Annotated in this window: 100 protein-coding genes (2 of these 100 only partly in view); 39 read left to right on the plus strand and 61 right to left on the minus strand. The window is 67.7% G+C overall.

The window, feature by feature from the left end:
* Positions 1-497 carry the 3' portion of an ATP-dependent Clp protease ATP-binding subunit ClpA gene (gene clpA, locus AVT10_RS07365; RefSeq protein ID WP_066689640.1) on the plus strand. The gene continues 1,822 nt to the left of window position 1, outside the view, so 497 of the gene's 2,319 nt are visible here — the last part of the coding sequence; the start codon falls outside the window, past its left edge; it ends in the stop codon at positions 495-497.
* Positions 498-1,282: 785 nt separating this feature from the next.
* Here clpA and AVT10_RS07370 read toward each other — a convergent pair.
* Positions 1,283-2,566 (minus strand): S41 family peptidase, encoded by a 1,284-nt coding sequence (locus tag AVT10_RS07370; protein ID WP_084401466.1) that lies wholly within the window; start codon positions 2,564-2,566, stop codon positions 1,283-1,285.
* 111 nt (positions 2,567-2,677) lie between these two features.
* On the opposite strand from AVT10_RS07370, the gene AVT10_RS07375 reads away from it, so the two are divergent.
* On the plus strand, positions 2,678-3,139 hold the full coding sequence (locus AVT10_RS07375) for an Lrp/AsnC family transcriptional regulator (RefSeq protein ID WP_066689642.1): 462 nt from the start codon (positions 2,678-2,680) through the stop codon (positions 3,137-3,139).
* 37 nt (positions 3,140-3,176) lie between these two features.
* On the opposite strand, the gene pal is transcribed toward AVT10_RS07375, so the two are convergent.
* From pal to AVT10_RS07405, 6 genes are all read right to left on the minus strand, one after another.
* A complete protein-coding gene (gene pal, locus AVT10_RS07380; RefSeq protein WP_066689643.1) occupies positions 3,177-3,704 on the minus strand; it encodes a peptidoglycan-associated lipoprotein Pal in 528 nt (175 codons plus the stop codon).
* Between the two features lie 72 nt (positions 3,705-3,776).
* On the minus strand, positions 3,777-5,084 hold the full coding sequence (gene tolB / locus AVT10_RS07385) for a Tol-Pal system beta propeller repeat protein TolB (RefSeq protein ID WP_066689644.1): 1,308 nt from the start codon (positions 5,082-5,084) through the stop codon (positions 3,777-3,779).
* Positions 5,085-5,112: 28 nt separating this feature from the next.
* Positions 5,113-6,126: a cell envelope biogenesis protein TolA gene (locus AVT10_RS07390; RefSeq protein ID WP_066689645.1), complete on the minus strand. Its 1,014-nt coding sequence runs from the start codon at positions 6,124-6,126 to the stop codon at positions 5,113-5,115.
* Between the two features lie 4 nt (positions 6,127-6,130).
* Positions 6,131-6,562 (minus strand): ExbD/TolR family protein, encoded by a 432-nt coding sequence (locus tag AVT10_RS07395; RefSeq protein ID WP_066689646.1) that lies wholly within the window; start codon positions 6,560-6,562, stop codon positions 6,131-6,133.
* A gap of 3 nt (positions 6,563-6,565) precedes the next feature.
* Positions 6,566-7,255: a protein TolQ gene (gene tolQ, locus AVT10_RS07400; RefSeq protein WP_420038498.1), complete on the minus strand. Its 690-nt coding sequence runs from the start codon at positions 7,253-7,255 to the stop codon at positions 6,566-6,568.
* Positions 7,255-7,713: a YbgC/FadM family acyl-CoA thioesterase gene (locus AVT10_RS07405; RefSeq protein ID WP_066689648.1), complete on the minus strand. Its 459-nt coding sequence runs from the start codon at positions 7,711-7,713 to the stop codon at positions 7,255-7,257. Before AVT10_RS07405 ends, tolQ begins: the two co-directional genes overlap by 1 nt.
* 121 nt (positions 7,714-7,834) lie before the next feature.
* Between AVT10_RS07405 and AVT10_RS07410 the strand changes: the two genes are divergently transcribed.
* The gene (locus AVT10_RS07410; protein WP_066689649.1) at positions 7,835-8,236 is read left to right on the plus strand and encodes a hypothetical protein; all 402 of its coding nucleotides are present in this window, start codon (positions 7,835-7,837) and stop codon (positions 8,234-8,236) included.
* Here AVT10_RS07410 and ruvB read toward each other — a convergent pair whose 3' ends face one another.
* The 8 genes from ruvB to AVT10_RS07450 form a co-directional block, all read right to left on the minus strand.
* Complete coding sequence (gene ruvB / locus AVT10_RS07415; RefSeq protein ID WP_066689650.1) at positions 8,237-9,256, minus strand: Holliday junction branch migration DNA helicase RuvB; 1,020 nt, start codon at positions 9,254-9,256, stop codon at positions 8,237-8,239. It lies immediately after the preceding gene.
* Between the two features lie 56 nt (positions 9,257-9,312).
* Positions 9,313-10,047, minus strand: coding sequence for a hypothetical protein (locus AVT10_RS07420; RefSeq protein ID WP_066689651.1), 735 nt, complete (start codon positions 10,045-10,047; stop codon positions 9,313-9,315).
* A 17-nt stretch (positions 10,048-10,064) separates the two neighbouring features.
* The gene (ruvA, locus tag AVT10_RS07425) at positions 10,065-10,664 is read right to left on the minus strand and encodes a Holliday junction branch migration protein RuvA (RefSeq protein WP_066689652.1); all 600 of its coding nucleotides are present in this window, start codon (positions 10,662-10,664) and stop codon (positions 10,065-10,067) included.
* A 118-nt stretch (positions 10,665-10,782) separates the two neighbouring features.
* Positions 10,783-11,292, minus strand: coding sequence for a crossover junction endodeoxyribonuclease RuvC (gene ruvC / locus AVT10_RS07430; RefSeq protein WP_066689653.1), 510 nt, complete (start codon positions 11,290-11,292; stop codon positions 10,783-10,785).
* Positions 11,293-11,434: 142 nt separating this feature from the next.
* Complete coding sequence (locus tag AVT10_RS07435; RefSeq protein ID WP_055763231.1) at positions 11,435-12,178, minus strand: YebC/PmpR family DNA-binding transcriptional regulator; 744 nt, start codon at positions 12,176-12,178, stop codon at positions 11,435-11,437.
* A 28-nt stretch (positions 12,179-12,206) separates the two neighbouring features.
* Positions 12,207-12,740: a DUF1003 domain-containing protein gene (locus AVT10_RS07440; protein WP_066689654.1), complete on the minus strand. Its 534-nt coding sequence runs from the start codon at positions 12,738-12,740 to the stop codon at positions 12,207-12,209.
* 22 nt (positions 12,741-12,762) lie between these two features.
* Positions 12,763-12,999, minus strand: a complete 237-nt coding sequence (locus AVT10_RS07445; protein ID WP_066689655.1) for a DUF2312 domain-containing protein — start codon at positions 12,997-12,999, stop codon at positions 12,763-12,765.
* A 73-nt stretch (positions 13,000-13,072) separates the two neighbouring features.
* Positions 13,073-13,438: a DUF1244 domain-containing protein gene (locus tag AVT10_RS07450; protein ID WP_066689656.1), complete on the minus strand. Its 366-nt coding sequence runs from the start codon at positions 13,436-13,438 to the stop codon at positions 13,073-13,075.
* Positions 13,439-13,509: 71 nt separating this feature from the next.
* On the opposite strand from AVT10_RS07450, the gene pyk reads away from it, so the two are divergent.
* Complete coding sequence (gene pyk / locus AVT10_RS07455; protein ID WP_066689657.1) at positions 13,510-14,976, plus strand: pyruvate kinase; 1,467 nt, start codon at positions 13,510-13,512, stop codon at positions 14,974-14,976.
* Between the two features lie 127 nt (positions 14,977-15,103).
* Here the strand turns inward: pyk and AVT10_RS07460 are convergent, their stop codons facing one another.
* The 4 genes from AVT10_RS07460 to AVT10_RS07475 all read right to left on the minus strand — a co-directional run bounded on the left by AVT10_RS07460 (position 15,104) and on the right by AVT10_RS07475 (position 20,423).
* Positions 15,104-15,895: a transglutaminase family protein gene (locus AVT10_RS07460; protein WP_066689658.1), complete on the minus strand. Its 792-nt coding sequence runs from the start codon at positions 15,893-15,895 to the stop codon at positions 15,104-15,106.
* Positions 15,895-16,827 (minus strand): alpha-E domain-containing protein, encoded by a 933-nt coding sequence (locus AVT10_RS07465; protein ID WP_198158528.1) that lies wholly within the window; start codon positions 16,825-16,827, stop codon positions 15,895-15,897. The genes AVT10_RS07460 and AVT10_RS07465 overlap by 1 nt, the downstream gene beginning before the upstream one ends.
* Positions 16,828-16,834: 7 nt before the next feature.
* Positions 16,835-18,328, minus strand: a complete 1,494-nt coding sequence (locus AVT10_RS07470; protein ID WP_066689660.1) for a circularly permuted type 2 ATP-grasp protein — start codon at positions 18,326-18,328, stop codon at positions 16,835-16,837.
* A gap of 79 nt (positions 18,329-18,407) precedes the next feature.
* The gene (locus AVT10_RS07475) at positions 18,408-20,423 is read right to left on the minus strand and encodes a protein-disulfide reductase DsbD family protein (protein WP_066689661.1); all 2,016 of its coding nucleotides are present in this window, start codon (positions 20,421-20,423) and stop codon (positions 18,408-18,410) included.
* A gap of 53 nt (positions 20,424-20,476) precedes the next feature.
* On the opposite strand from AVT10_RS07475, the gene AVT10_RS07480 reads away from it, so the two are divergent.
* On the plus strand, positions 20,477-22,147 hold the full coding sequence (locus tag AVT10_RS07480) for an alkaline phosphatase family protein (RefSeq protein ID WP_066689662.1): 1,671 nt from the start codon (positions 20,477-20,479) through the stop codon (positions 22,145-22,147).
* Positions 22,148-22,224: 77 nt separating this feature from the next.
* On the opposite strand, the gene AVT10_RS07485 is transcribed toward AVT10_RS07480, so the two are convergent.
* From AVT10_RS07485 to AVT10_RS07505, 5 genes are all read right to left on the minus strand, one after another.
* Entirely contained in the window at positions 22,225-23,454 is a 1,230-nt protein-coding gene (locus AVT10_RS07485) for a hypothetical protein (RefSeq protein ID WP_066689663.1), read from the minus strand.
* A gap of 69 nt (positions 23,455-23,523) precedes the next feature.
* Positions 23,524-24,498: a right-handed parallel beta-helix repeat-containing protein gene (locus AVT10_RS07490; protein ID WP_232307923.1), complete on the minus strand. Its 975-nt coding sequence runs from the start codon at positions 24,496-24,498 to the stop codon at positions 23,524-23,526.
* Positions 24,499-24,553: 55 nt separating this feature from the next.
* Positions 24,554-24,832 (minus strand): integration host factor subunit beta, encoded by a 279-nt coding sequence (locus AVT10_RS07495; RefSeq protein ID WP_066689664.1) that lies wholly within the window; start codon positions 24,830-24,832, stop codon positions 24,554-24,556.
* A 172-nt stretch (positions 24,833-25,004) separates the two neighbouring features.
* Positions 25,005-26,708 (minus strand): 30S ribosomal protein S1, encoded by a 1,704-nt coding sequence (gene rpsA, locus AVT10_RS07500; protein WP_066689665.1) that lies wholly within the window; start codon positions 26,706-26,708, stop codon positions 25,005-25,007.
* 515 nt (positions 26,709-27,223) lie between these two features.
* Positions 27,224-28,900: a DEAD/DEAH box helicase gene (locus AVT10_RS07505; protein ID WP_066689666.1), complete on the minus strand. Its 1,677-nt coding sequence runs from the start codon at positions 28,898-28,900 to the stop codon at positions 27,224-27,226.
* A gap of 166 nt (positions 28,901-29,066) precedes the next feature.
* Between AVT10_RS07505 and msrB the strand changes: the two genes are divergently transcribed.
* On the plus strand, positions 29,067-29,552 hold the full coding sequence (msrB, locus tag AVT10_RS07510; RefSeq protein ID WP_066689667.1) for a peptide-methionine (R)-S-oxide reductase MsrB: 486 nt from the start codon (positions 29,067-29,069) through the stop codon (positions 29,550-29,552).
* Between the two features lie 63 nt (positions 29,553-29,615).
* On the opposite strand, the gene AVT10_RS07515 is transcribed toward msrB, so the two are convergent.
* Positions 29,616-30,194, minus strand: a complete 579-nt coding sequence (locus AVT10_RS07515) for a CHAP domain-containing protein (protein WP_066689668.1) — start codon at positions 30,192-30,194, stop codon at positions 29,616-29,618.
* 339 nt (positions 30,195-30,533) lie between these two features.
* On the opposite strand from AVT10_RS07515, the gene AVT10_RS07520 reads away from it, so the two are divergent.
* Entirely contained in the window at positions 30,534-31,085 is a 552-nt protein-coding gene (locus AVT10_RS07520; protein WP_066689669.1) for a hypothetical protein, read from the plus strand.
* Between the two features lie 232 nt (positions 31,086-31,317).
* Here AVT10_RS07520 and AVT10_RS07525 read toward each other — a convergent pair whose 3' ends face one another.
* Genes AVT10_RS07525 through AVT10_RS07540 form a run of 4 tightly spaced genes read right to left on the minus strand, consistent with a single transcriptional unit; the run spans position 31,318 to position 35,340 of the window.
* On the minus strand, positions 31,318-32,055 hold the full coding sequence (locus tag AVT10_RS07525) for an extensin-like domain-containing protein (RefSeq protein ID WP_066689670.1): 738 nt from the start codon (positions 32,053-32,055) through the stop codon (positions 31,318-31,320).
* Positions 32,052-32,765 carry an NUDIX hydrolase gene (locus tag AVT10_RS07530; protein WP_066689671.1) on the minus strand — a complete coding sequence of 238 codons (714 nt, stop codon included), beginning with the start codon at positions 32,763-32,765 and terminating at the stop codon, positions 32,052-32,054. Before AVT10_RS07530 ends, AVT10_RS07525 begins: the two co-directional genes overlap by 4 nt.
* On the minus strand, positions 32,762-34,000 hold the full coding sequence (locus AVT10_RS07535; protein ID WP_066689672.1) for a hypothetical protein: 1,239 nt from the start codon (positions 33,998-34,000) through the stop codon (positions 32,762-32,764). The genes AVT10_RS07530 and AVT10_RS07535 overlap by 4 nt, the downstream gene beginning before the upstream one ends.
* A gap of 8 nt (positions 34,001-34,008) precedes the next feature.
* A complete protein-coding gene (locus AVT10_RS07540) occupies positions 34,009-35,340 on the minus strand; it encodes an MFS transporter (RefSeq protein WP_066689673.1) in 1,332 nt (443 codons plus the stop codon).
* A 131-nt stretch (positions 35,341-35,471) separates the two neighbouring features.
* Here AVT10_RS07540 and cyoA point away from each other — a divergent pair, with 131 nt between their 5' ends.
* From cyoA to AVT10_RS07585, 9 genes are all read left to right on the plus strand, one after another.
* Positions 35,472-36,617, plus strand: coding sequence for a ubiquinol oxidase subunit II (cyoA, locus tag AVT10_RS07545; RefSeq protein WP_198158519.1), 1,146 nt, complete (start codon positions 35,472-35,474; stop codon positions 36,615-36,617).
* Positions 36,618-36,627: 10 nt separating this feature from the next.
* Positions 36,628-38,628 carry a cytochrome o ubiquinol oxidase subunit I gene (cyoB, locus tag AVT10_RS07550; RefSeq protein WP_198158520.1) on the plus strand — a complete coding sequence of 667 codons (2,001 nt, stop codon included), beginning with the start codon at positions 36,628-36,630 and terminating at the stop codon, positions 38,626-38,628.
* Positions 38,629-38,631: 3 nt separating this feature from the next.
* A complete protein-coding gene (gene cyoC, locus AVT10_RS07555; RefSeq protein ID WP_066689674.1) occupies positions 38,632-39,261 on the plus strand; it encodes a cytochrome o ubiquinol oxidase subunit III in 630 nt (209 codons plus the stop codon).
* A complete protein-coding gene (gene cyoD / locus AVT10_RS07560) occupies positions 39,261-39,650 on the plus strand; it encodes a cytochrome o ubiquinol oxidase subunit IV (protein ID WP_066689675.1) in 390 nt (129 codons plus the stop codon). Before cyoC ends, cyoD begins: the two co-directional genes overlap by 1 nt.
* The gene (locus AVT10_RS07565) at positions 39,650-40,345 is read left to right on the plus strand and encodes an SURF1 family protein (RefSeq protein ID WP_066689676.1); all 696 of its coding nucleotides are present in this window, start codon (positions 39,650-39,652) and stop codon (positions 40,343-40,345) included. The genes cyoD and AVT10_RS07565 overlap by 1 nt, the downstream gene beginning before the upstream one ends.
* Positions 40,346-40,394: 49 nt before the next feature.
* A complete protein-coding gene (locus AVT10_RS07570; RefSeq protein WP_066689677.1) occupies positions 40,395-41,654 on the plus strand; it encodes an ATP-binding protein in 1,260 nt (419 codons plus the stop codon).
* Positions 41,651-42,181, plus strand: coding sequence for a response regulator transcription factor (locus tag AVT10_RS07575; protein WP_066689678.1), 531 nt, complete (start codon positions 41,651-41,653; stop codon positions 42,179-42,181). Before AVT10_RS07570 ends, AVT10_RS07575 begins: the two co-directional genes overlap by 4 nt.
* Before the next feature lie 118 nt (positions 42,182-42,299).
* Positions 42,300-43,799, plus strand: a complete 1,500-nt coding sequence (locus AVT10_RS07580) for a L,D-transpeptidase family protein (RefSeq protein WP_084401471.1) — start codon at positions 42,300-42,302, stop codon at positions 43,797-43,799.
* 10 nt (positions 43,800-43,809) lie between these two features.
* Entirely contained in the window at positions 43,810-44,172 is a 363-nt protein-coding gene (locus AVT10_RS07585; RefSeq protein ID WP_198158521.1) for a hypothetical protein, read from the plus strand.
* Positions 44,173-44,528: 356 nt separating this feature from the next.
* On the opposite strand, the gene AVT10_RS18515 is transcribed toward AVT10_RS07585, so the two are convergent.
* From AVT10_RS18515 to AVT10_RS07605, 5 genes are all read right to left on the minus strand, one after another.
* Entirely contained in the window at positions 44,529-44,687 is a 159-nt protein-coding gene (locus tag AVT10_RS18515) for a hypothetical protein (protein ID WP_164523933.1), read from the minus strand.
* A 191-nt stretch (positions 44,688-44,878) separates the two neighbouring features.
* Positions 44,879-45,142 (minus strand): hypothetical protein, encoded by a 264-nt coding sequence (locus AVT10_RS07590; RefSeq protein WP_066689680.1) that lies wholly within the window; start codon positions 45,140-45,142, stop codon positions 44,879-44,881.
* Between the two features lie 106 nt (positions 45,143-45,248).
* Positions 45,249-46,709: an efflux transporter outer membrane subunit gene (locus AVT10_RS07595; RefSeq protein ID WP_066689681.1), complete on the minus strand. Its 1,461-nt coding sequence runs from the start codon at positions 46,707-46,709 to the stop codon at positions 45,249-45,251.
* Positions 46,710-46,711: 2 nt separating this feature from the next.
* Positions 46,712-49,930: an efflux RND transporter permease subunit gene (locus tag AVT10_RS07600; protein WP_066689682.1), complete on the minus strand. Its 3,219-nt coding sequence runs from the start codon at positions 49,928-49,930 to the stop codon at positions 46,712-46,714.
* Positions 49,931-49,936: 6 nt separating this feature from the next.
* Complete coding sequence (locus AVT10_RS07605; protein WP_198158522.1) at positions 49,937-51,130, minus strand: efflux RND transporter periplasmic adaptor subunit; 1,194 nt, start codon at positions 51,128-51,130, stop codon at positions 49,937-49,939.
* Between the two features lie 105 nt (positions 51,131-51,235).
* Between AVT10_RS07605 and AVT10_RS07610 the strand changes: the two genes are divergently transcribed.
* Positions 51,236-51,907, plus strand: coding sequence for a TetR/AcrR family transcriptional regulator (locus AVT10_RS07610; RefSeq protein ID WP_066689683.1), 672 nt, complete (start codon positions 51,236-51,238; stop codon positions 51,905-51,907).
* An 80-nt stretch (positions 51,908-51,987) separates the two neighbouring features.
* Here the strand turns inward: AVT10_RS07610 and AVT10_RS07615 are convergent, their stop codons facing one another.
* From AVT10_RS07615 to AVT10_RS18725, 5 genes are read right to left on the minus strand one after another with little or no spacing between them, the layout of a single operon-like run.
* Positions 51,988-52,503, minus strand: coding sequence for a GNAT family N-acetyltransferase (locus AVT10_RS07615; RefSeq protein ID WP_066689684.1), 516 nt, complete (start codon positions 52,501-52,503; stop codon positions 51,988-51,990).
* Positions 52,500-53,858 (minus strand): efflux transporter outer membrane subunit, encoded by a 1,359-nt coding sequence (locus tag AVT10_RS07620; RefSeq protein ID WP_066689685.1) that lies wholly within the window; start codon positions 53,856-53,858, stop codon positions 52,500-52,502. The genes AVT10_RS07615 and AVT10_RS07620 overlap by 4 nt, the downstream gene beginning before the upstream one ends.
* Entirely contained in the window at positions 53,855-55,003 is a 1,149-nt protein-coding gene (locus AVT10_RS07625) for an HlyD family secretion protein (RefSeq protein ID WP_066689686.1), read from the minus strand. Before AVT10_RS07625 ends, AVT10_RS07620 begins: the two co-directional genes overlap by 4 nt.
* The gene (locus tag AVT10_RS07630; RefSeq protein WP_232307924.1) at positions 55,000-56,163 is read right to left on the minus strand and encodes a hypothetical protein; all 1,164 of its coding nucleotides are present in this window, start codon (positions 56,161-56,163) and stop codon (positions 55,000-55,002) included. The genes AVT10_RS07625 and AVT10_RS07630 overlap by 4 nt, the downstream gene beginning before the upstream one ends.
* A gap of 3 nt (positions 56,164-56,166) precedes the next feature.
* Complete coding sequence (locus AVT10_RS18725; RefSeq protein ID WP_232307925.1) at positions 56,167-56,664, minus strand: hypothetical protein; 498 nt, start codon at positions 56,662-56,664, stop codon at positions 56,167-56,169.
* A gap of 130 nt (positions 56,665-56,794) precedes the next feature.
* Between AVT10_RS18725 and AVT10_RS07635 the strand changes: the two genes are divergently transcribed.
* The 6 genes from AVT10_RS07635 to AVT10_RS07660 all read left to right on the plus strand — a co-directional run bounded on the left by AVT10_RS07635 (position 56,795) and on the right by AVT10_RS07660 (position 63,974).
* Complete coding sequence (locus AVT10_RS07635) at positions 56,795-58,582, plus strand: M14 family metallopeptidase (RefSeq protein WP_066689687.1); 1,788 nt, start codon at positions 56,795-56,797, stop codon at positions 58,580-58,582.
* Between the two features lie 204 nt (positions 58,583-58,786).
* Positions 58,787-59,497: a response regulator gene (locus AVT10_RS07640; protein WP_066689688.1), complete on the plus strand. Its 711-nt coding sequence runs from the start codon at positions 58,787-58,789 to the stop codon at positions 59,495-59,497.
* Positions 59,494-60,831, plus strand: a complete 1,338-nt coding sequence (locus tag AVT10_RS07645; RefSeq protein WP_066689689.1) for an ATP-binding protein — start codon at positions 59,494-59,496, stop codon at positions 60,829-60,831. The genes AVT10_RS07640 and AVT10_RS07645 overlap by 4 nt, the downstream gene beginning before the upstream one ends.
* 100 nt (positions 60,832-60,931) lie before the next feature.
* Entirely contained in the window at positions 60,932-61,627 is a 696-nt protein-coding gene (locus AVT10_RS07650) for a carbonic anhydrase (protein WP_066689690.1), read from the plus strand.
* A gap of 122 nt (positions 61,628-61,749) precedes the next feature.
* The gene (locus AVT10_RS07655; RefSeq protein WP_066689691.1) at positions 61,750-63,342 is read left to right on the plus strand and encodes a SulP family inorganic anion transporter; all 1,593 of its coding nucleotides are present in this window, start codon (positions 61,750-61,752) and stop codon (positions 63,340-63,342) included.
* Entirely contained in the window at positions 63,339-63,974 is a 636-nt protein-coding gene (locus AVT10_RS07660) for a carbonic anhydrase (RefSeq protein WP_066689692.1), read from the plus strand. The genes AVT10_RS07655 and AVT10_RS07660 overlap by 4 nt, the downstream gene beginning before the upstream one ends.
* Positions 63,975-64,141: 167 nt before the next feature.
* On the opposite strand, the gene AVT10_RS07665 is transcribed toward AVT10_RS07660, so the two are convergent.
* Together AVT10_RS07665 and AVT10_RS07670 are read right to left on the minus strand one after the other, a co-directional pair.
* Positions 64,142-64,945, minus strand: a complete 804-nt coding sequence (locus AVT10_RS07665; protein WP_066689693.1) for an SDR family NAD(P)-dependent oxidoreductase — start codon at positions 64,943-64,945, stop codon at positions 64,142-64,144.
* Between the two features lie 57 nt (positions 64,946-65,002).
* The gene (locus AVT10_RS07670; protein ID WP_066689694.1) at positions 65,003-66,829 is read right to left on the minus strand and encodes a glycoside hydrolase family 15 protein; all 1,827 of its coding nucleotides are present in this window, start codon (positions 66,827-66,829) and stop codon (positions 65,003-65,005) included.
* 103 nt (positions 66,830-66,932) lie between these two features.
* On the opposite strand from AVT10_RS07670, the gene AVT10_RS07675 reads away from it, so the two are divergent.
* Positions 66,933-68,063 carry a Gfo/Idh/MocA family protein gene (locus AVT10_RS07675; protein ID WP_066689695.1) on the plus strand — a complete coding sequence of 377 codons (1,131 nt, stop codon included), beginning with the start codon at positions 66,933-66,935 and terminating at the stop codon, positions 68,061-68,063.
* A 132-nt stretch (positions 68,064-68,195) separates the two neighbouring features.
* Here AVT10_RS07675 and AVT10_RS07680 read toward each other — a convergent pair whose 3' ends face one another.
* Together AVT10_RS07680 and gloA are read right to left on the minus strand one after the other, a co-directional pair.
* The gene (locus tag AVT10_RS07680) at positions 68,196-69,203 is read right to left on the minus strand and encodes a zinc-dependent alcohol dehydrogenase family protein (protein WP_066689696.1); all 1,008 of its coding nucleotides are present in this window, start codon (positions 69,201-69,203) and stop codon (positions 68,196-68,198) included.
* Complete coding sequence (gene gloA, locus AVT10_RS07685) at positions 69,200-69,721, minus strand: lactoylglutathione lyase (RefSeq protein ID WP_066689697.1); 522 nt, start codon at positions 69,719-69,721, stop codon at positions 69,200-69,202. The genes AVT10_RS07680 and gloA overlap by 4 nt, the downstream gene beginning before the upstream one ends.
* A gap of 134 nt (positions 69,722-69,855) precedes the next feature.
* Between gloA and AVT10_RS07690 the strand changes: the two genes are divergently transcribed.
* Together AVT10_RS07690 and AVT10_RS07695 are read left to right on the plus strand one after the other, a co-directional pair.
* On the plus strand, positions 69,856-72,246 hold the full coding sequence (locus AVT10_RS07690) for a M1 family metallopeptidase (RefSeq protein ID WP_066689698.1): 2,391 nt from the start codon (positions 69,856-69,858) through the stop codon (positions 72,244-72,246).
* Positions 72,243-72,719, plus strand: a complete 477-nt coding sequence (locus AVT10_RS07695; RefSeq protein ID WP_198158523.1) for a DUF6702 family protein — start codon at positions 72,243-72,245, stop codon at positions 72,717-72,719. Before AVT10_RS07690 ends, AVT10_RS07695 begins: the two co-directional genes overlap by 4 nt.
* Positions 72,720-72,969: 250 nt before the next feature.
* Here the strand turns inward: AVT10_RS07695 and AVT10_RS07700 are convergent, their stop codons facing one another.
* A complete protein-coding gene (locus tag AVT10_RS07700) occupies positions 72,970-73,398 on the minus strand; it encodes a TlpA family protein disulfide reductase (protein ID WP_157092709.1) in 429 nt (142 codons plus the stop codon).
* A 62-nt stretch (positions 73,399-73,460) separates the two neighbouring features.
* Between AVT10_RS07700 and AVT10_RS07705 the strand changes: the two genes are divergently transcribed.
* Positions 73,461-75,428, plus strand: coding sequence for an energy transducer TonB (locus AVT10_RS07705; RefSeq protein ID WP_066689701.1), 1,968 nt, complete (start codon positions 73,461-73,463; stop codon positions 75,426-75,428).
* Here the strand turns inward: AVT10_RS07705 and AVT10_RS07710 are convergent.
* The gene (locus AVT10_RS07710) at positions 75,412-76,722 is read right to left on the minus strand and encodes a sensor histidine kinase (RefSeq protein ID WP_232307926.1); all 1,311 of its coding nucleotides are present in this window, start codon (positions 76,720-76,722) and stop codon (positions 75,412-75,414) included. The two genes, AVT10_RS07705 and AVT10_RS07710, sit on opposite strands and share 17 nt — an antisense overlap.
* Positions 76,719-77,384 (minus strand): response regulator, encoded by a 666-nt coding sequence (locus AVT10_RS07715; protein WP_066689702.1) that lies wholly within the window; start codon positions 77,382-77,384, stop codon positions 76,719-76,721. The genes AVT10_RS07710 and AVT10_RS07715 overlap by 4 nt, the downstream gene beginning before the upstream one ends.
* Positions 77,385-77,691: 307 nt before the next feature.
* On the opposite strand from AVT10_RS07715, the gene AVT10_RS07720 reads away from it, so the two are divergent.
* Together AVT10_RS07720 and AVT10_RS07725 are read left to right on the plus strand one after the other, a co-directional pair.
* The gene (locus AVT10_RS07720; RefSeq protein WP_066689703.1) at positions 77,692-78,345 is read left to right on the plus strand and encodes a hypothetical protein; all 654 of its coding nucleotides are present in this window, start codon (positions 77,692-77,694) and stop codon (positions 78,343-78,345) included.
* Positions 78,346-79,079: 734 nt separating this feature from the next.
* Positions 79,080-80,351 carry an Hsp70 family protein gene (locus AVT10_RS07725; RefSeq protein ID WP_066689704.1) on the plus strand — a complete coding sequence of 424 codons (1,272 nt, stop codon included), beginning with the start codon at positions 79,080-79,082 and terminating at the stop codon, positions 80,349-80,351.
* A 231-nt stretch (positions 80,352-80,582) separates the two neighbouring features.
* On the opposite strand, the gene treF is transcribed toward AVT10_RS07725, so the two are convergent.
* Positions 80,583-82,157 (minus strand): alpha,alpha-trehalase TreF, encoded by a 1,575-nt coding sequence (treF, locus tag AVT10_RS07730; RefSeq protein ID WP_084401475.1) that lies wholly within the window; start codon positions 82,155-82,157, stop codon positions 80,583-80,585.
* Positions 82,158-82,246: 89 nt separating this feature from the next.
* Positions 82,247-83,248 (minus strand): fumarylacetoacetate hydrolase family protein, encoded by a 1,002-nt coding sequence (locus tag AVT10_RS07735; RefSeq protein ID WP_066689705.1) that lies wholly within the window; start codon positions 83,246-83,248, stop codon positions 82,247-82,249.
* Between the two features lie 122 nt (positions 83,249-83,370).
* Between AVT10_RS07735 and AVT10_RS07740 the strand changes: the two genes are divergently transcribed.
* The gene (locus AVT10_RS07740) at positions 83,371-83,820 is read left to right on the plus strand and encodes a hemerythrin domain-containing protein (protein ID WP_198158524.1); all 450 of its coding nucleotides are present in this window, start codon (positions 83,371-83,373) and stop codon (positions 83,818-83,820) included.
* Positions 83,821-83,858: 38 nt separating this feature from the next.
* Complete coding sequence (locus AVT10_RS07745; RefSeq protein WP_066689707.1) at positions 83,859-85,148, plus strand: adenylosuccinate synthase; 1,290 nt, start codon at positions 83,859-83,861, stop codon at positions 85,146-85,148.
* Positions 85,149-85,353: 205 nt separating this feature from the next.
* Here the strand turns inward: AVT10_RS07745 and AVT10_RS07750 are convergent, their stop codons facing one another.
* From AVT10_RS07750 to AVT10_RS07775, 6 genes are all read right to left on the minus strand, one after another.
* On the minus strand, positions 85,354-85,650 hold the full coding sequence (locus tag AVT10_RS07750) for a hypothetical protein (protein ID WP_066689708.1): 297 nt from the start codon (positions 85,648-85,650) through the stop codon (positions 85,354-85,356).
* A 274-nt stretch (positions 85,651-85,924) separates the two neighbouring features.
* Positions 85,925-86,992, minus strand: coding sequence for a chorismate synthase (aroC, locus tag AVT10_RS07755; RefSeq protein ID WP_066689709.1), 1,068 nt, complete (start codon positions 86,990-86,992; stop codon positions 85,925-85,927).
* Complete coding sequence (locus tag AVT10_RS07760; RefSeq protein ID WP_066689710.1) at positions 86,989-87,504, minus strand: GNAT family N-acetyltransferase; 516 nt, start codon at positions 87,502-87,504, stop codon at positions 86,989-86,991. The genes aroC and AVT10_RS07760 overlap by 4 nt, the downstream gene beginning before the upstream one ends.
* 3 nt (positions 87,505-87,507) lie before the next feature.
* Positions 87,508-88,311 (minus strand): enoyl-ACP reductase FabI, encoded by an 804-nt coding sequence (gene fabI / locus AVT10_RS07765; RefSeq protein ID WP_066689711.1) that lies wholly within the window; start codon positions 88,309-88,311, stop codon positions 87,508-87,510.
* A complete protein-coding gene (locus AVT10_RS07770) occupies positions 88,308-89,249 on the minus strand; it encodes a YihY/virulence factor BrkB family protein (protein WP_066689712.1) in 942 nt (313 codons plus the stop codon). The genes fabI and AVT10_RS07770 overlap by 4 nt, the downstream gene beginning before the upstream one ends.
* Before the next feature lie 31 nt (positions 89,250-89,280).
* Positions 89,281-90,225 carry a DnaJ C-terminal domain-containing protein gene (locus AVT10_RS07775; RefSeq protein WP_066689713.1) on the minus strand — a complete coding sequence of 315 codons (945 nt, stop codon included), beginning with the start codon at positions 90,223-90,225 and terminating at the stop codon, positions 89,281-89,283.
* Between the two features lie 158 nt (positions 90,226-90,383).
* Between AVT10_RS07775 and AVT10_RS07780 the strand changes: the two genes are divergently transcribed.
* On the plus strand, positions 90,384-91,079 hold the full coding sequence (locus AVT10_RS07780) for a DUF4197 domain-containing protein (protein WP_066689714.1): 696 nt from the start codon (positions 90,384-90,386) through the stop codon (positions 91,077-91,079).
* Positions 91,080-91,122: 43 nt separating this feature from the next.
* Positions 91,123-92,604, plus strand: a complete 1,482-nt coding sequence (locus AVT10_RS07785; RefSeq protein ID WP_066689715.1) for a flavin-containing monooxygenase — start codon at positions 91,123-91,125, stop codon at positions 92,602-92,604.
* Here the strand turns inward: AVT10_RS07785 and AVT10_RS07790 are convergent.
* The 4 genes from AVT10_RS07790 to AVT10_RS07805 form a co-directional block, all read right to left on the minus strand.
* Entirely contained in the window at positions 92,590-95,622 is a 3,033-nt protein-coding gene (locus AVT10_RS07790) for a ligand-binding sensor domain-containing protein (RefSeq protein ID WP_066689716.1), read from the minus strand. The genes AVT10_RS07785 and AVT10_RS07790 overlap by 15 nt on opposite strands.
* A gap of 38 nt (positions 95,623-95,660) precedes the next feature.
* Complete coding sequence (locus AVT10_RS07795; protein ID WP_066689717.1) at positions 95,661-96,536, minus strand: BadF/BadG/BcrA/BcrD ATPase family protein; 876 nt, start codon at positions 96,534-96,536, stop codon at positions 95,661-95,663.
* Complete coding sequence (dld, locus tag AVT10_RS07800) at positions 96,533-98,221, minus strand: D-lactate dehydrogenase (protein ID WP_066689718.1); 1,689 nt, start codon at positions 98,219-98,221, stop codon at positions 96,533-96,535. The genes AVT10_RS07795 and dld overlap by 4 nt, the downstream gene beginning before the upstream one ends.
* 150 nt (positions 98,222-98,371) lie before the next feature.
* Positions 98,372-101,287, minus strand: coding sequence for a TonB-dependent receptor plug domain-containing protein (locus AVT10_RS07805; RefSeq protein ID WP_232307927.1), 2,916 nt, complete (start codon positions 101,285-101,287; stop codon positions 98,372-98,374).
* Positions 101,288-101,725: 438 nt separating this feature from the next.
* Here AVT10_RS07805 and AVT10_RS07810 point away from each other — a divergent pair, with 438 nt between their 5' ends.
* From AVT10_RS07810 to AVT10_RS07835, 6 genes are all read left to right on the plus strand, one after another.
* Positions 101,726-104,065, plus strand: coding sequence for a penicillin acylase family protein (locus AVT10_RS07810; protein ID WP_066689720.1), 2,340 nt, complete (start codon positions 101,726-101,728; stop codon positions 104,063-104,065).
* Positions 104,062-105,657: an N-acyl-D-amino-acid deacylase family protein gene (locus tag AVT10_RS07815; protein WP_066689721.1), complete on the plus strand. Its 1,596-nt coding sequence runs from the start codon at positions 104,062-104,064 to the stop codon at positions 105,655-105,657. The genes AVT10_RS07810 and AVT10_RS07815 overlap by 4 nt, the downstream gene beginning before the upstream one ends.
* Positions 105,658-105,963: 306 nt before the next feature.
* Positions 105,964-107,001 (plus strand): N-acetyltransferase DgcN, encoded by a 1,038-nt coding sequence (gene dgcN, locus AVT10_RS07820; protein ID WP_066689722.1) that lies wholly within the window; start codon positions 105,964-105,966, stop codon positions 106,999-107,001.
* A complete protein-coding gene (gene dgcA / locus AVT10_RS07825) occupies positions 106,959-107,945 on the plus strand; it encodes an N-acetyl-D-Glu racemase DgcA (protein WP_066689723.1) in 987 nt (328 codons plus the stop codon). The genes dgcN and dgcA overlap by 43 nt, the downstream gene beginning before the upstream one ends.
* Positions 107,945-109,183 carry a dicarboxylate/amino acid:cation symporter gene (locus AVT10_RS07830; RefSeq protein WP_066689724.1) on the plus strand — a complete coding sequence of 413 codons (1,239 nt, stop codon included), beginning with the start codon at positions 107,945-107,947 and terminating at the stop codon, positions 109,181-109,183. The genes dgcA and AVT10_RS07830 overlap by 1 nt, the downstream gene beginning before the upstream one ends.
* A complete protein-coding gene (locus tag AVT10_RS07835; protein ID WP_066689725.1) occupies positions 109,180-110,064 on the plus strand; it encodes a LysR family transcriptional regulator in 885 nt (294 codons plus the stop codon). The genes AVT10_RS07830 and AVT10_RS07835 overlap by 4 nt, the downstream gene beginning before the upstream one ends.
* 393 nt (positions 110,065-110,457) lie before the next feature.
* Here the strand turns inward: AVT10_RS07835 and AVT10_RS07840 are convergent, their stop codons facing one another.
* The 3 genes from AVT10_RS07840 to cas3 all read right to left on the minus strand — a co-directional run.
* Positions 110,458-111,471 carry a serine hydrolase domain-containing protein gene (locus AVT10_RS07840; protein WP_066689726.1) on the minus strand — a complete coding sequence of 338 codons (1,014 nt, stop codon included), beginning with the start codon at positions 111,469-111,471 and terminating at the stop codon, positions 110,458-110,460.
* Positions 111,468-112,967: a permease gene (locus tag AVT10_RS07845; protein WP_066689727.1), complete on the minus strand. Its 1,500-nt coding sequence runs from the start codon at positions 112,965-112,967 to the stop codon at positions 111,468-111,470. Before AVT10_RS07845 ends, AVT10_RS07840 begins: the two co-directional genes overlap by 4 nt.
* Positions 112,968-113,059: 92 nt before the next feature.
* Positions 113,060-115,343, minus strand: partial view of a CRISPR-associated helicase Cas3' gene (gene cas3 / locus AVT10_RS07850; protein WP_164523931.1) — the 3' portion only. 224 nt of this gene lie beyond the right edge of the window; only the last 2,284 of its 2,508 coding nucleotides appear in the window; its start codon lies off the right edge, out of view — the gene reads right to left on this strand; the stop codon is at positions 113,060-113,062.

Consider the following 115,343-nt stretch of genomic DNA (forward strand, 5'->3'; position numbering starts at 1 on the left):
TCCTGATCATGACGACCAATGCGGGCGCATCGGACATGGCCAAGGAATCGATCGGCTTCGGCCAGATCGACCGCGAGGACGTGCAGGAGGAAGCGGTGAAGAAGCTCTTCACCCCCGAATTCCGCAACCGCCTCGATGCGATCGTGCCGTTCGGCTATCTGCCGCCGGAAGTCGTCGCGCGCGTCGTGGACAAGTTCATCCTCCAGCTCGAACTCCAGCTGGCCGATCGCGGCGTCCATATCCATCTGGACGACGAAGCGAAGACGTGGCTGACCGAGCGCGGCTATGACAAGCTCTACGGCGCACGGCCGATGGGCCGCCTGATCCAGGACAAGATCAAGCAGCCGCTGGCCGAGGAGCTGCTGTTCGGCAAGCTCGTCCATGGCGGCGAGGTGAAGGTCCGGTTGAAGGACAATGCCCTCGCCTTCGAAATGACCCCCGCCGCGCCCAAGAAACCGCGCAAGGGCGGCAAGACCAAGGCCGCCGCCGGCGCCTGACACGACTCCGCCCCGTAGAGCGATCTACGGGGCGGTTTTCGTTTAGATCCAATGACATGAACTCTACCCGTTTGTGCTGAGTAGGGGCTGAGCTTGTCGAAGACCCGTATCGAAGCATCTGTGGCAGTCCTTCGATACGCCCCTTCGCCAAGCTCCAGCGGCTACTCAGGACGAACGGCTATGCCTGAAGTCATCATGCTCTAAGGCCGGATGCCACCTGCTCGCGTCATCCCGGCGAAGGCTGGGGTCCTTCCTGCGTTAGCGCAAAACGATCGCCCACGATGACCCTTTCCTACAATTCGCGGCATCGTCATGATCGCTGGCGCTCTTTCCAACGGAACACGCCACGCCGCCGCCGAATGGCCAAGTCCACGCAACGCACGCACTGCGCACGAGTGTGAACTTAGTGAACTTTGAAACGCCTCTGTCCGGTAACTCCTTGTAATCATTACACGAAACCGTTCGGTTCGAGCAGCTTCGAGCTTGTCGAGAAGCGACCGTCGAGAACACGCCGTCCGGACCATAAGCTCGCCCGGATACTCCCGTCACTCCCACGCAGGCGGGAGTCCCGATGCGCCAGCGTCGCGAAGCCAGCCGAAACCTCGGCGTCTATGGACTTCCCGCCTGCGCGGGAATGACGAACACTCACGATTGTCGCTGAACGTCGATCGGTGCCAAGGACGGAGAGGTCACTCCGACCCCTGACGGTCGACATGGGATAACTCCCGCCCTCCTTGCCGCCGCATGCCCCGTCGCTCGCGCGGGTGACGACCAACCGACAACCCTTACCCCGCGCCACGCGCCACGCGCTCGACCGACCCGTCGATCCGTTCGACCTCCAGCGCGACGATCCGCCCGCCCTCCTCCACGAAGCGGAAGCGCGACAAAGGGTCACCTTCCGGCACCATGACATTCCCCTCGATCGGCACCAGCGGCGACGGCGCGCGTCCACCGCGGCTGCTGGTCAGCCGGTCGCCGCTGACGACCAGCCGCCGCTCGCCATAGCTTCCGGCATAGTCCGCCAGCGGATGCGCTGCCCGCACCGGCGTCGCCATGGCCCGGTAGAAGGCGGCCAGCCGCTCCGCCTCGCGCCGTTCGTCGCCGCCGGCCTTCGCCGCAATCGCGCTCATCGCCGCCGCCTGCGCCGCAGCCAGCGCCCGATCGACCGGCACGGCGATGGCGGGAGCAACCCCCACCGCTTCCCAATCCTTGCCGGTCTTCAGGCTGATCGCCCGCCCGCTCGATACGCTCAGCACATAGCTCTTGCCGATGGGCAGCAGGTCGTTGCGAAAGCCCGCCCCGGCGGTCCGCTCGCCGACCAGCGTACCGAAGCCCAGCGCCGATACATGGGTCGCGAACTCCTCCGCCGCCGATGCGGTGCCGCCGCTGGTCAGCACATAGAGCGGCTTGCCGGCCAGGCTGAACGGCGCCTTGGGCGCGGTGGTCGCCTCGCCCGGCTTGCCGCGCATCTCGAAGCGCATCAACGGCGTGCCGGCGGGCACGAAATAGCTGGCTAATGCCGCGACCGCTCCCGGCGACCCGCCGCCATTGCGGCGCAGATCGATGATGTACGCGTCGCCACCGCGCAGGAACTGCATCGCGCCGACGATCGCCGCCTCGGCCTCCGGCGTGCCCCAAGCGAACCCGTCATAGGCGACCATGCGGATATTGCCGGGCAGCACCTCCATCGCCCGGACGCCGCCATTCTGCCGCGCGATCATCCGTGCCATGGCCGGCGGCATCGCCGCGTCATCGTCGGGCAAAGGCTGACTGCCCAGCATCGCCGCCATGGTCGGGTCGTACCGGATGCCCAGATGCTTGTCGGCAGTAACCGTGCGCAGATCGGCATTGATCCGCTCGGCCAGCGCCTCACCCGACAGACCGCGATAATGCGCCGGCGAAGCCAGCGCCGCGCTCAGCCGGGCGGCGGTATCGGGCAGGACATAGCGTTCGCTGATCGCCTTCCGGGTCGCCGCGACGACGGCGGCGGGATCGTCGGCGGGCGCCTGCGCGACGGCGATGCCGGCCATGGCCAGCGACAATGATGAAGCAACGATCCAGCGACGCATAATTCCTCCCGGTGACGTTCCGTTTTATCGCTTGGCTGCCCTGCCCGATTTCGGCAAAGAACGGGGCGACATCGCCGAAAACCGGCAATGCGGCGGGGGCCTGGAACGGGAATGCGCGATCTGGATCGCTATGATCGCGAACTGCTCCACTGGCTGCAACGCGACGCGCTGCGCACCGCCGACGATCTCGCGCGCGACGTCGCCCTGTCGCCGTCCGCGATCACCCGGCGGGTGCGGCGGATGCGGGAGGACGGGACGATCGTCGCCGATGTCTCGATCGTGTCGGACCGGGTCGGTCCCTTCCTGTCGGCGCTCGTCGATATCCAGCTCGACCGCCACGCCCTGCCGCATATCGAGGCGCTGCTGCGGCGGCTGGATGCGGTGCCGGAGGTGCAGGCGATCCTCGAAGTGACCGGAACGTTCGACCTGACGCTGATGGTCGTGGTCGCGGACATGGCCGACTACAACCGCTTCGCCGATGCGATGCTGGCGGGCGATCCGGTCGTTCGCCGCTACGAAACCCGCTTCGTCAAGAAACGGCGCAAATGGTCGGCGGCACGCCCGCTCGACTGACCGGCGGCGGCGCGTCGCGCACCGCCGCCGCATCGGATTACTGGAGGACGACCGTGACGGCGCGACGGTTCTGCGCCCACGCCGCTTCGTCCGAACCCAGCGCCAGCGGGCGTTCCTTGCCATAGCTGATCGTCGTGATCCGCGACGGCGAAATGCCGCGCGTCGCCAGGTAGCTGCTCGCGGCATTGGCGCGACGATCGCCCAGCGCGAGGTTATATTCGCGGGTGCCGCGTTCGTCGGCATGCCCCTCGATCGTCACGCGGACATTGGGATAGCGCGTCAGCCACTGCGCCTGGCTGTCGAGGATCTGCCGCGCGGTCGCGTCGATATCGTACTGGTCGAGACCGAAATTGATCGTGTCGCTGGCGACCGACTGCTGGAAATCGGCGCGCGATCCCGGCACGACGCCATTGGCGCCGGTCCCGGTGCCCGTGCCGCCGGTGCCCGCATTCGGATCGACGGTCTGGCCCGGTGCGGGCGGCAGCACTTCGGGCCGCTTCTTGGCGCAGCCCGCCGTCGCCAGCAGCGCGCCTGCCACGATCAGCGTGGTGGAAAACTTGGTCATCGAAACCTCCCTTGGTCGTTTCGCTCCTCGCTACAATGCCCCTGTAGCGGATTGGTCCCCGTTGGTGAACGATCAGGGGCGCAGCGGCCCCCAGCTCGGGTCCGACCCGTCGAGCGCGGTCGGAATGCGGCGGATGTTCGCGCCGGTCAGGTCGACCGACCAGATCTGCGTCCGGCCCGACCCCTGCGCGCTGCGGAAGAAGGTGAGCACGCGGCCATTGGGCGACCAGCTCGGCCCTTCATCGCCCCAGGCGTCGGACAACAGCTTTTCGCCCCCGCCGCTGGGCGACATGATGCCGACGCGGAACGATCCGCCGCCCTGCCGGGTAAAGGCGATCAGGTCGCCGCGCGGGCTCCATACCGGCGTCGCATAGCGCCCGCCGCCAAAGCTGATCCGCTGCTGGTTCGACCCGTCGGCGTTCATCACATAGAGCTGCTGCGACCCCGACCGGTCGCTTTCGAACACGATCTTGGAGCCATCGGGCGAATAGCTGCCCCCGGTGTCGATCCCCGGCGCATTGGTCAGCCGCTGCGGACTGCCGCCCGATGCGGACACGCGGTAGATGTCGGTATTGCCCGCCTGCGCCATCGAGAACAGCACATAGCGGCCATCGGGCGAGAAGCGCGGCGCAAACGTCAGCGAGGCGTTCTGCACCAGCAACCGCTGCCGCCCGCTGTCGAGGTCGAGGACATAGATCGCCGGCCGCTCATTGGCGTAGCTCATATAGACGATCGACTGCTGGTTCGGCGCGAAACGCGGCGTCAGCACGATCGACTGGCCGTTGGTCAGGAAGCGGTGATTGGCCCCGTCCTGGTCCATGATCGCCAGCCGCTTGATGCGATTGCCCTTCGGCCCCGTCTCGCTGACATAGACGATGCGGCTGTCGAAATAGGCGCTCTCGCCCGACAGGCGGGTATAGACCGCATCGGCGCATTTGTGGGCAGCGCGGCGCCATTCGGCGGGCGCCACGTTGAACCCCTGCCGCGTCAGTTCGGTGCGCCCGAACGTGTCGTAGAGATAGCAGCCAATGGTCAGCGTGCCGTTACCCTCGGCGCGGACATAGCCCTGCACCAGCGCCTGCGCATTGCTCCACGCGGCATAGTCGGGCGCCTGCACCTGCGCCATCGCGATGGCGGGCAGCCCGGCCGGGCCGGCGGGCTTGAACAGCCCCGAATTGCGCAGGTCGTTGGCGACGATCTCCGCCAGCTGCCGCCCCAGCGCGTCGGTCGACCCGGCGGGGGTGGAGGCAATCTGCGGCGTCGGCATCACCGGCACCGCGATCGGCAGCGGTTCGGAAATGCCGCCCTCGATATCGACCTCGACCTGCGCGAAGGCGGCCGGTGCCGCCAGCAGGCTCGCGAGGACCGCGCCCAGTGCCATCGTCAGTTTACGCATACATCCCCTCCGGTCAGCCGGGCAGCTTGTAGTTGATGATGATGTCTTTCCACCCGCCTTCATACAGGTCGGCGGGCAATTCGTACGGCGCGCACTGCGTCAGCGCGGCGATCGCCAGTTCGGATACGCGCTGCGCATAGCGGCGATTCTCGTCGTCGATTCCCGTCTGCCCGCGCAGTTCGGGCCTGGCGGCAAAGGTCCCGTCCGACCGCATCTGCAACCGGATGCGCGACCGGATCTGGTTCGCGCCGGGGCCGGGGTTCGGAATCTTGTTGGCGCAGGGCTGCACCTGCCGCTGGATCGCGCTGGCGAGGCCGGCGACCGACTGCGCGCTGACCGCGGTGCCGCGCGGCGCCGGCGCCTTGCCCGGCGCGGGCGTGTCCGCGATGCCCTTCAGGAAATCATTGCCCAGACGCCCGCCGCGCGGACGCTGCGCCGTTGCCTGTGCATTATTCCCCTGTCCGCGCGTCGTCGCAGGCTTGGTCGCCGGTTTGGCGGGTGCTGGCGAAGGCTTGGCCGGGGCGGCCTTGGGCGGCGCCTTCGCAACCGCCGTCGGGCGGGCGGGCGCAGGTCGAGCCGGTTGCCGCGCCGGAGCCGGCTTGGGTTCGGGCTTCGGCGCCGGAGCGGGCTTCGGCGCCGGCTTGGGCACCGGTTTCGGTACGGGCTTGGGGGCCGGCGCCGGCTTGGGCGCAGGCCTGGGTTCCGGGCGTGGCGCCGGCTGCGACCGGGGCGCAGGCGCCGGCGGGGCGGGTTCGGGTTCCGGTGCGGCCTCCGGCTCGCTCACCGGTTCGCTCGGTGCCGCCTCCTCGGGCGCGCCGGTTTCCGGCGCCTGGCTGATCGCCGGCGCGTCGGTCTGTTCGGGCGCGCTCTGTTCGGCCGCAACCTCTTCGGCGAAGCTGACGTCCATCGGCTGGTTCTTCAACTTCACCGGGTTCGGCGTGGCGAGAAAGCCGACCGACAACAGGCCGAACAGGACGACATGTCCCGCAACCGCCGCGCCAAGCCCGATCTTCTCCGCCTTCTGCATGGGCTTACTGCGCCACGCTGATCAGCGACACGCGGTTCAACCCGGCGCGGTTGAGTTCGCCCAGCACCGCATTGACCCGGCCATAGTCGAGGCTGCGGTCGGCGCGCAGCATGACCTGCCGAGGCTCGGTCGCGCCGGCACCCGCCGCCGCGATCTTTTCCAGTTCGCCCGGCAGGTTGTCGGCGGACACTTCGACATCGTCGATATAGGTCCGCCCATCGGCATCCATCGACAGCGTCACCGGCTGCTGGGTCGGCTCGACCGCCTTGGCACGGCTGTCGGGCAGGTTTACCGGCACACCCGCGGTCATCAGCGGTGCGGTCACCATGAAGATGATCAGCAGCACCAGCATCACGTCGACCAGCGGCGTGACGTTGATCTCCGCCATCGGTGCCCGGCGCCCTTTTCCCTTTGCCGACGGCAGGTTGATGCCCATGGATCAGACGCCTTCGAGCTGGCGCGACAGCGTCGCGTGGAACGCATCGGCAAAGCGGTTCAGCCGCGCCTCGATCCGGTTCACGCGGTGGCTGAAGCGGTTATAGGCGATGACCGCCGGGATCGCTGCGAACAGGCCGATGGCGGTCGCGAACAACGCCTCGGCAATGCCCGGCGCGACCACCGCCAGCGAAGTGTTCTGTTCGGACGCGATCGCGGTGAACGACCGCATGATGCCCCACACCGTACCGAACAACCCGACGAACGGCGCGACCGATCCGACCGTCGCGAGGATGTTGAGCCGGTCGGCCAGCGTCTCGCTCTCATCCGCCACGCTCGACGCCATGGCGGTGGCAAGGCGTTCGCGGGTCCCCTCCCGATCGATCTGCTTCGACGCGGTCGAGCGGCGCCATTCACGCACACCCGACGAAAAGACGCGGGCGATGGCGGTGTCGCGCGATCCCTGCAACCGGTGGAACGCGTCGATATCCTCGGCCTGTTCGAACTCGGTTTCGAACCGGTCGATGTCGCGCCGCACCTTGCGGGCGCGGACCAGGAAGCCGACGATGATCGCCCAGGTCCAGATGCTCGCCGCCAGCAGCCCCAGCATCACCGCCTTCACCACCCAGTCGGCCTGAAGGAAGAGCGCGACCGGCGACATGGTCGCGGCGTCGGTGTTCACGAAAACGTCCATCATGCCCCTTTATCGGTTGCGACCAGCGCGGCGAAGGTGTCGATCCACGCCGCCGGCTGGCGACGCGGCCGCCCGCCGGGGGCCACGAACGCGACCTCCACCCGTGCCGACGCCAGTAGAAGATCGTCGCGGATGACTGTTTGCTGAATATCGACCGCCGCCGCGCGGACCCGTTCGACGGTGCTGACCACGACCAGCGCATCGTTCAGCCGTGCGGGCGCCCGCCAGTCGAGCTGCATTGACCGCACCGCATAGGCGCCCTCGCCCGCTTCATGCGCCGCGCGCTGGTCGATACCGGCGATCATCAGCATGTCGCTGCGCGCCCGTTCGAAATAGCGCAGATAGTTCGCATGATAGACGACGCCCGACAGGTCGGTGTCCTCGAAATAGATGCGGACGGGAAAGCGATGCGTGCCGCCGACGAAGCGGCCGCCGGCCGGCTGGTCGGGGTCGGTCATTTGTCCGCTTTAACCATCGCGGCCGGAACGGGAAAGGGGGGACGGTCCTCCACGTACCCTCGGAGTGGCGGCAGGCGAAGTTTATACGGTTCTTAACGGCTTCATCCATAGCGATACCGCCATGCCGTCGGCCCATATCATCGAAGATTCCGCTTTCACCATCCACCTCTCGGCACAGGACCGGTTCGTCGAAATCCGGATGCGGGGATTCTGGGATGCCACGACGATGCGGCGGTTCGATCGGACGCTGCGGCGGGAATTGCCCTGGCTGCCGCAACGCGGCTGTCCGATCGGCCAGCAGGTCACGTTGTTCGACCTGCTCGATTTTCCCGTCCAGAATCAGGAGACGCTGGCCGCGCTCGGCGCCATGGCGGCCGATCCGTCGATCGGGTCACGGCGTATCGCCGTGCTCGTCGGCAGTACGCTGCTGAAGCAACAGGCGCGCCGGACCGCGCCGGGCTATGGCCTGTTCGGCGATCGGGAATCGGCAATGGCGTGGCTGACCGAGGCGATCGCCGCCTGATCAGTCGAACAGCCCGTCCTGAACCCCCGCCGGCGGCTCGAAACCCAGATGTTTCCACCCGCCCGCATTCAGGCACCGCCCCCGCGCGGTGCGGGCGATCATGCCGATCTGGATCAGATAGGGCTCGATCACTTCCTCGATCGTGTCGCGCGGCTCGCTCAGGCCCGCCGCCAGCGTCTCCACGCCGACCGGACCGCCGCGATACACATCGGCGATCATGGTCAGATAGCGGCGGTCCATCGCATCGAGGCCCTTGGCATCGACCTCCAGCCGGTTGAGCGCGGCATCGGCGGTGCGCGCGTCGACGATCTCGACGCCCGCGACATTGGCGAAGTCACGTACGCGGCGCAGCAGGCGACCGGCGATACGCGGCGTGCCCCGCGCCCGGCGGGCGACCTCGGTCGCGCCGTCCTTGGCGATACCCAGGTCGAGCAGCCCGGCGGCGCGCGTGACGACACGCGTCAGTTCGTCGACCGTGTAGAATTGCAGGCGGATCGGGATGCCGAACCGGTCGCGCAGCGGCGTGGTCAGCAACCCCTGTCGCGTCGTCGCACCGACCAAAGTGAAGCGCGGCAGGTCGATCCGCACGCTGCGTGCCGACGGCCCCTCCCCGATCATCAGGTCGAGCGCGCGGTCCTCCATCGCCGGGTACAGCACTTCCTCGACCGCCGGATTGAGCCGGTGGATTTCGTCGATGAACAGGACGTCGCCATCCTCGAGGTTCGTCAGCAGCGCGGCGAGATCGCCGGACTTCGCGATCACCGGGCCGGAGGTGGCACGGAAGCCGACGCCCATCTCGCGCGCGACGATCTGCGCCAGCGTCGTCTTGCCCAATCCCGGCGGGCCGAAGAACAGGACATGGTCGAGCACATCGCCCCGCCCGCGCGCGGCATCGATGAACACGCGCAGATTCTCGCGCGCCGCCTGCTGCCCGACGAATTCGTCGAGCGCCTTGGGCCGCAGCGCGGCGTCGACGTCGTCGGGGCGGCGGATCGGGGTGGTGATACGGTCGTCGGTCACGCCTGTTCCCTAGACGTTCGCGTGCAGGCGGTCGAGATGCGTCGCACCGTCAGCCATCAAAACGTGACGTAGCGCGGTTTCAGCGTCACCTTGCCCATTGCAGAAACCGTTTGCGTCCAGCAGCGCAGCAGGTCGACCCGAAAGAATTGCGGGTCGCGACAGCGCGGTATCTCCCGAACGCGCGAAAGGTCGCTCGCGCGGTAGATTACGGTGCGGTAGACGGGCTGTCCGGCGATCTGCTCCACGGCACAGGCAATGGCGATATGATCGACTCCGCGCATCACTTCGGGAGCGTTGCAGTCGCGTTCGATCGGGCGACGGCGGCCATCGATCATATCCTCGACCGCCACGCGCAATCCCTCGCGCGGGTCGTTGGCCAAATCGACATAGTAAGGACGGACCAGCAGGTTCGCGCGGATGAAGGTGACGATGTCCTTGCCGTCGAAATTGACCGGCCGTGCACGCAACGCCGCAAAGCTGGGGTCGACCGACGGAATGCCGCGCCCCGTCGCGCTATAGGGTTGGGCGATACAGCGCCGGACATAGGCATCACGCGTTCGCGCGGACGAACCGGGCTTCACCACGAGGATGAACAGGCCGGGACGCATTCCGTCGCATTCCTCGGTCGCGATGACCCGTGCGTCCGGCACGCGCTTGGTGACATCCGCTCCGACCAGCGCCAGCGGATCGGCGGCGGTCTGCAGGACCAGCCACGCTTCCCCGCGTAGAGGCGGCGCGGTACCCGCTGGCAAGATGGCGGCTGATTGGAGTGTCAACATCAGCAGGAACATGCCACGCCCCCGCCCGATCAGCGTGCCGCCTTGCGCAACGCCAGCCGCACCAGCGCGTCAAGGCTGGCACCCGAACCCAGCTCCTCCGCCGCCTTCCCGACCGCCGTCGCCGCCTCGGCCGGTTTGAAGCCAAGGTTCAACAACGCCGATACTGCGTCACCTTCGACACCATCACCGCCAGCCGCGGGAGCGACCGCACCAGGACCGATGGCGATGCCACCGACCTTGTCCTTCAATTCCATCGCGATCCGCTGGGCCAGTTTCGGACCGACGCCATTGGCGCGGGCGATGCTGGCCTTGTCCCCCCGCACGATCGCGGTGCGCACCTCCTCGGGCGACAGGGTCGACAGGATGCCGAGCGCAACCCGCGCGCCGACGCCCTGCACCCCGGTCAGCAAACGGAACCAGTCGCGTTCGTCGGCGCTCGCGAACCCGACCAGCCGGATGAAATCCTCGGCAACCAGCATCTCGGTATGGATCGTCACGCTGCCGCCGACCGGTCCCAGCGCCTGCAAGGTGCGCGACGACGCGCCGACCAGATAGCCGACGCCGTTCACGTCGATGACCGCATGGTCGATGCCGGAGACGGACAGCGTGCCTTTGAGATGGGCGATCATGCGGGACTTCTCTCGATACGGCGTATCCCCGCGCAGGCGGGGATCCAGGGCGACCATCGACGCCGGTTCTGTTTGGCTCTGGGTCCCCGCCTGCGCGGGGATACGGTCGCGGCCACGCTCACGCGCCGATCCCCGTCGACCGCCGCGCCCGCGCCTGTGCGCTGGCAAGGTGATGCGCATGAGTGATCGCCACCGCCAAGGCATCCGCCGCGTCGGGACCGGACAGCTTTACGCCCGGCAGCAGATGGCCGACCATCGCCTGAATCTGCTTCTTGTCCGCGCCGCCGGTGCCGACCACCGCCTTCTTGACGATGCTCGGATGATATTCGCCGATCGCGAGGCCCGCCGTCGATGCGGACAACAGCACGACTCCGCGTGCCTGGCCGAGCTTCAGCGTCGATTGCGCGTTGCTGTTGCCGAGCACCTCCTCGACCGCGGCGCCATCGGGACGCTCGGTGCGGATCACCTCGCCCAAGGCGCCGAACAGCAAAGCGAGGCGGCGGGGGAGCTGCATCGACGGGTCCGTGCGGATCTGGCCGTTGGCGACATGGGACAGGCGGTTGCCATCGGCGCGGATCACGCCCCAGCCGGTGGTGCCGAGCCCGGGGTCAAGGCCGAGGATCAGCAAAACGATCCTCCCCGGCCCGGGGAGGGAGACCAGCCGCACTCCGGTGCAGGGGGGCTTTCACAGGCGATGCACTGCTTGGACATCCCCCTCCACCACCGCTTCGCGGCGGTCCCCCTCCCCGTGCCGGGGAGGATCGGATCCATCAACCCAGCTTCTCCATGACCTCGTCGGACACTTCGTAATTGCCCCACACGGTCTGGACGTCATCGTCGTCGTCGAGCGCGTCGAGCAGCTTGAACAGCGTCGCCGCATCGTCCTCGCCGACCGACACCATCGTCTGCGGCCGCCATGCGAGCTTGGCACCTTCCGCCTCGCCCAGCACCGGCTCCAGTGCCTTCGCGACTTCGTGCAGATCGCCCTGAGCGGTCCAGATCTCGTGGCCGTCCTCGCTCGACGTCACGTCTTCGGCTCCGGCTTCCAGCGCCGCCTCGAACACCTTTTCGGCGTCACCGGCCTTGGCGGGATAGTTGATGAGGCCGACCCGGTCGAACCCGTGGCTGACCGAACCGGCGGTGCCGAGGTTGCCGCCATTCTTCGACACGGCGGTGCGCACGTTGGTGGCGGTGCGGTTGCGGTTGTCGGACAGCGCCTCAATGATGAGCGAAACCCCCGCCGGGCCGAAGCCTTCGTAGCGGATTTCCTCGTAATTCTCCATGTCGCCCTTCGACGCCTTGTCGACCGCGCGCTGGATATTGTCCTTGGGCATCGACTGCGCCTTGGCGGCGTTGATCGCCGCGCGCAGGCGCGGGTTCATGTCGGGATCGGGCAGGCCCATCTTCGCCGCGACGGTAATTTCGCGGCTGAGCTTGGAAAACATGCCCGACCGCTTCTTATCCTGCGCACCCTTGCGGTGCATGATGTTCTTGAATTTGCTATGGCCTGCCATCGGTGCCTCTTTAGGTTCTGGTCCGCTCTTAGGCGGTGGGCGCGGTTCGCGCCAGCGCGTCGATCTTCGCCTCCAGCGCCGCCAGCCGATCGATCACATCGGTATCGAGCTTGGCGTGCAGCGCGAGGATGTCGATCTCTGCGCGCAAATTGGTTTCATAGTCCAGCCGCGCGGCCAGCCGATCCTTTTCCGACTGCCGGTTCTGGCTCATCATGATGACCGGCGCCTGGATCGCGGCGAGGGTCGACAGCATCAGGTTGAGAAAGATGTAAGGGTAAGGATCGAACGCCAGCCCGAAATGCGAGAGCACGTCGGAATTGAGCAGCATCCATCCGAGCAGGACGGCCGTGAAAGCGATGATGAACCCCCACGACCCGCCGACCGCCGCGACCCGGTCCGCCAGCCGATCACCGAACGTCGCGCGCGCATCCGATTCGTCGGCGGCGTCGCGGGTGACGGGGGTGCCGCGTTCGATCGCGGAGAGGACATGGGCCTCTTCCTCGCCCTGCGGGTCGCCATGCCCTTTCAGCAGGCGCGTCGCGAAGTGGAAGACGCTGGCCATGTCCCTGCCCCCCTGGTCCTGCTTAGATGCCGAGCGCCTGCTTGTAGGTTTCGAGCAGCATGTCCGCTTCGTCGCGATGGTGCTTTTCCATGCGGCGCAGGCGGATGATCGTGCGCATCGTCTTCACGTCGAACCCGGTCGACTTGGCTTCGCCATAGACGTCCTTGATGTCGTCGCTGATGCCCTTCTTTTCCTCTTCGAGGCGTTCGATGCGCTCGATGAGCAGGCGGAGCTGTTCCGCCGAGACGTTGTCGGTCATGGGGTTCCCTTAACGATGGTCAAGAATTCGTGAACGGGCGCGCCTAGCCGATCCGCGCGCCCGCCTCAACCGATCAACGGGGTTCGGTCATCGCCGGCGGGTCGCTCGCCGGAAAGCTGTCGTCCAACGCCTCGTCCAGCGCGGCATCGGTGCGGTTCTTCGCGACGCTCTCGTCCATGCGGGCGATCTGTTCGGGGGTCGCGGGCAGCTGATGCGTCGCCTTCCACTGGGCATAGGGCATGCCGTACACCGCCTCGCGCCCTTCGTCCTTCGACAGGCCGGCGGCCTCGCCCAGCCAGTCGCCCAGGCAGTTGCGACAGAAACCGGCCAGCCCCATCAGGTCGACATTCTGCGCGTCGGTGCGATGCTGGAGGTGGCGGACCAGCCGGCGGAATGCGGCGGCCTGTGCGGCGTCGCTGATGGAATCGATTGATGGCATGAGTTTCCGCTCCAAGGTTGAACCTTTACGAATAAGCCTTAGAGGCAGGCGCGCAACGCCCGGAGACTTTCATGACCAAGGCCATCAGCCCCCGTTCGCGCAAGGTTCGCGTCCTCGCCACGCTTGGCCCCGCCAGCAACACGCCGGAAATGATCGCCAAGCTGTTCGAAGCCGGCGCCGACGCCTTCCGCGTCAATATGAGCCATGGCGACCAGCAGTCGAAGGTTGCCGTGATCGAAGCGATTCGCGGGCTGGAGAAGCAGTTCGGCCGCCCGACGACCATCCTCGCCGATCTGCAGGGACCGAAGCTGCGCGTCGGCCGCTTCGCCGAAGGGCGCGTCATGCTCGAAGCCGGGCAGCGCTTCACGCTCGACCGTTCGAACGAGCCGGGCGACGCGACCCGTGTCGAACTGCCGCACCCGGAGATTTTCGCCGCGATCGCCCGTGATGCCCGCCTGCTGCTCGATGACGGCAAGCTGGTGCTGCGCGTCCTCGATCATGACGATGACAAGATCGAAACCGAAGTGGTCGTCGGCGGTGCGCTGTCGAATTCGAAGGGGTTGAACGTGCCCGACGTCGTGCTGCCGATGGCCGCGCTGACACCCAAGGACATTTCCGACCTGCACTTCGCGGTCGACCAGGGCGTGGACTGGATCGCGCTGTCGTTCGTGCAGCGTCCGGAGGATCTGGCCGAAGCGCGCAAGCTCATTCAAGGCAAGGCGGCGCTGCTCGCCAAGATCGAGAAGCCCTCGGCCGTCGCCCGGCTGGAAGAGATCGTCGAGCAGTGCGACGGCGTAATGGTCGCGCGCGGCGATCTGGGCGTCGAGCTGCCGCCGCAGTCGGTGCCGCCGCTGCAGAAGCGCATCGTCGAGACCGCCCGCCGCCTCGGCCGCCCGGTCGTCGTCGCGACGCAGATGCTCGAATCGATGATTACCTCGCCCTCGCCGACCCGCGCCGAAGTGTCGGACGTGGCGACCGCCGTCTATGACGGGGCGGACGCGATCATGCTGTCGGCGGAAAGCGCCGCGGGCAGCTGGCCGGTCGAATCGGTGGCGATGATGAACGACATCTCGCACGCCGTCGAACGCGACCCGGCGCATGGCGACCGCGTCCACTTCACCGTGCTGCGCCCCGATCCCACCACCGCCGACGCGCTGGCCGAAGCCGCCAAGAACATCGCCGCCACGGTCGATGCGAAGGCGATCCTGTGCTTCACGAAGTCGGGTTCGACCGCGCGCCGCATCGCGCGCGAACGTCCCGCCGTGCCGATCATGGTACTGACGCCGCAGATCGACACCGCGCGTCGCCTGGGGCTGCTGTGGGGCGTCCATGCCGTCCACACCCGCGACGTCGAATCGTTCGAGGAGATGGTGGCGAAGGCCAAGCGCATGGTCCTGCGCCACAACATGGCCCGCGCGGGCGACCGTGTCGTCGTCTGCGCCGGCGTGCCGTTCGGAACGCCGGGGTCGACCAACGTGCTGCACGTGGTTCAGATCGTCGGCGACGAACTGAAGAACTATCGGGGGCACGAAGCCTAAAAGCTCCTCCCCGGCACGGGGTGAGGGACCAGCCGCAGGCTGGTGGAGGGGATGCTCCGCAAGCGGAACGCTCGGGACGATCCCCTCCACCACAGCTTCACGGCCCTCCCCCGTGCCGGGGAGGATGTTACTCCGTCTCGCTGCCTACCCGGACATCCACGTCCAGTTCCTCCTCGCCCGCCCCCATCCGGACCCCGGCGATCGGCGCTGCACCCGCGGCATCCAGCGCCACCGCGACCCGGATATGATCGAGGCCCGAACGCCCGCCGGTCGCGGGATCGAACGCGTACCAGCCGCCTGACACATACGCCTCCGCCCAGGCATGCGGCGCAGCGGTCCGCCGTTCGTCGTCGCCGGAAAGGCTGTAGCCCGATACGTAGCGCGCGGGCACACCCTGCGCCCGTGCCGCGGCGATGAAGATTTGCGCCATGTCGCGCGGTCCCAGCCGCTCGTCGCCTGCCGCCTCAGCCGCCGAGCGGATCGCCGGGGTCGGTCGCCGGTCGAGCGGCCAGCGGGCATGGATCGCGCCGGCCAGCGCCGTCATCGCGCCAAGGTCGTCGCCTTGCCCCAGCCCCTCGATCAACGCATCCGCGCGCGTCAGCGGCCTTACGCGACGGAACAGGTCGGGGGGAAACGGCTCGTCGGTGACCTCGATCGGGCCGTCCTGTTCGGTCAGCAGCGCTTCGCCGGACACGGAGAGGACGAGCGTATCGACCGGGCCTTCGGCATAGAGCATCCGGGTGATGTTGCCGTAGCCGTCAAACCCTTCCCGCAGCCGTGCGTCGCAGTCGACATCGATACGCCAGTTGACCACCGTCTGATGGCTCGTATCGCCGGGAAACAGCCGGAGCAGCTGGACGATGCGCGCCTGCGGTTCGGTGAAGCGATACCGCGTCTCATGGTGGACCGACAGCCGCATCAGATGAAGCGGAACTGGCGGGCGATCGCGGCGTCGAGCATCGCATTCTCCCGGATGAAGGCATTCAGATATTCATGCAGGCCGCTGACGATGACCTCGTGTGCGCGGGTCTTCTGCATCCGGGCGAGGCGTGCGCGGGCCATGCGGTCGGCCTCGCCCTGGAAGCCGGTACGCTTGCCGAGCATGTTCAGCATCTCGACCGTTTCGTCGACGCACGCGGCGAGGCTGCGCGGCACTTCGCCACGTGACAGCAGCAGTTCGATGACGTTCGCGGGCTTCAGCCCCTCGCTGTACAGCCAGCGATAGGCGGTGACGGCCGAAACCGTCTGCAGGATCGTGGTCCACTGGTCGCGGTCGATCGCGCCACCGATCCGCTCGCCTTCGGGCAGCAGCAGGTGATATTTGACGTCGATCAGCCGCGCGGTGTTGTCGGCGCGTTCGATTGCGGCACCCAGCTGGACGAACCACGTCGCCTCGTTCTTCATCATGCGCTGGACCGCGCCTTCGAAGCCGCGCGCCTCCGCCTTGATCGCCTCGACCAGGTTGAGGATATCCTCGCCCTCCTCGCCACGCGGTGAGTTGAAGACGATCCACGCGCGGTTGATCGCCGTCCATGCGTCGCGGGTCAGCGCGGTGCGCACCGCCTTCGCATTGTTGCGCGCCGCGTCGAGGCACCACAGAATCGACCCGGCATGGCTGCGGTCGCAGGTCAGGAAGCGGGCGACCGAGGCCTGCCCGACCGCCTGCCCGGTCGCGGCAAAGCTGTCTTCGGTATAGCTGACCGCCAGCGCGCTGGCCCAGGCGGCGTCGCCCGCCGGGCGCGACGACAGCGCGTCGAGCCGCACCGTTGCCTCAACCAGCCGTGCGAGGAAATCGGCGCGTTCGACATAGCGGCCCAGCCAGTAGAGGGAGGCGGCGGTGCGCGACAGCATCGCCATTTCAGCGCCCCCCCTGCGACTGGGTCATGCCGCCCATCGATTGCGCCTGCACCTGCGACTGCACCGGACCATCGTCCATGAGCACGAAACTGTCCTTGGTCCCGCCGCCCTGGCTCGAATTGACGACCAGCGACCCTTCCTTCAGCGCAACGCGGGTCAGCCCGCCCGGCACGACCTGTACCGTCTCCGCACCGGTCAGCACGAATGGGCGGAAATCGACGTGACGCGGGGCGAGGCCAGCGTCGGTCAGGGTGGGCACGGTCGACAGCGCCAGCGTCGGCTGCGCGATATAACGCTGCGGTTCGGCGATCAGCGCGCGGCGGAAATCCTCGATCTCTTGTTTGGACGCAGTCGGCCCGACCAGCATGCCGTAGCCGCCCGACCCGTCGACCAGCTTCACCACCACCTCGTCCAGATGGTCGAGGACGTATTTGAGCGCATCCGGCTCCCGGCAGCGCCATGTCTCGACATTGGGGAGCAAAGGCTCGCTCTCCGCATAAAAGCGGACGATCTCGGGCATATAGCTGTAGATCGCCTTGTCGTCGGCGATGCCGTTGCCCGGCGCATTGACCAGCGCGACATTGCCCGCGCGATAGGCGGCGATCAGGCCGGGTACCCCCAACAGCGATTCCGGCCGGAAAACCACCGGATCGATGAAGTCGTCGTCGATCCGGCGATAGATGACATCGACCCGCACCCGCCCGGCAATGGTCTGCATCCATACCACGTCGTCATCGACCAGCAGGTCGGCCGGCTCGACCAGTTCGACACCCATCGAATCGGCCAGGAAGCTGTGTTCGTAATAGGCCGAATTGAAATGGCCCGGCGTCAGCACGACGCAGGTCGGATGCGCCCCCGCCCCGGGCGGAGCGACGGAACGCATCGTCTCCAGCAGCTTGTCGGGATAGCTGTCCACCGCCGCCACGCGGAAATTGCGGAACAGTTCGGGGCACAGCCGGATCATCGCCTCGCGATTTTCCAGCATGTACGACACGCCCGACGGGGTGCGGGCATTGTCCTCCAGCACGAAGAACTCGTCCGGCCCGGTGCGGACCAGATCGATGCCGCAGATATGCGCCCAGACACCGTGCGGCGGACGGATGCCGGCGATTTCGGGGCGGAACTGCGCGTTGCCGAAGATCAGGTCGGGCGGCAGCACCCCGGCCTTCAGAATGCGGCGTTCGCCATAAATGTCGTCGAGGAACGCATTGATCGCCTGCGTCCGCTGGATCAGCCCCTTGGACAGGCGTGCCCATTCGTCGGCCATGAACACGCGCGGCACGATGTCGAACGGGATGATCCGCTCCGCCGCCTCGCTATCGCCATACACGGCAAAGGTGATGCCCAGCTGGCGAAAGGTCGCTTCGGCGGATTGCAGGCGGCGTTTCAACTCATGGGGCGGCACCTCGCGCATCCACCGTGCCAGTGCCGCAAGGTCGGCGCGCGGATCGTCCGGCCCGCCTTGTCCCCAGATTTCGTCGAACGCTTGCCCCATTCAACCCCCAACGCCGCCTGACGGATTATGCTCCGCATGCTGCGCTGCGAAATCGGTGCTGGCAAGCGGGTTTGGCGGCTCAGGATACCAGTTCGGTCAGCGTCGCCGGCGTAAGTACTTGCGGCAGCACGCGTGCCTCTCCGCTGCCCGGCGCATAATAAAGATATAGCGGCACGCCGGCACGGTTATGCGCCTCGATAAAACGGCCCAGCGCTGGGTCGCCATCGGTCCAATCGCCGACCAGCACCTTTACGCCACCCTTGCCGAACGCCTCCGCCACCGCGCGAGTCTCGATTGCGGCGCGTTCGTTGACCTTGCAGGTCAGGCACCAGTCCGCGGTGAAATAGGCGAAGACCGGTTTGCCCTCTGCGCGCAGCGCCGCCAACCGTGCCTCGCTGAACGGTTCGGCGCCGGCGATCCCGGTAGTCGCAGCGCCGGCCGGCGGTGCGCGCTGCACCAGCGCGGCACTCGCCACCGCCAGCACCAGTGCGGCGATCCCCGGCCTCCATGCCCGATCGCGCCCGCGCAGCTGTCGCCGCCCGGTCCACCACAGTCCCAGCCCGGCGAGCAGCAGTGCCCCCAGCCCCATTGCCATCCCGTCGACCCCGGACTGCCGCCCCAATATCCATGCCAGCGCCAGCGCGGTCAGGAACATCGGCACCGACAGCGCTTTCCGGAACGCGTCCATCCACGCGCCGGGCTTAGGCAGGCGCCGCCGCAGCGCCGGAACGAAGCCCAGCAACAGAAACGGCAGTGCAAGACCGAAGCCCAGCCCGGCAAACACCGCCATCGCCGCGACCGGCGGAAGGACCAGCGCCGATCCCAGCGCGGCACCCATGAACGGGCCGGTACAGGGAGTGGCAACGAACGCCGCGAGTGCCCCGGTGGCGAACGCCCCGCCCCGCCCGCTGCGGTTGCCGACCTGTGGCGTAGGCAGTTCGAACAGCCCGGCGAGGTTCAGCGCGATGCCGCCGGTCAGCACCAGCAACAGCAATACGACGCGCGGATCGGTCAGCTGGAACGCCCATCCCGCCGCCACGCCCGCCGCACGGATCGCGAGCAATATGCCGCCCAATGCCATGCAGGTGACGACCGCTCCAGCGGTATAGGCAACACCCTCCGCCCGCGCATGGACCGCGGACTCGCCCGAACGGGCCAAGCTCAACGCCTTGAGGCTCAGGATCGGAAAGACGCACGGCATGATGTTGAGCAGCAGTCCGCCGAGCAGCGCCCCGGCAAAGGCGATCAGCACGGTGCGGATCGGTGCCGGTTCGGCCGCTGCCGCCACCGTGCCGGGGGTCGCGCGGATCGCGAAGCCCTTCCCCGGACCGGTCGCGAGCACGCCTTCGATCGCAGCCGACTTGCCCGTAGCCTTCGTTTCGATAACGAGGGCGTCGCCGTCGCGCGCGATCTTTTGCGGCGCATCGTAATCGACCGCGCTCTCGGTGAGCGGGAAGAAATAGGGATCGCCGATCGCCTGCGACGCCGGAAACGGCACGCGTAGCCTCAGGGTGTCGCCAGCCTGGAACAGTGCGGGCGATCCTAGCGGCCGGGGCAGCGCGCGCCGCCAGCCATCGAAATCGGCGCGACGCTCCGGGTTGATCGCGCCGTCACCAATCGTCAGTTCGGTGGCGAGCTCCGCCTTTTCCGGTACGCAGATTTCGCGGGTGCAGACCAGATAGTCGATCGACAGCCGCACCGGCACGATGGTGCCCTTCGCCAGCCCGGCGGGCAGTTGCAGCTCGGTCAGGATGGTCCAGGGTCGCTCATAGACATAGTTCATGATGCCCGCGACGGTCAGCCGCTCGGGCACCGGATAGCGCAAGGGACCGACGCTGGCACCCGCCGGCAATGTCCAGTCGAGCTGCGGCTGGGTGCCGACCGCGCCGGGATTCTGCCAGTAACCGTGCCATCCCGCATCGGGCATCGATACCAGCGCCAGCGCAACGCGCGATCCCGCCGCCGGGGCGTCGCTCTCCGCTACGATCCGCATCTGGACATGCCGCTGTCCCGGCACCTGTGCCGCCACCGGCAACACGCCCAGAAATGCGAAAAGGATCAGGACGAGTCGCCACAGCGTTCTTGCCGGTGTCATGTACGCCGGGTAGCGAAGTTTCGGGACGGATGCACCGTCCGCGGAGTTCCTTGATGCGTTTCCTGACCCTCGCTGCGCTACTGCTTGGCACCGCCGTCCCCGCTCTGGCGCAGACCGCCGCGCCGGCCCCTGCCCCGGCCGCCGTACCGGTGCCGCCGACCTATCCGGCGACGCCGCCCAAGCTGATCGTCGCGATCTCGGTCGATCAATTCTCCGCCGACCTGTTCGCGGAATATCGCGCGCGCTTCACCGGCGGGTTCGTGCGGATGATGCAGGGCGCGGTGTTCCCCTCCGGCTATCAGAGCCATGCCGCGACCGAGACCTGCCCCGGCCATTCGACGATCCTGACCGGATCGCGCCCGTCGCGCACCGGCATCATCGCCAATGACTGGATCGACCAGCGCGGCAACAACCGCCCCGATCACAAGGTCTATTGTGCAGAGGACGAGCGCGTCCCCGGCTCGACCTTCAAGGACTATACCGTGTCCGACGTGCACCTGATGGTGCCCACGCTGGGCGAGCGGATGAAGGCCGCCGATCCGCGCACCCGCGTCGTATCGGTCGCGGGCAAGGACCGCGCGGCGGTGATGATGGGCGGGCACAAGGTCGACGAGCTGTGGTGGTTCGGCAAGGACGGCTTCACCAGCTATGCCGGTCGCACGATGCCGCCGGTCGTCGCACGTGCCAACGCAGCGGTCGCGAAGCAGATCGCCACCTCGCAAGGCCCGATGACGCTGCCGACCTTCTGCCAGCCGCTCGCCCGCGCCGTTGCGGTCGCGGGCAAGACGATCGGCACCGGCCGGTTCGAACGCGCCGCCGGCGACGTGAACAATTTCCGCCGCTCGCCCGAATATGACGCCGCCGTCCTCGCACTTGCCGCCGGGCTGATCCAGGACATGAAGCTGGGTCGGGGGCCGCAGACCGACATCATCTCGATCGGCGCGTCGGCCACCGACTATGTCGGGCACGGCTATGGCACCGAAGGCAGCGAGATGTGCCTGCAGCTGACCTCGCTCGACCAGAGCCTCGGCGAGTTCTTCAAGGTGCTCGACGCGACGGGTGTCGACTATCAGGTTGTGCTGACCGCCGACCATGGCGGCAGCGACGCCAGCGAACGCCATGCGCACCACGCGATTCCCGACGCCGTGCGGCAGGACGGCGAGCTGACCGTCGAGGGCATCGGCAAGGCGATCGGGCAGAAGCTTGGCATCGCCGGCCCCATCCTGTTCGGCGGGGTCAATGGCGATGTGTGGTACGACATCAAGCTCACCCCGGCGCAGAAGGCGGCGGTCGAGCGCGAGGCGATCGCGATGTTCATGGCGCATCCGCAGACCCAGGCGGTCTTTACTCGCGCGCAGATCATGGCAACGACGGTGCCGAACACCCCGCCCGAAACCTGGACGCTGGTCGAGCGCGCCCGCGCGTCCTTCTATCCGCCGCGCTCGGGCGACCTGCTGGTGGCGATGAAGCCGCGCGTGCTGACGCTGCCGCATCCGGTTGTCGGCAGTGCGGTGGCGACGCATGGCAGCTTCTGGGACTATGACCGGCGCGTGCCGATCCTGTTCTGGCGCAAGGGCGCCGGCGGGTTCGAGGAGCCGTTCGGTGTCGAGACGGTCGATATCCTGCCGACGCTGGCAGCCACCATCGGGCTGAACGTGCCGAAGGGAGAAATCGACGGCCGCTGCCTGGACCTGAACCCCGGCGAAGGGTCGACCTGCCGCTGATCCGACCGTTCGGTTCGAGCAGCTTCGAGCCTGTCGAGAAGCGTCCGTCGAGAACTCCGCTCGACGGACGCGCCCACTCACGGCAACCGCAGCATCGCGGTCGCCGCCGCTCCCGGATCGGCCCGCTCCTCCAGCGAGCGGACGATCGCGGCGGCCGTACGCGGCAGCTTGCCTTGGAACGCCACGCGACCGTTGACGCTCACCCGCACCGGCCGGTCGAGATCGACCAGCCGGTCCGACAGACGCAGCACCAGCCCCGCCGGGACCGCGCCGTCGATGGTGATCGCCTGCCCCTCGACCCGCGCATCGATCCGGTCGCCCGCTTTGGGCGCGGCGCCGTCAGGCAGGTGCAGCCAGTAGAACCGCTTATGGGTCACATCGTCCTGCACCCAGACGACTCGCTTCGGCCACGGATTGCGGACGAATTGCGCCATCCACGGCAGGGCTTCCGCGTCCTTGCGGTTCATCCAGTGCGGCAGGCCGGGATAGATGCGGGTCATCGACACATAGCCGCCCGGATCGGCAGCGTGCAGCTTCGCCAACTCCACACTCTTTTCCGCCGCGATCCGGTTGCGGTCATAGGCGGCGTCCGCCCCGCCCATGAAGATGCCGAACGGCAGGTTGCGTAACCCCGCCACCCCCGCCTCGTTCGGATGGCCCGCCATCATCGATGCCGCCGCAAAGCGATCCGCCATCCGCGGCGCCAGTTGCCACACGCCATCGCCACCGGCCGAATAGCCGAGCAGATAGACCCGATCCGGATCGACGCCGTTGATCGCGACCTGCGCGTCGATAAGCCGCTGAAAGAGCGGATCGATATGCGCCTCGTGCCACAAATTCCACGTATCGGTCGGTGCGCGCGGCGCGAGGTAGATGCCCTCGGCCGGTTCGTAGAGCCGAATCTGGTTGCGCCATTGCTGGTCGTTGACCGCCGGCGCGGCATTGCCGCCGCCATGCATCGAAATCCACAGGCTGCGCTTGCCATGGGGAGCGCTGCCGAACTGACGGCTTTCCCAGCGCAGCGTCTCGTCGCCCAGCGTGATCGCCTTCGCCGCCATCGCCGCCCGATAGTCGCCTGTCACCCGCCGCATCCGTGCCACCGCCAACAATTCGAGCGCCACATCCGCCTCTGCCTTCGACAATGGCCGACGAAGCACCGCGGCATCGCTCCGCCGCACCGCATCCGGCTGCATCGTCCAATTTGCCAGGTCGTTCAAAGTGCGCACGGGCGGCGACCGTCGGGGCGCGGCAAGCGTCGGCATGGCCGACAGCGTCAGAAGTGCAGCGAGCGTAAAACGGCTTTTCATGGATACACGACTATCGCGTATTTCCGTTCGACCGAAGGGGAAAGCGTGGCCGGCTAACAATCGCCTGCGTTACCGCGTCTCGAACTTGCGAACCCCCGGTCCCAGCCGGTTCGCGCCGACCGCAACGCCGTCGCCGGTATAGTCGGCGACGAACGCCGGACTCTTGTCCATGCCGGGCGCCAGCCGTGCGTCGTTATCCTCGATGCGCAGCCCGCGCGCCGGGAAAGTGTGCTTCTCCGCACCGACGACGATGAAGCCGGTCCAGTTCTCCTTCGCCTTGCCCTGAACGAAGGTGTTGCGTGCGATCACTCCGGTCGCGCCTTCGGGCAGGTCGATCATATAGTTGGTCTTGTTGCCACGACTGTCGTCGAAGCTGGAGTCAGTGATGTCGATGCGGGGCGCGCGGATCTTCACATAATGGCCGCCGGTGCCGCGTTCGAAGCGCGACCGGGTGATGGTGATCGAGCCGTTGTTGCCGAGATATACCGAATGCGAACAGTCGGTCGTCTCGTCGCACTGGCCGAGCCCGGCAAAGGTCGAGCGGTCGATGACGATGCGCTGCCGCCCGTCCGGATTGCCGCCCAATATCCCTTCCTGGCTGTCGAGGAAGGTCGAATTGGTCACGGTCAGGTCGCCGATCTCGGTACGGATGCCCGCGCCATTGCCATCGGGCACGCGGATGCGACGGAACACGATTCCGTCGACGGTCGAGCGCCGTCCGCGCAGGACGAAGGTCGCCTTTTCCTCGCACGCCCCGCCGTCGAAGATGACCGTGCCGGGCGTACGCGCGCGAAAGGTGATGTCGCCGCCGGTCTGCACCGTGCAGTCGCGATAGGTCCCAGGCGCAATCAGGATGGTCGCGGTGCCGTCGCGCACCGCCGTCACCGCCGCATCGATCGTCGCGAACCCCTCGCCGGTCTGTTCGATCACGAACGGGGCGGTGCGCTGCTGCGCCGGCAGCGGAGCCGCCAGCAGCACCAGCGCGAAGGGCAGGAAGTGGCGAACGTGCATCGGCCGGTCCTCTATCGGTTCGGCCCATGCCATGCGCCAGCAAAGCCCTGCGCGAAAGAGGGCAAAACCGTCCCGGCGCGGTACGCGCTCAGACGTTCAGCCGCGCGCGCATTTCCTTGCCGGGCTTGAAATAGGGCACGCGCTTGGCATCGACCTCGACCGCTTCGCCGGTGCGCGGGTTGCGGCCGGTACGGGCATCGCGCGCGCGGGTCGAAAAGGCGCCGAAGCCGCGCAGTTCGACACGACCGCCTTCACGCAGCTGTTCGGTGATCGCATCGAAAAAGGTCGCGACGATCCGTTCGACATCCCGCACCGGCAATTCGGAATTTTCCTGGGCCAGTTGCTGAACCAGTTCCGATCGGATCATCTTTTCCCCCACCAAATCAAAACCATGTCGCGGAACGGTTCGATCCGGACATTGGGTTGCACTAACCTATGTTGATCGTTCCTCACAATCCGCCTTTCGAATGAACGCAAAAACGGGGCGCTCCAAACTGGAGCACCCCGTCCCTGTTTCCACCGATCGGCGGACGAAAGGCTTACTTCTGTTCGCCGCGCGCCTTCAGCGCCTCGCCCAGAATGTCGCCCAGCGATGCGCCCGAGTCGGACGAACCATACTGCGCAACGGCCTGCTTCTCTTCGGCGATCTGCATCGCCTTGATCGAGAAGGTCGGCTTCTTCGAACGATCGAAGCCGGTGACCATCGCGTCGAACTTCTGGCCGACCTGGAACCGCTCCGGACGCTGTTCGTCGCGGTCGCGGCCGAGATCGGTGCGCTTGATGAAGCCGGTCGCGCCATCGTCGCCCTGCTGCACTTCGAGGCCCGCATCGCGCACTTCGAGCACGGTCACGGTCACGATCGCGTTCTTGTTCAGGCGATCACCCGCCTGCGCGGCGACCGGGCCACCACGCTCCAGCTGCTTCATGCCGAGCGAGATGCGCTCCTTGTCCGGCTCGACCGCCAGCACGACGGCCTGAACCGTCTCGCCCTTGCGGTGCAGGTTGAGCGCGTCTTCGCCCGAAATGCCCCACGCGATGTCCGACATGTGGACCATGCCGTCGACGTCGCCGTCCAGGCCGATGAACAGGCCGAATTCGGTCGCGTTCTTGACTTCGCCCTCGACGGTCGAACCGACGGGGTGATCTTCCGCGAACTTCTCCCACGGATTCGCCTGTGCCTGCTTGAGGCCCAGCGAGATGCGGCGCTTGTCCTGATCGACTTCGAGGACGATCACATCGACTTCCTGCGAGGTCGAGACGATCTTGCCCGGATGGACGTTCTTCTTGGTCCAGCTCATTTCCGAAACGTGGACCAGACCTTCGATGCCCGGCTCCAGTTCGACGAACGCACCATATTCGGTGATGTTCGTGACGCGGCCCGACAGCTTCGCCCCGACCGGATACTTGGCACCGGCGCCATCCCACGGATCGCTCTCGAGCTGCTTCATGCCGAGCGAGATGCGCTGCGTGTCGCGGTTGATGCGGATGATCTGAACGCGGACGGTGTCGCCGATGTTCAGCACTTCCGACGGATGACCGACGCGCTTGTACGACAGGTCGGTAACGTGCAGCAGGCCGTCGATGCCGCCCAGGTCGACGAACGCACCGTAATCGGTGATGTTCTTGACGACGCCGTCGATCACCTGACCTTCGGCGAGGCTCTGGATCAGGCCCGAACGCTGCTCGGCGCGGGTTTCTTCCAGCACCGCGCGACGCGACACGACGATGTTGCCGCGCTTGCGGTCCATCTTCAGGATCTGGAACGGCTGCGGGATGTCCATCAGCGGGGTGACGTCGCGAACCGGACGGATATCGACCTGCGAACCCGGCAGGAACGCCACGGCGCCCGACAGGTCGACGGTGAAGCCGCCCTTGACGCGACCGAAGATGACGCCTTCGACGCGCGCGGTCTTGGCGAATTCGGTTTCCAGCTTGTCCCACGCCGCTTCGCGACGGGCGCGGTCGCGGCTCAGCATCGCTTCGCCGTTCGCATTCTCGACGCGGTCGACATAGACTTCGACTTCGTCACCGACCTTAAGATCGGCCTTCTGGCCCGGCGCTGCGAATTCGCGCAGCGGCACGCGGCCTTCCGACTTCAGACCGACGTCGATGACCGCCAGGTCGTTCTCGATGCCGGTGACGGTGCCGATGACGACGCGGCCTTCGAAGCTTTCCGAAGCACCGAACATGTCGTCGAGCATCGACGCGAAATCGTCACGGGTGGGATTTGCCATGCTGGCCATAAAGAACGTGGTTCCTAAACTTCAATGTTTCCGGCCGGCCGGTTGGTTCCGGCGGTCTTTGACCGGGATTGCCCCGTGCGCCGAATGCGACACGCAGCATCCGGCGATCATGTCGTCACGAAAGGCATGACCCGGCTGTGCGGAAAGGGCGCGTACGCCCGGCCTTCGCGAGTCTGTGCTCGTCGAACCGGCGCGCCATACGCCTTTTGAGGGTAGCGCGCAACGGTTGGCGAGGCGGAAGAAGGATTGGTTCACGCGAAGGCGTGAAGGCGCGGAGAAGAAAGAGAAGGTAGATTTCGCGCAGAGGCGCGGAGGACGCAGAGGAGTTTCGTGCTGGACGGCTGATGCTTGTCCGGCGCAGCCTTTTTGTACCGCTGCAGCGATAGATGACAGCCGCTGGCGCGGCGGGGCGTTGCCACGATCGCAGCCTCTCTGCGTCCTCTGCCCCTCTGCGCGAAAATCTAACTCTTTCTCATTTCTACTCCGCGTCTTCGCGCCTTCGCGTTAAAACCAACTCACCCCCGACGTCCGCCCCGATACGGCTTGGCAGCATGGCGCGGCGGTGCGCTGTTGGTGCGACGCTGCGGTGCGGCCGGCGGGCCGGACATCTGTTCGAACATCAGGTCGTCGTCCGGCGTTGCCGTCCGCTTTACCGATGCGATGAACTTGCCGGCGATCGCGCGCGGAATTTCGAACGCAGATTCGTCATTGGCGATGCGGATCGCGCCAATCTCGCCCTTGGTGATGTGCCCGCGACGACACAGCAGCGGCAGCAGCCAGCGCGGATCGGCATTGTGGCGGCGACCGACATTCATGCGGAACCACACCGTATCCTCGAACCCGGGACGCGGCCCTTCGGGGCGTTCGCGCCGTTCCGGCACGCCGCCCGCCGACAATTCTTCGGGCGCCGGCAGCTTGGCGCGATAAGCGCGGACCAGCAGCGCGGCGATATCCTCCGGTCTCTTCTCGGCGAGCAGGCGCGCGCCCAGTTCGACATCGGCTTCGTCGAACTCGACCGGTTCGGCGAGCTTGGCGAGCAGCCGTTCGCGATCCGCCGCGTGAATCTGTTCGGGCGTCGGCACGCCGATCCATTCCGCGTTGATCTTCGCATCGCGCAGCAGCCCTTCGACGCGGCGACGGCGCTGATAGGGCACGATCAGCGCGGCGATGCCCTTCTTGCCCGCACGACCGGTACGGCCCGAGCGGTGCTGGAGCGCTTCGGCATCGCGCGGCAGTTCCACATGGACGACCAGGCTGAGCGACGGCAGATCGATGCCGCGGGCGGCAACGTCGGTCGCGACGCAGACGCGCGCACGGCGGTCACGCAGCGCCTGCAACGCATGGTTGCGCTCCGACTGCGAATGCTCGCCCGACAGCGCGACCGCATCGAAACCGCGCTCGACCAGATTGGCGTGCAGGTGGCGCACCGCTTCGCGCGTCGCGCAGAACAGGAACGCGGTGTCCGGTTCGTGCAGGCGCAGCAGGTTGACGACCGCATTCTCGATATCGTTCGGCGCGACGGTCATCGCCTGATAGCTGATGTCGCCATGGCCCCGCTCCGCCTCGCGCGTGTCAATGCGGAACGCGTCCTTCTGGTAGCGCTTGGCCAGCGCCACGATCGGCTTGGCGAGCGTCGCCGAGAACAACAGCGTGCGGCGCTCGGCCGGCGTGCCGTCGAGAATCCCTTCGAGATCCTCGCGAAAGCCCATGTCGAGCATCTCGTCGGCTTCGTCGAGGATCGCGACCTTCAGCCCCGACAGGTCGAGCGCGCCGCGTTCGAGGTGATCGCGCAGACGCCCCGGCGTCCCCACGACGATATGCGCGCCATGGCTCAGATTCCGGCGTTCGCGCGCCGCATCCATGCCGCCGACGCACGACACGATGCGCGCGCCGGTCGGGCCGTACAGCCACAGCAATTCGCGCGCGACCTGCAACGCCAGCTCGCGGGTCGGGGCGATGACCAGCGCCAGCGGCGCGCCGGCGCGCGGCATCTTGTCCTCGGCGTCGAGCAGGTCGCGCGCGATGGCGAGACCGAAGGCGACGGTCTTGCCCGATCCGGTCTGGGCGGACACCAGCAGGTCGCGTCCTTCGGCATCAGGCGTCAGGACGGCCGCCTGAACGGCGGTCGGGGCTTCGTAACCACGCGCGGAAAGCGCCGCGGCGAGCGGTTCGGGTAACGTCGAAAAAGGCATAACGCGCCAAATGGCCCCAAATTGCGGCTACGGCAAGGCCACGCGTATCGTTTACCATGCAACCGGACCGCGAAATTGGCAAAAGATTTTCGTTTGTCGGCTTCCGTACCCGGACATTGCCGGTGCGACGCCCCTTCCCCACATCGCCGGCGAAGGGAATCGCACGATGCCGATCGATCGCCGCCGCCTGCTCGAACTGACCGGAATGTCGGCGCTTGCCGCGCTGATCGGCTGCGCGCCGGAGGCGAGCGAGGCGGCCCAGACCTTCCCGTTCAAGCTGACCGACGCCCAGTGGAAGGCGCGCCTGACCCCGGCGCAATATAATGTGCTGCGGCAGGAGGGGACCGAACGCCCCTATAGCAGCCCGCTGAACGACGAAAAGCGCAAGGGCGTGTTCGCCTGCGCCGGTTGCAATCAGCCGCTGTTCCTGTCGACGACCAAGTTCGAAAGCGGCACCGGCTGGCCGAGCTTCTACGCCCCGCGCCCGGGCGCCGTCGCGACCCGCGCCGACCGCTCGCTGATGATGACCCGGACCGAGGTGCTGTGCAGCCGCTGCGGCGGGCATCTCGGCCACGTGTTCGACGACGGGCCGCCGCCGACCGGCAAACGCTATTGCATGAACGGCGTGGCGATGACCTTCCGCCCCGCCTGAACACCAAAAGGCCCGCCGCATTCCGCATGCGGCGGGCCTTTTGGCAATGGCGCGGGGATCGGATCAGTCGTTGAGCGCGACGACCATGCGGGCATGGGCCGACTGGGTGCTGGCACCGCCCTGCACCGGAGCGGGCGGATCGGTCTTCACGATCACCAGCGGCGCTTCCAGCTCGCTGCCGCGCGGCGCATGCTTGGCATAGATGAAGCCGTTCGCCGGATAGGCCGAGGTGCCGAGACCGCCGAGCGGACCGTACCACACCTTCACTTCGCTCCAGTCGCCGGCGGCCGACACGTCGATCGCGCGGACATCGCGCTCGATCCCGCCGCGGCGCGACCAGTTGGCATGGGTCAGCAGGACTTCGCGGTCGCTGACGACCTTCGACACCATCGCGACATGACCGAGACGCATCTTGGAGGTGGCGGCAAAGGACAGAACCGCCCCTTCCTTGGGCGCATGGCCACGTTCATATTTGCCGGCGGCCTGGCCCCACCAGGTATGGGCGTTGCCGAAGATTTCGACGCCCGAGATTTCGCGGGCATAGGGGGCGCATTGCCAGAACCGGGCCTGCGCCGGAGCCACCATCGCCAGAGCGCACGAAACCACCAGCGCGAAACGCGCTGCCACAGCACCAAACTTCATCTGACCCCCACGGCCCCACGAATGTCGTGAGCGGCATGAAGCAGGGTTTACCGCCCACGAAAACCCCACCCCCGGCCAAATGGGAACCAATTCCGACGAACCGTGTTTGCGCGGCGATGACTGGCGGATGAACCGTGGAACGCCGGTCGTTTTGCCCTGCCCGCTCCCGACGTGTCGCCGAACGCCGATGCGACGAACTGCATCAGGTCGTTGTTGCAATGCAGCACCGAACCTGTTCGGATATGTCGTCGATCGGGGGTGCCGTGTTTCGTTCAGCAAGCCGTTAACTATTCTTCGGCACTATTCGGTCGGTTGTAATCTTGGGCGGGGAGTTCACAGATGGCGATTGCACGCAGGCCGGCGGAAGGCGCGATGACGCTGGCGGAGATGAAAGAGTTCGCGACCTTTTCGGCAGCGACGCAGCGGTACATCCGCCGCTCGCTCGATATCGGGCTGGATCGCGACGACGCGATGCGCCGCTGGTCGCGAGACGTGGTGGAGGCCGCCAGCATCCGTGCACAGGCACGCATCTATGATCGCCTGCCCGACATCCGCGCCTGCATCCCCGAGGACAGCGGGCTGGATGCGATCGAACCGTTCATGACGCCGCTGCTGACGGTGACCGCGTTCGATCTGGGCCAGGGGCGGCTGACGACGTTCGGCGCCTATCGCTTCCTGTACGAACGTCTGGTCGGGCCGGAGGCACGCCCATGGCTGCCCGCCGCCTTCTGCGCCTCGGCCGCCTTGCCGCATCTCCACCCGGAACTACGTCGCAAGCTGCTGCAATCGCTTAGCGAAGCGGCGGCGACCGCGTCGGGCTGGTCGATGCGCCAGCCGGCCTTTTATCCGGCGTGGGTCGAAAAGGTCGAAGCCGGCGCACCGATGCACTGATCGCGAGGGCAGATCAGGCTCCAACCGTTCCGTGATATGACGTCCCACTCTGTCCTAAAACGTCACCCCGGCCTTGAGCCGGGGTCCCGCTTCTTCTTCGTCCGGGGGGAGTAGGTAGAAGCGGGACCCGGATCAGGTCCGGGAGTGACGGACAGGATTTGGACTGGTGCCACCGCATCAGCCGCGGCCAGTCAATCCGCGCCAGCCATACCACGCCCAGCAGCCGGCCCCCTCACCTGCATGCTCCGCCGAATCCGCGCGTAGCCTGATCGAAGTGGAAATGGTCGCGGTGCGCGGCATTGTAATCGGGCGACAGCACCGTCGAGAAGACGCCACACGCGCCATCGCGGACCTCGCGCAGGAACGCCGCCTTCGCCGCATCGTCGCGGCCCTGCCCCGCCGTCCAGTCGCCGACGACGCTCACCCGCCGTCCATCGGCCAGCACGAATGCAGCGATGTCGAGCGCGTTGGCTGTCGCATGCTCGCTGAACGCCCCGGTGTCGCGGCCATATATCCGCCGGCAATTATAGCTGCCGAAATTCTCGATTCTGACGACCGGCTCGCCGAAATGCTTCTGCGCAGCGGGCTGGACGACCTGCCACTCCCATAGCGCCATCCCGGTCGCGACGCGGCACGACACGCCGACATCGGGCGTGATGGCAATGGTCCGCGACCCGCCCCCGCGCATCCGCACCGCATCGTCGTACCCGCATTGCCCCGCATCGTCGCGCGGCGGCAGCGCGGTGTAGCGCACGCCTGCCGCATCCAGCAGCGTACGGCACCCGGCGAAGTCGCCCGCCAGGTCGCCGATCTTCGCACGCGTGAACATGCCGACCGGCTGCGACAGGTCGAGCGGGGTCCAGGGCACGTCCTGCGGGCGACTGCGGGAAAAAGCGTAGAGGGCGAAAGCGATGGCAGCGAGGACGGCGAGCCATACGAGGGTACGAACGCCGACCGACAGCGCCTTCATGCGCGCACCGCGCGGTCGGCGGGTTCGGCCGTGACCGGATAGCCCAGATCGTCGGGTATGCAGATGAAGCGGCCATCGTCCCGCTCCTCGACCCACGGCGTTATCGTCCGGACCGGCCAGCGCGCGGCATCGGCCAGCACCTCGTCGGCCGACTTATGCTGCGCGAGCCGCTCCAGGACCCGGCGGGTCGGGAACAGCAAGGTCGCCTCCCCCCGGTCGGCGGAGGCGAGCGCGTCAGCGGCCGCCAGCCACAGGGTCCGGACATTCTCCGTCGCATCGACCCGTGCAGGCGGCGCATCCTCCGGCAGGCGGGCGACATAGAACCACGTGTCGAACACCCGTACCGGCACATGGTCCGGCCGCCACCGCGCATAGGGGATCAGTGGTGACGGATCGACCGGCCCCAACGCCCCGATCGGTGCGCCATCAGCCAGTGCCGCGCGCATCGCTTCCACGTCGCCGGACAGGCCGATCGCGATCCCGGCCTCCTCGATCGTCTCGCGGATCGCGGCCAGTCGCGGCGCAAGATCACCGTTACCCATCGCCAGCGCCAACGCCCGGTCGCCCGGGTCGATCCGCCCGCCGGGAAATACCAGCGCGCCGCCGGCAAAGGCCATTGCCGCCGACCGCTCGACCATCAACAGTTCGGGTGGTCCGGCGGCCCGGTCGCGCAACAGGATCAAGGTGGCGGCGGGAATGGCGGTCGTCATCGCGGGGAGTTGGGAAGCGCCCCCGGCAATGTGAAGTCGCCGCCTGCGCGAACCAGTCGCCAGCCATCGGGCAGGAAATCGAGCGACATGTAATAATAGAAGACGCAGGTCCCGTCGGGACGGTAGCTCGCCCCCTTCAACAGCCCGATCGCGGTCGTGCCGACGAACACCGGCCCGCCGCTGTCGCCGCCCTTGCATCCCGGCCCCGCCACCGCGACCCAGGTCGGCAGGCACGGCCCGCCGCACAGGTCACCGGAGGGGGCGAAGTCGACCATTTCGACTTCGGCGCAGCTATAGCCGCTATGTTCGCCCCGGTGGCACACGATATCCCCGACCCGCGTGCCGGCCCGGCTGCGCCGCCCCTCGACCGGGCGCAGCACCGTGCGCGCCGCGTCGGAATAGAATCGCGGCTGCACCGCATCGGGGCTGGCATTGACCTGTACGTCGTGAAATCCCCAGCCCCATTGACCGATAAAGGTCAGCGGGGTGCGGGCACCGTCCTTGGCGACATGCTCCAGCGTGTCGGGGCAGTGGGCGGCCGTGACGATGCCGTTCTGCACGCCATCGGTCACGACGAAGCCGGTCGTGCAGTAGAAGCGCCGCCCACTGACCGGATCGGGGCCGATCAGCCGCGATCCGCCGACGACCTCACCCGACAGGTCCAGTTCGGGGCGACCGCTGGTCGCGATCCGGACGGGCACGCCGGTCAGCGACTCGATCCGTCGCTTGAGCGCCGCGACATCGCCCGCCGCATCCGTCGCGCCGATCAGGACCAGCAACGTGCCGTTCCGGGCGTCGATTCCCATGGCCGGCGGACGTTGCACCATCGCCCGGATCGCCGCCTGGTGATCGGCAATCGCCGCCAGCATCTGCGTACGCGTGGCGGTCGCGCCGATGCGGAACCGGATCGGAATCGACAGGCCGTCGATGGTCACCTGCCCGTCCGGTACGGCACGCTTGCCGGTCAGCAGGACGGTGACCGCGCCGTCCCGCTCGATCGAGGTGCCTGCCAGCCGGTCGCGATATTCGCCCTCGATCCATTCGGTCACGGCGACGCTGGCCGCCTGCTTGCGCAACAGGACCAGCGCATCGGCCGGATCGATGCTGCGGATGCGAGCGACTTCGGCCGCATCCTGCGCCAGTGCGGTGTCGGCGGAAACGACGACGGCGGCGTCCTGCGCCGCGGCGGGGGTTCCCGCCGCCGGCGCAAGCGCCGCCGCCCAGTATCGCAGCATCGACCGGATCAATCGAGTCGGCGTGCCAGTTCCTTGTTGAGCGCCAGCGCCGCCAGCGTGCCGACGGCACCCGACAGCAGGTACAGGCCCGATGCCAGCAGCCCCAGCTTGTCGGCCAGCGCCAGTGCCACGAACGGCGCGAAGCCCGCTCCGAACAGCCACGCGAGGTCCGACGTTAGCGCCGCGCCGGTATAGCGCGAATCCTTGGCGAAGTTCGACGCCACCGTCCCCGACGACTGACCGAACGACAGGCCCAGCAGGATGAAGCCGGTGATCATGAACGCGATCTCACCCGCGTCGCCGCCGTTCAGCAGCAGCGGCGCAAGGCCGGAGAACAGCGCGATGGCGATGGCACCGATGCCCAGCAGGGTGCGGCGACCGACATGATCGGCCAGCACGCCCGAAATGATGATCGCGAAGATGAAGAACAGGGCGCACGCAGTCTCGATCCACAGGAAGCGTTCGATCGGCTGCTCGGTCTTCAGCAGGATCCACGACAGCGGGAACACGGTGACCATATGGAACAGCGCGAAGCTGGCCAGCGGCACCAGCGCGCCGATTACGATCGTCTTCCACTCGCGGCCGACCGTCGGCAGCACCGGCGATGCCTTCAGCTCACGATTCTCGAACAGCTTGGTATATTCCGGCGTCACGACGATGCGCAGCCGCGCGAACAGCGCCACGACGTTCAGCGCGAACGCCACGAAGAACGGATAGCGCCAGCCCCAGCTGATGAAATCCTCCGCGCTCATATAGGCGGTGAAGAAGGCGAACAGCGCGCTGGCGACCATCAGGCCGAGCGGAGCGCCCAGCTGCGGGATCATCGCGTACCAGCCGCGGCGATCCTGCGGCACGTTGAGCGCCAGCAGCGAGGCGAGCCCGTCCCATGCGCCGCCCAGCGCGATACCCTGCAGGATACGCAGCACCGCTAGCAGGATCACCGACCATGCGCCGACCTGGGCATAGCCCGGCAGGAACCCCATCGCCACCGTCGCCGTGCCGAGCAGGAACAGCGCGATGGTCAGCTTCGTGCCGCGCCCATGGCGACGGTCGATCCACATGAACAGCAGCGTGCCCAGCGGCCGCGCGAAGAACGCCAGCGGGAACAGCGCGAACGAATACAGCGTGCCCGTCAGCCGATCGACATAGGGGAACATCAGCTGCGGGAACACGATCACCGACGCGATCGCATAGACGAAGAAGTCGAAAAATTCCGACGTACGCCCGATGATCACGCCGATCGCGATCTCTTCGGACTGGACGTTCACCTCGCCGCCGCCATGGTTGACGGCCCGGGCATCGGCCTCGAGTTCGCGGGAGTGGACGAAGGCCTCGGCCATAGGGACTCCAAGAGCAGCGCGGATGCCGCGCGGATAAACATAATGTGCGCCCGTTATCGCAATGCACCAAACGCGGGGATAGGACAAAATGTCCTATCGCAGTGCAGCATCGCACGGCATAGGTCGCGCCCATGATCCTGCCCCGCTCGCTCCCGTGGCACCGGCCACTGCGTTCGCTCCTCCCGCTCTCGGCCCTGCCGCTGCTCGGCGGATGCGACCTGGTCGTGCTCAATCCCGCCGGCGACATCGCGCGCCAACAGGCCGACGTCCTGATGATATCGGTCGGCCTGATGCTGCTCATCATCATTCCGGTGATGGCGCTGATCGTCTGGTTCGCGTGGAAATACCGCGCCAGCAACGAAACGGCGACCTACAAGCCCGACTGGGACCATTCGACCGCGCTCGAACTGGTCATCTGGTCCGGTCCGCTGCTGATCGTCATCGCGCTCGGCGCGCTGACCTGGATCAGCACCCACCTGCTCGACCCCTATCGCCCGATCGGGCAGATTTCGTCCGGCAAGCCGGTGCCCGAGGACCAACAGCCGCTGGAGATCCAGGTCGTCTCGCTCGACTGGAAATGGCTGTTCATCTATCCCGAACAGGGCATCGCGACGGTCAATCGCCTGGTCGTGCCGGTCGATCGCCAGGTACGGTTCCGTCTGTCGTCGTCGTCGGTGATGAACACCTTCTACGTGCCTGCCATGGCCGGCATGATCTACACGATGCCGGGCATGGAGACGAAGCTCCACGCCGTGCTGAACCGTCCGGGCACCTTCGACGGCATGTCGGCGCATTATAGCGGTGCCGGCTTCTCCTATATGAACTTCAAGACGACGAGCACCGACGCCGCCGGCTTCGACAAGTTCGTGGCAGGCGTGAAGGCGATGCCGAACCGGCTGGACACCGCGCGCTATCTCGAGCTGGAGAAGCCGAGCGAAAAGGTGCCGCCGATGGGCTTTGGCGGGGTCGAACAGGGACTGTTCACCCGCATCGTGCAGATGTGCGTCAAGCCCGGCACGCCGTGCATGACCGAGAGCATGGGCCATGGCGGCCATGATTCGGCGGTCAACAGCCGACTGCCCGAAGGGGAGCGTACCAAGGGCGCGCTGGAAAAGGCACCTTCCGAATATGGTGTCAGCCCGCATAGCAGCGGCGATGCGCCGCAGGGGTCGTCGGCCGCTCCCGGTGCCGCCGATCCGGGCAACGACGCCAACCGCAACATGACCCGCATCGCGCCGCCCGCGATCCCGGGCCGCACCGCTCCGGCACTTGGCTGAGAACGAGATCATGTCCGATACCCTTACCAAGCTGATCTTCGGGCGCCTGACGCTCGAAAGCTTCCCGATCCACGAACCGATCATCGTCATGACCTTCATCGCGGTCGCCATCGGCGGCGCGGCGGTGCTGGCGGCGCTGACCTATTTCAAACTGTGGGGCTATCTCTGGAAAGAGTGGTTCACGACGGTCGATCACAAGAAGATCGGGATCATGTACATGATCCTCGGCATCGTCATGCTGCTGCGCGGCTTCGCCGACGCCATCATGATGCGCAGCCAGCAGGCGATCGCGTTCGGCGACAACGAAGGCTTTCTGAACGCGCACCATTATGATCAGGTGTTCACCGCTCACGGTGTCATCATGATCTTCTTCGTCGCGATGCCGTTCGTCACCGGGCTGATGAACTATATCGTGCCGTTGCAGATCGGGGCGCGCGACGTGTCCTTCCCGTTCCTGAACAATTTCAGCTTCTGGATGACCGCGTCGGGCGTCGTGATCGTGATGGCCAGCCTGTTCGTCGGCGAATTCGCCCGCACCGGCTGGCTGGCGTTCGCGCCGCTGTCGGGGCTGGATTATTCGCCGGACGTGGGCGTCGACTATTATATCTGGGCGCTCCAGCTGGCGGGCGTCGGGACATTGTTGTCGGGCGTCAACCTGATCGCGACCATCGTCAAGATGCGCGCACCCGGCATGGGCCTGATGAAGATGCCGATCTTCACCTGGTCGGCGCTGGTCACCAACATCCTGATCGTCGCCGCCTTCCCGGTCCTGACCGCCGTGCTCGCCATGCTGTCGCTCGACCGCTATGTCGGCACCAACTTCTTTACGAACACGCTCGGCGGCAACCCGATGATGTACGTGAACATGATCTGGATATGGGGCCACCCGGAGGTCTACATCCTGGTCCTGCCGGTGTTCGGCGTGTTCTCCGAAGTCGTGTCGACCTTCTCCAGCAAGCGGCTGTTCGGCTATACGTCGATGGTCTACGCGCTGCTGGTCATCACCATCCTGTCGTACCTGGTATGGCTGCACCACTTCTTCACCATGGGGTCGGGGGCGAGCGTCAACTCGTTCTTCGGCATCACCACGATGATCATCTCGATCCCGACGGGCGCGAAGATCTTCAACTGGTTGTTCACCATGTATCGCGGGCGTATTCGCTACGAGCTGCCGATGATGTGGGCGATCGCCTTCATGCTGACCTTCACCATCGGCGGCATGACCGGCGTTCTGCTCGCGGTGCCGCCGGCCGACTTCGTGCTGCACAACTCGCTGTTCCTGATCGCGCACTTCCACAACGTGATCATCGGCGCGGTCGTGTTCGGCACCTTCGCCGGCATCAACTACTGGTTCCCCAAGGCGTTCGGCTTCAAGCTCGACCGCAAATGGGGTCTGGTCAGCTTCTGGTGCTGGTTCATCGGCTTCTGGGTCGCCTTCACGCCGCTCTACGTGCTGGGCCTGATGGGCATCACCCGGCGTCTGCGCCACTTCGACGATCCGAGCCTGCAGATCTGGTTCGTCATCGCCGCCGTGGGTGCCGTGATCATCGCGGTCGGCATCGCCGCCTTCCTGGTGCAGATCGCGGTCAGCATCATGAACCGCGACAAGCTGCGCGACGTGACCGGCGATCCGTGGGACGGCCGCAGCCTCGAATGGGCGACCTCGTCGCCGCCGCCGGACTATAACTTCGCCTTCACGCCGGTCGTCCACGACATGGACGCGTGGTACGACATGAAGAGCCACAAATATGCCCGGCCGACCGAAGGCTTCCAGCCGATCCACATGCCGAGCAACACCTGGGCCGGTATCGTAATCGCGGGCGTGTCGACCGTGTTCGGTCTGGCGATGGTCTGGTACATCTGGTGGCTGGCGGCGCTGTCGTTCGTCGCGGTGATCGGCATCGCGATCTTCCACACCTTCAACTACAAGCGTGACTTCCACATTCCGGTCGAGGAAGTCATCGAGACGGAGCGGCGGCGCACCGCCGACCTCCAGGCTGCGGGGGCGTAAAACATGGGTTCGTCGGTACAAGTCCCCGCGGGCGCGGAAGGTCGCGCCTACCACCTGGCGGAGGAGCATGAGCATGAGGCCGGGTCGAGCACCATGCTCGGCTTCTGGCTCTACCTGATGAGCGACTGTCTCATCTTCGCCATGCTCTTCGCCGCTTATGGCGTCTATTCGGGCAGCACCGCGGGTGGCCCCGACGCCAAGGAGCTGTTCGACCTGCCGCTTGTCGCGCTCAACACCGCGATGCTGCTGTTCTCGTCGATAACCTACGGCTTCGCGATGATCGCCGCCGAAGAGGGGAAGAAGGCCGCGACGCTGCGCTGGCTCGCCATCACCGGCGTATTCGGCCTGTGCTTCCTCGGCATCGAACTCTACGAATTCAGCCACCTGATCCATGAAGGCGCCGGGCCGCAGCGCAGTGCGTTCCTGTCGGCGTTCTTCACGCTGGTCGGCACCCACGGGTTGCACGTCACCTTCGGCTCGATCTGGCTGGTCACGCTGATGGTGCAGGTCGCCAAATACGGCCTCGGTGCTGCCAACATGCGCCGGCTGATGTGCCTGTCGCTGTTCTGGCACTTCCTCGACGTCATCTGGATCGGCGTCTTCACCTTCGTCTATCTGCTGGGAGTCCTCTAATGGCCGGCCACGCCCATCACGACGCGCACGGTCATGGCGCTCACGGCCATGGCGACGCGCCCGCACATGGTTCGCGCAAGGACTATGTCATCGGCTTCCTGCTGTCGGTGCTGCTGACCGCGATACCCTTCGCGCTCGTCATGACCAACGCCTTTGCCGATACGCGGATCACCGCGGGCATCGTCATGCTGTGCGCGGTCGTGCAGATCGTCGTCCACATGATCTACTTCCTGCACATGAACACCAAGTCGGAAAGCGGCTGGACGTTGATGGCGCTGATCTTCACCGTCGTCCTGGTCGGGATCGTGATCGCCGGGTCGCTGTGGGTCATGTACCACATGAACGTGAACATGATGCCGCAGATGTCCGGGGATATGGGCGCGATGTGATGCGGGGCCGGCCGATCCGACGCATCCTGATCGGCACGCTGATCGGATGCGTCATCGCCGGCCTGATCGGCCTGGGCGTGTGGCAGCTGCAGCGTCGCGCATGGAAGCTGGACCTGATCCAGCGGACCGAAGCGATGCTCCGCTCCCCGCCCGTCCCCGCCCCGCCCCCAGCGGCATGGGGCACGATCACGAGCAACGACGCCTATCGTCCCGTCATCGCTACCGGGCGCTACCGCCCCGACGCCGACACCTATACCCAGGCCGCAACGGCGCTGGGTGGCGGCTTCTGGGTCCTGACCCCGCTTGATACCGGGCGCTTCACTCTCCTCGTCAATCGCGGGTTCGTGCCGGCTGACCAGCGCGGCAAGGTGCCCCCGCCACCCGGCACCGTGACCGTGCGCGGGCTGCTGCGCATCAGCGAACCGGGCGGCGGCTTCCTGCGCAGCAACGTGCCGGCCGAGGATCGCTGGCATTCACGCGACGTCGCGGCGATCGCGGCCCGGCGTGGGCTCACCGACGTCGCCCCCTATTTCATCGATGCCGTCGCCGATCCACAGGTCGAGTGGCCGCGCGGCGGGCTGACCATCGTCTCGTTCCGCAACAACCACCTCGTCTACGCGCTGACCTGGTTCGGCCTCGCGCTGGTGCTGGGTGGCATGACATGGTGGGTCGCACGGCGCGAACCACGGGCGTAACATGCGCCCGATGCAACCCGCCCCTCCTTCCACGACTCCGCGCCTGCCCATGGCGGACGGAGTCGGCCGCAACATGCTGTTGCTCGTGCAGCTGCGCTGGCTGGCGGTCGGGGGGCAGCTGGGGACGATCCTGGTGGTCGACGGGCTGCTCGGCATCCGCCTGCCACTGATCCCGATGGCGAGCGTGCTGGCGGCGCTGGTGGTGCTGAACCTCGTCACCCTCGCGCGCCGCTCGCGTTGGAGCGACACCAATTTGCCGCTGTTCGCCGCGCTCGTCCTCGACGTCGCCGCACTTACCGCCCAGTTGTACCTGTCGGGCGGCGCGCGCAATCCGTTCGTCTCGCTCTATCTGCTGCAGGTCGTGATCGGCGCGATCCTGTTGAAGGTCTGGTCGAGCTGGGCCCTGGTCGCGATCACCAGCGGCGCGTTCGCGCTGCTCGGGCCGTTCCACCGCCCGCTCGACCTGCCACCGGCCTATGCCAGCAGCCTGTCCGACGCCTATCTGATCGGCAACTGGATCAATTTCGTGCTGGCGGCGACGTTGCTGGTCGCCTTCGTCACGCGGATCGCCGCCAATCTGCGCGACCGCGATACCAAGGTCGCCCAGCTGCACCAGCGCGCGGTCGAGGAGGAGCATATCGTCCGCATGGGACTGCTCGCCAGCGGTGCGGCGCACGAGCTGGGCACGCCGCTGTCATCGATCTCGGTGCTGCTGGGCGACTGGAAGAACGAACCGGCGATCCGCCGCGACCCGCGCTTCGTCGCGGAGGTCGACGACATGCGGGCCGAGGTCGCGCGCTGCAAGGAGATCGTGTCGGGCATCCTGTTCGCCGCGGGCGAAGTAACGGGCGAGGCACCGACCCGCACGACATTGCGGACCTTCCTGACCGCGACGCTCGACCGCTGGCGCGGCAACGATCCGGCACGCGCCGTGTTCGAGGATCGCTTGGGGCCCGACGTACCGATCGTCGCCGACCGCGCACTGGCGCAGGCGCTGACCAATTTGCTCGACAATGCGGTGGAGGCAGGCGGGCGCAACATCGCGCTGCTGGCGCTGCGCGACGGATCGACGCTGCGCCTGACCGTGCGCGACGACGGCAATGGTTTTACCGACCGCATTCTCTCACAGCTCGGCAAACCCTATAATACCAGCAAGGATCGGCAGGGCGCCGGGCTCGGCCTCTATCTCGCCACCAATGTCCTGCGCCCGCTGGGCGGCACGATCGAGGCATTGAACCGTGATGGCGGCGGGGCGGAGACGACGCTGATCCTGCCGATCGATTCGCTGGCGCTGGAGAAGACGCGATGACCGAGCGCCGATTGCTGATCGTCGAGGACGACGCGACCTTTGCCCGTACATTGTGCCGGTCGTTCGAACGACGCGGCTATGGCGTAGAGGTGATCGACGGCCCCGACCGGCTGGAGGATGTCGCGCGCAGCTTCGAACCGGAATATGCAGTGGTCGACCTGCGGCTGGGCGGCGCGTCGGGGCTGGCCTGTGTCTCCTCGCTCTCGGCGATCGATCCGACGATCCGCATCGTCGTGCTGACCGGCTTCGCCAGCATCGCAACCGCGGTGGAAGCGATTAAGCTGGGCGCGACCAACTATCTGACCAAACCCGCCAACACCGACGAAATCGAGGCCGCCTTTGCCCGGGTCGAGGGCAATGCCGCTGCGGACCTGACTGCCGCTCCCACCTCGATCAAGACGCTGGAGTGGGAACATATCCATCAGACGCTCGCGGACACTGGATTCAACATCTCGGAGGCTGCGCGAAGGCTGGGAATGCACCGCCGGACGCTGGCGCGAAAGCTCGACAAGCGCCATCTTTCTTGAGCGGCAGGGGTTCGAAACCACCCCGTCCCTGTGGTAACATGCCGCCAAAGGGGAACGGTTCATCGTGCGGCAGGTTCGAAGAGACTATAGCCTGCGTGCCGCACCGGAAGAGTATAGGATGATTAGCATTACCGACCATCGCCCTCGTTTCACCCGCCTTGCGCGCCGCGCGCTGCTGGCCGGCATCGCGCTGACCGGTGCGACCGCCGCCGTGGCGCAGGTGACGCCACCGCCGGTCGTGCCGACGCTGCCGACGACTCAGCCGATGGTGCAGCCGATCCCGGCCGCCGCCCCACTGCCGACGCTGACCGCGGCGCAGGAGAGCGAGCTGGCGCGGTTGCTGGCACGCGATGCGGTGGCGCAGGGGCTGAAGGATCGCGAACCGTCGCTGGCCGGGCTGACCGGACCGGCACTCGTGCGTGCCGCGCTCGATCATGCCCATGCGGTGCGCGCGGGGCGGTTGGACAATGCCGATTTCCAGAAGGACTGGGCGATGCGCCCGCAGGCGTTCGACCCGCTGCCGTCGTTCCGCGACGCGGTGGCGAAGGACCGGCTGGCTGCCTGGATCGCGTCGCTGCCACCACCCTATGCCGGCTATGACACACTGGTGACCGGTCTGGCCCGCTATCGCAAGATTCAGGCGAATGGCGGTTGGCCGACGGTTAGTGCCGGCTCCGAAATGCGGCTGGGCGGCAAGGGTCCGCAGGTCGCGGCGCTGCGCAAGCGGCTGGCGATCGAAGACTCCGAACTGTCGCCGACTGGCGATACCTTCGATCAAGCGATGCTGGATGCCGTCCGCCGCGCCCAGCGGCGCTATGGTCTCAACCCCGCCGGACAGGTCGGCGCGCAGACCGTCGCGTCGCTGAACGTGCCGGTGGGCGAGCGGATCAAGCAGATCAAGGCGAATATGGAGCGGTGGCGCTGGCTGCCGACCGAGCTGGAAAAGAACCGCATCCAGGTCAACATCGCCGCCGCCGTGCTGACCGTGTTCGATGGCGACCAGCCGGTGACGTCGATGAAGGCGGTGACCGGGCGTCCGGGTGACGAGACGCCGATGCTGACCTCGACGATCCACTCGATCGTGCTCAATCCGCCGTGGAACGTGCCGTCGTCGATCGCCGACAAGGAATTGTGGCCGAAGGAGCGGGCGAACCCCGGCTATCTGAAGCGCAACGGATTCCGCGTGATCGAGACCGAGGGCGGCGGACGTCGCCTGCAACAGGCGTCGGAGAACAGCGCGCTCGGCCGGTTCAAGTTCGATTTCGACAATCCGTTCGCGGTGTATCTGCACGACACGCCGGCGCAGGCCGGCTTCGCCAAGTTCGACCGCTTGGCCAGCCATGGCTGCGTCCGTCTGGAAAAGCCCGAGGATCTGGCGCGGCTGTTGCTGCGGACCACGCCCGAATGGCCGGATACGCAGATCGACGCGACGCTGGCATCGGGCAAGACGGTGCGGGCCAAGGTCGCCGATCCGGTCAAGGTCTATCTGCTGTACTGGACCGCGTTCGCGACACCCAACGGCACGATGAGCTTCCGCGAGGATCCGTATAAATGGGACGGCGTGCTGGCGAACAAGATCGCCGCACGTGCCGAAGCCAGCCAGATGGCGGCTCGATAAGGGGATGACGATGTTCCACGGATGGCGTGTGGCGCTGCTGGCTGGCAGCGGCTTGTTGCTGGCGACCGGGCTTGGTGCCTGTTCGAACGAGAATGTGGACGAGGCACCGATCGAGAACAGCGCGTTCGACGAGGACGCCCCGCCGCCGACCCCGCTACCGGAGCAGAATTTCGAGGCGGCGCCGGTGATTACCGAGAATCTGTCGGCACCCGCCCCGGTCGAGGACCTCCCCCCGCCCCCACCGGTCGAACCCGACCAGCAGGTGCTGGACGACGCGTCCGCCACCGGCATGACGTCGCGATCGACCCGCGGGCAGGAGAGCAGCGACGACGCGCCGGTCGACGATGCGATGGTGAACCAGCAGGGGGAATAGGGGAGCGGTTTCGTGGAGCGGCCGGCTCCGGGGGCGCTGCGCGCTTCCGGTCGGCTTGGGGATCGGTGCTGGATCAGCGGACGGCGTGAGGCCGTTCGCACGGTAAGAGGCGGTTCTCCCCGTTCGTCACCCCGGGCTTGACCCGGGGTCCCGCTTTTTCTCCAATCTTGGAAGAAGCGGCACGTCAACCAGCCTAATCCGACCAGGAGCAGCACGAACGCGTTGGTGTACTCCTTACTCGCCACGGGCGGTAACAAGCGGGACCCCGGGTCAAGCCCGGGGTGACGTGTGGTGGAGGGTTGGGGCTCGATCTGAAACCGGGTTGGGACGGTCTGCAGACCGCTTCGGAATCGGCCTCACGCCGCCTGCTGCGAACCCTCCGCCGGCATGACCGGCGCATAAGCGCGGTCGAGGTACAGGTTCGCCAGTTCGTAATGCGCGCTGACGACCTGTTCGTGGTCGGCCTGCTGCGCCAGTTCCAACTGCTGTTCGGCACGGCGTACGAAGTAGGACATTTCGTCCGGTCCAATCGAAGACACGACAACCTCTCAAGGACGTTCAACCGTCCGTTTCTGATACTCGCCCGGCGGAACCGGACGTGATTTGAACGCACGACAGGTTCCGGGGATGCGTGTCGCCGCAAATTCTGACGCCGTGATGACACCGCCGGTCGCAATGGGACATGCGGCGAACGACGCCGAATCAATTACATACGACGGTGTTTTCCGCCGTAGCGCCCACCGATATAGGCGCCCAGCCGGTTCATCTCGCTGGCGGCGGCGATCGCCGCGTCGCTCTGGCAGGGCAGCGGATCATGGTCGCGGTCGGCGGCGCGGCTGGCGACCTTGGCCGCCAGTTCCTCGATATCCGCACGCGACAGCAGGTTCTTTTCGCGCAGGAGACACAGCAGGCTCTGCAGGATCACCATGCTCTTCTCGCCGGCGGCATCGCACGGTTCGATCGGATTCATCGTTCCTCTCCTTATGGTTATACAGGAGAGCATATGCCGATCCTGTCCGGACGCAAGGGGGCTGCGTCCGGTCGGGACCGGCAGGAAGTTCGACCGGGTGCCGCCGTCAGTTAAGTCCGCCCCCCAGCGTCCGGTACAGCGTGACCAGGTTGGTCGCGCGCGCCAGCCGGGTCTGTACCAGCGTCTGCCGCGCGGCATAGCTGGTCCGCTGCGCATCCAGCGTGTTGAGGAACGAGTCGATCCCCGCCCGGTAGCGTGCGTCGGACAGTCGCTGGGCGGTCGCCGCCGCCTGCGCCTTGGCGGTCTGCGCCGACAGCTGCTCACCGATGGTCCCGCGCGTCGCCAGCGCGTCGGCGACTTCCCTGAACGCGGTCTGGAGCGTGCCTTCATAGGTCGCGACCGCCGCCAGCTGCTGCGCACGCGCGACCTCAACATTGCCGCGCCGCTGGCCGCCGTCGAACAACGGCAGCGCCACGCCCGGCGAGACGGAGAATTGCTGCGTACCCGCACCGAACAGCCCGCCCAGCGCCGTGCTGATCGTGCCCAGCGTCGCGGTGAGCGAGATGGTCGGGAACAGCGCCGCGCGCGCCGCACCGATATTGGCATTGGCGGCATAGAGGCGGCGTTCTGCCTGCAGCACATCGGGGCGGCGCAACAGCACGGTCGACGACACGCCGGTCGGCAGGTTCGACAGGATCAGGTCGCGATCGCCCAGTTCCGCCGGCAATTGCTCGGCCGGGACGGTGGTACCCGCCAGAAGGTTGATCGCATTCTGGTCCTGCGCGATCTGCGCGGTCAGCGCGGCGATATCGTTACGCGCCTGCTGATAGCTGGTCTCGGCCTGCTGAACCTCCAGTTCGGAGATGACGCCGACCCGGAACTGGGCGCGGGTCAGCTCCAGCGTCCGGCCGAAGCTGGCCAGCGTTTCGCGCGACAGGCGCAACTGGTCCTGATCGGCGGCCATGGTCAGCCACGCGGTCGCGACTTCACCGATCAACGCGATCCGCGCCGCCCGCTGCGCCTCTTCGGTCGCGAAATATTCCTGGAGCGCCGCCTGGCTGAGATTGCGCACCCGACCGAACAGGTCGAGTTCGAAGGCGGAGAAGCCGACCGACGCCTGATAGATTTCGAGGTTGCCGGTCTGCGCGGGCACGCCGCCCACCCCGCCGGCGCCCCCTGCCCCACCGGCACCGCCCAGCGCGCCGAACGGGTTGTTGGTGTAGGTGACGCCGCCATTGGCCGCCGTCGTCGGCACCTGGCTGGCGCGGGTCACGCGGTACTGGGCGCGGGCGGCGAGCACATTGGCCGCCGTCACGCGGTAATCGCGATTATTCTCCAGCGCCGTCGCGATCACCGCCTGCAACCGCGGATCAACGAAGAAGTCGCGATAGCCGATCCGCGTCACATCGGCCTGTTCGGCGCCCAGCACCGGGTACGGCCCGCCCTGCGGCAGCGTCAGCGGGATCGCCCCCTCCGGCCGGACATTCTTGGGCGCAAGGTTGCATCCCGCCAGTGCGGTGGTGGCGAAAAGGAGGGTCAGACTACGCAGCGTCATCACTTTGCTCATGGTCATGCCCCCTGCGGCGCGGGTTCGCCGCCATCGGAGGACCGGTTGCCGCCATCGGGTTCGACGTCGTCGTTCGCGGACGGCCGGTTGGCGGACGGAGTGTCCTTGCCGCCGTGCCCGAACAGGCGCAGCACGACGACGAAGAACATCGGTACGAAGAAGATCGCAAGGACCGTCGCCGACAACATGCCGCCGACCACCGCCCGGCCGATCGCGTTCTGGCCACCGGCACCGGCACCGGTGCTGATCGCCAGCGGCAACACGCCGAACACGAAGGCAAGCGAGGTCATCAGGATCGGACGCAGGCGCAGCCGCGCCGCCTCAACCGCCGCATCGACCGCGTTCAGGCCGTCGGCCATCCGCTCCTCGGCAAACTCGACGATCAGGATCGCGTTCTTCGCCGACACGCCGATGGTCGTGATCAGACCGACCTGCAGATAGATGTCGTTGTTCAGCCCCGTCAGCCACGCCGCGAGCAGCGCGCCGAGGATACCCAGCGGCACCACCAGCATGACCGAGATCGGCACCGACCAGCTTTCATACAGTGCGGCAAGGCACAGGAACACGATCAGCAGCGACAGGGCGTAGAGTGCCGGCGCCTGACCACCCGACAGCCGTTCCTCAAACGACAGGCCGGTCCATTCCAGTGCGGTGCCCGGCGGCAGCTTGGCATGGATTTCCTCCATCGCCTCCATCGCCGCACCGGTGCTGAGGCCCGGTCCCGGCGACCCCTGCAGCTGCATCGCCGACTGCCCGTTATAGCGGGTCAGCGACACCGGAGCGTTGGCCCATTCCAGCGTCGAGAAGGCGGTGAACGGCACCATCTGTCCGGTGGCGTTGCGCACATACAGGTCGCCGACATCCTCCGGCGCGAGGCGATAGGGGGCATCGGCCTGGACATAGACGCGCTTCACGCGACCGCGATCGATGAAGTCGTTGATGTACCCGCCGCCCCATGCGGTCGCGATGGTCGAGTTGACGTCGGCGAGGTCGAGCCCGAGCGCGCGCGCCTTGTCCTCGTCGATCTTGACCTTGAGCTGCGGCGCATCCTCCAGGCTGAGCGGACGGACCTGTGCCACGCGCGGGTCCTGCGCCGCCATGCCCAGCATCATGTTGCGTGCCTGCACCAGCCGTTCATGGCCGATGCCGCCGGTATCGACCAGCTGCACGTCGAAGCCGGTGGCGTTGCCCAGCTCCTGCACCGCGGGCGGGACCAGCGCAAAGATCAGCCCGTCCTTATACCCGGCGAACGTGCCCATCGCGCGGCCGACGATCGCCTGCGCCTTGTTGTCGGCACCGCTGCGCTCCTCCCATGGCTTGAGGTTGACGAACACCAGACCGGCATTCTGCCCCTGCCCCGCGAAGCTGAAACCGTTGATGGTGAACACACCGGCGACATTGCCGCTTTCCTGTTTCAGGAAATGGTTGCGCACCAGCGTCAGCCCCTTGTCGGTACGGCTGCTCGTCGCACCCGCCGGACCCTGGACCAGCGCCAGCACCGTCCCCTGATCCTCGTCGGGCAGGAAGCCCGAGGGCAGGCGCGTGAACACGAACACCATGCCCAGCACGATCAGCAGATAGACCAGCATCGACCGCTTCCAGCTGCGCGTGGTGCGCCGGACGCCGTTCTCGTACTTATGCTGGCTGCGTTCGAACCGGTCGTTGAACCAGCGGAAGAAGCGCGCGAGCGGGCCGTTGCCCTGCTCATGCTTGTGCGGGTCGTGCGGTTTCAGGATCGTGGCGCAGAGTGCCGGCGTCAGGATCAGCGCAACCAGCACCGAGAGCACCATCGCCGAGACGATCGTGATCGAGAACTGGCGATAGATCACGCCGGTCGACCCGCCGAAGAACGCCATCGGCAGGAACACCGCCGACAGGACGAGGCCGATACCCACCAGCGCGCTGGTGATCTCGTCCATCGACTTGCGCGCGGCTTCCCTGGGGCTCAACCCCTCGGTCTGGATCAGGCGTTCGACGTTTTCGACGACGACGATCGCGTCGTCGACCAGCAACCCGATCGCCAGCACCATGCCGAACAACGTCAACGTGTTGATGGTGAAACCGGCGACGGCCATCACCGCGAAGGTGCCGAGCAGCACCACCGGCACCGCGATGGTCGGAATGATCGTCGCGCGCCAGTTCTGGAGGAACAGGAACATCACGAGGAAGACGAGGACCACCGCCTCGATCAGCGTGTGGATGACCTGTTCGACCGACAGGCGGACGAACGGCGTCGTGTCGTACGGGTAGATGACCTTGACGTCGCCCGGCAGGCCGCGCCCGATTTCCTCGGCGCGCTGCTTGACCAGTTCGACTGTGTCGAGCGCATTGGCACCGGCGGCAAGGCGCACGCCGAAGCCCGAGGCGGGCTTGCCGTTATACTGCACGTCGAAGACGTAATTCTCGGCACCCAGCTCGACCCGCGCGACATCGCCCAGCCGGACGACCGCGCCGTCCGCGTTGGTCTTCAGGCGGATATTGGCGAACTGCTCGGGCGTCTGGAGCCGCGACTGCACGCTGACCGTGGCGTTGAGCATCTGCTCCTTGGGCGCCGGCTGCGCGCCGATCTGGCCGGCCGAAACCTGGGCGTTCTGCGACTGCACCGCCGACGTCACGTCGGCGACGGTCAGCTGGTAGCTGTTGAGCTTGATCGGATCGAGCCAGATGCGCATCGCATATTGCGCGCCGAACACCTGCAACTGGCCGACCCCGCTTACGCGGCTGATCGGGTCCTGGAACTGCGACACGACCATGTCGGACAGATCGTTGTTGCTGTGCGATCCGTCGGTCGACACGAGGCCGACGACCAGCAGGAAGCTGGCGGCGGACTTGGTGACCTGAATCCCCTGGCGCTGGACCTCCTGCGGCAGCAGCGGGGTCGCCGCCTGCAGCTTGTTCTGCACCTGCACCTGCGCAATGTCGGGATCGGTGCCCTGTTCGAACGTCAGCGTGATCGTCACCGTCCCCGCCGAGGAGGACGAGGACGAGAAGTAGCGCAGGTTATCGATGCCCTTGAGCTGCTGCTCGATGATCTGGGTCGTCGTGCGCTCCAGCGTCTCGGCATCCGCACCCGGATAGGTGGCGGTGATCGCGACGGCGGGCGGCGCGATTTCCGGAAACTGGGCGATCGGCAGGCTGCGGATCGCGATCGCGCCGGCCAGCATCATGACGATGGCGATGACCCATGCGAAGATGGGCCGGTCGATGAAATAGCGGGACATGGCTCTTTACTTCGCCTGTGCCTGGGGCCCGCCCGCCGGGGCGGCACCCTGCGGTGCCTGCCCCTCGGGCTGCGGCTTCCACGGATAGCCCTTCACCGGGGTGCCCGGCTGGAGCATCTGCGCGCCCTCGATCACGACCTTGTCGCCCGGTTGCAGGCCGCCGGTAACCAGCCACTGGTCGCCCACGGTGCGCTGCGTCTGGAGCGGACGCGGGGCCAGCTTGCCATCGGCACCGATGACGAGGACGGTCGCCGCCCCCTTCGGATCGCGCGTCACCGCACGCTGCGGCACGAGGATGCCGTTGGCCTTCGTCCCCTCGACCAGTTCGGCACGGACATACATGCCCGGCAGCAGCAGCCCGCGCGGGTTGGAAAAGACCGCGCGGATCGCCTGCGTGCCGGTCGCCGGATCGACGGTGACGTCGGTGAACTTCAGCGTACCTTCCATCGGATAGGTGCTGCCATCCTCCAGCTTCAGCCGGACGCGCGCCGCGCCGGTGCCGCGCGACAGGTCGCCGTCCATGATCTGCTGGCGCAGCTTCAACAGGTCGGCGCTCGACTGCTGGATATCGACATAGATCGGGTCGAGCCGCTGGATCGTGGTCAGCGCTTCGGTCTGCGCGGCCGATACCAGCGCGCCGGTGGTCGATACCGACCGCCCGATCCGGCCGGAAATCGGCGCGCGGATGGTGGTGCGCGACAGGTCGATCTGCGCCTGTTGCAGTGCGGCGCGCTGGGCGGCGATATCGGCCTCGGCCTGCTGCGCGCCGGTCACCGCATTTTCATATTCCTGGCGGCTGATCGCGTTGATCTTGACCAGTTCGCCATAGCGCCGCGCGAGGTTGCGGGTCGAGGCGATCGAGGCCTGCGCCCGCGACAGCGCGGCCCGCGCGCTGGCGACCGCCGCCTGATACGGCGCGGGATCGATGCGATAGAGCGGCTGGCCCTGACGCACATAATCGCCTTCCTGGAACAGGCGGGCGAGGATCAGCCCGTTGACCTGCGGCCGGACGTCGGACGTCTCATAGGGCGCGGTGCGGCCGGGCAGTTCGGTGGTCAGCGTCACCGGCTGCTGCTGGACGGTCACGAACCCGACCTGTGGCGGCCCCTGCGGTGCGCCTTGCTGCTGCTGCGACTCGCCGCCGCCCCCGCAAGCCGAAAGGATGAGCGCCAGTGCCAGTGGGGCCATGCGATTTTTCATGAACGTCCTCGACGGATGTGCTAAACGTGAGTGATAGATCACTCACACTTTGCGGCGGGTAGGCCGCGATTGCGATTGTGGCAAGAGGGTACAGGTGAACCACAAGTGAATTTGTTGCAGTGCGGAGAGGCATGTCGCGCCAGCCGGGCGGCGGCACGTCGCGAAAAACTGGTCAGCGTGGCCCGGCGACTGTTCGCCGAACAGGGTTTCCACGGCACCGGCGTCGCCCAGCTGGCCGCCGAGTCGGGGATCAAGGTCGGGCAGATCTACCGCGACTTCGCCGACAAGGAGGCGATCGTTGCGGAGATCGTCGAGAGCGATCTGGCAGTCTTCCTGAACGATCAGGACATGACCCGCGCGATCGAGCATCGCGACGTGGCTGCGCTGCGGGAATGGCTGCGCGAGTTCCTGCGCTGCGGCAGCGACGGCGAACCCGATCCGCTGTTCGCGGAGATCATGGCGGAGGCGGCGCGCAACGACCGGATCCGCACCATCGCGCACACGATCAACCGCAGCGTGTCGGCGGCGCTGATGCGCGTGCTGGAAGCGCTGGCGCCCGACGAGTCGCAGGCCGAGGCACGCAGCCGGCTGTGCGACATGATCCTGACGATGAGCGCGGGCGTCCTGTATCGCCGGATCGGCGACCCGGATTTCGAAGAAGCCGCGACCTTTCGCCGCCTGATCGGCGTTCTCGACGCCTATATCGACGTCCTGATCGGACCGGAGCCGGACCCGATCTTCGAAAACAGCCGTTGCGGTTTCGTGACGCCGAAGTAGAGTTACGGAGCGCACTCCCTTGCGCAGCCGTCGCAGGCCCCGTCCGGACCACCGGGCGGGGCTTGTCGCATCCGGGCAGGTCACCCGATGTTCCGGTCGAGCACGACGAACGACAAGGCCATACGCGGCAGCCCGAACCGCGGGTCATCCATCGGAAAAGGCCGGGTTTCTCCGGTCCGCGCATAGCCCAGGCGTTCATACCACGCGATCAGTTCGCCCCGCGCGGCGATGACCGTCATCTCCATCCGCGTCGCGCCGTGTTCCGTGCGGGCATAGGCCTCCGCCGCCGCGACCAGCCGCCGCCCGAGTCCCGTCGCCTGCCGGTCGGGCCGGACCGACAACATGCCGAGCGCCGAGCGTCCCATTCCGGCACGCTTCGCCTCGACGCAGCCGATCAGTGCATGGCCGTCCAGCGCGATCAGGATGGTGCGGTCGGGATCGGCGATCGCATCGGCCAGCGCAGCCGGATCGGTACGCTGGCCGTCCAATAGGTCGGCCTCGTGCGTCCAGCCACCCCGCGCGCTGTCGCCACGAAACGCCGATTCGACCAGCGCGTGCAGCGCGGGGATGTCCGCCGGGGTCGCGACCCGGATCATCCGCCCCAGCCCCCGCCCATCGCTTGATACAGCGCCACCAGCGCGTTCAACTGGTCGGCACGGGTCTGCTCCAGCGACAATTCGGCGCTGAACAAGGCGCGCTGGGCATCCAGCTGCTCGAGATACGGGCTGTACCCGGCGCGATAGCGGTTGGTGGCGTGGCGCAGCGCCTCCGCCGTCGCGGTCCGCTGCGTTTCCAGCGCGCGTCGCTGTGCAGCCAGCCGGTCGACCGCCGCCAGCGCGTCCTCGACCTCGCGAAACGCGGTCAGCACGCTGCGCTGATAGGCGAAGGCCGCCTGATCGCGCCGCGCGGTCGCCGCATCGTAATTGCCGCGCAGCTGCCCGCCCCGGAACAGCGGTGCCAGCACGCTCGCCCCGATCGACCAGATGCCGACCGGATTGGGCAAGGCGCTCGACAGCACCTCGCCGGTCGATCCGGTCAGGCGCAGCTGCGGCAGGAACTGCGCGCGCGCCGCCGCCAGCGATGCATCGCTTGCCGCCAGCGACGCCTCTGCCTGCGCGATATCCGGCCGGCGGCGCAGCAGGTCGGACGGCAGACCGGCGGGGATCGGCGGCGGCACCAGCGCCTCCAGCGGCCGTCCGCGCGCGATGGCGCGCGGCGGGGTGCCGGTCAGCAGCGACAGCGCATTTTCTTGCCGCCGCGCGAGAAGCTCCAGCTGCGGCAGGGTCTGGGTCACGGCGGCATATTCCGCCTCCGCCTGCCGCAGTTCGAGCTGCGAGGTATAGCCCGCTTCCGCCCGCGACCGGGCGATGCGCAGCGCCTCCCCACGCGACGCGATCGTCGCCCGCACCGTTGCGATCCGCGCATCCAGCCCGCGCAACGTGACATACCCGCTGGCGGTGGCAGCGGCGACGGACAGCCGCGCGGTATCGGCGGCAGCGGCAGCGGCATCGCCGGTCAGTCGCGCGGCATCGATGGTGCGCCCGACCCGGCCGAACAGGTCGACCTCATAAGCCGACTGGAACACCGGTTGCAGCGAGGTGCCCGTCGTCGCCGAGCCGAACGCATTGAGCGCACGCTGTTCGATCAGCCCGACGCCCGCATCGAGCGTCGGGAAGCGCGCCGCGCGCGCCACCCGCTCGGCCGCCCGTGCCTCCGCCACCCGCGCCACCGCAACGGCGATGTCGGGATTGTTGGCGAGCGCCGCCGTTACCAGCCGCGTCAGTTCGGGATCGCCGAACGCTTCCCACCAGTTCGCCGCTAGGGTCGCGGTGCCGGGCAGCGTCGTGCGCCACGCGGCCGGCGGCGTGACGCTGGCCGCCTCGGGTCGCGGCCGCTTGGCCGGGGTACAGGCGCCCAGCAGCGCCAACCCTAGGAGCGCAGCCCGTTTCATCGCGCCGCCGGCGACGTGCCGCCGCGCGTGTCGACCCGCGCCTCGACCGACATGCCGGGCCGCAGCCGCTGGAACAGCGGATCGTTGCGGTCGATCGCGATCCGGACCGGGATACGCTGCGCCACCTTCACGAAATTGCCGGTGGCGTTGTCGGCGCGGATCACCGCGAACTCGTTGGCCGCCGCCGGAGCGATCCGCTCGACCCGACCGTGCAGCTCGGCGCGGTCCAGCGCGTCGACGCGGATCGTCGCCGGCTGTCCCGGTGCGATGCGCGCGGTCTGCGCTTCCTTGAAATTGGCGGTCACCCACACGGTCGGCGGGACCAGGAACATCATCTGGGTGCCCGCCGTCACATATTGGCCCAGCCGGACGCCGACCTCACCCAGCCGCCCGTCCTGCGGCGCACGGATGACGGTATTGGCCAGATCGATCTCGGCCAGTCGCACCGCCGCCTTCGCATTCTCGACCGCCGCCGACAGCCCGCCGCGCCCGACCGTGACGGTCCGCACCTGTTCCTGTGCGACGCTGCGCTGCGCCCGCGCCTGCGCGACCCCCGCCTCGGCGGCGCGCAGGGCGGCGAGCGTCTGGTCGCGTTCGCGCAGCGACACCGATCCTTCGCGCACCAGATCGTTGACGCGCGCCTTGTCCGCCTGCGCCCGGGCCAGCTGCGCCCGCGCATTCTGCACCGCCGCGTCCTGTCCGCCCAGGCTCGCCTCGCTCGACCGCTCGCTCTGCTGCGAATTGGCGAGGTTCGCCTGTTGCGCCGCCAGCTGCGCCCGCGCCTGGTCGACCCGCTGGCGATAGATGCGGTCGTCGATCCGGGCGAGCACCTGCCCGCCCTTCACGTCCTGAAAATCGCGGACCAGCACCTCCGTCACATAGCCGTTGACCTGTGGCGCGATGATCGTCGTCTGCCCACGGACGTAGGCGTTGTCGGTCGCCTGGATCGCACTGCCGAACGGCCACAGCCCCCAGGCATAGAGCGCCAGCGCCACCCCGCCGAGCAGCAGCGCGACGAAGCCGATCGTCGATTTGAGGCTGCCCCGCGGCGGTGCCCAGCCGCGCGCCTTGGTCGGTTCCTGCGGCACCTCGACCGGATCGGCCAGCCGCTCTGCTTCGTCTCTGGAAAGTTGGGTATCGGTCATGACATCTGTTTCTGTCGCATCTGCTGTACGGCGGCGAGGTCGCCGGCGAGCGGGTTCACGCCCTTCAGGCGGAAGCGCAGCCACAGCGCCCCCAGCCACACGACCATCGCCGCCGACAGCATCGCGACGCCAAGGAACACGTCGTTATAGGCAAGGATGTTCGCCTCGCGCGTCACCTGCTGCCCGAGCAGCCCGGCACCCGACGCCTGGCGCAGCGCCGAGTCGCCGAGCACGCGGGCATAGGCACCACCCAGCTGCTGGATACGCTGCACCACCTGCGGGTCGGTCGCCGTCAGCGTCTGGGTCAGTTCGAACGCATGATATTTCTCGCGCACGATCTGGAAGGAGCCTAGCAGCGCGGTGCCGGCGAGGCCTCCGATCGTCTGCGAAATGCTGAAGATCGCCGAAAAGCTGATGATATGGCTCGGCCCCCGCGCCAGCGCGCGAAACACGCCGATCATGATCATCGGACCCAGGAAATAGAGCGCGGCAAAGGCGATGATCCCCTGGCTGACATACAGGCTCGACGGGCGGGTCAGGTTGGTCGAATCCGAATCCATCCACGCCCCCAGCCCGATCAGCGCGACGGCGATCACCACCGGCTTGTAGAGGTCCTGCATATTCAGCGTCTTCAGGCTGACCACGACCCCGGCGATCGACGCCAGCGTCATGACGAGGCTCAATGTCACCAGCTGGTCGTTGCCCATGCCGACCACGGTCAGCAGCCCGACCGTGCCAAACGTCTGTTCGGACAGGAGGATGCGCAAGCTCGCCGCCACGATCGCGAAGCGGATGATGTTGCGCCCCAGCATCCAGCGGGTGTTGAGCAGCGGGTTGGCGCGGTTATGCTCGATCAGCAGCGCCCCGCCGATCAGCGGGATCGCGACGGCCAGCGCATAGCCCAGCCACGGCGTCGACCACCATTGGATCCGTCCCTGCACCAGCACCGCGCACAGCAACGCGACACCCGGTGCCAGCAGCGCGAAGGTCAGGAAATCGATCTTCTCGAACGCCGGCGTCCGCTCCGACGGCGGCAGCCGCAGCAGCGCGACCGCGCCGAGGCACATCAGCGTCAGCCCCAGTTCGAACCAGAACAGCGCCTCGATCCGCCCATCGGCCAGCAACAGCGGTGACAGCGTGCGCGCCAGCGGCAGCGCCACCTGCTACGCGCCGAACCCCATGATCATCCCCGACAGCCGCGCGGCGGCGGGCAGCGCCTGCATGATGTAGAGGAAGCACAGGGTCGTCAGCGCGCTGGCGACGATCCCCGATGCGCCACGCACCACCAACTGCACGCCATAGCTGTGCACGACCAGCTGGAGGATATTAAGGATCAGGAACGCGGCCAGGAACACCCGCGTAAAGCGCTGCATCCCGAATTGCTGGCGGAACTTGATCAGCAGCATCGACATGCACACGCTGGTCATCGACGACACGGCGGTCAGCCAGCCGCCCTCGACCGGCGTCAGGCCGAGCGATCCCTGGATCTGCGGCAGGTTCGCGATCAGCAGCCCGTTGCTGAACCCCCCGGTCACCCCCAGCAGGATGCCGGTCGCGAAATAGCCGACGCGCCGCCCGAACGGATGATCGGGCGTCGCGGGAGATCCGGGCAGGAACGGCCGCTCGTGCGGCTTGAATTCATACGCCGGGGCGATCGCCATGGCTCCATATGGGAATATTGATCGAGCAACAACTTGTCACGGAACCGATCGTTCCGGATCGGCAATGGATAAAGTCGGCCGGCCAAGCGAGCCACTGGCATCACCGGTAACATCCGCTACCATCGCGTGCATGCGTATCCTGATCCTCGCCGCCGCGCTCCTCGCCTCGACCGCCACCGCCCAGACGCCGCTCGAAGCGCCCCTGCCCCCGGTCCGCCCGTGGCACGGTGCGAGCGAAAAGCTGGTCGCGAAGCCCGCCGATCCGTGGATCACCCCGGCGGAGGCAAGCGGGTTCGTCACCACGCCGGACTATGCCGCGACCCGCGCGTGGATCGACAAGCTCGTCGCCGCTTCTCCGCTGCTCTCGATCGAAACCTTCGGCAAAAGCCCGCAGGGGCGCGACCTCTATGCCGTCCGCGCGCACAAGCCGGTGGTCGGCGGCCCCGCGACACCGAAACCGGTCGTGCTGGTACAGGCGGGCATCCATTCCGGCGAGATCGAGGGCAAGGATGCCGGCCTGATGCTGCTGCGCGACATCGCGCTGCGCGGCAAGGACCGGCTGCTCGACAAGGTCGATCTGGTGTTCGTCCCCATCTACAATGTCGACGGCCATGAACGCTCCTCGCCGTTCAACCGCCCGAACCAGCGCGGGCCCAAGGACATGGGCTGGCGCACCACCGCGCAGAACCTGAACCTCAACCGCGACTATCTGAAGGCCGATGCGCCGGAGACGCAGGCGATGATCGGCCTGATCCGCCGGGTCGATCCGATCCTGTATCTCGACCTGCATGTCACCGACGGCATCGACCACCGCTATGACGTGACCTACGCCTTTTCCGGCTGGCGGGGCTATTATGCGCGGTCGGCGGCGATCGGGCGGTTCCTCGACACGCGGCTGCGCCCGGCGATGGACGCGGCGCTCAAGCGCAACGGCCATATTCCGGGCTATTATGTCAGCACGCTCGACAATCGCGAGCCGGAAATGGGCATGACGCAGGACGTCGACACGCCGCGTTTCTCGACCGGTTACGGCGATGTCGCGCATATCCCGACCGTGCTGGTCGAGACGCACTCGCTCAAACCCTATCGCCAGCGGGTGCTCGGCACCTATGTCTTCGTCGAGGAATCGCTGCGGCTGGCAGGCGAGCGCGTCGGCGAACTGCGCGCCGCGATCGATGCCGACCGCGCCGCCCGACCGACGACCGTCACGACGTCGTGGAAACAGACGCCCGAGCCGATCTACAGCGTCGATTTCCTCGGCCTGGCGCACGACACCTATCGCTCGCCCGCCTCGGGCCGCGACGAACTGCGCTGGCTGCCCAAACCCGTCACCTTCAAGATGCCGGTCTATGGCAGCAACCCCGACAAGACGGTTACGCTGCCCCGCGCATGGTGGGTGCCCGCCACCCTGCCGCATGTCATCGACCTGCTGAAGCTGCACGGCGTGACCATCGAACCGATCGCGGCACCGCGCACGCTCGACCTCGACATGGCGCGCGCGACCGACCCGAAGCTCGGCCGCGCCAATGAAGGCCATATCCCGCTGGAGGCGACGATCGTCCACGAACGCCGCCGCGAGACCATGCCCGTCGGGTCGGTCCGCGTGCCCGCCGACCAGCCGCTGGGCCTCCTCGCCGCCTTCCTGCTCGAACCCGAAAGCGAGGATGGCGTGCTCGCATGGAACCTCGCACCCGGCATGCTGCAACGGACCGAATATATCGAGGGCTATGCCATCGCGCCGCTCGCCGACCGGATGCTGGCGAACGCCCCGAAGCTGAAGGCGGAATTCGATGCGAAGGTCGCCGCCGACCCGGCCTTCGCCGCCGATCCCACCGCGCGGCTGCAATGGTTCTATGCCCGCACGCCCTATTATGACGAACGGTTTCTGCTGTATCCGATCGGGCGCGAGGTGAATTGACGGATTGCCCGCTCCGATGGACATAGCGGAGGAAGTGAACGAATTCCGCCAGTCAAACCTCGTCATGCCCGCGCAGGCGGGGATCCATACACGCCAAGGTCGTGGATCGAACCATAACCGCTGCGTCTATGGATTCCCGCCTCCGCGGGAATGACGATCCGAGCCGATAGGCCACGACAAGAACGCGATGGAGAGCCTGACCCCATGACCGCCCCTTCGATCATCGTCGTCGAGGACGATCCCGCCCTGCGCACACTAACCGCCCGCGCGTTGCAGGAAAATGGCTATCACGTCCGCACCTGTTCGGCCGCGCCCGAAATGTGGCTGGCGCTGGAACAAGGGCCGGTCGACCTGATCCTGCTCGACATCATGCTGCCCGGCACCAGCGGCATCGACCTGTGTCGCCAGATCCGCCAGAACAGCAGCGTGCCGATTATCTTCGTATCGGCCAAGGGCAGCGAGGTCGATCGCGTCATCGGCCTCGAACTCGGCGCCGACGATTATCTGCCCAAGCCGTTCGGCACGCGCGAGCTGATCGCCCGCGTCCGCGCCGTGCTGCGCCGCGGCGAGCTGAACGCGCAGGCGACGCAGCGCGAGGAAGGCATCTACAGCTTCGAAGGCTGGACCGCGAACGTGCCGCGCCGCGAACTGACTTCGCCGACCGGCGCGCAGGTCGACCTGACCGGTGCCGAATTCGACCTGCTGGTCGTGCTGCTCGACCATGCCCAGCGGGTCATCGCCCGCGAACGGCTGATCGAGCTGTCGCGCACCCGGCTGGGCGACAGTTCGGACCGCAGCATCGACGTGCTCATCAGCCGCCTGCGTCGCAAGCTGTCGACCGCGGGCGGCACCCCGCCGATCGTCACCGTGCGCGGCGTCGGCTATATGCTGAACGTGCCGGTGGAACGCCGTTGAAGCGTTTCACGGCGTTGCCAGTCGGGCTGATCGGCCGGATCGTCGCGATCCTGCTGCTGACCATCGTCCTCGAATTCGGCGTGTCGGTCCTGCTGTACGAACGCGCCAGCCAGTTTTCGGTGCGCGATGACGAGGCTCGCCGCCTGGCCGAACATCTCGTCATCGCCACCCGCATCGTCGAGGAACGCCCGGTCGACCAGCGCGCCGGCATGGCGACCGAGCTGACCACCGAACGCTATGCCGTGCAATGGCGCGCGACCGCACCCGAACTGCCGGCCAGCGGCACCGAGCTGCGCGAGATGGAGCAGCAGGTCCTCGCCTGGGAACCGAGCCTCGCCCCCACCGGCCTCCACCTGACCCTGATCGGCCAGGGGCGGCGATCGGTGGTCAGCGGCGCACTCCAGCTGGAGGATGGCAGCTGGCTCTATTTCCGCACCCTCGAACCGTTGCGCGCGTTCGACCTCGCCCTGGGCCGCATCCTGCTGGCGCTCATCCCGGCCATCGCGCTGATGGTGGTCGGCGGGTTGCTGATCCGCCGGACGCTGCGCCCGATGCGCCAGCTGGCCGATGCGGTCGACCGGTTCGGTCCGGGCGGCGGATCGACCCTGCCGACCATCGAGGAAGCGGGGCCGAGCGAGGTCCGCCGCCTCGTCGTCGCATTCAACGGGTTGCAGGCGCGCATCCACCGGCTGATCGACGAGCGCACCCGCGCGCTCGCCGCCGTCGGCCACGACCTGCGCACCCCGCTCGCCCGCCTGCGCCTGCGCACCGATGCCATTCCCGACCGCGACCTGCGCGACACGGTGCAGAACGACCTGGCAGAGATGGAGGCGATGGTCACCTCGCTGCTCGCCTTTCTGGGCGGGGAGAGCGAACCCGAACGCGCCGTGTTGGTCGACATTGCGGTGCTGTGCGCCAGCATCGTCGACGATGCCGCCGACCATGGCCATGACGCGACCTATGTCGGCCCCGACCATTTCGAACGCGCGGTACGCCGGTCGAATTTCCGCCGCGCCGTCGTCAACCTGGTCGAGAATGCGATCCATTATGGCGGCAGCGTCACGCTGACCCTCGCGATAGAGGATGGCGCGACGGTGATCCGGGTCGAGGATGACGGGCCGGGCATTCCCGACGAATCGCTGGCCGATGTCCTCGAACCGTTCGTCCGGCTCGACACCGCGCGCAAGCGCGACACGGTGGGCTTCGGCCTCGGCCTGTCGATCGTCCAGCGCGCGGCGGAGGCGGAGGGCGGTCGGCTGGAACTGCGCAATCGCGACAGCGGCGGGCTGTGCGCCGCAATCGTCCTGCCCGCCCCTTTCGCGCCCCGGCAATAATTCGTTACACAGCCGCCGAACGCAGCAAGATTGCGTCGTCTATACCCGATCCTTGAACCGGTGGCCCCTAAGCTGCTGAAACGGTTTGGAGGGAGAGACGATGAACGACGTGATCGGCCGGGTGTTCGGCTTCGAAAAGGATGTGTTCGGCAGCGATGCCGACCTCTATTCGAAGCTGGCGACCGACGGGCAAAGCCCCAAGGTCCTGATGATCTCCTGTTCGGATTCGCGGGTCGTTCCCGAACATATCCTGCAGGCGAAGCCGGGCGACGTCTTCGTCATCCGCAACGCCGGCAACATCGTCCCCCCCTTCACCCAGCAGAATGGCGGCACGACCTCGACGGTCGAATATGCGGTCGCGGTGCTCGGCGTCACCGACATCATCGTGTCGGGCCATTCGGGCTGCGGCGCGATGGGCGCACTGATGAAGCCGGAAACGCTCGACGGCCTGCCCAGCGTCGCCGCCTGGCTGCGCCACAGCCATGCCGCCCATTCGGTGGTCGAAAACAGCTATCCCGACCTCGACGATGCCGCCGCGGTCCGTGCCGCCAGCCTCGAAAACGTCGTGGTCCAGATTTCGCACCTGCGCACCCATCCGGCGGTCGCGTCGCGCATCGCCAAGGGCGAGCTGACGCTGCACGGCTGGTTCGTCGACATCCATGCGGGCACGATCCTCGCGCTGGACGGCGAAACCGGTCGGTTCGCGCCGATCAATGCGGACCGCCCGCTGCCGGTGGCGCTGCCCGCCGCCAAGCGCCTTGCTGCGGATTTCGTGACGGCAGAAGCCGCCGAATAACCAGTTCCTGCGGGTTGGCGGGGCGAATCTTCCCTCCCCCGTTCCGCCGGCCGTGGGTTCCGCGCCGGGCGTGCTTCCCCCAAGCACGTCCGGCGCACCCTGTTTCAAAGGCTATCGACCCTATGTCGACGCAACCTTCCCTCATCGCCAATCTGCGGCAGGACCTGCCTTCCTCGATCGTCGTCGCGCTCGTCGCCCTGCCGCTATGCCTCGGTGTCGCGCTGGCCTCGGGCGCGCCGCTCTTCTCCGGGCTGATCGCCGGGATCGTCGGCGGCATTGTCGTCGGCTCGCTCAGCAAGTCGCCCCTGTCGGTCAGCGGCCCCGCCGCCGGCCTGACCGTGATCGTGCTGGACGCGATCACCAAGCTGCCGAGCTTCGAGGCGTTCCTGCTCGCCGTGTTCCTCGCGGGCTGTATGCAGATCCTGCTCTCCTTCTCGCGGTCGGGCGTGCTGGGTGAATTCGTGCCCTCGTCGGTCATCACCGGAATGCTGGCGGCGATCGGCCTGATCCTGATCCTCAAGCAGGTGCCGCACGCCATCGGCTATGACGGCGATCCGGGCGGCGACTTCGCCTTCCGCCAGGGCGATGGCCTGAACACGTTCAACACCATCCTGTTCGTGCTGCGCGAACAGGTCGTGTGGGGTGCGGCGATCATCGCCGCGATCAGCATCGCGTTCCTGTTCTGGTGGGACAAGAACAAGCCCAAGGACGGCCCGCTGCGCTTCGTGCCCGGCCCGCTGGTCGTGGTGGTCGGATCGGTCGCGATGAACGCGCTGTTCGGCGCGGTCGCCCCGTCGATCCAGGTGAAGCCGACCCATCTGGTCAGCGTGCCGATCGCCGATGGTCTCGGCGGGTTCGTGAAGCTGTTCAGCCTGCCCGACTTCGGCCAGATCGGCAACGCGACCGTGTGGACCGTCGCCGTCACCCTCGCCATCGTCGCCAGCCTCGAATCGCTGCTGTCGGTAAAGGCGGTGGACGAACTCGATCCCAAGCGCCGCGTGACCGACAAGAACCACGAACTGCTGGCGCAGGGCGGTGGCAACATCATTTCGGGCCTGATCGGCGGCCTGCCGGTGACCTCGGTCATCGTGCGCTCGTCGGCGAATGTCGACGCCAATGCCGCGTCGAAGATGTCGACGATTCTGCACGGCACCTGGCTGTTGCTGAGCGTCCTGCTGGTCCCGACGCTGCTCAACCTGATCCCGCTGTCGGCACTCGCCGCGGTGCTGATCCAGACCGGCTATAAATTGACCAAGCCAGAGCTGTTCACCAAACGCTGGAAACAGGGCATGACCCAGTTCGTGCCGTTCGTCGTCACCATCGCCGCGATCCTGTTCACCGACCTTCTGAAGGGCATCGTCATCGGGCTGGTCGTCGGCTTCATCTTCGTCATCGCCCGCAATTTCCGCCCGGCGGTGACGTTCGTCCAGGACGGCGAAGGCCCCGGCGCCAGCTGCATGGTGCGCGCCAAGCGCAACCTGTACTTCATCCACAAGGTCGAACTGACCAAGGAACTGGAAAAGGTGCCCGACGACTGCACGGTGGTGATCGACCTGTCGGCGACCAGCTATGTCGACCTCGACAATATCGACATCATCAACGGCTTCATCAAGAACGCGCAGTATCGCAACATCAATGTGCTGGTGCGCGGCGACATCGGCGACAAGACCGCGCCGCAGATCAAGGCCCCGCGCAAGGAGGTCGCCTACGCATGAGGGAATACAAGCACCTGCTCCTCGCCAACAAGGCATGGGCCGCCGAACGGCTGGAGGAAAATCCCGACTATTTCACGCGGCAGATCGTCGGGCAGCAGCCGGAATTCCTGTGGATCGGCTGTTCCGACAGCCGCGTCGCGCCGGACCAGCTGACCAATACCGAACCGGGCGGCATGTTCATCCACCGCAACATCGCCAATCTGGTCGATCCGGGCGATCAGAACCTGATGTCGGTGGTGCAGTTCGCGGTCGAGGTGCTGAAGGTCGGCCATATCATCGTGTGCGGCCATTATGCCTGTGGCGGCATCCAGGCTGCGCTGGAAGGCGGCGTCGACGGCCATGTCCATGACTGGCTGGCGATCGCACGCAATGTTGTCGACAACCACCGCGACGAACTGGACGCCCTGCCCGAGGATCAGCGCGCCAACCGCTTGGTCGAACTGAACGTCCATGACCAGCTCGTCCAGCTCGCCCGGACCGACGTGGTGCAAAAGGCATTCGCGGCCGGCCAGCCGCTCGAACTCCATGGCTGGGTCTACGACCTGCGCGATGGCCTGCTCAAGCCGTTGATGGAGATCGATGCGAACACGCCGCTGGAAGCGGTGACCAAGCCGGAGAAGGTGCTGGTCTGACCGCCCTACGTCACCCCGGGGCTTGATCCGGGTAACGAACAGGTGACCGGCGCCCCCCACACACCAACCGTACCCCCGCGAAAGCGGGGGTCCAGAGCCACGAACGCCCCGCCCGTAACTCCGGATTCCCGCCTACGCGGGAATACGCTGCGTACTTGCCAGGAACATCACCCCGCCATCGTCATCACCGACCCCGAATCCACCCGCAAATTCGCGCCGTTCACGAAGCTCGCCGGCTTCGACACCAGGAACAGGATCGCCGCCGCGACCTCCTCCGCCTTGCCGCGCCGACCCAGCGTCATGCCGGGGCGTTCTTCCTTCAGGAAGCTCTTGATCGCGCCGTCGCGGTCGGTGCCCTGCTCCTCGGCGCGCTTGTCCATCATCGCATCGGTCATCGGCGTCGCGATGAACGCGGGCGATACGCTATTCACCAGCACATTGTCGCAGCCATAGGCCTTCGACAGGCCCTTGGCCAAGTTCAGTACCCCGGCCTTCGATGCGCAATACGCCAATTCGTCGACATAGGGCTGGACCGCATCCTCCGACGCGATCAGCACGATCCGGCCGCCGCCACCCTTGCGCATCGCCGGGATCGCCTCGCGCGTCACCCGCACCGCCCCCATCAGGTTGATGTCGAGCGTCGACTGCCACCCGGCGTCGTCCACCTCCAGGAAATCGCCCGTCGCGCCGGTCACACCGGCGGCATGGACGAGGATCATCGGATCGCCCAGCTCGCTACGCACCTGCTCGAACAGCGCCTTGACGCTCGACAGGTCGGTCACGTCGGCGGCGACCGCCACGACCTCGCCATGCTCGGCCAGTTCCGCGCGCACCTGTTCCAGCGAGTCCGCATCCTGATCGCTGATCGCGACCCGCGCGCCTTCCTGCAACAGCATCCGCGCCGTCTCGCGCCCGATGCCACTATCCGCGCCCGTCACCAGTGCCAGCGCGCCGCCCAGTCCGTAATCCATGGTTCTCTCCCGTCAGGAAGCTGACCAAGCTATTGAACCGGCGAGCGGTTCCCTGCCTCAAAGTTCAGCTCCGCCGAGTGTTGCGATCGCCTGAATCAGTGCCAGATGGCTCAGCCCCTGCGGCAGATTGCCGAGATAATCGCCGGTCTTCGGATCGATCATCTCCGGCAAAATCCCGGTGCCATGCTTCAGCCCGTCCATCGCCGCCGCCAGCGCCGCCTCGGCCCGGTCGTGCTGGCCGAGGATCGCGCGCGCCTCGACCATCCAGAAGGTGCAGGCGAGGAAGCACCCTTCTTCCTGCTCCATCCCCGTGTAGCGATAGTGGAACGCCCCGGCGCCGAGCTCCCGGTCGATCGCGTCCAGCGTCCGCGCCAGCCGGTCCTGCCCGTCGAAGCGGAACCGCACCGCCAGCGCCAGCGACGCGTCCAGCCCCTTGGCGCCCGGATAGCAGAGATACGCCCCCCGCTCCTCGTCCCAGCAATGCTCGCCGATCCAGTCCATGATCCGGTCGCGTTCGCGCGCCCAGCGGTCGCGGCAAGTCGTCGGAATCTGCCCGGCATCGGCCAGCTCGACCGCGCGTTGCAGCGCCTGCCAGCAACTGATCTTCGACATGGTGTAATGCTGCACCTCGGTCAGTTCCCAGATGCCGGCATCCTTCTGTCGCCAGCGATCCGCGCACAGATCGGCGAGGTGCGACAGGGTCGCCGCGCTCTGCCCGTCGAGGATGTTACCGCACGCCACGAACCGCTCGGCCGTCTCGAAGATGTCGCCATAAATGCCGTGCTGATGCTGGTCGGTCGCCAGGTTCCCGGTCACCACCGGCTTCGACCCGCAATAGCCCGGAATGTCGATCTCGCGCACTTCGGGCACCGGATCGCCGCCCAGCGTGTAGCAGACCTTCGGCACCCCCTGCCCCAGACGCTTCAACAGCCAGGTAAAGCCCGCCTTCGCCTCGGCATGGGCGCCAATGCGCAGGAACGCCTTGATCGTGTAGCCTGCGTCGCGGATCCACGCATAGCGATAGTCCCAGTTCTTCGGCCCCCCGACCTTTTCGGGTAGCGAGGTCGTGGCCGCCGCGACGATCGCCCCGGTCGGCGAATAGAGCAGCAGCTTGAGCGCCAGTGCGCTGCGGATCGCCAGCGCCCGCCGCGCCCCGTCACAATGCAGCTGTCCCGACCAGTCGAGCGCCTGCGTCCAGTCGCGCCATTCCTTGTCGGACAGGTCGATGCGCCCATCGATCGCCTCGATCGGTGGCACGACCAGCGGCTCGTCGGCACCCGCCACGATCCCGACCGTCGCCCGCTGCCCTTGCGACACCGCGATCCGCCCGTCGATCCCGTCATCGCCCTGCCGTTCGATGACGACATGATCGCTGCACCGGACCAGCCCCAGCACTGCGCCGACATGAAACACGTCATGCCCGCCGGCCCGCGCAAAATAGGGGCTGACCGTATCCGCCCGCCGCCCGAAGCGCAGCGTCAGCGCGAACGCGACATGCCCGTCCAGCCCCTCGACCCGCCGCGCCAGTTCGGCCCAAGGCAGCCGCCCCGCCGTGCCGCTGTTCAGGCTCTCGGTCAGTTTCGCCCGGCCCGTCGCGGTCGTGAAGATCGTCTCCAGCACATTGCTGTCGTCGCGATAGCGCTGCTCGCTGGTAAACGCCTCGGTCGGCGTGATCGCAAAATAGCCGCCCAGCGTCCCGTCGAGCAGCCGGTCGAACAGGGCGGGCGAATCCATGTTCGGCACGCACCACCAGTCGATCGACCCGTCCGCCCCCGACAGCACCACCGCGCGTCCGTCGCCCAGCGCGCCATAGCGGGCGAGCGGCAGATAGCCCTCGGCATCGCGGAGCATGGCGGGATCGGCGGCGCAAGATCGGAACAGCATGAAACCGATAACCCATGATAAGGGCCAAATGTCCGAAAGGGCGGGAGAATGTCCGCGCGGCGTGCGTTGGCGCCCCATTCCCATCCCCACGGAGAAGCCATCCATGAGCATCGCGTCCGCCTTCGGGCTAGGCAAGAAGGTCCGCTACGCCGTCGTCGGCGCGGGCGACATCACCCAGCGCTCGATGCTGCCCGGCATCAAGCATACCGGCAATTCCAAGCTGGTCGCGATCGTCACCGGCGATGCGGAGAAGGCGGCGGCGCTGGCCGAGATGTACGGCGTCGACGCGACCTATGATTACGACCAGTTCCACGAACTGCTGGCGTCCGGCACGATCGATGCGATCTATCTCGGCACGCCCAACTGGCGCCATGCCGAATTCGCCATTCCGGCGCTCGCCGCCGGCATCCACGTCCTGTGCGAGAAGCCACTGGAAATCTCGGTCGAACAGGGCCGCGCCATCGCGGCGGCGCAGGCGGCGTCGTCGGCCAAGCTGATGACCGCCTACCGCCTGCACTTCGAACCCGGCACGCTGGCGGCGATCGACATGGTGCGCGACGGCAAGCTTGGCGACCTCGTGACCTTCTCGGCAACGTTCAGCCAGTCGCTCGACCCCGACAACCACCGCGCCAAGCACGGCATCGTCGCGGGGCCGCTGTTCGACATGGGTCCCTACCCGATCAACGCCATCCGCTATCTGTTCGGCGAGGAACCCATCGCGGTGGAATCGGCGGTCGCGACCCGGCAGGCGGCTGCGGGCTTCGGCGATCTGGACGATACCTTCGCGGTCGTGCTGCGCATGCCCGGCGACCGTCTGGCGAGCTTCACCGTCAGCTATTATGCCGGCAATGTCGACCACCTGACCATCGCCGGGACCAAGGGCAGCATCCATATCGACCCCGCCTTCGGCTATGGCGATACCCAGCATCAGACGATCACGATCGGCACCGACAAGCGCGAAGAGAAGTTCAAACCGACCGACCAATTCGGCGGCGAGATGAAATATTTTTCCGACTGCATCCTGAACGGCGACGATCCCGAGCCGGACGCGGAGGAAGGCATTGCCGACCTGCGCGTGATCGAAGGCATCGTCGAGGCGCTCAAGACCGGCCGCCGCGTCGACCTGCCCCCCTTCGAACGCCGCCGCCGCATCAACACCGCGACGCAGAAGCAGACGCTGTCCCCGATCACCCCGCCGGAGACGGTGAAGGCGAAGTCGCCCAGCGGGAATTGAGCGGGTTCCCGTAGAGTAACCGTACCCCCGCGCAGGCGGGGGTCCAGGGTCACAAACGCAACCATTTCGCTGCTTGGCTCTGGCCCCCCGCCTGCGCGGGGGTACGGCATGGGTGAGGGTTAGACGATGCCCCTACCACCCCACCCCGATCTTCCCGAAATGGTCGCCGCCCTCCTGATACCGGAACGCCTCGGCCAGTTCCTCCAACCCGAACCGCCGATCCACCACCGGCCGGAACCCCATCGCGTCCAGCGCGCGCACAAACTCCTGCTGCTCGCGCCGGCTGCCGACGATCAGCCCCTGCAACCGCGCCTGCTTCGCCATCAGCGCGGCGGTCGGCACCTCGCCACCCATGCCGGTCAGCACGCCGATCAGCGAGATATGCCCGCCGACCCGGACCGCCGCGATCGACTGCGCCAGTGTCGCCGGACCGCCGACCTCGACCACATGGTCGACCCCGCGCCCTCCGGCCCAGTTGGCGACGGTCACACCCCAGTCGTCGTCGCTGCGATAATTGACGGTAAAGTCCGCCCCCAACGCCTTGGCCCGCGCCAGTTTTTCGTCGCTGGACGAGGTGATGGCGACCATCGCCCCCATCGCCTTGGCGATCTGCAACGCCCAGATCGACACGCCACCGGTGCCCAGCAGCAGCACCCGGTCGCCGGCCTTCAAGGCGCCATCGACGACCAGCGCCCGCCATGCGGTGAGGCCGGCGGTGGTGATCGTCGCCGCCTCGACCGCATCCCAGCCCTTGGGCGCGAGCGTAAAGGCCGTCGCCGGCAGCACGACCACCTCCTGCGCGAACCCGTCGATGCCATCGCCGGGCGTCCGCGCGAAATCGCCGACGGTCGGCCCGCCATCCTGCCAATCCGGAAAGAAGCACGACACGACCATGTCGCCCACCGCAAAGTCGGTGACGCCCCCGCCCACCGCCTCCACGACACCAGCGCCATCGGCCATCGGCACCCGGCCGTCGGCGGCGGGCGACTTCCCGCTCACCACGATATAGTCGTGGAAATTGAGCGAACTACCGTGCAGCGCCACGCGGATTTCGCCCGCCCCCGGCTGCCCCGGATCGGCGCGATCGACAACCTCCAGCCGGTCCAGCCCGCCGGGCGCGCGCAATGCGACCGCCTTCATGCGTCGTCTCCCGCGTCGACCACCGCCTGTGTCATGCCATTCGGCGACAGGATTTCGATCCAGTAACCGTCCGGATCGGTGATGAAGGCGATGTCCTTCATCCGCCCTTCGTCCGGCCGCTTGCGGAACGTCACACCCAGCTCCTCGAACCGCGCACACGCCGCGGCGACGTCGGGCACGCTGATCCCGATATGGCCGAAGCCGCGCGGATCGTCGTTACCGCTGTGATAGCCGGCAAAGTCGGGATCGTCCTCGGTCCCCCAGTTATGCGTCAATTCCAGCGTCGTCTCGCGGGTGAACACGAACCGCGCCCGCTCCTTCGGGTCGCTCGGCACGCTCTCCCCGTCGCGCAGGAAGCCGAGAAAATAAAGCGAGAACGCCGCCTCCTCGAAATCCAGTTTCTGCAACAACGTCATGCCCAGCACGTCCTGATAGAAGGCGAGGCTGGCGCTGGGGTCGCGAACGCGCAGCATCGTCTGGTTCAGCGTGAAGCCTTCGGTTCCGGCGGGTCGGGTCATGGCAGTTTCCTTGATTTCAACGCCGCCGCAAACGCATGGGCGGCGATTTCGTCGCCCGTGGCGCGACAGCGGATGGTTGACGTGTCTGGTATCCGGCGTAACGATACAGTGTTACGTTCGAAAGGCCCGCCCGCTTGTCCGCTGCCCCCCGCCTCGCGCTGATCGCGCTGCTGCTCAGCACCACTCCCGCCCTTGCCGACCCGATCCGCCAGACCAAGGGCGACTGGCAGGACAAGTTCCGCCAGCTGGAGGGGGAGGACTGGCCGACCCCGACCGATTACCGCAACGCATCGGGCGCGCCGGGCTATCGCTACTGGCAGCAAAAGGTCGATTACGACGTCAAGGTGTCGCTCAACGAAGTGACGAAGGTCGTGACCGGCACGGAAACGATCCGCTACCGCAACAACTCACCCGATGCGCTGCCCTATCTCTGGCTGCTGCTCGACCAGAACCAGTATAAGCGGTCGTCGATCGCGCAGATGACGCAGACCGTGCCCGATGCGACGTCGATCAGCATCGGCGAGATCCGCCGGGCGGAAGCGATGAAGACGTGGGAAGGCGGCTTCACCATTTCGGCGGTGCGCGGCCCCGATGGTCAGCCGCTCGCCCACCGCGTCACCGACACGCTGCTGCGCATCGAACTGCCGCAGCCGGTCGCCGGCAATGGCGGGGAGGTCACGCTGTCGATCGACTGGTCGTTCCCGATGGCGGAGCAAAAGGTCGTCGACGGCCGCTCGGGCTATGAATGCTTCACCGGACAGGGTGAGGACGGCAACTGCATCTTCGAAGGGGCGCAGTGGTTCCCGCGCCTCGCCGTCTATTCGGACTATGAAGGCTGGCATAACAAGGCGTTCCTCGACGCCGGCGAATTCACCCTCGAATTCGGCGACTACAAGGTCGCGCTGACCGTGCCGGCCGATCACGTCGTCTCGGCGACCGGCGTGCTACAGAACCCCGATCAGGTGCTGACCGCCACCCAGCGCCAGCGTCTGGAAGCGGCCAAGTCGGCCACCGCGCCGATGTACATCGTCACCCCGGAAGAAGCGCTCGCCGCCGAACGCGGTCGCGCCTCGGGGACCAAGACCTGGACCTTCGCCGCACAGAATGTCCGCGACTTCGGCTGGGCATCGTCACGCAAGTTCGCATGGGACGCGATGAACGTGCGACAGGATTATGCCGCCAATCCCAACGTCATGGCGATGTCCTTCTATCCGAAGGAAGCGCGCCCGCTGTGGGATGCCTATTCGACCAAGGCGATCGCCCACACCATCGACGTCTATGGCAAGTTCGCCTTCCCCTATCCCTATCCGGTGGCGCAGTCGGTCAACGGCCCCGTCGGCGGCATGGAATATCCGATGATCACCTTCAACGGGCCGCGCCCGGTGAAGGACGCCAAGACCGGCCAGCTGACCTACACCGAACGCGCCAAGACCGGCCTCATCGGCGTGGTGATCCACGAGGTCGGCCACGACTGGTTCCCGATGATCGTCAACAGTGACGAACGCCAATGGACATGGATGGACGAGGGGCTGAACACCTTCCTCCAGTTCCAGGCCGAAAAACTATGGGACAAGGATTTCCCGTCGCGGCGTGGCGAGCCGAAGGACATTGCCGAGTACATGCTCTCCGACAATCAGGTTCCCCTGATGACCCAGTCGGACTCGGTGCTGCAATTCGGTGCCAACGGCTATGGCAAGCCCGCCACCGCGCTCACCATCCTGCGTGAGACGGTGCTGGGCCGCGAGCTGTTCGACCGCGCCTTCCGCGAATACGCGGCCCGCTGGCGCTTCAAGCGGCCGACGCCCTACGACTTCTTCCGTACCATGGAGGAAAGTTCGGGCGTCGATCTCGACTGGTTCTGGCGCGGCTGGTTCTATTCGACCGACCATGTCGACATCGCGCTCGACAAGGTGGTCGAGGGCCGCATCGCCGGCGGCGATCTGGAGGCGAATGCCCGCGAACGCCGCGCGCTGGCCGATGCGGAAAACACCTCGCTGACCGTGCGCAACAATGCCGGACAGCGGACCGTCACCGAACGCGACCCGTCGACGCGCGACTTCTACGACCGGCAGGACCGCTTCGCCGTCAGCCCGCAGCAGCGCCGCGACCTCGCCGAAAAGCTCGCCAAGCTGACCCCGGAGGAGCGCGCCGCGTTCCAAGTGAAGGACAAATTCTACCGCTTCTCGTTCCGCAACATCGGCGGCCTCGTCATGCCGATCCCGCTCAAGCTGACCTATAGCGACAACACGACCGAGATCGTCCGCATCCCCGCCGAGGTATGGCGCTACAATCCGAAGGCGGTGACGTGGCAGTACGTCACGGGCAAGACGATCACCGGGGCGGAGGTCGATCCGCTGCTCGAAATCGCCGATGCCGACCGGTCGAACAATGTCTATCGCGGCGCCATCCGCCCGGTCGTGCTGGAGATCGAGGATGTCGAGGATCTCGAAAACCGGATGAAGGACTTCGACGTGCAGGTGAAACCCGGCTCGCTCCAGACCTATCCCGCGCCGGTGGCGAAGTGAGGGCGCCGCTCGCCCTCCTCGCCGCTATGGCGGTGATCGCCCCGGCCCAGGCGCATCGCGGGCATGACTCGCTGGCGGTCGTGACGCTGGCCGATGGCAAGGTCACCGTGTCGCACCGGTTCGAAGCGCACGACATCGAACCCGCCTTGTCAAAGATCGCACCCGACGCGCAGGTCAGCCTCGACGATCCCAAGGCGGTCGCCGCACTACAGAATTACATCCTGCGCCGCTTCACCCTGACGATCGACGGCAAGCCCGTCCCGCTGACCCATGTCTCGACCGACCTGACCCATTCTCAGGTCCGCATTGACTATGTGGGGAAGGCGCCGCGCAAGCCGAAAACCGTCGCGGTCCGCTCGACCGTGCTGACCGACGTCTACCGCGCGCAGGTCAATCAGGTGAATGTCCGCCAGGGCAATGTGGTCAAGTCACTGACCCTGCGCGGCGGAACCGGCGGCAGCCTCACGCTCTGACACTCTGACACCACCGTCACCGAGCGCAGACGGGGGACCCGTTTCTGATCAACCGGCTAACGGGGAAAGAGGGACCTGAAAGTCTTAATGTGCCGTACCCCCGCGCAGGCGGGGGTCCAGAGCCAAGCAAAACAACGGCCTGCGTCTGGAACCCTGGACCTCCGCCTACGCGGGGGTACGCGCTACGCCAATCGACATGTACCGTCGCAACGAACTCCATCGAGTTAGGCCTCACAAAACGCGAAGTCACCTACCCCCCACACCCCGCCCGCAACGCCGCCACCCGCGCCGCGCTCAACACCCCGCGATGCACGCCACATGGCCGCCCGTCGCCACCGACCGCGACGCTGAACGGCAACCCCGCCGTCCCGCCGAACAGATCGTCGCGCATCGCCGCCATCCGCGCCGCATCGGGCACCCAGCGTTGCGCCACCGGCACCCCCGCCAGCATCGCCGCCGTCGCCCGCCCGCGATCGATCGGCACCACCAGCACCGTCCACGACCCTGCCGCCTCGCTCAACCGGGGCAGCGCCGCGATTTCGCCATGGCACGGCGCGCACCATGACGCGACGAACAACAGGATCGTGCGCGCGGGATAGGTCGGCGCCGCCGCCCCCGCCGGCACCGCCGCCAGCATCAGCGCGGCCGCCCAGCCGCCAAAGCCCGCCCAACGCTTCATCGCATCCCCCATCGACGCTGTAACATTGCCGTGCTTTGATCCTTGGAAACAGGGGGAAAAACATGCTCGATCCGATTCTGCACGGCCTGATGGCCCTCGCCCAGGCCGCGACCCCGGCCCAGCCCGCCGCCCCGGCCAAGCCCCTGACGTTGCAGGCGCAGTTCGATGCCGCCAACGCCGCCTATTCCACCCGCGACTGTGCCGAGGCACTGAAACTCTACGAGGCGCTGGAAAAGCGTACCGCGACCAACAAGAACGCGCTGCTGACCGGCGCGATCGCGGTGCGCGGCGGCATCTGCCGCGTCCGCATGGGCGAGCGCGAGGCCGGCGTCGCCGCCATCCGCCGCGGCCTGCCGACGCTTGCCGCCAAACCCGACGAATTCCGCGCCGATCTGGGGTCCGCCCATCTCGCGCTGGGCGACGCTGCCTATGACGCATTCGACTATGACGCCGCCGCCACCGCCTACCGCGCCGCGCTCGACCTCGCCAAGGGGGTCGAACGGGTCGTCCCGTTGCTCGCCCTCGCCCGCACCCTGTCGTTCGACCATGACGGCCGCGCCCTGGCCTATGCCGAGGAAGCACGCAAGCTGACCGAATCCGAGGCCAGTATCGACAAGGCGACAGTCGCCGCCGTCCAGACCCGCTATGCCCGCGTGCTTCTCAACGAAGGGCGCACCGCCGACGCCTATACCGTGCTCAAGGATTCGCTGAAGAAACAGGGCGGCCTCGACCAGAAGGTCAATCTGTCCGAAATCGCGACCCGCGCCGACCTTGCGCAGGCGGCGCTGCTGAATGGCGACCGCGAACGCGCCCGCACCTATCTCGCCTATACCGGGGCCGGCCGGCTCGAAAAGGCGCCCTTTGCCGGCGCGCGACAGATGGACCTGCCGCCGTGCGGCGGCCCCGCCGGCCTGAAGCCGACCGAAGTCGCCGTGGTCGAATTCTCGCTCGGCGACGACGGCATCGTGCGCAACGTCGCGCCGATCTACACCACCGGCAATCGCGCGGCGGCGCTCGCCTTTGCCCGCGCGGTCGGCGACTGGTCGTGGCAGCCCGAGGACGCGACCGCCATTCCCGCCTTCTGGCGGCAATCGGCACGGGTCGAACTGCGCTGTTCGACCGCCGCCCAGCGCCCGTCGATCACCCAGCCGATCGACGACGCGTTCGATACATGGCTGACGTCGAAGGGCGCGCCCGCCTTCGCCTGGGAAGAACAGCCCGCCGCCCGCGCCCTGCCGCTCGCCCGCGCCGAAGTGGCCCGCGCCCGCACCGCCGGGGACAAGGTCGCCGAACTGCGCGCGCTCGGCTGGATGTTCAATTCGCAGCTGGTCGGCGCCGAGGAAGCGCGCCCGCTGATCGCCGAGGCATTGACTCTGGCGCAGGCGACGGGTGCGCCGGCAGCGGTCGCCACCCGCTTCCGCATCAGCGACGCCTATGTCGCCGCGAAGAATTACGACCAGGTGCTCGACGGCTTCCGCACCGTCCTGCGCCGGCCGGAGGTTGCCGCCGATCCGCTGTCGGCGGCGACGGTCAGGATGATGCTGGCCAATGGCGGCAGTCAGGTCCGCTCGGCCGAACGCACGCAAATGATCGACGCGGTCCTCGCCGCGCCGCTGCCCGATACCCATCCGCTGAAGGTCGCCGCGCTGCTCAACCGCGCCGACCTGTCCGCGCAGAGCGGCGACACCGCCGCCGCCAAGGCCGCGTTCACCCGCACCGGGCTCAGCAGCGACCAGTGCGCGCTGATCGCCCCCACCCCCGCCGTCGCCAAGCAAGGTGCCACCAGCGCCCGTTATCCGACCGAAGCGTTGCAGATGGGCTTCGAAGGCTGGGCGCGGGTCGAATTCGACATCGCCGCCGACGGCCATACGCTGACCCCGCGCACCGTCGCCGCCTATCCGCCGTTCGTGTTCGGCGACGCCGCGCAGAAGATGATCGGCGCGACCCGTTTCCGCAGCAGCTTCCGCCCCGACAACAACACCGCTTGCACCGGCAACAGCCAGCGGATCGTGTTCAACCTGCCGCGCTGACCGGCAGCGTGACGGCGGCGACCAGCCCGCCGCCGTCCGCCTCGCCCAGCGTCAGCCGCCCGCCATAGAGCGCCGCCAGATCGCGCACGATGGCGAGGCCGAAGCCGTGCCCGTCGCCACGCTCGTCCAGCCGCACCCCCGGATCGGTCGCCCGCGCGCGGTCGACGGCGGGAATGCCGGGTCCGTCGTCGCTGACCGACAGCCGCACCATCGCCCCGTCGCGCACCGCCACCACCCGCACCAGCGACCGCGCATGGCGCGCGGCATTGTCGATCAAATTGCCGGCCAGCTCGTCCAGATCCGCCGCATCGACCGCGACGCTCACATCGGCGATGTCCGCCTCGACCGCCACGCCGCCGCCGCGGTGCAACGCCCGCACCACGCCGACCAGCGCCTCGACCGCCGGCCGTAACGCGGTCGCCGCACGCCGGTCGACCGCCCCACCCCGCGCCCGCGACAGATGGTGGCGGATCGTCGCATCGATCCGCTCGACCTGTCGCCGGCGGGGATCGTCGGCCAGGTCGAGCGCCAGCGTCGCCACCGGCGTCTTCAGCGCATGGGCCAGGTTCGCCGCCGACGCCCGCGCGGCTGCCAGCGCCGCCGCATTGTCGCGCACCAGCGCGTTCAGCTCGACCGCCAGCGGCCTGAGTTCCTCGGGCTGATCCTCCGGCACATCGGCAGCGGCGCCCTCGCGCACCGCCGCCACCCGCTCGCGCAACGTCCTGATCGGCCGCAGCCCCAGCCGCAGCTGCACCAACGTCACCACCGCCAGCACCAGCGCGACGATCGCCAGCGTCGCCAGCAGCGGCAGCATCGCCCCGCGCAGCGGCTGCTCGATCGCCGCGCGCGGCACCGCGACGCCCAGCCGCACCGGCCCGGCTTCACTCTCGCGGATCTGGATCAGGCCGTGCACCGGCGTGCCGTCGCCCAGCTCGGTATCGAACGGTATCCCCTCGCGCGCACCCGCCGGATGGGGGCGGGGCGGTCCCGGCACCGCGATCGGCAACATCGCGCTGCCGTACGCTCCGCCCGGCGCATCGATCGTCCATGCGCCGCCGCGCCCGAACGCTTCCTCGACCCCCGGCCGCGCGAGCAGTTCGCGGTCGACGCTGCCATCGGCGCGCACGACGGCGCTCAGCAACTGCAACCGGTCCGCCAGCCGTTCGTCGACACCATGCGTCACGAACCGCTCCAGCACATGCCCGATCGAAAATCCCGCCACCGGCAGCGCGACCAAGGTCGTCGCCACCGACAGCGCCAGCATCCGGCCATGGATCGACCGCGGCAGCCTCATCGCCCGCCCGCCGTCAGCCGATATCCCCGCCCGCGCACCGTTTCGATCAGCGACGCGCCGATCTTCTTGCGCAGCCGCCCGATGATCACCTCCAGGCTGTTGGAATCGACATCGGCATCGCCTTCATAGACCCGCTCCATCAGGTCCAGCCGCTCGATCACCGCCTCCTTCGCCAGCATCAGCGCGGCGAGCACCCGATGCTCCAGCGCGGTCAGCTTGACCGGCAGCCCGTCCAGCTCGAACACCCCGGTCTGCGTCTCAAAGGCCAGCGGCCCGCACGCGATCCGCGTCGCGCCATGCCCCGCCGACCGCCGCACCAGCGCGCGCAGCCGCATCATCAGCTCCTCGATCCGGAACGGCTTGGTCAGGAAATCATCGGCCCCGGCCTTGAACCCGGCCACCTTGTCCGACCATCCGTCGCGCGCGGTCAGCACCAGCACCGGCAGGTCGCGCCCCGCATCACGCCACCCCTTCAGCACCGCCGTCCCCTCGCGATCCGGCAGGCCCAGATCGAGCACCGCGACGTCATAGCGTTCGGTCTCGCCCAGATGTTGCGCGTCGATCCCGCTCGGCACCAGATCGACCGCGCATTGTTCGCCCCGCAGCGCCCGCGCGATGGCGGGCCCCAGATCGGGATCGTCCTCGACAAGCAGGATACGCATATTCTTGCCTCTTACCGCCACACCCCCGTTCGTGCTGAGTAGGAACTGAGCTTGTCGAGGAGGATCAGGTGAACCATGCCCCGCATGGTTCAGGATCGTCCGGGGGACGATCCGACCTGATCCTTATCGAAGCATTCCCTCGCCGGAGTCCTTCGATACATCCTTTCGACATCGCTCAATGGCTACTCAGGACGAACGGGCGTGCCAATGTCACCCCCGCCTAAACCGAAACTGAACCACCGGGTTCAGCGTGGCGAGGGCACGACTCGCTACAACGGCTCCATCGAACAACGAAGGAGTGAAGCACATGGCGAAATTCTCTTTGGGCAGCACCGGAAAGCTGGGCTTGGGCGTCGCGATCGGCCTTGCCATCGGCGCGGCGGGCGGGGCGGGCGCGGTGTCGCTGACCCGGCCGGGCGTCGAAATGGCGCCGACCGTGGCGACCCCGGTCGCCCGGCTGGCGAACAGCAGCGGCGTGGTGACGGTCAAGGGCCGCGTTGCCGAAGTCTATGGCGACCGCTTCGTGGTGCAGGACGGCAGCGGCAAGGCGATGGTCGATGGCGGCCGCGACGCGAACGTGACGAAGGGCGCGCCCATCCAGGTACAGGGCCGCTATGACGACGGACAGCTGCGCGCCTCCTATGTCGTCGACGCCGCGGGCAAGGTCACCCCGGTCGGCCCGCCCCCGCCCCGCCCCGGCAAGGGTCCCGAAGGGCGCGGCCCCGGCCCGCACGGTCCGGGTGGTCCCGAAGCCCGCGGTCCCGCTGGCCCGGGCGGCCCCGGCGGCCCGGGCTGCGCCCCCGGCGCGATGCCTCCGCCCCCGCCGCCCGCCGACGGCGCAGCCCCGCCGCCGCCGCCGGCCAACGGCCAACTCCCGCCGCCGCCGCCCGCCGGTGCCGGAGCCCCGCCGCTCGCCAATGCGCCCGCACCGGCCCCGGCAGGGGTACGAGCAACCCGCTAAACCCCAGCCGCAAACCGGACCCCGGCGAAGGCCGGGGTCCAGTCGAGGAACGCCAGCGGATCATCACCCCCGTTCCGTAACTGGACCCCGGCCTGCGCCGGGGTACGGCCCGTTGGTGGCCACCGCCCGCCCAACCATCCCGTACCCCGCGCAGGCGGGGGTCGAGGTCCGGTACGCTGGTTCCTTACCTGCGACGAGGACGTACCCCCCGCGCAGGCGGGGGTCCAGGCGCTGATCGGCACCGAGGACGTGCGGGACACGGCGTACCCCCGCGCAGGCGGGGGTCCAGGGCCAAGGTCGAACCGGCATCGTTTGCCAACCCTGGATCCCCGCCTGCGCGGCGATACGCACGTAGGTGGAACCCAAGGTACGACCGGCCACCGGCCCTGCCACCTACCGATCCAAAGCGACCCACCGATCCTGAGGATCGAAACCCCCGCCCCATCGTCACCCCGGGCTTGACCCGGGGTCCCGCTTCTTCTTCGACGGCAGCAAAAGAAGCGGGACCCGGATCAAGTCCGGGGTGAACAGACATTCAGGACTCGCCCCCCACACACCCAATCCGTGTAGGGCGCCCCACCCCCAAACCCTCCGCGCCTCTGCGCCTCTGCGCGAGATTTAAACTTCTTCTCTTCGCACGCTTGCGCCTCCGCGCGAACCAACCTTCTTCCCCAACCCCCAAGACAAACCCCCGCAACCGGTGTAGGGCGTCCCGCCCCCGCCCGGAGCCCCCCATGTCCCTCGGCCTAGATTTCGGCACCACCAATTCCGTCCTCGCCCGCGCCGATGGCGACGGCGCGACCCTCGTGCCGCTCGACGGGCCGGACGGCGCCGACGCCGTCTTCCGCTCGGCGCTGTGCTTCTGGCAGGACGACGTCCCCGGTGGCATCGCGGTAGAGGCCGGCCCCTGGGCGATCGACGAATATCTCCAGTTTCCGGAGGGCTGCCGCTTCCTGCAATCGTTCAAGTCGGTCGCCGCCAGCCCCAGCTTCGACACCGCGCCGATCTTCACCAAACGCTACCGCTTCGAGGATCTCGGCCGCGCCTTCCTCGACCGCCTCGCCGCCCGCGCGCATGGCGTCCTGCACGGCGCCACACGCATCGTCGTCGGCCGCCCGATCACTTATGCCGGCCACCGCCCCGACGAAGCGCTCGCCCGCCAGCGCTATGACGCGATGTTCGCCGCGCTGGGCGCGCAGATCGTCTATGTCTACGAACCGCTCGGCGCCGCGTTCAGCCATGCCGCGACGCTGACGGACGCGGCCACGATCCTCGTCGCCGATTTCGGCGGCGGCACCAGCGATTTCTCGGTCGTCCGACTGGAAGCGCCGGGCAGCGACCGCCGCGCCCGCCCGCTGGGTCATGCCGGTATCGGCATCGCCGGCGACCAGTTCGACCGCCGCATCCTCGACAGGCTCGTCCTGCCCCTGCTCGGCAAGGGCGGCACCTATCGTTCGTTCGACAAGGTGCTGGAAATCCCCGCCGGCCATTTCACCGACTTCACCGACTGGTCGCGCCTCGCGCTGATGCGCAACCGCAAGACCCTGGCCGAACTCGACAAATTGCGCCGCGCCGCGACCGATCCAGACGCGATCGACCGGATGATCGCGGTGATCGAGGGCGAACAGGGCTATCCGCTCTACGACGCGGTCGGACAGGTAAAGCGCGCGCTGTCGCAGGGCGACGAAGCGACGTTCGCGTTCGAAGGGGGCGGCATCGCCATTGAGGCACAGGTCACCCGCGACCAGTTCGAAGCATGGATCGCCGACGATCTTGCGCGCATCATGGCGACCGTCGACCGCGCGCTCGAGGTGGCGGGGCTCGACGCCGACGGCATCGACCGCGTGTTCCTGACCGGCGGCACCTCGCTCACCCCCGCCATCCGCCGCGCCTTTGCCGACCGCTTCGGGCAGGACCGGCTGGCGTCGGGCAACGAACTGACCTCGGTCGCCCACGGCCTCGCCCTGATCGGGCAGCAGGACGATCTGGCGGCGTGGACGGCGTAACGCTTTCCTACATGCTGCACGCCTGCCATCCTGACGCCCGCTCTTTGACAGGTCCGCCCCGCACCCCCACGCCCCACGTCACCCCGGACTCGGAGCCAGGGTCCCGCTTCCTGGCCGACAGTGTGAACTTCCGCGCAGGAAAGGTTACACTGCCAACATCCAAATTACTGAGGAAAAACGATTTTCTGCTGATACCCGCCCGCTACAAAATTCGACGTACCGCAACCTTCGTCAACTTCCACGCCCCCGTTCCATCAGCGCGCGCGTCACGCCGTTGGTCCACCCGAACCCGTCCTGCAGCGGATATTCACCCCCGCCGCCAGGCTTCACTTCCTCGACGTCATATTTCTCGACCAGCTTCCCCGACGCCGCATATTCGCGCTGTACCGTCGCCAGAAACCGCTGCGCGATCTTGTCCGCCAGCGCGCGGTTGCCCGTCCGGTCCAGCCCGGCCACCGCGATCCATTGCAGCGGCGCCCAGCCATTGGGCTTGTCCCATTGCTGCCCGGTATCGACCCGCGTCGTCCGCAAGCCCCCCGGCGCCAGCAACTGCCGCTCGATCGTGCCCGCGACCCGCGCCGCCCGGGCGCCCGTCGTCAGCCCCACGAACAGCGGATAGGCCGTCGCCGCCGTCACCCCGTCGCGCAGCAGCCGCCGCTTGACGTCGTAATCGCCATAGCGCCCCTCGGCCTCGCTCCACAGCCAGCGCTCGATCGCCGCGCCGCGCTTCGCCGCCCGGTCGCCAAAGTCCCGCGCCGTCGCCGTATCGCCCGACGTCGCCGCCCCCTCGGCAATCGCCCGCTCCATGCCCCACAACAGGCTGTTGAGATCGGCCGGCAAGATGCTGGTCGTGTTGATCGTCGCCAGCGACCGCCCATCGCCCAGCCAGCGCGACGAATAGTCCCAGCCGCTCTCCGCCCCGGCGCGCAGGTCGCGATAGGTGTCGCCGACCGGTCGCCCGGCCGCCTTCGCCGTCTCGACATCCTCGCGCCACGATTCGTCGCGCGGCGTCGTCCGCGCATCCCAATAATGCTGCAACACCGCCCCGTCGGGCAGCGTCACCGACCGCTCGGGCGTCGTGAAATACGCATATTCCCGCTTCAGCGCCGCCAGCCGCCGCGCCGCCACGGCCGGATCGCGATTCTGCGACAGGCCCATCATCAGATACAGGAACGGCGGCTGCGACCGGCTGAGATAATAGCTCCGCGTCCCGTTGGGCACATGGCCATAGCGCTCGACCAGGTCGACGAACCCGTCGAGCATCGATTCGACCAGATCCTGCCGCCGATCGGCGACCAGCCCCAGCATCGTGAAATAGCTGTCCCAGTAATAGAGCTCGCGAAACCGCCCGCCGGGCACCACGAACCGGTCCTTGACCGCCAGCGCGGTCGATCCCGGCGGCGGCGTCACCGGATCGCGGGTCAGATGCGGCCACAATTCGGCGATATGCCGCTCGATCGGCAGGCGCGGGCCATGGTCGGACTCGGGCACCGGCTCCAGCCCCGGCACGTCGAAATTGGCCAGCACGAACGCCTTCAGCGCCGCATCGTCGAAACTGCCCTTGCGATAATCGGCGAGGATCGCCGCATCCGGCCGCTTCGGCACCGAGTCGACGAACGTCTTTCCGTCCGGAAAGATGCGTCGCATCTGCACCGCTTCGAACAACGGCCCGAACCGGTCGGCCGGGGTCGGCACGGCAGCGGCCGGCGTCGTCGCGACGCTCGCCACCGGACGCGGTGCCTGTGCCGTCGTACAGCCGGCCAGCAGAACCGGGATCAGCCAGCGGCAGGTTCGAACGATCGTCATGGCACCCCCGGACAGTTACGATACCGTATTAAATCGCTATTGCCCCGGCCGTTCCCCCGGCCGCGCACGATCGGGGGAACGCCCAAGCCTTACGCCACCGTCTGCTCGATCACGCCGAAGATCGGGTGATGCCGGTCGTCCTCGGCCCAGATGCGCACCGTGTCGCCGCTCTTCAGGAACGGCGTCTCCGCCTTGCCGGCGCGGATCGTCTCGACCGTGCGGATCTCCGCCAGGCAGGAATAGCCGACCCCGCCGTCCGCGACTGGCTTGCCCGGACCGCCATCGCCGTCGCGGTTCGACACCGTGCCCGATCCGATGATCGTGCCGGCGCCCAGCGCGCGCGTCTTGGCGGCATGGGCGATCAGCGTGCCGAAATCGAACGTCATGTCCTCGCCCGCGTCCGCCCGCCCGAACGGCTTCCCGTTCAGGTCGACGTGCAGCTTGCGGTGGAGCTTGCCGTCCTGCCACCAGTCGCCCAGCGCATCGGGCGTCACGAACACCGGCGAGAAGGCCGATGCCGGCTTCGACTGGAAGAAGCCGAACCCCTTGGCCAGTTCGCCGGGGATCAGCCCGCGCAGCGACACATCGTTGGTCAGCCCGACCAGCCGCACCGCCGCCAGCGCCTCCTCGCGCGACGCACCCATCGGCACATCGCCGGTCACGACCACGACTTCGCCCTCGAAATCCAGACCCCAGCTTTCCTCCCCCGCCGGAATCGGATCGCGGGGGGCCAGGAACCCGTCCGACCCACCCTGATACATCAGCGGATCGTGCCAGAACGTCTCCGGCATCTCCGCCCCGCGCGCCTGCCGCACCAGCGCGACATGGTTCACATAGGCCGATCCGTCCGCCCATTGATACGCACGCGGCAGCGGCGACGCGGCGTCGCGCTCGTGGAACCGCTCCTTGGGGATCACGTCGTGGTCGAGGTCGGTCGCCAGGTTGCGCAGCGCGCCTTCGTGGCGGTCCCAGTCGTCCAGCGCCGCCTGCAGCGTCGGCACGATCCCGGTCGCATCCGCATACCAGGCGAGGTCGCTCGACACGACGACCAGGCGTCCGTCGCGACCGCCCTTGAGGCTGGCAAGTTTCATGCGGCACACTCTCCTCTTATGTCCTGCCCCGGTTTGCGCGCCGGAACGCACAATGTCGAGCCGGGGCGTACATGGTTCGTTAGGACGTTGTGCCGCAGGGTCGGTCGCCGGAGGAAATGGCGATGCAGCTCACGCGCGAAACGCTGGTCGACGAACATGCCGAACTGACCGCCGTGATCGGCGCGCTGGTCGAACAGGCGGCACAGCGCCCGCTTCCCGCCTCCGCCGTCGCGCCGCTGCGCTGGCGCCTCAGCCGCCTGCTCCTCGCGCATCTGGCGAAGGAGGACCGGCTGCTCCATCCCCTGCTCCAGCGGGGCGACGACCCGGTCGCCGCCGCACTCTCCCGCCGGTTCGAAGAGGAGATGGGCGGCCTCGCCGACGCGTTCAAAGCCTATATGCACGACTGGAACGGCCAGCAGATCGCCGACGATCCCGACGGCTTCCAAACCGCGACCCGCGGGCTCGCGGCGGTGCTTGCCGACCGCATCCGGCGCGAGGAAACGCAACTCTATCGTCATATTCCGGGCGCTACGCCGCCCGCCGAGGTGGACGCGGGCGCGCTACGCGCCTAGTGCAGCGCCGATACCGGCATGCATGAGGGTTACAGGACGTGGCGAACGTAGCGGTGATCGGCGCCCAGTGGGGCGACGAGGGCAAGGGAAAGATCGTCGACTGGCTGGCGGAGCGCGCCGACATGGTCGTGCGGTTCCAGGGCGGCCATAATGCCGGCCATACGCTGGTCGTCGGCGGCACCACCTACAAGCTGTCGCTGCTCCCCTCGGGCATCGTGCGCGGCACCCCGTCGATCGTCGGCAACGGCGTCGTGCTCGATCCCTGGGCGCTGAAGGCGGAGGTCGAGCGCCTGCGCGAACAGGGCGTCTCGGTCACCCCCGATACGCTGATGATCGCCGAGACCTGCGCGCTGATCCTCCCGTTCCACCGCGACCTCGACGGCCTGCGCGAAGACGCCAGCGGCGCCGGCAAGATCGGCACCACCCGTCGCGGCATCGGCCCGGCGTACGAGGACAAGGTCGGCCGCCGCGCGATCCGCGTCTGCGACCTCGCCCATCTCGACGATCTCGGCCCGCAGCTCGATCGCCTGACCGCGCATCACGACGCGCTGCGCGCCGGCTTCAACGAACCGGCGATCGACCGTGAGGGCCTGATCGCCGAACTGCGCGAGATCGCCGATTTCGTCCTGCCCTATGCCCAGCCGGTGTGGCGCGTGCTGGCGCAGGCCAAGGCGAAGGGTCAGCGGATCCTGTTCGAAGGCGCGCAGGGCGTGCTGCTCGACATCGACCACGGCACCTATCCGTTCGTCACCTCGTCCAACACCATCGCCGGCACCGCAGCGGGCGGTTCGGGCATGGGCCCGGGCGCGGTCGGCTTCGTGCTGGGCATCGCCAAAGCCTATACCACCCGCGTCGGCTCCGGCCCGTTCCCGACCGAACTGGAGAACGAAACCGGCGAGCGCCTCGGCGTGCGCGGCCATGAATTCGGCACCGTGACGGGGCGCAAGCGCCGCTGCGGCTGGTTCGACAGCGTGCTGGTACGGCAGGCGGCGGCGGTCGGCGGCATCACCGGCATCGCGCTGACCAAGATCGACGTGCTCGACGGGTTCAAGGAAGTGGCGATCTGCACCGGCTATCGGTTGGGCGACCAGGTGCTCGACTATTACCCCGCCCACGCCGCCGATCAGGCGAAGGTCGAGCCGATCTATGAAACCATGCCGGGTTGGTCGGAATCGACGGCGGGTGCGCGCAGCTGGGCCGAACTGCCGGCGCAGGCGATCAAGTACATCCGCCGTATCGAGGAATTGATCCAGTGCCCGGTGACGCTGGTTTCGACCAGCCCCGAGCGCGACGACACGATCCTGGTCCGCGACCCATTCGCGGACTGACGCTCGAACGTACCCACCAACCCCGTTTGCTTCGAGCGCAGGTTCGAGCCTGTCGAGAACCGAAGTCGAGAAGGGTTTTCCCCGGCGGCAAGTTCTCGACGGGCGCTTCTCGACAAGCTCGAAGCTGCTCGAACCCAACGGTAGCGAGCAAACAACAAAAGGCCCGCCCGGATCGCTCCGGGCGGGCCTTTTTCACATCACCGCGTTACTGCGGCGTGCCGGTCGTCGGCGGCGTGGGTGTCGACGGATCGCCGGTGGTGGTGGTCGTCGTATCGTCCGTCGTGTCGGTTTTCGACTCACCCGGCTTGGCCGGATCGGTCGGAGCGTCGACCGGATTGGTCGGGCCGGTCGTCTGCGGTGCCGGCTGGGTGGGACGCATCGGGTCGGGGGTGCCCTGCGTCGTCGTCGGCGACGTCGGCTGGGTCTGGGTCGGCGACACCTGCGCGACGGCCGCGGTCGAACCGCACAGGATCAGCAGGCTCGTGACAATGGTCTTGCGCATTGAAATTCTCCTTGCATCAAGCAAGGGTTTCAATGCGTTACCGCGCCGAAAGGGTCCAGCGCCACGAAACGGCTCATCGTCCGATCCGGGCAGAACGCGGACGGGCCGTGGCCAGGAAACGGTCGATTGTGGCAGAAATCTGTCCAGAATCGCGTGCCGACACACCGACAGGCAGCTGCGACGGACGTTTTCCTGATGATCGACTCCTGCGATCCCCTTGCCTGCGTCGCGGCGACGCTCGTTCCCCGCACGACCGGTTGGCGACCTTCCGACGTCAGCCCACCTGCCCGCGATGGCGCAGCTTCTGGTCGGCCAGCACCAGCGCGACCATCGCCTCGACCACCGGCACACCGCGAATACCGACACAGGGATCGTGCCGGCCCTTGGTCGCGATCGTCGTCGCCTGTCCGTCCGGCCCGATCGTCTCAACCGGGGTCAGGATCGAACTGGTCGGCTTGAACGCGACGCGCAGCGTCACCGGCTGCCCCGTCGAGATGCCGCCAGCAATCCCGCCCGCATGGTTGGCGAGGAACTCGGGGCCACCCTCGCCCGGCCGCATCGGATCGGCATTCGCCTCACCCGACAGCGCCGCCGCCGCAAAGCCGTCACCGATCTCGACGCCCTTCACCGCATTGATCGACATGGCCGCACTGGCCAGTTCGGCATCCAGCTTGGCATAGAGCGGCGCCCCCCAGCCCGCCGGCACGCCCTCGGCGCGACAGGCGACGACCGCGCCCAGCGACGAGCCGGCCTTGCGCGCGCCGTCGACCAACGCTTCCCAGCGCGCTGCCGCCGCCGCATCGGGGCAGAAGAACGGGTTGCGCCCAATCTCGCTCACGTCGAACGCCGCCGGATCGATCGCATCGCCGCCGATCGATTCGACCCAGGCGGTGATCGCCACCTCCGGGATCACCAGCCGCGCGACCGCGCCCGCCGCGACCCGCGCCGCCGTTTCCCGCGCCGACGACCGCCCCCCGCCGCGATAATCGCGAAAGCCGTATTTCGCGTCATAGGCATAGTCGGCATGGCCGGGGCGATAGGCTTTGGCGACCTCCGAATAATCCTTCGACCGCTGGTCGACATTCTCGATCATCAGGCTGATCGGCGTGCCCGTGGTCCGCCCGTCGAACACCCCCGACAGGATGCGCACCGCATCCGGCTCGCGCCGCTGCGTCGTGAAACGGCTGGTCCCCGGCCGCCGCGCGTCGAGAAACGGCTGGATGTCCGCCTCGCTCAGGGGCAGGCCCGGCGGGCACCCGTCGACCACCGCGCCCAGCGCCGAGCCATGGCTCTCGCCCCAGGTCGTGAAGCGGAACAGATGACCGAAGCTGTTGTGGCTCATGCGTCTTCCCCCAACGCCGCAAAGGCGCGGGCATGGGCTGCCGCGCCGGGTGTGTGGACGCACGGTCCGTCGTTTAGGCGAATGCCCATGAAATGCTCGCCGGCATAGGGGCTGTCGAACCCGCGCGCCGTCGCCGCCTCGAACCCGAAGCGGCCATAATAAGCCGGATCGCCCAGCACGAACGCCAGCTCGACCCGTGCGCTGCGCAGATGCGCGATGGCAGCGGCGACCAGCGCTTCGCCGACGCCCTGCCCCCGTGCCGCCCTCGCCACCGCCAGCGGTGCCAACGCGACCGCAGCGATCTCGCGCGTGTCGGCCGTTACCTGCATCCGGCTGGCCGCGATCATGCCGACCACCACGCCCGCATCCTCGGCGACCAGCACCAGCACGAGATCGCCATCGATCGCCAGTTGCTGGACCAGCCGCGCCTCTGCGTCGCGCGGGAAACAGGCGCGCAGCAGGCTGTCGACCGCCGGCGCGTCCGCACCGGTCGCCGCGCGGATGATGCTCATCGCTTACGACAGCGCGATGTCGGGCGCGTCCTCGGCCTTCATGCCGATGACGTTGTAGCCGGCGTCGACATGATGGATCTCGCCAGTCACGCCGCTCGACAGGTCGCTCAGCAGATACAGCCCCGCCCCGCCGACATCGTCGATCGTGACGTTGCGGCGCAGCGGCGAGTTCAGCTCGTTCCACTTCAGGATATAGCGGAGATCGCCGATGCCGCTGGCGGCCAGCGTCTTGATCGGACCGGCCGAAATCGCGTTCACCCGGATATTCTCCGGCCCCATGTCCATCGCCAGATACTTGACCGACATGTCGAGCGCCGCCTTCGCCACGCCCATCACATTATAATGCGGAACGACCTTTTCCGACCCGTAATAGGTCAGCGTCAGCACCGATCCGCCGTTCGGCATCAGCGCCCGCGCGCGCTTGGCGACTGCCGTGAACGAATAGACGCTGATGTTCATCGTCATCAGGAAATTGTCGAGGCTGGTATCATAATAACGGCCGCGCAGCTCGTTCTTGTCCGAAAAGCCGATGGCGTGGACCACGAAGTCGATCGTCGGCCAGCGCGCCGCGATCGTATCGAACGCGGCGTCCAGCGCGCCCATGTCGGACACGTCGCATTCGATCAGGAAATCGGCGCCCAGTTCGGTCGCCAGCGGCCGCACGCGCCGTTCCAGCGCCTCGCCCTGATAGGTGAAGGCCAGCTCGGCGCCCTGCGCGGCAAGCTGCTTGGCGATGCCCCAGGCCAGCGACCGATCGTTGGCGAGGCCCATGATGACCCCCCGCTTGCCCTGCATCAAACCGTTCACGCGACTGTCCCTTTTTCGTCTGTTGCCGCACCCTCTAGCGCAGGGTCGGGTGTTTCCGCCAGCGCCGCGTTCAATTCGCCGCCGATCACCACGCCCAGGCCGACGATGTAGAAGAAAAACAGCGCGATCATCACACCGGCCAGGCTGCCATAGGTGCGGTCATATCCGCCCAGCGCATCGATCGCGAGCGGAAGGAGCTGCGTCGTGCCGATCCACACCGTCGCCGTCGCCACCGCTCCGGGCCATTTCGGGCAGTTGGAATTGCGGTATTTCTTGGGGCTGAGCGAATAGAACAGCGTGTAGAGCGCGATGAACAGCGCCAGCGCCGGAAACAGCTTCGCGATCGACAGATAGGCTGCATAGGGCTGCAGGAACGGAAGCAGGCGATAGATGACCTGCTCGACGCCGACCAGCACGACCTGAAGGCTGAACGCGATCATCAGCATCACCACCGACCCGACGATCAGCCCGATCGACCCCAGTCGATATTCCCAAAAGGGTCGCGAGAACGGGATGCCATAGGCCTGCCGCAGGATCGATCGCACCGTTTCGATAAAGCCGGTGGTCGTCCACAAACCGACCAGCGCGCCCAGCCACAGCAGCGACCCCGATCGCGCCTGCAACACGTCGAGGATCGGTTGTTGCAACACGGTCGCGACTTCGGGCGGCACGGTCTGCAGGAACGCCGTCACCGCATGGATGCTGTCGCCGCTGCGCCCGACCGCCCGCGCGATCGCCGCCGCGACGATGAAGAACGGGAACAGCGTCAGCAGCGACAGATAGGCAAGGTTGCCGGCATGGGTGAAGCCGTCGTTGAACGTACCGATCGCGACACGCTTCGTCACCTCGATCGCGCGCGCAGACGGGCGCAGCCGCGCAAGCGACGGGCGCCCGTGACGGTGCCGGGCCTCGGGACTGGTCGGGGACGGCTCGTTCATGCAGTTCGTTTCGAATGGTTTCGCAGGCGGATCAAACGCCCAGCTTCGCCCTCGGGTCCGTATTCGCGCCGCTCCACCCCTCGACGAAGCGCGTCAGGTCGGCGTCATCGGTTGGAAGGTCGATCATCAGCGTGACCAGCTGGTCGCCGCGCGTCCCGTCCTTGCGGTGAAACCCGCGCCCTTTCAGGCGAAGCGTCTTGCCCGACGTCGCCCCCTTGGGCACGCTCAGCATCACCGCCCCCTCGACGGTGGGCACGCGCACCTTGCCGCCCAGCACCGCCTCGGCCAGGTTGATCGGCAGGTCGACGCGCACATCGTCGCCGTCGCGGGTATAGAAACGGTGCGGCTGCACCTCGACCGTGACGATCGCATCGCCCGCCCCGCCCGGCCCCGGATCGCCCTTGCCCGACAGGCGCATCTGCGTGCCGGTATCGACACCCGCCGGCAGTTTCAGGTCGATGGTCTTGCCATCGGCCAGCGTGATGCGCTGCGGGCTGAGCGTCGCAGCATCCTCGAACGGCACCTTCAATCGATAGGCGACATTGCCGCCCTTGGGCTGGGCGCGCCGCCCGAACCCGCTGGCGAAGCCGCCACCGGCGCCACCGGCCCGGCCGCCGAACAGTCCTTCGAAAATGTCCGAAAAGTCGCCGCCCTGTCCTTCCGGTCCCATGTCGAACCCGCCGCGCCCGCCTGGTCCCGGGCGAAAGCCGCCGGCCCCGCCACCGCCGGTGCCAAAGCCGAACGGCGAGGTCGGATTGCCGTCGCCGTCGATCTCGCCCCGGTCGAACCGCGCGCGCTTGTCCTTGTCGGTCAGCAGGTCATAGGCCTGCGTGACCTTGGTGAAGCGGTCGGACGCCGCCTTGTTGTCCTTGTTCCGGTCCGGGTGCAGCTCCTTGGCGAGCTTGCGATACGCCTTCTTGATATCTGCTTCGGTCGCGCCGCGCGCGACACCCAGGGTTGCATAGGGATCAGCCATGCTCCGGTAGCTAGGGCGCGCCGCGCGGCTCGGCAATGGGTTGCGCGGCCGAAACGGAAGCAAAACGAAGCGCGGTTCAACGTCGGTTCACGGCGGACACGGCACCGGGAGCCATCGCCTGCGTTGGCAGCGCAACATTCGTTCCGGAGAAGCCCGTCATGATCCATGCCTCGCTGTCGCCCCAAATTTCACGCCGCCGTATCCTCGGTGCCGCCGCTTTGGTCCTCCCGGTCGCCGTGCTCGGCGGCTGTGCCACGCCGCTTGGCAGCTATGGCGTCGAGGAAGGCGTCCGGCGCCTGCTGACCCTGTCCAGCCAGCGGGCGTTCGACCGGCTGCTGCGGCCCGGCGGCTTCTATGACGATCAGCTGACCCGCCTGACCCTGCCGGAGACCGCCGGGCAGAACAATGTGCTGGCAGCGGTGCTGAGGACGAACGCGGTGCGTGGCCGCATCGCCATGGCGCTGAACGATATCGCAGTCGATGCCGCCGACCGCGCGACGCCGATCGTGCTCGATTCGATCCGTGGCCTCACGCTGGCCGATGCCGTCGCCGTGCTGCGCGGCGGCCCGACCGCCGCCACCGACCTGCTGGCGCAATCGGCACGCGGCGCGGTGATCGAGGCGATGTTCCCCGAATTTTCGAACGGCCTGCGGTCGGACGCGACCGAAATCCTCTCGGCGATCGTCACCGCGCAGACCGGCATCGACTATACCGCCATCGCCCGCAGCGCCGCCGATCAGGCCGGCAACGCCATCTTCCGCGCGATCGGCCGCGAGGAGGCCGCGATCCGCGCCGATCCGCGCCGCACCGGCGACCCGGTGCTGACCGCGCTGCTGCTCGGCACGCGCGGCTGACGCCGGGCTTGGCAAGGGTGCCGGCACGGCCGATATCCCGGCCATGGCGATCCTAGTCGAACCCGAACTCGATGTCGCGATCATCGGTGCCGGCCTGTCCGGCATCGATGCCGCATGGCACCTGCAACGGCGCTGCCCCGACCGGCGCTATGCGATCTTCGAGGCACGCGACGCGATCGGCGGCACCTGGGATCTGTTCCGCTATCCCGGCGTCCGCTCGGATTCCGACATGCATACGCTGGGCTTCCCGTTCCGGCCGTGGCGCGGGGACAAGGCGATCGCCGATGGCAGCGACATTCGCGATTATATCGAGGATACCGCGCGCAGCTTCGGCATCGACCGCCACATCCGCTTTCGCCACCGCATCGTCCGTGCCGAATGGTCGTCGCAAACCGCGCGCTGGACGCTGACCGTCGAGGTCGACGGCGCGGTGTCGACCGTCACCTGCCGGTTCCTGTTCATGGGCTGCGGCTATTATGATTATGCCAGCGGCCATGCCCCGGATTTTCCGGGACGGGCGGACTTTGCCGGGCGCATCGTCCATCCCCAGCACTGGCCGAAGGACCTCGACGTCGCCGGCAGGCGCGTGGCGGTGATCGGCAGCGGCGCGACGGCGGTGACGCTGGTCCCTGCGCTGGCCGCACGCGGCGCGCAGGTGACGATGGTGCAGCGCTCGCCCAGTCATATCGTGTCGCAACCTTCGCGGGATCGCGTCGCGCATCTTCTCTACCGCCTGCTGCCGGAACCGGTCGCGGGACGCCTTGCCCGGTGGAAAAGCGCCGCGCTGGGCCTCGCCGCCTTTCAGTTCGCCCGCAGATTTCCGCGCCGGATGGAGGCGTTCATCCTGAACGGCGTTCGCCGCGAACTGCCCGACTTGCCCGATGTCGATCGCCACTTCACCCCGCGCTACGATCCGTGGGACCAGCGGCTGTGCCTGGTGCCGGACGCCGACCTGTTCGCCGCGCTGCGCGACGGATCGGCCAGCATCCGCACCGATGCGATCCGCCGCTTCACCCCCACCGGCATCGAGCTGGCATCGGGCGGCCATGTCGATGCCGATATCATCGTCACCGCAACGGGGCTGAAGCTGCATCTGCTGGGCGGGATCGCGCTCACCATCGACGGCACGCCGTTCGTCCCCGCCGACCATCTGATCTATCGCGGCATGATGGCCTCGGGCGTGCCGAACATGGTGCTGGCACTCGGCTATACCAACGCGTCGTGGACGCTGAAGATCGACCTGGTGGCGCGTCGCATGTGCCGCATGCTGAACCATATGCGACGGCATGGCTACGACATCTGCCTGCCCGCGCCGCCCGGACCGGACGTGGAACGCCGCCCGCTGCTCGATTTCAGTTCGGGTTACGTCACCCGTGCGGCCAGCATCACCCCGGCGCAAGGATCGCGCACGCCGTGGCGGCTGCACCAGAATTACTTTCTCGACTATATGACGCTCGGCTTCGGCAAGATCGGCGATGGCGTCTTGCGCTTCGCCCGCACAGGCGATGCTTCAGCGCGCGGCTGACGCGTCGACCTCCGCCCCGTCGTCCAGCACGCCCCGGTCGCGCCCTGCCCGCTTCGCGCGGTACAGCGCCAGGTCGGCGCGGTGCAGCAGTTCGGCCGGCGACGTGTCGCCCGTCGCCACCGCAATCCCGCCGCTGACCGTCACCCGCACCGCAATCCCGTTCGCGACGATCGGGTCGGCGGCGACGGCGGCGCGCACCCGCTCGCTGGTGTCCAGCGCTTCTTCGGGCGAAATGTCGGCGAACAGGATCGCAATCTCCTCCCCGCCATAGCGCGCCACCGAATCGACCGCGCGCACCGACGCGGCGATCCGCGTCGCGACCGCCTCGATGACCATGTCGCCCACCTGATGCCCGTGCGCGTCGTTGATCCGCTTGAACCGGTCGATGTCGAGCATCGCGACGACATAATGCCCGCCGGAGCGCAACGCCGTTTCGCGCGCTGCCTCCAGCATCGCGATCATCGTCCGCCGGTTGGCGAGGCCGGTCAGCGGGTCGGTGCCGGCCAGCCGTTCCAGCCGGGCATTGGCCGCGCGCAGCTCCCGCGTCCGCTGCTCGACCACATTCTCCAGCGCGCGCGTCCGGCGGCGCAGCACGACCGTGCGCAACTGCACGATGCCGAACACCGTTAGCACCGCCACCAGCAGCAGCGCGGCGCGGACCACCCAGCGTTCATGCCATGCCTGCGCCACCACCAGGCTCACCCGGCCGGTGACCACGCGCGGGTGCACACCCGGAATCTGCGCCTGCAGTTCGAGGATGTAGGTGCCGCCGGGCAGGTTGGTGTAGATCGCCGTCGCCGGGCTGGCGGGGGGGATCGCGACCCAGTCGGCGTCGAACCCGCGCAGGCGATAGCGATAGCGTATCTCCTCCGGCGCGGCATAATCGCTCAACGCAAAGGCGATGCGGATGTCGTGCCCGTCGGCATGGATAGTGCGGTCGCGTGCCAGCGGGTCGAAGGGAACGACACGGCCATTCTCCTCGATCTCGCTCAGCGTCAACGGCGGCGTTGCGGTCGGATGCGCGGCGAGCAGCCGGTCGGGCCGCAGCACCATCAGCCCCCCGGTTCCCCCGAACAGCAGGTCGCCGGTGCGGGTGATCGCCGACACGCGCTGGCTGAACGAATTGGCGGTCAGCCCGTCGCGGCGGCTGACCGTCAGCACGCTTTCGTGGCGCGGATCGATCACCGAAATCCCGCTGGCCCCGGTGGCCCATAGCCGCCCGGCGCGGTCGATCTGCACCGCCGCGACATTGTCGTTGGCGAGGCCGCGTGCCTCAGTGATCGCGTGGAACCGCCAGTCGTCCCCCACACGCTTGCCACGGGCGACCCCGCCATAGGTGCCCACCCACAGCGCGTCGCCCGCCGCCACGATCGATCCGGTATAGTTTTGCGGCAGGCTCGTCGGATCGGCGGGATCGTTGCGATAGGTCGCGAAGCGGCCGTTCGCCGGATCGAACCGGTTGATCCCGCGCGGGGTCGCGATCCAGACGCCGCCGCCGCGTGCCGCGACGATATTGATGACTTCGTTGTTCGCGAGCGACGCGTCGTTCCCCGGCTGATGGCGATAGCGGCGGACCGTCCCGCTGCGTTCGTCGCGCACGAACAACCCGCGATAGGTGCCGATCAACAGGCGATGGTCGATCCGCAGCATCGAAATGACCGGCAAATCGCCCAGTTCGGGCAGCGGCAGCGCGCGTTCGGCCAGCGTATCCGGATCGATCATCACGACCCCGCGTCCGCCGGCCAAAATCGTGCCGTCGGGGCGTTCGGCGAACGCCTTGATATCCTGCCCGGCATGGTTGCCGTCCAGCCGCAGGTGGCGGACCACTCCCCGCGCACGGTCGACCATGTCGATCATCCCGTTGCTCATGCCGACCCAGATGCGGTCGCGGCGGTCGACCATCACCCCGCTGACCGTGCGATCGGCCAGCGAATGGCGCGGATCGGGCATGGCGTTGCCGATGGTCAGGATCGCTTCGGGTGCCGGGTCGGTATGCGACGCGCCGACCTCGGTCGCCGCCCACAACCGCCCCGTCCGGTCGATATGCAGGTCGCGTACGGTATCCCCCGACAGCGACCCGCGATTGGCCTGGAGGTTGCGGATCGATCGAACGGCAAGGCCGCCCTCGGTTGCGATGCGCAGCACGCCGACGCCATCGGTCCCGGCCCACACCACGCCGTTCGGCCCGATGGCGAAGGTGCGGACGGTACGGTGCGCGATCAACGGCGACGCGCCCGCCAGCGCCGCTGGCTGGATGACGCGGCCACCCGCCAACTGCACGAAGATGCCGTGCGATCCGGTGCCGATCCACAACCGCCCCATCCGGTCGCGGGCGATCGCCCAGACGTCGCCGATATCCGGGGTCGCCACCGCCACGAAGCGGACCGCGCCGCGTCGCCGGACGAACAGCCCATGGTCGCCACCGGCATAGAGCGTCCCGTCGGCATCGCGATGCACCGCGAACGCGCCCTCGGCCAGCGCATCGCCCTGGCTGGCCACCGGTGCGATCCGGTCGTGCCGGGCATCGTAATGGAACACGCCCCGGTCCGACGCGACATAGGCACCGTCCTGTCCGTCGGACACGATCGACATGATGCGCGTGCCTACGCCGACCCCCGTCGCCCCGCCGATCGCTGCGAAGCCGTTCGAGCGCGGGTCGTACCGGACCATTCCGCCGACATTGGTGCCGACCAGCACCGCGCCATGCGGCAGCGCCAGCAGCGAACGGATGTAATTGTCGGGAACGCCACCAGTCCGCCCGATGGTCTGGCGGAATACCTTCAACCGTTGCCCGTCATAGCGCGCCAGCCCGCCGCGCGTGCCGATCCACATCAACCCGTCGCTGCTCTGGACGATGGCGGTGGTCGTCGAATGCGGCAGTCCGGCGCTGCCGTCCAGCGTCTGGAACCATGGCGTGCGCCAGGCCGCCCAACCGTCCGCGACCGCCGACGCGCGCGCCATGGCAGGCAGCACGCCCGCCATCAGCAGGATAAGAAGGGCCAGACGTCGCATCGACATTGTAATGAAGGATTGCGACGAGTCTGGTTTAAACGTCCTTAACGCAGTTCGTCGCTCGACCGCGATTCGAGGCCGGCCAGCCGCACCGCACCGTCCAGCGGATCGCCCATCGGCGGACACAGATGCGCGACGGTCCGCACGCGCAGCCAGGGTTGCAGCCGCGGCGCCAGCCCGCCGACGAGCGTACAGCGCGTCACCCCGCGGGCGACGATGGTTTCGATGAACCGCTCGACATGGCCCGCCGCATCCTCGACGATCGACCGGGCGATGGGATCGTCCGCATCGGCATGGTCCATCACGATCGGCGCCAGCGCCCCGTAATCGCGCGGCCCCGCGGTGGCCATCCACGCCACCGCCTTCAGCACGTCATGGTCGAACAGCGCCGCCACCGCATCCGCCAGCGGCGTGTGCCGTGTCCGCCCGTCGAGTGCACGCAGCGCATGGCGCACCGCACTCAGCCCCAGCGCCGCGCCGCTCCCCTCGTCCGACACCGGAAAACCGTACCCGCCCAGCGCGACCTCCTGACCGTCGATGCGCAGCAGCGCCGCGCTGCCGGTGCCGAGGATCAGGATCGCGCCATCGCCGCCACCATGCGCGCCCAGGTGCGCGATCTGCGCGTCGCTCGCCAGCACGACCGCAGCGACGCCGAAGTCGGTCGCCTCCAGCGCGGCGCGGATACCCGGCCGACGAATGCCCGCAATCCCCATGCCGACGCGGACCGTCGCTTTCTCCGCCGGCGACAGCCTCTCGGTTGCCTGCGCGATCACATCGGTCAGCACCGCCCGCAGCGCATCGACCCCGATCCCGGCATTGGCTGCGCCTGCCTGCCCGGTGCCGATCACCCGCCCGGAGGCGTCGACCAACCTTGCCCGGCAATTGCTGCCGCCGGCATCGATGCCTAGAAAAAAGCTCATGCTTCCCATGCCCGCGCCTTGGGCGTGTGCCCGATCCCCGGATTCAGCTGGTTGCGCGGATCGAGCTGGCGGTAGAATCCGGCCAGCTCGGACTTCGCATGATAGAGATGCCCTACATTATGCTCGGCGGGATATTGCGCACCGACCGCATCCAGCCGCTTCCACAGCGCATGTTCGAACGCCAGCGGGTCGACGCCTTTCCGCACGATATAGTCGCGGTGGAACACGTGGCAGAAGAAATGCCCGTAATAGAGCGTGTCGACGACCTGCCCGCCCAGATCGTCCGGCAGGAGTTCGGCCCAGTCCCGGCTGTTGCGCGGCAGTGCCACGTCGAGCGCGACGATATCCTCGACCGTATCGCCATGGACCGCGCGATAGCGCACCGCCGCGCCTGCCGCGACGAAGCGGTGCAGGAACGCCTTAGTGGCTTCGTCGGCCGAACATTCGAACCAGCCGCCGGGTAGCAGCGTGTCGAGCAGTGTCGCGGTCGCCGCCGCATCGCCGCGCGGCATCTTCAGCAGCAGATGATGTTCGAACCGGTCGCGAAATGCGCGCATTCGTGGTGGCAGATGATCGCCCAGCAACGCGCCGGCCCGCTGCAACACCCGGTCGCTCAGATTGCGTACGAAGCGCTCGGTCACGCCATCGACCCACGCCTTCGCCGCGAACAGCCGCGGCAAGCGGTCGGTGCCCAGCCGCTCGATCGCGCGGAACGTGTCGCGGCCATAGCGGTCGGCGATATCGAACGCCCCGCGATGCATATATTCGCCCGCGATCGGCAGCTCGGCGAAATCGCGCAGCATCGTCCGGCGCAGCTCGGTCAAGCGGTCGGGATCGTCGGTCCCGATATAGAAGGTGACCGTCTCGTCCTCCTTCGCGAAGGTGTCGAGCCGCACCGCGAACACGATCAGCTTGCCCGCACTTCCTGCCGCCTCGAACAGGCAGCGCGGATCGGCATTGAACCGCGCCGGCACGTCGCTGTCGATATCCCGGACATGGGTGACGTAACGATGGTCGTGCGCCGGCTTGTCCGTCGCCGGATCGACATCGGCCGCTGCAAAATCCCCCCGGTCCAACCGGTCGAGGATCGCCTCCGGATCGTCGCCCAGCGCGATCCCCAGATGATTGACCAGCCGCAGCGCTCCGTCGGCGCCGACACTGCCGAACAACGCCAGTTCGGTATAGGCCGGCCCGCGCCGGATCAGCGACCCGCCCGAATTGTTGCAAACCCCGCCGACCACCGACGCGCCCAGACACGACGACCCGATCACCGAATGCGGCTCGCGCCCCAAGGGCCGCAACGCCGCCTCCAGCGCATAGAGCGTCGTCCCCGGCAGGCACACGACCTGCTCGCCACCGCCCAGCAGGTGCAGCCGGTCGAGCCGCGTCGTGCTGATGATCACCAGCCCGCCGGGATAGTCGTCGCCATCGGGCGTCGACCCGCCGGTCAGCCCGGTGTTCGACGCCTGCATCAGGATCGACACATCGGCGACAACGCACGCCTGCGCCACCTGCCACAATTCAACGAGCGTTCCCGGCCGCACCACCGCCAGCGCGCCGCCCTCGCCGCTGCGATAGCCCCGCCGGAACCGCGCGGTGCGGCGCGGGTCGGTCAGCACATGCCGCCGCCCGACTGCTGTGCGCAGCGTGGCGATCAGTCGCCTCGTAGCCGAAGAGTCCGCCATTACACCTGCCACTCTGGCCCTTTACCCACCCCCACCGTACCCCCGCGCAGGCGGGGGTCCAGAGCCAAGCAGAACAGTCGTTCGCGCCTGACGCCCTGGACCCCCGCCTGCGCGGGGGTACCGGTCACTTTGTGGCGGATCGAACGCAGATCACCGCGTCTGCATCCGGATACCCACCCGGAACGCCCGGCCCAGCAGGTCCGAATAGGTGCTGTTCGCCGCCAGCCCGGTTTCGGGCAGGAGGATCGGTTCGCGGTTGAACAGGTTGGTGACGTTGAAGAACACTTCGCCCTTCGCCCCGCCGCCCATGTCGACCTTGCCGGTCAGGTTCAGGTCGAAATAGGTCGCGCCGTCGATCTTGTTGCTGTCGATCGTCGGGAATTGCGACACGATCCCCGCCGGACGCCCGACCGGGCAGTTGGTCGAACACACGACATAATTGTTCGAATAACTCCCGCCAGCGACGCCGCGCGCGGTGCCGGTGATCGCGAAGCTCTCGGTGTCGTAGCTGGCGTTGAAGCGATAGATCCAGCTTGGCAGGCTCGACCCGCCCAGCTGCCCGACGATGTCGACCGGCACGACGTTCGGCACGCCGCTGTCGGTGATATTGTCGATATAGCGCGTCGCCAGCGCCTTCAGCGTCACATTGCCTGGCGCGCTGTCGACCACATCGGCAAGCGGCACCCGGTACGTCGCATCGAAGTCCAGCCCGCGCACCGTCTGCCGCGCGAAGTTGAACGGGCTGGCGCGGAAGAAGAATTCGCGGTCACCCGTCGGATCGGCACCGTAAGCTGCACAGAACTCGGTCCGCCCTTCGAAGCAGCGGTTGATGATGTCCTGCGCGAAGAACTGGCCGATCGCATCCTGCAGCTTGATGAGGAACCCGTCGGCTGAGAAGGAGAAGCCGGGGATGAAGCGCGGCTGTAGGACTACGCCAACACTGGTCGAATCGGCAATTTCGGGCCGCAGGTTCAGGTTGCCGGTGGTGGTTTCACGGAAGGTAACGCCGTTGACCCCCGTGAACGGGTTGGTCAGCGTATTGGCGCGCGACGTGCCCGCCTGGAACAACTCGTTCAGATTGGGCGCGCGGATGTCGCGCGACCGGGTAACGCGGAAGCGGATATCGTCGATCGGCTGCCACGTCGTGCCGACCTTCCACGTCGTTACATAGCCCGAGGTCGAATAATCGGTCGCGCGCACCGCGCCGTTGAACTCGACTCCCGATCCCAGCGGGACCACGGTTTCGAGATACGCTTCCTTGACATTGTAGCTGCCGATCGTGGGCAGGAAGTTGCCGACCTGCCAACCGGTCTGGAACTCAGTCGGCACGCTGCCCGACACTTCCTCCTTGCGATATTCGCCGCCCACCGCGACGCTGACATCGCCGGCCCAGGTGGCGAAGGGCACGACCGACAGGTTGATGCCGGCCACGGTCTGCTTGAGCTTCTGGTCGCGATACGGATCGCCCAGCGCATAGTCGATCGCGCCCTGGCTCACGACGCCGATGCCGAGGCGGTTCATCGGGACGCAGCCATTGCCCGGTGCGGTCAGCGTCGAACGGCAGACGATCGTGCCCGCCGCCACCCCCAGCGCGTTGCCGGCCGGCGCAAACACCGCATCGGTCGCATTGTTCATGCGCGTCGTGTTCATGATGTCGCGCAGCTGCTCGCGGGCGTTTGTCTCTCCGTACTGGCCGTACGCGCTCCACACCGCCTTGTTGCCGAACAGCTGGAAATCGCCCTCCGCGCCGATCACATAGCGTTGTACGTCGCGCGAGCTGTTGTTCTTGCGCGTCGGCAGGTCGACATTGGTCGAACCGACCGTGACCGAGGTGATTCCGGCCAGCCGCGCCGCACCGAGCGTATTGAGGAGATACGCGTTGTCCGGCCGCAGAACGACGGCGCCGGTCAGCTGCGGTCCGGCGTTGAACAGCGTCTTCTGCCAATTGTACGACGCCTCGCCGAACACCGTGATCCAGTCGGCCAGCTGATAGCTGACCCGCCCGAACACGCCATGCCGGTCGTCATCGGCGTCGAGGCCGATGTTCCGCCCGGAATCGTTCAGCTGCCAATCGCCGCCCTGCGTCCTCGACGGCGCGGTAGCACCACCCAAGGCCGGCGAATTGAAGCTGCCATAGTTGAACTGGTTCACCGAGCCGCCGGCACCAAAATAAATGCCCCGCAGCCGGTTGGCGGTCCCGCCTGCCGAGTTGATAATGATCCCACCCGGCGTCGCGTTCGCCACGCCGATCTGGTTCAGCGTCAGGAACTGCGGCAGCCCGTTGGTATTGGTATAGGCCGGGTTGGTGACGACCACCCGCCCGCGCGCATTCCATTCGCGATCGACCTGGAAGATGCCGTCGCGATGCGCGACTTCGCCGCTCAGCAGGATATGCCCGCGCCCGTCGGCAAAGCTCGTGCCGCCCGCCACGCTGAACGAATAATTGAACCCGTCGCCATATTCGGTGATGCCGCTGTCGACGGTGACCTTCAGCCCCTCATAGGTCTTGTCGAGCGCGAAGTTGACCACGCCCGCCACCGCGTCCGACCCATAGGCCGCCGACGCGCCGCCGGTTACGATCTCGACGCTCTTCACCAGCGATTGCGGGAAGGTGTTGATATCAACCAGCCCCGTGACGCTCGACCCGACCGAGCGCCGCCCGTCGAGCAGCACCAGCGTGCGGATCTCGCCCAGCGCGCGCAGGTTCAGCGCGTTGATCCCGGCCAGACCCGAACTGATCGCAAGGCGCGAGTTGGCGGGTCGCAAACTGCCCGCCACCGCCGGAATCTGGTTCACGAAATCGGCCAGGTTGTTGGTCGGCGAGCTGTTCTGGATTTCCTGCTGGGTCAGCACGGTCAACGGCGTCGGCGACTGGAACCCGTCGCGCACCACGCGCGATCCGGTGACCAGGATCTCGCCCTCCGCCTGCGTCTCGGCAGCGGTCGCCTGCTCGCTCTGCGGAACCGCGTCCTGCGCGAACACCGGCGTCGCGATGCACAGCGCGGCAAGGCTGGTGGCGCGCGCCAGGGCCGGGAGATACCGCCGGAAGGGCATGGATGTCGTCATGGAAAGCTCCCCTTCGCCCGGTTTCGGGCTGTACTGTTACCGTCAAGGTTCCTGCGGTCTCGCCGGACCTTGGTCGTCGCCGCCGTAGCGCCCACGCCGTCCGTGTCGAAGGCGAAAGCTGCGCGGCAAGGGGGACATGCGTCAAGCGAGGCACGGCTATTATCGCTTCGCCAAGCCATAGCCGCAGATTATGGGCGTCCTCGTCCGCCCCGCCATAAACGCGCCCTATGGGCCGGGGCGCGGTTGTCATACCCTGTCGATGCACGCCCCGCCCTAGGTTCGCTATCGCCGAACTAGCCCCATCCGTTTGCTTCGAGCGCAGGGTCGAGCGAAGTCGAGACCCGTAGTCGAGAAGCCGTTCTCGACAATCGCTTCTCGACACGCTCGAAGCTGATCGAACGGAACGGGTCGGGTCGATCGCAGCGAAGGATAGTGCCGATGATGAACCGCCGCGCCTTTTTACAGGGATCGGCCGCCGCGTTCGCGCTGGTGCCGATGGTCGCGGGTGCCGCGCCCGCGCCCGACACCCTCTCCGCCCCGATCGAGATCGTCGACGACATTTACGGCGTGCCGCATATCCGCGCCGCGACCATCCCCGACGCGTTCTACGGACAGGGCTATGTCGTCGCGCGCGACCGGCTGTTCCAGATCGATCTCGGCCACCGGCGGGAACTGGGCCGGCTGGCCGAAGCATTCGGTGCGGACTTCGCCCGGCACGATGCGGCGGCCCGCCTGTTCCATTATCGCGGCGACCTGGATGCCGAACTGCGCAAGGTGCCCGCCAACGTGCTGGAATGCACCCGCGCCTATATCGCCGGTATCAACGCGCGCATCGACGAGGTGCTGGCCGACCCGGCATTGCTTCCGCCCGAATACACGATCCTCGGGGTCCAGCCGATCAAATGGGCGATCGAGGATATGGTGCTCGCCCGCGGTGGCGCGATCGGCAATGCCGATGACGAAATCCGCCGCGCGCAACTGGCCGCGATCGGCCTGCTTGACCTCGACGCGATCGTCGCGCCCTTGCGTCCCAACTGGCAGATGACCGTCCCCGACGGCCTCGACACCGCCGCCATCTCGCCCGCCGACCTCGGCGTGTTGCGGCAGGGCGGCCTGCCCTTCGGTCCCGACACCCCGGTCCGCGATCCGGCGGAAGGGCCGATGGAGCGCGCCAATGCCGGCAGCAACGCGTGGACCGTCGCGGGCAACCGCACCGCGACCGGCCGCCCGATCCTCGCCAACGACCCGCATCTCGGCATCGGCGGCTTCGGCCCACGCCATGTCGCGCACCTGACCGCGCCTGGCCTTGACGTGATCGGTGGCGGCGCGCCCGGCCTGCCCGGCATCATGCAGGGCCATACCGACCGCTTCGCCTTTGGCCGCACGAACTTCCATATCGACCAGCAGGACCTGTTCATCCTCGAACTCGATCCTGCCGATCCCGAACGCTACCGCCACAATGGCGGCTGGAAACGCTTTACCAAGATCGACATCGCGATCCCCGTAAAGGGCACCGCCCCCTACGTCGCGACGCTGCGCTATTCGGTGCAGGGGCCGGTCGTGTCGCACGATCCGGCGAAGCGCCGCGCGAGCGTGCTGGCGTCGATCGCGATGCAGCCGGGCGGCGGCGGCGCGTTCGCGATGGTCGCCATCAACCTTGCGCGCGACTGGGCATCGCTACGCAAGGCGTTCCGCCTCCACCCCTCGCCGACCAATTTCCATTATGCCGATACGCAGGGCAATACCGGATGGCAGGTGATCGGCTTCGCACCGGTGCGCAAGCGCGGCGACGGGCTGCTTCCGGTGCCGGGCGACGGCCGCTACGACTGGACCGGCATGCGCGACTTCGCGTCGCTGCCCAACGAATATAACCCCAGGAAGGGCTGGTTCGCCTCGGCCAACCAGAACAACCTGCCCGCCGACTGGCCGCGCGACCGCATCCCCGCCTTCTCGTTCCGCGCGCCCTATCGCTACGAACGGATCGCCGACGTGCTCGCCGCCCAGCCGAAGCACAGCATCGCCGACAGCGTCGCGTTGCAGTTCGACACGGTCTCGACCCCGGCACGCCAGTTGATCGCGCTATTGCCCGCCACACCCTCCCCGGCCGGCGACATGCTGCGCCGCTGGGACGGCCGCCTGACTGCCGACAGTGGCCCCGCCGCGCTGTTCGAAATCCTGTGGCGCGATCTGGGCAAGCGGATGCTGGCTGCCATCGTCCCCGACCGGGCCAAGTCGCTGGTGACCGAAATCGACCCCTCGGTCCTGCTCGGCATCCTCGCGAAACCCGATGCGCGGCTACCGGCCACCGCCCGCGACGCGATGCTACGCGACGCGCTCGCCTCCGCATGGACCAGCGCGCAGTCGCTGCTCGGCCGCGACCCTGCCGCATGGCGCTGGGGCAAGCTGCATCAGGTCCGCATCGCTCACCCGCTGTCGCGCATCCCCGCCATTGCCGCCGCCTTCCCCCCGATCGAGGGCGGCGGATCGGGCGGCGACAGCTACACCGTCATGGCACGCTGGCTGGGCGACGGCCCCGGCTGGCGCGTTGGCGGCGGAGCCAGCTATCTGCAGGTCATCGACGTCGGCGCATGGGACAATTCGGTATTCCTGAACCTGCCCGGCCAGTCGAACGACCCGCGCAGCCCCCATTACCGCGACCAGTACACCCCGTGGATCGCCGGCCAGACGCTGCCCCTGCTGTTCAGCCGCACGGCGGTGGACGGCAAGGCCGCGCGCCGTGCTACGCTGATGCCCCCGCCCAGAAGGATTCGCCGATGAAGCGCCTGCCCCTGATCGCCCTGTTCGCCGCGCTCGCCGGTCCGGCCGTGGCAGCCGCGCCCCGGGTCGACATCGTGATCCGTGGCGGCACCATCTATAACGGCGCGAACGCGGAACCGATCACCGGCGATGTCGAGATTGCCGGCGACCGCATCGTCTATGTCGGCCCGACCCGCCGGACGCAGGCGGCGCAGATCATCGACGCGAAGGGCCAGATCGTCGCACCCGGTTTCATCGACGCCCATACCCATCCCGACAGCTATATCCGCTCGACCGACGCGAAGGAGCGTCTCAACCTCCCCTGGCTGGCGCAGGGGGTGTCGACCATCGTCATCGGCGTCGACGGATACGGCACGCCCGACGTCGCGGAGGACGCGCGCAAGCTGATGGCCGGCGGCATCGGCACCAATGTCGCGCCGTTCGTCGGCTTCGGATCGGTGCGCGGCCGCGTGCTCGGACAGGACGACCGCGCCCCGACCCCTGCCCAACTGACGCAGGAAAAGGCGCTGGTGGCCAAGGCGATGTGCGAAGGCGCCTATGGCTTTTCGACCGGCCTGTTCTACGCGCCGCAGAGCTTCGCCAAGACCGACGAGGTCGTCGCCATCGCCCGCGAAGCCGCGATTCGCGGCGGCATGTACGACACCCATCAGCGCGACGAATCCAACTATTCGATCGGCCTCATCAACTCGACCAAAGAAGTAATCGAGATCGGACGGCAGGCGAACATGCCGGTCCATATCGCCCATCTGAAAGCGCTGGGCGTCGACGTCCATGGCAAGGCCCCCGAACTGATCGCCACGATCGAAGCCGCGCGCAAGGCCGGGCAGAACGTCACCGCCGACCAGTACCCGTGGCTCGCCTCCGGCTCCAGCGTCGATGCCTCGCTCGTCCCGCGCTGGGCGAACGACGGCGGCTATCCGCGCCTGATCCAGCGCTTCGACGACCCGGCGACGCTGGCGAAGATCAAGGTCGAAATGGCCGAGAATCTCCGCCGGCGCGGCGGCGCGGACTCGCTGCTGCTGACCAGCGCCGGGATGCCGTGGACCGGCAAGACGCTCGCCCAGATGGCGACCGCGTGGAAGCTCGACCCGATCGACGCCGCGATCAAGATCCTGCGCGTCGCCGATGCCACGGGCAAGGAACCGGCCGGCGTCTCGGTCGCCAGTTTCAACATGATCGACGCCGATGCCGACCTCATCATGCGGCAGCCCTGGGTCGTGACCAGCTCCGACGGATCGAACGGCCATCCGCGGCAATACGCCACCTTCCCGCGCAAATATCAGGTCTATGTCCGCGAGCGGAAGGTGATCACGATGCGCGACTTCATCCACCGCTCGACCGGCGCCACCGCCGACATGTACCGCATGGACCATCGCGGTTACCTCAAACCCGGCTATTATGCCGATGTAGTCGTGTTCGACCCGGTCAACTACGCCCCCCGCGCCACCTACGTAAACCCGCGCGTACCCAGCGCCGGCGTCAAGGCGCTGTTCGTAAACGGCAAACTAGCGCTCAAGGACGGCGCCACCACCGGCGCCGCCCCCGGCCGCGCCCTGCTGCGCCCGACGCCGAAGAACTGCCCCACCACCTAACCCTCACGTCACCCCGGGCTTGACCCGGGGTCCCGCTTCTCCTTCTTCCAACGCCAGCCAGGAAGCGGGACCCCGGATCAAGTCCAGGGTGACGGGTGCGACAACACCGTCGCCCCAGCGCAGGCTGGGGCCTCCCGCGGCGAGGCGCGCGCCGTACTACCGCAAGATCCCAGCCTGCGCTGGGACGACGTTCGTTGCGACAGCACCACCCATAACCCAACGCTATACCTCCCCGCGACAGCACGATATGACGCGCGCGGCCACCCCGCCCTATCCCGATGGTCCATACAGCCAGCAGGGTGCGCGATGATCCCCGGTCCCTTCCTCCTCTATCTCGGCCATTCCGACGACGCGGTCGGCATCAAGACCTCGCGCGGGGTTGCGGCCTTCCGCCCGGACGAATGCGTCGGCGAATGGCGCCACGACGACTGCCCGCTGACGCTCGGCCTCCCACGCATGGACGCCGCGCAAGGCCGCGCAGCCGGCGCCAACACCCTGATCCTCGGCATCGCCAATGCCGGCGGCAAGATGGGCGACGCGCTGATCCGCGATGCGCTGTCCGCCATCGCCACCGGCATGCACGTCGCCTCGGGCCTGCACCAGCGGCTGCGCGACGTGCCGGAAATCGCCGATGCCGCACGGCAAGCCGGCGTCCAGCTGTTCGACGTCCGCGATCCCCCCGCGAACCTGCCGGTCGGCAACGGGAAGAAGCGCGCCGGCAACCGCCTGCTGACCGTCGGCACCGACTGTTCGGTCGGCAAGATGTATTCGACCCTCGCGCTCCAGCGCACTATGGTCGCCCGCGGGATCACTGCCGATTTCCGCGCCACCGGACAGACCGGCATCCTGATCGCCGGCTCGGGCGTGCCCGTCGACGCGGTGGTCGCCGACTTCATTTCGGGCGCGATCGAGACGATCACCCCGGCGCGCAGCGATGACGGCTGGGACCTCATCGAGGGACAAGGATCGCTGTTCCACCCGTCCTTCGCCGGTGTCTCGACCGGCCTGCTCCACGGCGCCCAGCCGCGCGCGATCGTGATGTGCCACGACCCGGCGCGCGAGCATATGCGCGGGCTTCCCCATTACGCCGTCCCCGGCATCGCCGAGTGCATCGCCGCCAACCTGTCGGTCGCGCGCCTCACCAGCCCCGACGTGCAGGCGGTCGGCATCGCGCTCAACACGGTCAAGCTGCCCGAGGACGAGGCGCGCCGCCTGTGCGCGCAGACCGCCGACGCCCACGGCCTGCCCTGCACCGATCCCTATCGCTTCGGCGCGGACCCGATCATCGACTGGATGCAGACATGCTTCGACACCTCGACGTCGCCCATGACCGTTTCGGCCTGAGCACCCCGTTCCGCATTTCGCGGGGGGTGAAGACGGCGGCCGATGTCGTCACCGTCACCCTTCGCGAAGGCGGAACGATCGGGAGAGGCGAAGCCGTCCCCTATGCCCGCTATGGCGAGACGATCGAGGACACGATCGCCGCGATCCGCGCCATCGCCCCGGCGCTGGCCGACGGCGCCGGCCGACAGGACCTCGCCGCGCTGCTCCCCGCCGGGGCCGCGCGCAACGCGGTCGACTGCGCGCTATGGGATCTCGAAGCCCGCCTCGCCGGCACGACGGTCGCCGCCCTCGCCGGCCTCGACGAACCGGTTGCGCTGCCGTCCGCCATCACCATCGGCCTCGACACCCCCGACGCCATGGCCCGCGCAGCGGCCAAGGTCGCGACCGTGCCCCTGCTCAAGGTCAAGGTCGACCGCACCGACCCCGCCGCCCAGATCGCCGCGATCCGCAGCGTCGCGCCCTTGCCCCGCCTGATCGTCGATCCCAATGAAAGCTGGACGATCGACACGCTCCGGTCTTTACGCGAACGCCTGATCGAATGGCGCGTCGACCTGCTCGAACAGCCGCTCCCCGCCGGCGAAGATCATGACCTCGCCACCTTCGACAGCCCCGTCCCCATCGCCGCCGACGAAGCGCTCCACACCGCCGCCGATCTCGACCGCCTCGCCGGCCGCTACGACGTGGTAAACATCAAGCTCGACAAGACCGGCGGGCTGACCGAAGCACTGGTGCTGGCCGGCAGGGCGCACGCAAAGGGATTCGGGTTGATGGTCGGGTGCATGGTCTGTTCGTCGCTGGGCATCGCGCCGGCCATGCAGCTGGGCGGCCGGGCGTCGTTCGTCGATCTCGACGGTCCGCTGTGGCTGAGCGAAGACCGCGCAGGCGGCGTCACCGACCATGAAGGCATGTTGTCGCCCGCCACGCCGGGCTTCTGGGGCAATTGATGCGCCGCTGGTTCGCGATCCCCCTGTGGCAGCGCGTCGTCGCCGCGCTGTTCCTCGGCGTCGTGATCGGCCTGTTGTGGCCGGAGGGCGCTGCGGCGATCAAGATCGTCGGCGACCTGTTCGTCCGCCTCATCAAGATGCTGGTCGTGCCGGTCGTCCTGATCACCATCGCCGCCGGCATCGCCTCGCTGGGCGATCCGCGCCGGCTGGGCGGCATCGGCGGGCGAACCGTCGCGCTGTTCGCCTTCACCACGTTGGTCGCGGTGTCGATCGGCATGGGGTTCGGCCTGCTGCTGCAACCCGGCAGCGGCATCGCCCTGTCGGGTGTCGCGCCGCACGTCCTCGGCCCGCCCGTCACGCCTGCCGACCAGCTGCTCGGCATCGTCCCCGTCAATATCGTCGACGCGCTGGCAAAGGGCGACATGCTCGCCATCATCTTCGTCGCCGTCCTGCTCGGCATCGCCAGCGTGGTATCGGGCGAAGCGGGCAAGCCGGTCGTCGCCCTCCTTCAGGGGCTTGCCGCCGTCCTGCTCCACCTCGTCCGCATCGTGATGGAGGTGACCCCGTTCGGCGTCCTCGCCCTCATCGCCAATGCGGTGGCAAGCGGCGGCACGGCGGTGTTCGTCCATGTCGGCTGGCTGGCGCTGTGCGTCATCCTCGCCTCGCTGACCCAGATGGCATTTCATGCCGGGCTGCTGCGCTTCGTCGCGCGGTTGCCGGTGGTGCGCTTCTTTCGCGGGATCGTCGATGCGCTGATCGTCGCCTTCTCGACCGCCTCGTCCTCGGCCACCCTGCCGGTCGCGCTCCGGGTCAGCCAGGACAATCTCGGCATCGCCCGGCCCATCACCTCGACCGTGCTGCCCTTGGGCGCCAGCATCGGCAAGGACGGGACGGCGATGTATGTAGGCCTGCTCGGCCAGTTCGCGTTGCAGGCGCTCGGCATCGTTCCCGACGCCTGGATGCTCGGCGTCATGCTCGCGACCGGCGCCCTCGCCGCCTTCGGCACCGCGCCCGTTCCCTCCGCCTCGCTGTTCATGCTGGCGGCGATGCTCGGCGCGGTCGGGGTCGGCGCGGAACAGACCGCGCTGGTCGTCGGCCTCGTCCTCCCCTTCGACCGGCTGCTCGACATGACCCGCACCGTCCCCTCGGCCAGCGCCAACCTGACCGTCGCGACACTGGTGGCGCGCGCCGAACACGGGCTGGACGAGGCGCGCTATCGGGGCCAAGTGGCGACATGAACCTGCGCCACATCGAAATCTTCCACGCGGTCTACGTCAATGGATCGGTCAGTGCGGCGGCCCGCGCGCTCAACATCTCGCAGCCCTCGGTCTCCAAAACGCTGCGCCATGCCGAGACGCTATTGGGCTTCGAACTGTTCCAGCGCACCAACAGCCGCCTCGTGCCCACCGAAGACGCCCATGCCCTGTTCGGCGACGTCGCCGACATTCAGGAACGCGTCCGTGCCTTGCGCGAAGCCGGCCGCAACCTGCGCAGCGGCGGCGGCGCGACGCTGCGCATCTCGGCGCTGCCCAGCCTCGCCTTGGGCGCGCTACCGACCGCCGTCGCCCGCTTCATGGCCAGGCGCCCCGACGTCCGCTTCGACCTGCAGACCGTCCATCACGACGACCTGCTGCGCAAGCTGTACGAACGCGAGACCGACATCGCCATCGCCGCCGAAGTCCCGCGCGGCGCTCCGCTCGGCAAGGTGTGGCTGGGCGAAGGCGAACTCGTCGTCCTCTACCGCGAGGCGGACCTGCCCGGCATGGCGGCGCGGATCGACCTGCCGCAACTCGTCGGCCACCCCTTTATCACGCTGGCGGCCAGCGGTCCCATCGGCCAGCTCTTCGCACAGGAACTCGAACGCCTCGGCATCGAATTGCAGGAGGTCGCCTCCGCCCGCACCTTCTACATCGCCGCCGCGCTGGTCCGCGCGGGCGTGGGGTTGAGCGTCGTCGACAATTTCACCGCCGAAGCCTCGCTCGCCGACGGCCTCGCCATGCGTGCGTTGAAGCCCTCGCTGACCTTCGACGTCCACGCCATGCACCTGCTAGACCGCCCGCCCAGCGCGCTGGCCAGCGAGTTTCTGGGCGTGCTGCGCGAGGTGATCGAAGCGGCGTAAGGCGCACCGTACCCCCGCGAAGGCGGGGGCCCAGGGCAACAAACGACACCGCCCGCGGATCTGAACCCCCGCCTACGCGGGGGTACGCTCCCCGACCGTCACCCCGGACTTGATCCGGGGTCCCGCTTCTTCTTCCGCAAAAGCCGAAACGCCGCCTCCATTCCGGCCCCAAACGTCATCCCAGCCAAGGCTGGGATCTCCCCGTAGCGAAGCGCGTGCCTCGCCACACGAGGCCCCGGCCCACGTAGAAGCGACGAACCCTCTGCTTTCCTACAAACGCCGCCTCAGCTAACCCTGCGGACGCTCTTTCGAACCGCCGCAACCCGCCCCAAACCAAACGCCACCCAAAACCGCCACGAGTGTGAACTTAGTGAACTTTGCCCCCCAAATCCACTAACCCTTTGACATCGCATCAAACCCCGCCACCACCGCATCCCCCGTCGCCGGCCGCAACTCGAAAATCCCGCTATCGAAATGCCGCGTCGGATGCACTCGATTGGTCAGCAGCGTCCACGCCAGCCCGCGCTCGAAATCGACCCACAACCCCGTCCCGGTAAACCCGGTATGCCCGATCGTCCCCGCCGAGCACGCCTGCCCGCCGGACCACCCCGGAAAACGGATCTCCCACCCCGCCGTGCGATGCCCCTCCACCGGCGTCCGGATCGCGTCGAGCATCGCCGCCGACGCCCCGTTCCCGTCGAGCAGCCCAGCTGCGAAATCCAGCACCCCGTCGACCGTCCCGAACAGCCCGGCATGCCCGGTCCGGCCGCCCATCGCCGAGCAATTCTCGTCATGCACCTCGCCCACCAGCACCCGCCCGCGCCACGAACAATGCTCGGTCGCGACCGCCGGCCCCGGCGGCGGCCCCCAGCTCAGTCCCGGCCCCAGCGGCAGCGCGTCCAGCCCCGCGCCGGTGATACGCTCGACCGCAATCCCCAGCAAAATGAAGTTGATGTCCGAATAGACCGCCGGCCCGTGCTTCCACTCGCGCTGCAACACGAACGCCCGCAGCCGCGCCGGATCGTCGCCATAGGTATAGATCGGCTCGACCGCGGGCAGGAACGTCCGGTGGACCAGACAGTCGCGAAACGTCAGCCGCCGCTCCGCCGCGCCGCCCACGTCATATTGCCGCAGGTCGGGGATCGCATCGGTCAGCGGCCGGTCGAGATCGATCCGCCCTTCGTCGGCCAGTTGCAGCACGAACCGCGTGGTCGCGATGACCTTGCTGACCGACGCCAGATCGAACCAATGCGCGCGGGTCAGCGGCACCTCGTCCGGCACCCGGCGGGCAAGGCCAGCGACCCGCACCTCCCGCGCGCCCTCGGCGGTCACGATCCCCAGCGTCGCCCCCGGTATCCGCCCCTCGGCGACATAGCGCGCCGCTTCGGCAAAGGCCCGATCGATCACGCATCATCCTCCCGCGCCCGGATTTTCGCCAGCGCCGGCAGCAACGGGATCGCGGCCAGGCTCACCGCCCCCGACAGCAGGAAGAACCCGTCATAGCCGATCACCCCGACCATCGATCCCCCCGCCCCCGCCAGCATCCGCGGCAACAGGAAAGCAAAGCCGGTCAGGAACGCATATTGCGCCCCCGGATGGCGCGGATTCACCAGCAGCGAGAGATAGACGACGAACACCGCCCCCGCAAAGCCGTTGCCGAACTGGTCGAGCGCGGTGGCGACATACAGCATCGCCTCGCTGACCGGCTGATGCGCCAGCCACACGAACCCGAAATTGCCGATCGCCGCCACGACCGCCCCCACCGCCAGCGCCCACAGCATCGGCCGCCGCGTGACCATCCATCCGCCCAAACCCACGCCGACCATGCTCGCCGCCAGCGCCACCACGCCATCCGCCCGCCCGATCTGGCTGAGCGTATAGCCCAAATCCTTGATCATCGGCTTGGACAGGTTCAGCGCCAGCACGTCGCCCATCCGGTACAGCGAGACGAAGACCATCAGCAGGATCGCGGCATACTGAAACCGCCAGAAGAAATCGACATAGGGCCCGATCGCGGTCGAGGTGCGGATCGGCGCGGTCGGCGGAGCCTTGCGGATCCATGGCAACCCCGCCGCCATCGCGACGAACGGCACCATGCACAGCCCCAGCACCCAGGGCGTGACGTTGCTCTTCGCATCGATCCCGATCCCCTCGGCCGCCGACAGCAGGACATAGCCGACCGCAGCGGTCACGGCACAAGCGGCGACGAGGATCACCGCCCCGCCCAAAATTCCGGTGGTCAGCGCCACCATCCGCCCCCCGCCCCGCCCGTCCTCGGGCCGCATCGCGGCAAGGATCGGAAACGGCAGGAACGCCGCGACCGCGATCAGCAGATAGGCGAGTGTCCACCCGCCATTGTCCGCCAGCAACAACGCCCCGCTGCCTGCCGCGACCATGGCCGTGCGGTATCCCCACAGGTTCGCGGCGACGATCGGCCCCTGCTGGTCCTGCGTCGGGAACAGCTCGATACGCCACGCATCGGCCGCGACCTCCAGCGTCGTGGTCCAGAAGGCGAGCAGCACCGCGAACAGCGCGGTGACGGGCAGGCTGGCGTCATCCGCCGTCCACGCCATCGCCCCCATCGCGGTGACGATGCCCAGCTGCGCCAGCATGATCCACCCGCGCCTCTTGCCCCAGAAGCGGCTGAACCCCGGCACATCGTACCGGTCGAGCAGCGGCGCCCACACGAACTTCAGCGTCGGCAGCAGTTGCACCCACGCGAAGAAACCCAGCACCGTCAGCGCCACGCCATGCGCCTGCAACCGCAGCGCCAGCACCGTCGAGAACATGTAGAAGGGCAGCCCGGCCGAAAAGCCCAGCAGCCCGTAGAGCAGCATCGCGCTGCGCCCTGGATGGACGACGGCGTCGGCGGGCGGGACCGCAGCGGCGGCGGATGCGGTCATGGCTACTCCGGACACGGCAAAGCGCGAACCTCAAACGATCCGCTTCCCACGTCAACCGGCCCATGACCGCCGGTTATACCCGCACGCATATTTCAATCGGCCTTGCGCAGGCCCCACTGGTCATAGGCGAAGCGATACGACCCGATCGAGAACCCATGCGCATCTCTCGCCTCGACCGCCGCATCCCCGACGCCCGGCGCCATCCACGCCGGAATGGCGATCCGGTCGACAGTCCCCCCGAACGCCCCGGCCAACGGCTGCGCCAGATCGACCAGCAGGTCGCGCGCACCCAGCCGCGTCGCCACCGCCTCGCCCCCGTCGAACGGCAGCCATTCGGTAAAGCGCCGCCGGAAGTCCAGCGCCACCTGCCCCGCCGCCTGGGCATCGACCGCCGCGCCGCCGTTGCGCTCGTTGCGGTGGTTCTGCCACGCCACCCCCAGCCGCTCCGCCAGTGCGTCGAGCAGTTCGGGATGCAGCGCCCGTTCGACCAGCAGCCGATTGTCGCGCGGAATGGCGATGTCCGGCCGGTCCTCCAGCAGCGCCAGCGTCGCCTCGACCGGCAACAGGTCGGGATAGGGCGCCACCCGCCTCGCCCCGCCCAGCCCGTGCAGCGCCCGCCCCTTCAGCAACGGCGTCAAATCCCGCTCCGCCGGCCGCAGCACGATCGCCCGCGCCTCCGCAAACGCCCCCCGCTCCGCCCGAGCATGCCGATGCAACCGCCCGATCCGTTGCAGCAGCACGTCGACCGGCGCGAGATCGGTCAGCAGCAGATCGGCATCGATGTCGAGCGACTGTTCCAGCGTCTGCGTGCCCACCAGCACCCGCCCGCCACGCCCGCGCCCCTTGCCGAACGCCGCGGTCACCGCCGTGTCCAGCCTTTCGCGGTCCGTCGCCGCAAAGCGCCCATGATGGACCGTCGCCACCCCCTCCACCGCAAAGGCCAGTTCGGGCGCCAGCTCCGCCACCGCCTGCGCCACCGCGACCGCCCCGGCCACGCTGTTGCGCACCACCAGCACCGCCGCCCCGTCGCGCGCCGCCTCCACCGCCCGCATCGCGATCGCCGACGCATCCTCCATGATCGGCGCGACCTCGACCCTGACCTGCTTGTCGCGTCCGGTCGCCCCGCGCGCCGCCCGCGGTGCCACGCCGCGCCCCGACAACGCCGGATAGGGCACTGCCTCCGCCGCTTCGGGCGACAGTGGCGTCTGCCGCAACAGCCGCGCCCGCGCGCCCGATCCCAGCGTCGCCGACAGCAGCAACGCCTTCCCGCCCGCCGCGCCATGCTGGTCGAGCAGCCGTTCGAGCAGCCCGGTCATATAGGCATCCGACGCATGGACCTCGTCGACCACCAAAAGGCTGCGCGCCAGCACGCTGGACCGGAACAGCGCATGCTTGACCGGCAGGACCCCCAGCAACGCCTGATCGATCGTCCCCACCGCCACCCGCGCCGCCAGAAAACGATTGGCCCGCTCCGCCGCCCACCGCTCCTCGCCCGTGGCGCCATCGTCCCAGCGCACCGCATAGCCCGGCAACGCCTGCCCGCTCGCATCGCCCGCCTTCAGATACCCCGGCACCGCCAGCACCGCGCGGGGACCATCCGCCCCCCATACCGAGGTCAGCATCGCATCGACCCGCCGCTGCAACTGCACCGCCGCCGACCGGGTCGGCAGCGCGAAGAACAGCCCGTCGACCTGTCCCGCGCGCCGCAGCTCCAGCCAGCGCCACAGCGCCGCCTCGGTCTTGCCCGACCCCGTCTCCGCCTCGATCAGCGCGACCGGCCCCCAATCGCCCGCCGCCGTCTGAAAGTCGTAGGGCGCATTGCCGAATGCCGCGACGAAATCGCCCGCCGGCGTGTCGAGCGCCAGCAGCCCCCGCGCCTCCGCCGCCGCCAGCGCCGCCTCCGCCCGCAGGGCGACCCGCTCTGCACCATGCGGCCCCGCCACCGGAAAGCGCTTGCTGTCCGATCCCAGCCAGTCCGCCAGCGTCACCAGCCCGGCAAACAACGCCACGAAGCGCGGCGCCAACGGGAGTGGCGGCCCGGCCTCCCACGCCCGCGGCCAGCGTTCGCGAACCGCCTCGATCAGCGGCACGACGGCGGCAGCAGGATCGCCGTCCCCCTCGGGCATCCAATGCCGGTTATGCCTGCCCCAATCGAGCGACGTCGCCGCTTCGTGAAACTCGCCCAGCGGCTTGCCATGATGCGCCATCACCGCCGCGAAATGCTGTTCGGCATCCCAGTCGTCGATCATCGCCTGCAACGCGACCGCCGCCGGCGTCCGCTTGAGCTTCGAATGGTTCAGCAGTGCGGCGACCTGGCCGGTATGACCGATCAACTCCGCCGCCGGATCGATCCGCGCCTGAAACCCGCGATTGGCC

Origin of the sequence: Sphingomonas hankookensis (genome assembly GCF_001619955.1) — a bacterium.
In the GTDB taxonomy this organism is placed as follows: Bacteria; Pseudomonadota; Alphaproteobacteria; order Sphingomonadales; family Sphingomonadaceae; genus Sphingomonas; species Sphingomonas hankookensis_A.

Coding starts and splice junctions, on each gene's coding strand:
- AVT10_RS07565 (WP_066689676.1), top strand. CDS start 39,650: ATGCGGGGCCGGCCGATCCGACGCATCCTGATCGGCACGCTGATCGGA.
- AVT10_RS07670 (WP_066689694.1), bottom strand. CDS start 66,829: ATGCTGTTCCGATCTTGCGCCGCCGATCCCGCCATGCTCCGCGATGCC.
- AVT10_RS07705 (WP_066689701.1), top strand. CDS start 73,461: ATGCTCGATCCGATTCTGCACGGCCTGATGGCCCTCGCCCAGGCCGCG.
- AVT10_RS07650 (WP_066689690.1), top strand. CDS start 60,932: ATGAACGACGTGATCGGCCGGGTGTTCGGCTTCGAAAAGGATGTGTTC.
- AVT10_RS07635 (WP_066689687.1), top strand. CDS start 56,795: ATGCGTATCCTGATCCTCGCCGCCGCGCTCCTCGCCTCGACCGCCACC.
- tolB (WP_066689644.1), bottom strand. CDS start 5,084: ATGGCACTGGGCGCGGTCCTCGCGAGCCTGCTGGCGGCACCGGCCGCC.
- AVT10_RS07700 (WP_157092709.1), bottom strand. CDS start 73,398: ATGAAGCGTTGGGCGGGCTTTGGCGGCTGGGCGGCCGCGCTGATGCTG.
- AVT10_RS07375 (WP_066689642.1), top strand. CDS start 2,678: ATGCGCGATCTGGATCGCTATGATCGCGAACTGCTCCACTGGCTGCAA.
- pal (WP_066689643.1), bottom strand. CDS start 3,704: ATGACCAAGTTTTCCACCACGCTGATCGTGGCAGGCGCGCTGCTGGCG.
- AVT10_RS07480 (WP_066689662.1), top strand. CDS start 20,477: ATGCGTTTCCTGACCCTCGCTGCGCTACTGCTTGGCACCGCCGTCCCC.
- AVT10_RS07770 (WP_066689712.1), bottom strand. CDS start 89,249: ATGAACGAGCCGTCCCCGACCAGTCCCGAGGCCCGGCACCGTCACGGG.
- AVT10_RS07580 (WP_084401471.1), top strand. CDS start 42,300: ATGATTAGCATTACCGACCATCGCCCTCGTTTCACCCGCCTTGCGCGC.
- AVT10_RS07405 (WP_066689648.1), bottom strand. CDS start 7,713: ATGACCGACCCCGACCAGCCGGCCGGCGGCCGCTTCGTCGGCGGCACG.
- AVT10_RS07725 (WP_066689704.1), top strand. CDS start 79,080: ATGTCCCTCGGCCTAGATTTCGGCACCACCAATTCCGTCCTCGCCCGC.
- tolQ (WP_420038498.1), bottom strand. CDS start 7,255: ATGGACGTTTTCGTGAACACCGACGCCGCGACCATGTCGCCGGTCGCG.
- AVT10_RS07715 (WP_066689702.1), bottom strand. CDS start 77,384: ATGCGTATCCTGCTTGTCGAGGACGATCCCGATCTGGGGCCCGCCATC.
- AVT10_RS07750 (WP_066689708.1), bottom strand. CDS start 85,650: ATGCGCAAGACCATTGTCACGAGCCTGCTGATCCTGTGCGGTTCGACC.
- msrB (WP_066689667.1), top strand. CDS start 29,067: ATGCCGATCGATCGCCGCCGCCTGCTCGAACTGACCGGAATGTCGGCG.
- AVT10_RS07410 (WP_066689649.1), top strand. CDS start 7,835: ATGCCGTCGGCCCATATCATCGAAGATTCCGCTTTCACCATCCACCTC.
- AVT10_RS07835 (WP_066689725.1), top strand. CDS start 109,180: ATGAACCTGCGCCACATCGAAATCTTCCACGCGGTCTACGTCAATGGA.
- AVT10_RS07740 (WP_198158524.1), top strand. CDS start 83,371: ATGCAGCTCACGCGCGAAACGCTGGTCGACGAACATGCCGAACTGACC.
- AVT10_RS07785 (WP_066689715.1), top strand. CDS start 91,123: ATGGCGATCCTAGTCGAACCCGAACTCGATGTCGCGATCATCGGTGCC.
- AVT10_RS07600 (WP_066689682.1), bottom strand. CDS start 49,930: ATGTCCCGCTATTTCATCGACCGGCCCATCTTCGCATGGGTCATCGCC.
- cyoB (WP_198158520.1), top strand. CDS start 36,628: ATGTCCGATACCCTTACCAAGCTGATCTTCGGGCGCCTGACGCTCGAA.
- AVT10_RS07780 (WP_066689714.1), top strand. CDS start 90,384: ATGATCCATGCCTCGCTGTCGCCCCAAATTTCACGCCGCCGTATCCTC.
- AVT10_RS07440 (WP_066689654.1), bottom strand. CDS start 12,740: ATGGCCAGCGTCTTCCACTTCGCGACGCGCCTGCTGAAAGGGCATGGC.
- AVT10_RS07775 (WP_066689713.1), bottom strand. CDS start 90,225: ATGGCTGATCCCTATGCAACCCTGGGTGTCGCGCGCGGCGCGACCGAA.
- AVT10_RS07680 (WP_066689696.1), bottom strand. CDS start 69,203: ATGAAGGCGGTCGCATTGCGCGCGCCCGGCGGGCTGGACCGGCTGGAG.
- AVT10_RS07660 (WP_066689692.1), top strand. CDS start 63,339: ATGAGGGAATACAAGCACCTGCTCCTCGCCAACAAGGCATGGGCCGCC.
- AVT10_RS07525 (WP_066689670.1), bottom strand. CDS start 32,055: ATGAAGGCGCTGTCGGTCGGCGTTCGTACCCTCGTATGGCTCGCCGTC.
- AVT10_RS07615 (WP_066689684.1), bottom strand. CDS start 52,503: ATGATCCGGGTCGCGACCCCGGCGGACATCCCCGCGCTGCACGCGCTG.
- AVT10_RS07845 (WP_066689727.1), bottom strand. CDS start 112,967: ATGACCGCATCCGCCGCCGCTGCGGTCCCGCCCGCCGACGCCGTCGTC.
- AVT10_RS07420 (WP_066689651.1), bottom strand. CDS start 10,047: ATGTTCCTGCTGATGTTGACACTCCAATCAGCCGCCATCTTGCCAGCG.
- AVT10_RS07620 (WP_066689685.1), bottom strand. CDS start 53,858: ATGAAACGGGCTGCGCTCCTAGGGTTGGCGCTGCTGGGCGCCTGTACC.
- AVT10_RS07450 (WP_066689656.1), bottom strand. CDS start 13,438: ATGCCATCAATCGATTCCATCAGCGACGCCGCACAGGCCGCCGCATTC.
- AVT10_RS07625 (WP_066689686.1), bottom strand. CDS start 55,003: ATGACCGATACCCAACTTTCCAGAGACGAAGCAGAGCGGCTGGCCGAT.
- AVT10_RS07795 (WP_066689717.1), bottom strand. CDS start 96,536: ATGAGCTTTTTTCTAGGCATCGATGCCGGCGGCAGCAATTGCCGGGCA.
- dgcN (WP_066689722.1), top strand. CDS start 105,964: ATGATCCCCGGTCCCTTCCTCCTCTATCTCGGCCATTCCGACGACGCG.
- AVT10_RS07535 (WP_066689672.1), bottom strand. CDS start 34,000: ATGCTGCGATACTGGGCGGCGGCGCTTGCGCCGGCGGCGGGAACCCCC.
- AVT10_RS07655 (WP_066689691.1), top strand. CDS start 61,750: ATGTCGACGCAACCTTCCCTCATCGCCAATCTGCGGCAGGACCTGCCT.
- AVT10_RS07665 (WP_066689693.1), bottom strand. CDS start 64,945: ATGGATTACGGACTGGGCGGCGCGCTGGCACTGGTGACGGGCGCGGAT.
- AVT10_RS07470 (WP_066689660.1), bottom strand. CDS start 18,328: ATGGGGCAAGCGTTCGACGAAATCTGGGGACAAGGCGGGCCGGACGAT.
- AVT10_RS07760 (WP_066689710.1), bottom strand. CDS start 87,504: ATGAGCATCATCCGCGCGGCGACCGGTGCGGACGCGCCGGCGGTCGAC.
- AVT10_RS07505 (WP_066689666.1), bottom strand. CDS start 28,900: ATGCCTTTTTCGACGTTACCCGAACCGCTCGCCGCGGCGCTTTCCGCG.
- AVT10_RS07395 (WP_066689646.1), bottom strand. CDS start 6,562: ATGGGCATCAACCTGCCGTCGGCAAAGGGAAAAGGGCGCCGGGCACCG.
- AVT10_RS18515 (WP_164523933.1), bottom strand. CDS start 44,687: ATGTCCTACTTCGTACGCCGTGCCGAACAGCAGTTGGAACTGGCGCAG.
- AVT10_RS07830 (WP_066689724.1), top strand. CDS start 107,945: ATGCGCCGCTGGTTCGCGATCCCCCTGTGGCAGCGCGTCGTCGCCGCG.
- AVT10_RS07485 (WP_066689663.1), bottom strand. CDS start 23,454: ATGAAAAGCCGTTTTACGCTCGCTGCACTTCTGACGCTGTCGGCCATG.
- AVT10_RS07570 (WP_066689677.1), top strand. CDS start 40,395: ATGGCGGACGGAGTCGGCCGCAACATGCTGTTGCTCGTGCAGCTGCGC.
- AVT10_RS07720 (WP_066689703.1), top strand. CDS start 77,692: ATGGCGAAATTCTCTTTGGGCAGCACCGGAAAGCTGGGCTTGGGCGTC.
- AVT10_RS07805 (WP_232307927.1), bottom strand. CDS start 101,287: ATGACGACATCCATGCCCTTCCGGCGGTATCTCCCGGCCCTGGCGCGC.
- AVT10_RS07370 (WP_084401466.1), bottom strand. CDS start 2,566: ATGCGTCGCTGGATCGTTGCTTCATCATTGTCGCTGGCCATGGCCGGC.
- AVT10_RS18725 (WP_232307925.1), bottom strand. CDS start 56,664: ATGGCGATCGCCCCGGCGTATGAATTCAAGCCGCACGAGCGGCCGTTC.
- treF (WP_084401475.1), bottom strand. CDS start 82,157: ATGACGATCGTTCGAACCTGCCGCTGGCTGATCCCGGTTCTGCTGGCC.
- cyoA (WP_198158519.1), top strand. CDS start 35,472: ATGATCCTGCCCCGCTCGCTCCCGTGGCACCGGCCACTGCGTTCGCTC.
- pyk (WP_066689657.1), top strand. CDS start 13,510: ATGACCAAGGCCATCAGCCCCCGTTCGCGCAAGGTTCGCGTCCTCGCC.
- gloA (WP_066689697.1), bottom strand. CDS start 69,721: ATGACCCGACCCGCCGGAACCGAAGGCTTCACGCTGAACCAGACGATG.
- AVT10_RS07590 (WP_066689680.1), bottom strand. CDS start 45,142: ATGAATCCGATCGAACCGTGCGATGCCGCCGGCGAGAAGAGCATGGTG.
- AVT10_RS07815 (WP_066689721.1), top strand. CDS start 104,062: ATGAAGCGCCTGCCCCTGATCGCCCTGTTCGCCGCGCTCGCCGGTCCG.
- AVT10_RS07735 (WP_066689705.1), bottom strand. CDS start 83,248: ATGAAACTTGCCAGCCTCAAGGGCGGTCGCGACGGACGCCTGGTCGTC.
- AVT10_RS07435 (WP_055763231.1), bottom strand. CDS start 12,178: ATGGCAGGCCATAGCAAATTCAAGAACATCATGCACCGCAAGGGTGCG.
- AVT10_RS07390 (WP_066689645.1), bottom strand. CDS start 6,126: ATGCAGAAGGCGGAGAAGATCGGGCTTGGCGCGGCGGTTGCGGGACAT.
- ruvA (WP_066689652.1), bottom strand. CDS start 10,664: ATGATCGCCCATCTCAAAGGCACGCTGTCCGTCTCCGGCATCGACCAT.
- AVT10_RS07710 (WP_232307926.1), bottom strand. CDS start 76,722: ATGAGGCTGCCGCGGTCGATCCATGGCCGGATGCTGGCGCTGTCGGTG.
- dld (WP_066689718.1), bottom strand. CDS start 98,221: ATGGCGGACTCTTCGGCTACGAGGCGACTGATCGCCACGCTGCGCACA.
- cyoD (WP_066689675.1), top strand. CDS start 39,261: ATGGCCGGCCACGCCCATCACGACGCGCACGGTCATGGCGCTCACGGC.
- AVT10_RS07640 (WP_066689688.1), top strand. CDS start 58,787: ATGACCGCCCCTTCGATCATCGTCGTCGAGGACGATCCCGCCCTGCGC.
- AVT10_RS07530 (WP_066689671.1), bottom strand. CDS start 32,765: ATGACGACCGCCATTCCCGCCGCCACCTTGATCCTGTTGCGCGACCGG.
- dgcA (WP_066689723.1), top strand. CDS start 106,959: ATGCTTCGACACCTCGACGTCGCCCATGACCGTTTCGGCCTGAGCACC.
- AVT10_RS07595 (WP_066689681.1), bottom strand. CDS start 46,709: ATGAGCAAAGTGATGACGCTGCGTAGTCTGACCCTCCTTTTCGCCACC.
- AVT10_RS07585 (WP_198158521.1), top strand. CDS start 43,810: ATGTTCCACGGATGGCGTGTGGCGCTGCTGGCTGGCAGCGGCTTGTTG.
- AVT10_RS07675 (WP_066689695.1), top strand. CDS start 66,933: ATGAGCATCGCGTCCGCCTTCGGGCTAGGCAAGAAGGTCCGCTACGCC.
- AVT10_RS07445 (WP_066689655.1), bottom strand. CDS start 12,999: ATGACCGACAACGTCTCGGCGGAACAGCTCCGCCTGCTCATCGAGCGC.
- AVT10_RS07465 (WP_198158528.1), bottom strand. CDS start 16,827: ATGCTGTCGCGCACCGCCGCCTCCCTCTACTGGCTGGGCCGCTATGTC.
- AVT10_RS07520 (WP_066689669.1), top strand. CDS start 30,534: ATGGCGATTGCACGCAGGCCGGCGGAAGGCGCGATGACGCTGGCGGAG.
- AVT10_RS07810 (WP_066689720.1), top strand. CDS start 101,726: ATGATGAACCGCCGCGCCTTTTTACAGGGATCGGCCGCCGCGTTCGCG.
- AVT10_RS07515 (WP_066689668.1), bottom strand. CDS start 30,194: ATGAAGTTTGGTGCTGTGGCAGCGCGTTTCGCGCTGGTGGTTTCGTGC.
- AVT10_RS07490 (WP_232307923.1), bottom strand. CDS start 24,498: ATGGCATGGGCCGAACCGATAGAGGACCGGCCGATGCACGTTCGCCAC.
- AVT10_RS07540 (WP_066689673.1), bottom strand. CDS start 35,340: ATGGCCGAGGCCTTCGTCCACTCCCGCGAACTCGAGGCCGATGCCCGG.
- AVT10_RS07495 (WP_066689664.1), bottom strand. CDS start 24,832: ATGATCCGATCGGAACTGGTTCAGCAACTGGCCCAGGAAAATTCCGAA.
- cyoC (WP_066689674.1), top strand. CDS start 38,632: ATGGGTTCGTCGGTACAAGTCCCCGCGGGCGCGGAAGGTCGCGCCTAC.
- AVT10_RS07475 (WP_066689661.1), bottom strand. CDS start 20,423: ATGACACCGGCAAGAACGCTGTGGCGACTCGTCCTGATCCTTTTCGCA.
- AVT10_RS07575 (WP_066689678.1), top strand. CDS start 41,651: ATGACCGAGCGCCGATTGCTGATCGTCGAGGACGACGCGACCTTTGCC.
- rpsA (WP_066689665.1), bottom strand. CDS start 26,708: ATGGCCAGCATGGCAAATCCCACCCGTGACGATTTCGCGTCGATGCTC.
- aroC (WP_066689709.1), bottom strand. CDS start 86,992: ATGAGCCACAACAGCTTCGGTCATCTGTTCCGCTTCACGACCTGGGGC.
- AVT10_RS07605 (WP_198158522.1), bottom strand. CDS start 51,130: ATGAAAAATCGCATGGCCCCACTGGCACTGGCGCTCATCCTTTCGGCT.
- AVT10_RS07790 (WP_066689716.1), bottom strand. CDS start 95,622: ATGTCGATGCGACGTCTGGCCCTTCTTATCCTGCTGATGGCGGGCGTG.
- AVT10_RS07460 (WP_066689658.1), bottom strand. CDS start 15,895: ATGCGGCTGTCGGTCCACCATGAGACGCGGTATCGCTTCACCGAACCG.